Raw genomic sequence first — 111,231 nt, 5'->3', positions numbered from 1 at the left:
CCCCCCCCCCCCCCCCCCCCCCCCCCCCCCCCCCCCCCCCCCCCCCCCCCCCCCCCCCCCCCCCCCCCCCCCCCCCCCCCCCCCCCCCCCCCCCCCCCCCCCCCCCCCCCCCCCCCCCCCCCCCCACCCCCCCTTTTTGGCTCGATCGTCGGCAGCGTCAGATGTGTATAAGAGACAGCCCTTTTGGTCTATTAATGGATTTAGATTTTGGACAGCTACCCAAGTATTTATTTATGGGATGCTGCCCTATATATTTCTAGAAAAGCGAACTAAGTACCTGCTTATGGCTTCGTCTGCTGTTTTTTTCCATTTTTCTTTTATTATTCCTTTAGGTATTGTTTATTTCTCTTACACATATACTAAAAATCTTACGGTATTATTCTATGCCTTTTTATGTTCCTTCTTTTTCAGCTTTGTACAATTACAAAGCCTACAAGAGGTTTTGTTAAACCATGCACCAGAGTTTCTGCACAAAAAGCTCACTACTTATGTAAACCAAAACTATGCAGATAACTTACAGGAAGCAGAAATTGGTACAAAATGGTTTATTTTATTAAAAGCGCAGGTCATCAAATGCTTTGCGTTCTTCATCATCATTTTTTCGTTTGTTTTTCATAGGAACTTTATCAGCTCAAAACCCACGTTGTTAAATATTTTTTGTATGATATTGTACTTGCTTATTGGCTTCAATATCCTTTCCGCTATCCCTGCATTTGGTCGCTTCCTCTTGCCTAGTTACTACCTTACATTTTGCTTCGCCTTTTTACTGGTACAAAATTACAGTGATCATTTTATATGGTTAAAACGGGTAGTATATATAGCTACTCCATTACTAGCAGTATATGTGGCTTATACATTTAGAATAGGTCTTCAGACCATTAATGTATTGGTAATAACGGGCAACCCCATATTGTGTATAGGAGAGCAGGGACAATCAATGTTAGACTGGTTTAAAAAATAGAAGATGTTTGGTCAATTAAAGAAAAATATTTCCCTTAATCTACAGTCAGCCCTTGGACAAAAGGTGCACAAAAAGATTGTTGTTTTTGAATCCGACGACTGGGGGGGAATTCGAATGCCCTCTAAAGAAGTTTTTGACCATTTATGCGTAAAAGGCTTGCCTATTCAGAACGATTCTTTTAACCGGTTCGACAGTAATGCATCTTCAGCCGACGTAACGGCACTGTTTGAAGTGTTGAAGGGACATAGGGATCGCCAAGGAAACCATCCGGTATTTACCTTTAATGTAACTACGGGTAACCCAGATTTTGATCAGATCAAAAAACATCATTTCTCCAATTTCTTCTGGGAACCCTTTCACCAGACTATGGACCGTAGTTGTCCTGGTGCATTGCAGATATGGAAAGAAGGGATCGAGGCTGGCTTCATGTTTCCACAATATCATGGACGTGAGCATGTACATCAGCAAAGATGGTTACAGAGCTTACGTAAGGGAGACGCCCAAACTCATTTGGCTTTTGATAGCGGTGTATTTGGTATTGTTGCTGCAAATGATTCGCCTGAGTATTTCATGGCGGCTTATGATTACGCCGAAGGTAGGGACGAAGAAATACAATGGAAAAGTATCGATGAAGGCCTAGAGGTATTCGAAGATGTTTTTGGCTTTGTACCCAAGTCCTTTATCCCACCTTGTTATATTGCTTCGCAAAGCCTTATCGGTTACTTGCAGACCAAGGGAGTACCTGCCTTGCAGGGAAAGATTATCCACCTGCTTCCGCAAGGAATGATTGAGGGTAAAAGAACTTATAAAAGATATTTCAGGAGACCTGGGCTGGATCCAAAAAGTGGGAAAGTAAACCTGGTAAGGAATTGCTTTTTCGAACCTTCTTCCAAGCCCACATTTGATTGGGTGTCCAACTGCTTACAGCGTATGGAGGTGGCCTTTAGATGGGGGAAGCCCGTTATTATAGATACCCATCGGGTAAATTATATCGGATCGCTGGTAGAAGATAACAGAACAACAAACCTCAAATTATTAAATGAATTGCTCAGTAAGATGTTGAAAAAATGGAGTGATATAGTTTTTATGAACTCCGAACAGTTGGTAAATCTTTACACAAAAAATAATGGATAAGAAGAAGATCGCATTTGTGTTGAACGGTATAAATGGTGGCGGAATAGATCGCGTGGTAACTACGTTTGCCAATGAATTGGTAAGGCAAGGTAAATACGAAGTGTTTTTGATATTGCTGCACAAAAGGGTTCATTTTTTTAAGGTAAGGCCAGAAGTTAAAATTATAGAAAACGAGGTGCTGCGAAATGGGAGCTCAAAGTGGAAATACACCATAAATACCATGGCATTTATCCGTAAAACGATTAAAAAGATTAAGCCGGATCGGATCATTTCTAATGGAGAGTGGCTAAATTCATTTGTTTACCTCTCGGCCATTGGATTGAAATATCCAGTTTATTTTGCCGACCACTCTAATCCAGAAAGAAAAGGACAATCGCCATATCCCTTGTTAGACAAATGGATATATCCAAGAGTTAAAGGAGTGCTGGTTCTTTCTGAAGCTGCCAAGCAGAAAATACAGCGGGTTTTTGGCCAAAAGAATGCGTTTATCATAGATAATCCGGTATTTTTTCCTGTGGCCAAGCCTGTAGAAAAGGAAGATGTGATCATTTCCATGGGCCGTTTATCTCCAGAGAAAGGTCAGGATGTACTCATTAAGGCATTTGCACTTACCCAAGGCAATTGGAAATTGCATTTACTTGGCGATGGTCCTGTACGCCCTGCATTAGAAGAACTGGTAAAGGAACTTGGTATACAAGACCGGGTAGTGTTTTTAGGACTTCAGCAAGATATTGCACTGCACCTTTCTAAGGCAAAAATATATGTAATGCCTTCACACACCGAAAATTTTCCAATGGCATTAATAGAAGCGATGGCTATTGGTTTGCCTTGTGTTGCTACGAATTGTATGCCATGGAGAGGAGACGATGATTTTATCACCCCTGGTGAAAATGGCCTAAAAGTGCCAGTTAATGATCATGAGCAACTGGCAGCTGGTATTGACCAGTTGATTCAAGATGAGCCACTTAGATCTAGATTGGCAGCCAGGGCGCTTGAAATCAAAACGAAATATAACCTCGAGAATATTGTAGAGAATTTAATTACATCATTAGCACTAAATTCTAATGGATCAGAATAGGCCCCTAATTAACATTATGATTCCGGTTTATAATGGGCAGGATACTTTGCCTGTGGCTATTGGATCGCTACTTTATCAGACCTATAGTCATTGGAAATGCATTATTGTAAATGATGGTTCAACAGATGGAACAAGGGTTTATCTAGATAACCTCCACGATGATCGTTTTCAGGTCATCCACCTAGAGAAGAATAAGGGGCGCCCTTTTGCCAGGCAAGTTGCGCTTGATGCAGCGCAGGGTCAATACCTCGCTTTTTTAGATGCAGATGATTTTTATCATCCACAGAAGTTGGAAAAGCAATTGGCAATTATGGAACAACATTCGGAAGTCATACTGACCTGTTGTGCAAATGGAAGCTATAATGCAGCACTGCAATTGGAAACAGTTAGGGGCAAGGGGCCTGGCGTACCGGTAAAATTTAAAATAGGCGACAGAAGAAATGTGGTACTAAGAACGGCAATGGTAAGGTTGGGAAGTGCCAAAAAATACCAATTTAATACCAAGTTGAAATTGGCAGAAGATACTGATTTTGTAGATAGAATGCTGAATAACCACTATTACCTAACGGTACCTGATGTACTTTACTATTATTCAGAATTTGTATCGGTAACTAAGGGCAAAATACTGAAATCCAATTATTATGCCATGCTTTGCGCTTTTTCCCTGCTGAAAAATAGTCCCTCTCATTATGCAAAAAGAGTAATGGTTAATGCTGCCAAAATCTGTTTAAAACTGCTGGTATATCCTTTTGTTTCGGTCGATTTTTATTTAAAAAAGCGTGGTAAAATGCCATCTGATGTAGAGAGCAGGGAATTTGAACAGGTAAATAACGACTTAAAGAAATATCAAGCATGAAGCGACTTGTATTGGGAATTACCTCACCAGGAAGCGGCCCATTGATTAAAGGGCAGGCAGCATATTTTAAATCACTGGGATATGAGGTTTTTTTAATGGCTCCCGAAGGTGAAAAAATAACTAGTTATTGTAAAGAAGAAGGCTGTACACATGTCCCTGTACAGATTGTAAGGCCCATCCAACTGCTCAAAGACTTAAGAGCATTTCTTCAAATAGCAAGAGCACTTAGACGCATAAGGCCCGATGTGGTTAATGTAGGAACTCCAAAAATGGGCTTGTTGGGTATGTTGGGGGCAAAATTTGTAGGCGTTAAAACTAGGGTTTATACCTGCAGGGGATTTAGGTATGAGCATGAAAAGGGGTTTAAGAGAAAACTCCTGCTCAGTATGGAGCAACTTTCTGCGGCATTTGCACAAAAAGTGGTTTGTATAAGCAGGTCGGTACAGGAAAGGGGTATTTCAGATGGTGTTTTTTCTGAAAAAAAGGCCATACTCATTGGTAAGGGAAGTAGCAATGGCGTTGACCTAAAGTTTTTCGATCCTCAGGGAGTAAATGTAGATGAGGCCTTGGCGCTTAAGGAAACTTTGGCGCTTAAAGGAAAGTTTGTTTATGGTTTTGTGGGTAGGATTATGGATAGAAAGGGTATTAATGAGCTTTATAGTGCCTTTGTTAAAGTTCATGAACAGGATAAAGATGCGGTATTGCTCATTGTAGGTGGGGTTACTAACGATCAGGTTTCTGATAAAGATCTACTACAGAAATTTAAGGAACATCCGGCTATTTATTGGGTGGGTTTTCAGCAAAATGTACCCTTGTACATGAGCATGTTAGATGTTTTTGTCTTGCCGGCATGGTGGGAGGGATTTGGCAATGTGCTTATCCAGTCGGCGGCGATGGGAATTCCCGTAATCAGCACAGATGGAACAGGATGTAGAGATGCCTTTAGTGCTGGTTATAATGGTTTGTGTGTCCCGGTGAAAAATGTACCAGCGTTGGGCAGGGCCATGCAGGTATATCGTCATAACGAAACTTTGAAGATTTCACACGGAAAAAATGGGAAAGAATGGGCAAAGAACTTCCCTTCCGAAACCATATGGGATGGCCTTCATGAACTATATAAATCATTAGGAAAATAAGAGGTAAAATTAATTAGTATATGGGTATTAATAAGATAAAGCGTTCCCTAATTTCTATCGCCAGAAATATTCCAGGAAAATCGATCGGAAGAAAAATAGTGGTGATTGAATGCGATGATTGGGGAAGCATTGGTATGCCGTCAAAACAAGTGTACGATAAGTTGTTGCATGCAGGTCTTCCAGTAAATGAAAACCGATACGAAAGAAACGATACCGTAGAGAATTGTGATGATTTGATGGCATTGTTCAATGTACTTCGAAAATATACAGATAAAAATGGCAACCACGCGGTAATGACGCCATTTTGTAATATGGCAAATCCGGATTTCGAAAAAATAAAAGCAGCTAACTACCAAAAGTACCACCGTGAAACTTTTATAGATACTTATGAACGCTATTCAAGAGGTAGTCAGTTAATGGAGGCATGGCAAACGGGAATTAAGGAAGGCATATTTATACCAGAATATCATGGGAGGGAGCACATTGCCACCGCTTATTGGCTAAAGTCGCTACGGTCTAAAAGCGAAAAGCTGAGGATGGCCTTTGACCATGGTTTTGTAGGGCACTCACTCGAAGGAACGCCTGCGGCCCTAAAAGATTTCAGGCCTAATTTCTATATATCAGCTCAAAGTGAATTTCAAGACCTGAAACAATCGATAGAAGAAGGTGCAGATATTTTTAAACATGTCTTTAGGATGCCTGCAAAGGTGTTTAATGCTCCAAATGGAGTGTTTGTTCCAGCGTTAAATAAAAGCTTGATAGAAAAAGGGATCAGGTTTAATGCCGTGCCCAGAAAACGATTGGACAGAAATGCAGATGGGGAATATGTTCATAAAACTTATTCTACAGGAGAGCGGACAGAGGAGGGGCTTGTTTGCTACGTACGTAATGGTAATTTCGAACCCACCGACGAAAATTACAAGGGAATAGACCATGTAATGAACCAAATTAATGGGGCATTTATTTGTGGTAAGGCCGCCGTTATTGGCACCCATAGAGCCAATTTTGTGGGGGGAATAAATGAATTAAATAGAGAAAAGGGATTATCGGAATTGGACAAGCTGCTTAAGCAGATTCTGATTAAATGGCCAAAGGCCGAGTTCATGAGTTCAAGACACTTTGCCGCTTTGTTATGATGAAAGAGCATATTGTAAAAGGCTTTTTCGCTTTATATAACAAGCTTCAAGGTGGAAAAGTAATCGATGAATTTAAGATCATTAGGGTAAAACATAATGACGGGCAACTCATTGATCCAAATAAGATCAGTAAATATCTGCTGAACAATGGCTATAATGGCCCCTTAGAAGCCCAGCCATTAATGACCAAAAGTGATATCTCAAAGAAGTTGGAAACAGTTGATGAACGAAAGATACACACGTTCGCCTATACCGGTGGCTCTTATGGTGAGCCTTTTAAGATTCCGTATTCAAAGCAAAGATCAATTATACGGACAGCATCATTTAAATATTTTAATGAACTGGCCGGTTATAGCCTTGGTGAACCTTTTATGCTCATTGCGGCCAAGGAAAAACCAAAATGGTGGCAGTTTTTAAGAAATGAGCACCGATTTGTTCCAAAAAAATTAACACAAGATAAGTTAAAAGAAGCGGTACAACTTATTGTTAAAAAGCATATAAAAGTGATTATAGGTTTTCCTTCTGTAACGTTTGAACTGGCCAATTTTATTCAGAAGAATAAGATCAAGCATTCAATAGGTACAGTCATATTTACTTCGGAACCTATTGATGAACTGAAACGGAATTTTATTAAAAATGCACTCAACTGTACGGTAATTGACAGGTACAGTAATGAAGAAGTAGGACTTATAGCCCAACAAAGGGAGTTTGGAGGGGCGTATTATACCAATCGCTATAACGTGGTGGTAGAGCTGTTGGATAATGAGCTGAAGCCAGTGAAGGAAGGAGAGATGGGAAGAGTGGTCGTTACAGATCTGGCCGCAGATATTGTGCCTATTGTGAGATATGACACCGGAGATTTGGCGATAGCCAAAGAATACAAAGAAGGACAGCTCATTGCCCTGAGCAGTATATCTGGTAGAGTAGCCGAACAGCTTTTTTGCACAAATGGGTCTCCTATTGCTTCACTTGCCCTGGGTCCACTAATACATAAGCCTTTAACAACTGCAAATTATTATCATCAATTCCAATTTGCACAAACTGGCTTGAAGAATTATGAACTGCGCATTAAACAGGGCTGGGATTTGCCCAAACATGTGCTGGATACCATTAAGGAAAATCTGATCAAGGTGCTTGGAGATGATGCCCTAATTGCCACCTTATTCTTAGAAGATATTAAGCCCCAGCCATCTGGTAAAAGGCCAATTTATAAAAATGAAATGCTCACAAAATGTACAGATACGCTATTAAAAGTTTAATTGATAGCTTGGTGGCTATCATCTTACTGGTGTTGTTCTCGCCTATTATTTTAATTACTTATCTGTTATTACAATTTGTAAATAGGGGAGATGTTTTTTTTCTACAAAAAAGACCAGGTTACAAAGAAATGCCTTTTAACATTATCAAATTTAAGACCATGCGTGATGATAAGAATGAGCATGGCGAGCTGCTTCCTGACTCCCAGAGGACAACATTTGTAGGCGGGTGGATAAGGAAACTGTCTATAGATGAACTGCCTCAGCTCATTAATGTGATCAAGGGAGATATGAGTCTTGTAGGCCCCAGGCCTTTACTGTTTAAGTACATTCCACTGTATTCGGTTGAGCAGAGAAAAAGACATAGCGTCAAACCTGGCATTACGGGGCTTGCACAGATAAATGGTAGAAATTCTATTTCATGGACGAAAAAATTTGAACTGGATACCTATTATACAGAGCATCTATCTTTCCGTTTAGACCTCCAAATCCTATGGCTTACTATTATTAAAGTTATCAAAAGAGAAGGGGTTAACCAAAGTGCAGAACGGCCTATGATGCCATTTGATGGTAGAAATTAATCGAAAGATGAAACCATAAAAAGGATAGTATTTACAAACACAAACGAGCTTGTTAATTTTTTTGGACACAAGAAACAATTATAATTTGAATGAAGAAGATTATCATTATTGGGGCTGGCAGTGTTGGTGGTCACCTTGCTAACAACTTAGATCTTTATGGCATTGCTGGCCATTTGGTAGGATTTCTAGACGATGATATCAATAAACAAGGGAAAGATTGTTTTGGCTATCCTGTTCTTGGTCCTGTTTCATGGATTTTAGATCAGCATGATTTTGACGTGGTCATCGGTATTGCATTTCCCAAAATCAAGGAAAAGATCATCAATGCACTGACCTTGAACCCCGAATTAAACTATCCAACTTTAATAGCTAAAAACGCCTGGATTTCTAATAACAGCAAGATCGGCAAGGGGACTATCATTTACCCGGGAACCTGTATTAACTATGGTTCGGTCATTAAGGACTTTGTGGTAGTCAATATGAACTGTTCCATAGGTCATGACTGTACGATAGCTTCATTTTGCTCATTGGCGCCCGGTGTAAATTTGGGTGGACATACCAAAGTACAAAAACTAACAGAATTGGGCATTGGGGTATCTACAGTTCAAGGTACAACCATAGGCAAAAACTCAGTTATTGGTGGTCAAACCATGGTTAACAGGGATATCCCTGATGGGGTAACGGCAATAGGCGTACCCGTAAAAATTAAGTCCAATGAGTCTGTCTCTGAAAAATTTTAAGCGGGTTGCCTGTTAATGGTTAAGATCGAAATCTTGGTATATAAAAGATTCAATAAGTGCTTAAGATACATTTCATTTACATAAAGCTTCATAAGAATACAAATAAGGTGTCTTAATAAAATTGTTGCTTTATTTTTATTGAAACAAAGCGGTTTAACGTAAATATTAATGTTATAAAATTATTAACGCTGTTACTAAACATAGATATGAAATTTAGAATACTCTCTCCGGTGTTGCTATATGTCGCCCTTTCTTTTTGGGGATGTAAAAAGCAAGAAAAAATAGAACCAGAATTAGTTGAAGGTGTAAACTTCAAAGAAATGAAAGTTCCCAATGGGTTTGATTATGCTACTACTGCATTGCAAAACTTAAATGTACATGTCGAGCTTTTGGGTGGCGAACCCTATAAAGGTGCCGAGTTCGATGTGTGCCTAGACGACCCTTCAGTCTATCTAGATCAGCAAGAAGCGTCAGAAAAGCTACGTAGGATAATGTCTATCCGTCTGGACGAAAAAGGTAATTATGCTACAGAGTTAAGGATACCACAACACATTGAGAAAGTATATCTCTTGTCAAAGTCTATCGGAATTCCAGAGTACTTTGAGCTTTCAAAATCTACAACAGGGTTTAGTGTCAATTATAATCCAAATTCATCACAAAGCCCAAAAACTTCTGGAACGGCTAAATTTTCGAATAGTGGTGTTATGACGAATGAACTGTTTGGCACTGGGTTTACAACCGCCGCAGTGAGATCGTGGAATAATGTGGGCTTCCCAGATTATTTGACTAATCCGGTATATGTGAACCCGAGTTTCTTACAGCGTTTCAAGTCGGCACTTCCAAAAGGTGTTCCTGTACCTGTAGGTTCAAGCTATTTGGATTCTTCTGTTCCTAGAAATATTGTATTGGATTTAAAACCAGGACAAACGGCGAATGTTAGCATAACTTTTATGTTTGCCAACTCGGCCAATAAAAATACTTTAGGGTATTATTGGCATCCAACCAATTCAAAGCCAACTTCTGCTTCTGCAATTCCTTCAACAAACAAAGGTTATATTTTTCCTAGTACGTCAAGAACCAATATTACCGATTATAGTGGTTTAGTTGCTGGAAACACTGTTGAATTGATTGGTCCAAATGCTGATGGTTCATTTCCGCCTAATACCACTATTGGCTTTTTCTTAATCGCTAATAGCTTCACGCCAACGGCAGTTGGAACACCAGGTTTAATTAACACGACAAGAACAACTTACTATTCTGATTATAATTTGAATACAGCTGGTTCAACGGGTTATATGGCTGGTAAAAAGGAAAGAATGGTAACGTTATATGATGAGGCAACCAATAAAATAGATTGGTCTATTGAAGATGGAACAGACGGTGATTATTCCGATATCGCTTTTTTTGCAAGTTGGAATCCAAATGAGGCCATTAAAGTAGACAACTTTCCAAAGTTACCTACAGTTCCAAGAACAGATAGCGATTACATTTTCTATCCAGCTAAAAACGTTAAAGGAACCTTACTTTTTGAAGATTGCTGGCCACGTCTTGCAGATTTTGATATGAACGATATGGTCGTCAATCATAATTATGTGGGCTTGTTGGACCAATCGGCAGTGAATAAGGTAAGTGAAGTCAATTTTACATTTGATCTGGCTTCTATTTCGGCCCAGCAAAATAATAGTTTTGCCGTAATGGTTCCCAATATAGCGCCAAGTCAGGTTGCTATCGTAACTAATTTGAATTTTGATGGAGCTAATATAAACTCTAACAGAAATCTTAGTTATGCTGTTGAAAGTGGTCATACCAACGATGTTGTAATCCGTGTATTTGATGGAGCAACTACTATACTGGGTGGAAATAATGTCAATAATATTGGAGAAGGCAGTACCACTAGAGCTGTAGAAACCTTTTCATTCACCGTTAAGTTCAATCCTTCAATTTCGGTAAGTGATTTTAATAAGATATCACCATTCATGATCCCAAGGGGAAATAGAAATGTAGAAATACATTTAGCGAATAGACGTCCGAGCATAAAAGCGAACAAGGCACTTTTTGGAACAGATGATGACAATTCCTCCGTAGCTGCCGGACGTTACTATTTAAGCAATACCAAAAATAGTGCAGGAAATATTAATTGGGCAATTGATGTGCCCGAAAAAATTCCATACCCGAAAAGTGGAGCATCTATGACATTGGCCTATCCTAATTTTGTGTCTTGGGCAACTTCTGGCGCCACTAGTCACTTAGACTGGTATACTAATGGAACGGGTAACCGAGTAACAGATAAATTGGTAAATCCACCTAATTAATTAGGATTAAGATATTGAATGATTTAATTGTTGAAGTAGCGCAGCATGCAATGACTTGCTGGGTATGGGATGCGCATGAGATTGAGAATTAAAAATTTTGGTTATTTCCTATACTATATTGTTTCTTCATTTTTTTCGGGCCGCTATCAAATAGAAATAAATAGGAAGCTTAATCAAGAAGGTAAATTAATAGTTTCGATGACCACCAAGCCAGACAGGATCCATAAAGTTTGGATGGTCATCGAATCGATACTTAGGCAGAAAGTAAAGCCAGATGGTATTTTTCTATGCCTAGCGAGGGAAGAGTTTGGAGACGAAAGTAATCTGCCCCGGCGATTACTTGCACTAAAAAAGAGGGGATTACAGATCATATTTGTTGCTGAAAACCTAAGGCCACACAACAAATATTTTTATGCAATGTCTTCTTTTCCAAAAGCTGCGGTACTCACCATTGATGATGATAAAATCTATCCATATCATTTGGTGGGCACATTGAAATTATATATGGAAGTATATAAGGGGCAGATTTGTTCGGTATTGACCAGGCGAATTGAAATGAATGGAAGCTTGCCCGAAAAATATGTGCACTGGAATTTGATGAAGGACAATTTAACCCCATCTCATGCATTGCTAAATCTTGGTGTTGGTGGTGTGCTTTATCCGCCAGGAGCATTGCATAAAGATTTATTTGACAAAGAACAGTTAAAAAATAAGGCATTGCTAACAGATGATATTTGGATCAAGATTATGGCATTAAGGAACGATACAAAAGTGGCTTCACTAGCTGGGCTTTTTAAAAGGCCATTTTTATCGCTTACCGGATTGGGTAAAGACCAATTGATGTTAAAAAATATCCAAGGAGGTGAAAATGACGCAGTCTTTAAAAATTTACTGACATTATACGATATAGACTTGAACAAATTCATGATTGAATCAGCTTGATGAGAGTAATAGAACTTTTAGGGCCTTCTGGAGTTGGAAAGACATTTTTGTATCAACGACTGTTTGAAACCTATACCGAAAGAAGGTATATGAATGTAACAGAGGCTTGTATAAGAGCTGCAGAAGATCTGAAGTTGGAATTTGAATTTACAAGATATTATATCTATTACCTATTGTTCAAGAGTGGCCTGTTCAAGTTTAAGGCTTATGGACTGTCTAAACGCTTGCTCATTAGAGATAAAAACCTGTTGGATGTTGGAGAGGGATATGGTTTGTCCTTTGAACTGTTAAAAAAGTATCTATTGACGGAAAGCAATTCCAATGTGTCTTCTAAACGAATGGAAAACTTTAGACGTTGTGCACAGTTGAATTTCTTGCTCGAAAAGCATTTACAAAAAAAAGAAGTTGTGTTTTTTGATGAAGGTGTACTGCATCATCATCACGGGTTGAATACCTCGATAGCAGCCCAACATACGTCAGATATTAAAAAAGATGGGGCATTAAGTCCCTATGCAGTGGTTTCATGTGAATTGTCTTTTGAACAGCTCATGGACCGGGTGATGAAACGAAAGATAGCAGGAGTGCAAACTTTTAGCCATAAGGATTTATCGGGGATAAAACTGGAGGCTTATGTACACCAGAACATGTTGGAGTATCGAGAGAAAGTGAAGGCGCTAAACATGGCTGGAGTACCCATATTAACAATTAATACCGATGACACTGTCTCCAAAAACCTGAAGACAGTACATTCATTTATAAACAACCTTATCTGATCATGATAAAAGCTAAATTTTTAAGATATATTTTACTTTCAGTTATTTCGTTCCTTGCTTTTAAATCATTCGGACAGGATGCAAGAGTATCGCAGTATAACGCTATACCATTGCTCGTTAACCCTGCACAAACAGGAGACTTTGAGGGCCAATTGCGAGCGCTTGGATTGGGCGTTAGGGTAAACAGCAGAACTGCACATAATTATATGTATAACGCTTCGGTGGATTATAATTTGGGTGTAAGGAACGATTGGGGGCTTGGTTTAAACTACATGAGATCTGGAGCTGATGCTTTCCCAATTAGCGGGCATTATTTTGGGGCTTCGGTAGCCAGAAGATTTTATCTGGATAAAGCAGGGCTGCAACAATTACGTATCGGGGCGCAGGTAAGCTACCTGACTGGTGAAGTAGATGGAAACAAAACGGGGTATGACCGCTTATTGGATGTTAGTGCTTTCAGATACCTGAACCGTCCGTTGGCCAATCCTTCAAATGGAAACACGGCAAGTGCATCTTATTTGAATTATAGTTTGGGAGCCAAATACAAATTTGAGATTGCTCGGTTCAAAATAGAAACAGGATTTGCCGCTTATAACATTACTAATCCGAACCATAATTTTTCTTATCAGGGTACAAATACACTATTGAAACGTTATCGGGTTACGGCATTAACGAGCTTGAGTTACCAATTTAGCCATCAAGATGCCTTTAAAGTGGAACATTATTCTTGGAAAGAGGGTATTTTTTTACGTGACTATAAACCAACTCGTGATACCGTTGGAATTCATGAAACTACTTATAGCTTAACTTGGCTACACCGCGTACGAAACAATACTTTTTCCGTTGGTGTGTATAGCAGGTCATGGCAATCGGTTTATGGTGTGGTTGCCGTTAATCTATCAGACCGTATAGGGTTGAGTGCCAGTTATGAAACCCCAATACTTAAACCTTATTATGATATTGCCCATGTAGAGCTTGGTCTTAGTTTTTATCCCTTCAGGAAAAAAGCTTCCACTAAAAATAGTCCAGAACAGCTAACCAAACAAGTAACAGGCCTACTGCCTTTTGGTACAGCCTTTTGTTTGCCGTGCGAAGTAAAAGTGGTACAAGCCATACCACCACCGGTAATTAACGAGCAGGCACCACCTAAAAAAGCTATTGATAGTCTTGCTGCAGATACCGTACCGAAATGGCCTGTTCTCCCCTTAAAATCGAATATTGGAAGCGGATTGCTATATGCAGACACCATTTACTATAATCTAGATAAATATAACATCAGGCCAGATGCCCAGGTAAAACTTGACCAGATCAGCCGACTCATGAAAAGATTGGATCTCTCATTAGACGTACGTTCACATACAGACTTAAGGGCAAATGCAGCCTATAATAAGAAACTTAGTGAGCGTAGGGCAGATGCGGTTAAAAATTACTTGATGGGATCTGGTATAAACCCAGATAAAATCTCAACCTCGTGGTTTGGAAAAAATCAGCCCATTAATAACTGTATAACCTGTATTGATAGCCTACAGGAAAAAAATCGCAGAAGCGAGTTGGTTTTAAAAGGGTTTAACGACCAAAACCTACAAATCATGCTAGATGAAAAGTTCTTTGGCGATGAAGTCAAGACTAAAGCAGAACTCGAAGCTAAAATAAAACAGACTTTGGCGCTAGAAGGTGGTATTGATTCTACGCTGATCGGTGGCTCATCTGGAGTGGTGTCAGACAATAGATACTATACCGTACAGGTTGCCGCAATTAAAATAGAAAATGAAGAAACTGTGCTTGATCTCAAATGGCTGAATATGTTCAATGAAAAAGGTAAAGATGGTTATAGAAGATACTTCTATGGAGTGTTCATGAACAAGGACCAAGCAGATAAAGCATTGTTAAAACTAAAGCAGCTTGGATTAAAAGATGCTCTTATAAGAGAAGTGAGTTTGTCCTTAAATTAAAAGTAGTTGTTACTTAAAACTGATAATGATATGAGTGGATTGTTAAAAAGTAAGATCTGGTTAAGTTCACCACATATGTCTGGTAATGAACTTGGTTATATAGAAGAGGCTTTTCGGTGTAATTGGATAGCTCCCGCAGGCCCTCATATCGAAGTTTTTGAGAGAGAGCTGTGTGCTTATAACGAGGTCAACCATTCGGTTGTTTTGAGTTCTGGTACCGCCGCTATACATTTGGGCCTTATGCTGCTCGATGTGCAGCCTGACGACTATGTGCTTACACAAAGTCTCACTTTTGTAGCTTCTGCCAACCCAATTAAATACCTGGGAGCCACTCCGGTATTTATAGACTCGGAGGCTGCTACGTGGAATATGTGTCCCTATCAGCTTGAACGCGCTATTCAGGCCTGTTTGAGAGGAGAGATCAAAACAAGTTCAGGAAAGGGAGGAGCAAAGCTCCCGAAGGCAATTATACCAGTCCACTTGTTCGGAATGCCCGCAAATATGACTGAAATCATGAAAGTAGCAAACCGTTATGGCATTCCAGTACTGGAAGATTCGGCAGAAGCATTAGGAAGTAAATATTATGGCCAATCCTGCGGAGCAATAGGAGAATTGGGAGTGATTAGTTTTAACGGTAATAAAATCATTACTACGAGTTCTGGCGGAGCATTGATCAGCAATAATGAAAACATGATAAAGCGTGCAAAATTTTTATCTACGCAAGCCAAAGAAGTAGCAATGCATTATGAACATACGCAGGTAGGTTATAATTATAGGTTGAGCAACGTGTTGGCAGGAATAGGAATTGCACAATTGGAGGTGCTCGATGAACGTGTTGAGGCCAGAAGGAAAAATTTTGCTTTCTATAAAGATTACTTTAGTCAGGTTGAAGGGGTAGATGTATTAGAAGAACCCAATGAAGGATATTTTTCCAATAGGTGGCTAACTACGATAATGATTTCGCCTTTAGAAGCTAAGGGCTTAACCAAAGATGACCTGATGATAGCGCTTGCCTGTGAAAATATAGAATCAAGGCCTATTTGGAAACCCATGCACCTACAGCCACTCTATGCACATTATTCTTTTTTTGGTGAGGGAATTTCTGATGAAATATTCGATAAAGGCTTATGCTTGCCAAGCGGAAGTAACCTGTCAGAAAGTGATATGCTTAGAATTCAGGCGGTAATGGATGAGTTATTCCATCATGCAAAAATTGACAATAAGAAAACAGCTGCTTTTCACTTATGATATTGATTTTATAGCCAAAAAATGTGCATTTTTGTACCTAAAACTTAGAACACATTTAAATGATTGAAGGCAATTTAGATATGAATGAAATTAAAGTTCTGTTGGTAGAAGATGATGCGGTTATTCAACGTTTGGTTCAAAGCTTTCTTTGTAAAAACTCCTGCAATGTTTTGTTGGCCAGTAATGGTGAAGATGCCATAAAGAATTATTTTGATCGTAAAATCGACTTTGATATTATTATTGTTGACATTATGATGCCGAAGATGAACGGCCTGGAACTATTGGTCTATATAAAAAAGCAAGAGAAATATTCGAAAACCAAGGTCGTAGGTATAACGTCTGGCTTTTCAAGTTACCTCAAATCCCTGTGCGACGAGAAGTTTGATCTTTTATTGACCAAACCTTTGGACCTGGATTATTTATTGGCATTCATGAATGGAAAACTGCTCTGTTAAACTAGTTTTAACAAACACACCTTAAATGAACTGCCTTTGTTTAAGGCACTCCTAAAGCTAACCTTGGCATTTAGCATGGTCGCGCATTCCTTTACAATGGTGAGGCCAATTCCAAAACCACTAACCTCTGAAGCACTATCGGACCTGTAAAATTGGTTAAATAATTTATCCTTTTCTGCCGAGCTGACCCCAATTCCGTGGTCTTTAACCGATACTTCAACATATATATCACTAACCTCTATAATGATCTGTATCTTGAGTTTGTCGGGTTTAGAATATTTTATGGCATTTTCAATTAGATTTTTGAAAATATGATATAATAGAATTTTATTAGAGCTGATATGTATGATGGATTCTTTGCTTTTTATCTTGATCTTATCAAGATGTGATTCGGTAAAAGATTCCTTAATAAGTTGCCTGATGAAATCAATAAGATCAAGTTTTTCTAACTTAACCTCCGAATTTTGTGCTTTGGTTTTTTCAATTAACAGCACTTCGTTGATGATCCCATTTAATCGTTCCAATTGCGTATTAATTCTGGTGATGTGTTTTTCCAGTTTGACCTTCTTTAAGTGCTCGTCATCCTGAAGATAAATGGATAACAATTCAAGGCTACTTGATATGGTGGCCAGAGGGTTTTTTAATTCGTGGGAAGCCATAGAAATGAACTTAGACTTCGTCTCATTAATGGCCTTCTCTTTCTTCAGGGCCTGCTCTAGCTTCCGCTTCAAATTCTCCCGAACGGCTACATCCCTAGAGATACCTAAATAACAGTCGATGACACCATTAACAATAACAGGTTTGATCACCGATTCCAGTAATATCCTATCTGCTTTAAACTTATGTCGATAAGCCATGATTTGTGGCTCGTCAGATTTTAGCGGTTCGTGTACGGCAAAGATGTCATCAGTTTTTTTTCCGATAATTTCAAATTGCTCATATCCTAATACCCTTTTTACAGAAGGAGATATGTATATGATAGAAAAATCGCGATTATATAAAATGATGAGATCTGTGGAATTATTTGTAATGAGTTCAAATAATTTAGCCGATTCAATAATATTCGAGTTAATAGACTTTATCTTTTTTTGAGCTGAACAATTCTTTAAGGGATTTATAATAGCCTCTTCTAACAGGTACAATATTGTTGTTGTTCACTTTAATACCTTTACTGTTAAATGAAGAGATATGGTCAAGGTTTACTAAGTAAGACTTATGTACACGCAAGAACTTATTTTGTGGTAATTGGGCCTCTATATTTTTTAAGATTGCCCGAATTAAATAGCTTTTATCTGAGGTTATAATTTTTGTATATAGACCATCAGCTTCAGCCATTAAAATGTCTTTCACCTCTACGGGAATTACATAACCTTTATCTCTGATATGAAAAGTATCCTTATCGTTATTTTGGGGAGAAACAGAAGAAGGCGTCAGTTTGTCATTAAGCGCAAGGAATATATTCGTTTTTAATATTTCCCTGGTAAAAGGTTTAACAATGTAGCCCCTAGGATTAATTGATTTCACCTTCTGAAGTAATAATTCATCTGTATAGGCCGAACAAAACAGTATAGGAATGTTGTAGTTTCCAGTTATTGTTTTTCCAAGCTCAATCCCATTTTCTTCTCCTTTTATGAGGATATCAAGAATAACCAGATCAACTTGGTTTTTTGATAGATATAAGAGGCAACTTTTAGAATTATTAAAGATACCCGACACTGTATAACCTAAGAGGGTTATCAATTCCGCAATATTTCTTGCTAAATCCGGTTCGTCTTCAACTATAACAATCTTTCGCATAAACCTATCATTTTCGCATAAACACTATCGTATCTTAATTCGTGTCATTCGAAGTTAAAAGATTATTCCTTTTAATTGGTAAAAGGAATGTTTTTATGTAATGAAATGAATATAAATGATAATAAAATGTCGTTTTTGGTCATGCTTGATTAATTAATACTTACTGATATGCATTTTGGCACAATTACTTGCTGTTTAAATGATTGGTTTTTCGTGGAGGAATATATTTACAAAGTTAAGTGTTCTTAATCATAACAAAGTACGGTTTAATGCTTTATATGATTGTGTGTTTGTTAAGTGGTTTATAATAAGATTGTTGTGTGTTTTTGGAAAGCCTTTTGGGAATGGGGAGTCAACTTTAGTTATAATTGTTTTAGATGGAATTACTATATTTCTTTAGAAGATAGGTTAACAATTATGTCATTTGACCCAAAGTAAATTAGGAGGTATAAGAGGTATGTTTTTATGTTTAATGTGTTGTTTTGTAGTTTTTTATGATTTTAAACTTATTTTTCAGTTTTAAAACTGAAAAATAAGTTGATTAACTGAAAAATACGTTGTATGTTTGTTTATTATGGAAGAGCTAACCAAAACAGAAGAGCGAATTATGCAGGTGCTATGGAAACTGGAAAAAGCATTTGTAAAGGATATTATTGATGAATTAGAGGAAGATCCTAAGCCTCCTTACAATACTATTTCTTCAATAGTTAGGCTTTTGGAAAAAAAGGGCTATGTAAGTTACAGGGCCTATGGAAAAACTTACGAATATTTCCCTGCCATTAGCAAAGAAGCGTATGCCAAAACCAGTTTTTCTAAGTTGTTTTCTGGCTACTTTGATAATTCCTCAAAAAGTTTGCTTTCGTTCATGGTGAAGCAAGAGCAGCTCAGTGAGGCAGATATAGAAGAGTTAAAGGCATTGATTAACAAAAAAACTTAAGATGGAATTATTCAATTACTTACTTAAATCAAGTGCATGTTTGGTATTGTTTTTTGCCTTTTACTTGTTGGTGCTTAGTAGGTTTACTTTTTTTAAAATCAACCGATTTTACTTGTTGGGCACTCTTTTACTTAGCTTTTCTATACCAACATTGCACTTTACCATCGAAAAATCAGTTCCCCGGCAGGTGATGCCAATTAGTCAGATAGCGGTTCCATCAGACTTTATAGCAGCAACCGACGTATCTCCAAGTATACTTCCTACAGGTGGGCTCATGGAGACAGAAAAGGTTTTTAATTGGATTGCAGCATTACCTTATTTATATATGTCCGTGGTAATTGGGCTAATAATAATGGCCATTTGGCGTTTAATTGTCCTTTTCAGGTATACCAGAAGAAATACAAAAATGGTAAACGGACTTAAATTGTTACATAAAACAGAAGGTTTTACGAACTGCTCTTTCTTCAGCTATGTTTTTGTAGACGAAAAAGGCTTGACAAAAGCAGAGTTCGAAATTCTGTTAAAGCATGAAAAAGTACATGCTGAGCAATATCACTCGGCAGATAAAATTATAATGATGTTTGCCAAAGCGGTGTTATAGTTTAATCCGGTAATTTATTTGTGGGATAAAGTATTGGAACAAGTGCATGAATATGAGGCCGATGAGGTTACATCGAGTGCTTTTGGGCATCAGAATTATGCCAGCCTTTTATTGAGGTTAGTGGTAAATCAAAATGAGGATCCATTAATTCACAACTTTGTGAAAAAACCGGTAAAAGAGCGTATTAAAATGTTGTTTAATTCGAAGTCGAGGGCTATAAAGAAATTAATGTATTTGCTAACATTGCCTATTGTTGCATGCTTAATATGGAGTTTTACCATCGATGTAGTTGATACTCCTTTCTCTGCATCGGCATCAACCATTAATAATGATGCCGATCCTATCATTGGTAAACAGATTAAGGGTGTTTTAGATAGTATTAGTGGGGCTGGACTCTATACAATTATATATTTTAAGGTCGGAAACATAACCTATCCAATTAGAAATGATGTAATGGACAAGGTTAAAAAAGGAGATCACCTCACCATTACCATTGGAGGTAGGCTAGATAAACTTAGTATTACGAACTTAAAGAGCAATCATCGGGAGGTTATTTATGATAGGCCTATCTATTTAATGAAGCAGGTGCTCACTTCAACTGGAAAAGCCTTGATAAAGGAACCGGAGAAAACGGCTTTTTTATATGAGGTAAGCCAAGTTCGCTATGCTTCAAGTAAAATCAGTTCTATCGAAAGAAATAGCAATGGATATGCTACAAAAATGAAGTTGAATGACGGGGTATTTACCATTGTTTTAGACCTTATATCGTTAAACACCAAAGCAGAAGGTTTTAAACTAGGAGATGCGGTAAATGCTAAGTTCATTGGAGAGAAACTTGCCGCTAAAAATATTTATACGACAAGTAAAGTCATTGCGCTTTATTCAGATCCTAAAAAGTACGAAATCATCAATCCATTGTTATACCCTAAATTTTATACTAAAGAGGGCTTTCAAAAAATAGGATGTAAATCAAAAGATGTACCCATGATAACGGCTGCTACTGAAGGTAAGGTAAAAGTAATTTCAGCATTAGAAACCAAAAGTTATATTAGCGAAGGGATCATTTATTTAAAAAATGCAAAATTAGAGATAGATCAAACCACACTAGAAGCAGCAAAAGTTAAGATAGATGAAAAAAATAAGACTGTAACGGCAGAGGAAGCCACTATTTATTTGCCAGATGGGAAAATTAAGAAATCAAAGATGTTGATATATAGCATGAGTAAAAAAAGCTACTCCTTCTATAATTTTGATGAAACGCAAGAAGATAAGAAAGCAAATCTGGTTTCGGGTCCGGGAAAAGAGGGGGATTTAGCATTTAGCCCAGAAGCCTCTATTTCAAAAATGCACTATTACGCATCTGATTCATTAAAAAGCCGTAGATTTCTTAATAGCCTCATATTGTCTGGTAATGCTACGGTAGATATAGAAAAGTATAAACTAAATGGTAAAGTGATCCATGTTGATGAGTCAAAAAAAGTGATCACGGTCTACTTTGGGACCTTAAAAGATGAAGATAACTTAAAAATAGAAGCCGAGGTGATTGAAGTAGATTTGGCTAGCAATAGATATACGACAAAGAACTACTTCAAACAATAGTTATTCCCCAGGCTTATATTTTTTTTCCATATTTTTAAGCACGTCTTCTTTATAGAATAGCACATCTTTGAATTCGCCTTTAGCATACATGGCAGCTTGATCGTTGAAATGTTTGGATTTGGGGTTGCCACTGTTCCCTCCAGCTAATACAGACTTCGCTTTTATCCTTTTACCAAACTCCACTACGCAAACAAAGCTATTGCCGCTATAGCCATAACGTTTACGGGTATCGAATTGATTACTGCGGAAAGAAGGGAGCTGACCCCATAGGGCCGAGCCAAATGCCACAGGATAACTGGGAGCCAGATCATCATATTTTTCGTTTACTTGGCCCGTTAGACGCTGGAAACGGTTCACTTCCCCCCAGGGCATCTGCCATTTGCCAAATCGCTTTGTCAGGTCATCAACTGTTGTTTTCAATGGTGTCAACAATAACTCCGGTTTAGCACTTTTGGCAAATTCGATGGTTTTGGTAACCTGATCCTTCTCTCCCTGATCTATATATACATTTTGCATATCACGGTTAATCCGAGGAGCCCATTCCATAGCCAATGTTGCGGCAATAGAATTTTCTGAACTATAATAATTCCATTGTTTGAGTGTGCTAATGGGTTCTTGCAGTGCGGGGCGTAGCGCATCATTAGCGGGGAGTTCATCATAAGCTTTAAAAAGGGCGGGCAAAAGTATTTCAAAAGCAGGAAGGTAGGTATCATAACCCAAGGTAATCACATCATCTAAGCTATATTTTTTAGGTTGGTTCAACAACCTTAACGCAGCTATTCCTCTAAAATTCTCGCCATCTGGAGCCATGTATGGCGGATAGTCGGCTTTCTTTGGGCTATGGTTGCCGGCGACGGTAAAAGGGGTAGAATTACAGTTTTGTAGCCACCCGTTTGGCGGATTATAAAGGTGCACACTCTCGCTTACCGGATGTAGGCCTTGCCAGGCAGTTGCGGAAATACTTCCATCTACCACTCCACTCCAATTATAAGCCGGATTTCTTTTAGGTATAAAATTACCATGCCAATAGGCAATATTCCCTTTGGCGTCGGCATATACCGTATTATTGGAAGCATTTGCTTTTAAATCCATGGCCTTTTGATAATCTTCAAAGCTTTTAGATTTGGTGCGTACCCAACTTTGTACTAAACTTTGGGGATTTTGATTTTTATGTTTAAGGCTGATCCACTTGCCATCTCGAATAGCCATAATGGGACCATTGCTGGTGTAATAGGTCGTAAACTTCCTGCTTCTTATAATGCCATTTTCCAGATAATTGATATTGATGACCTTTGTACCTACGGGATATTTTTTTTGATCGTACTCGTAATATAGGCCTTTGTTGGTCTTGGTTATTTTTTCGGCATACATATCGGCAATGTCCACATTGTTGGAAGTGTGCATCCAGCCGCAAAATTCATTGAAACCTTGATAGATAAAAAACTGCCCCCAGGTCACAGCACCATAAGCATTCAACCCTTCTTCACTCTGCATTTGTATTTCTGGTCTAAAATAAAAGGTGGTATGTGGATTAATGTAAAGTATGGCATTGCCATTTTTGGTAATTTGGGGTGCGAATGCAAATCCATTTGACCCACTATATTGATCCCTTACTAGTGGCAGGGCGCTGGTTGGCGAATAATCATTGGTATAAAATTTCTTAAGTTCGGCAACTGTAAGGTTGCCCGTGCTAATGGCTCCAATGCTGCCATCTGTCCAAAGAAAGGGATACCAGGGCTGAAATTTGGTAAGTAATATAGGTTTGGTCTTAGGATTTTTATATAGAAAATAATTGATGCCATCGGCATACGCTTCAAGCAGTTTTTTTAACCAGGGCTGGGCTTGTTTGTAAGCTGAAATGGCCAGCGAACTATCGATCAGTAGTTTAATCTGTAGGTCATTATAAATGCTTTTTTCGCCATCAATTTCTGCTAAGCGACCTAACTTTTCAATATAATTGAGTTCTACCCGATTAAAATCATCTTCACACTGGGCATACATCATGCCAAAAATGGCATCGGCATCGGTCTTGCCATATACATGGGCAATGCCCCAATTATCTCGGATAATCTCTACCTGTTGCGCCTGCTTTTCCAGTTTGGAAATGTCTTTGTTGGTAAGGGCCTGTGCAAATAACTGTAAAGGTAGGAGCGCAAGAATAAGGAACTTTTTCATAAAAATTGGCTAAGCTAATGGACTAAGTTCCAAAAAAAATATGAAATAGACTAAAGCACACTGTAAACCCATCATTGAAAGATATCGCCTAGGCTACAGGGCCCAAATAAAAAGGTGCGCATAGCTTTTACCTTGCCTTAATTAAAAAGCTTCTGCCAAACTTACATAAAAACCACTTTGACGTTGCTCGTTTGGTTTTTTCTCCCCTATACCATAATCTAAACGAACGCTTAAGCCCTTGGCGGGATCAAAGAAATAGCGGCCACCAATACCATAATTAGGCTTGAGGTCCTTTAGGTTGGCATGTCCATTCGGGAAAACTTTCCCTGTTCCACCAAATACAGCTAAGCCAAGCCTTTCCATAAAACGGTACCTGATTTCCATTTGTGCAGCAAAGAGGTTCTCGTCACGGTAGCGGCCTGTATAATAACCGCGCATAACTTCGTCATTGCCCAATTGGGGTAGTAGATAAAAAGAGGTGTGTTTGCTTTGTATGCTATAATAGAGCCCTTGTACGCCTACTACAATTTTGGGCGATAAAGGCCAGAAATTACGGAGGTTCAATTTGAACTGGCTCCCTGTAAAATTTTCACCACCAAATAGATTGGGTGCATATTGGTAGGTAAATCGTCCGAAAAAACCTCTAGTAGGGTAGTTGTTCGAGTTTCTGGTATCATAACTTTGCGAAAGGCCAATGAAAATTACTGATCCGCCATTTTTGTCGAATAGGTTGTTGGAGTGACTAAAAATGCCTCCAATCTCTTGGTCGTGAAATGAATAGTTTTCAAATCCTATGGAAGCACCCGTATAAGCATACTTGGTAATTTTTTTTTCTGTATCGAACAAAAATTTCACCTGACTTTGCACCAATTTATCTTCGTCAATATGGTTGGTATTGTTGCCAATGCCATAGAAATTAAAAGGCATTTTCTTGAACCGCATTTCTCCAATAAAATGCAGCTTATTGCCCTTGGTCCAGGCATCGCCTTTTAGGGTAAGGTTATAGGTTTTCTTGGTAGAGTAAGAGGCTGCACCAAAAAAGTTAGAACTCCTGTTGGTACTATCTTTTTTATCGATATAGAAAGAATAGATCGTACCCAGCCCAAATTCGAAACCTGTTTCTTGGGCATAACCTAAAACAGGAATAGGCATAAAACTGGCCTTGCGTGTAGTATCTTTCTCGTTTGATAATAGCCTTTCAATGAATTTTTTCTGCCCAAAAGTGTTGTTGACAATACCGCAGATCAGTAAAAAAGATAAAAATTGCTTCATTTCATGCAAAGTAAAGTAAATTTATTTTAACAGTCTATTGATTCTTGCTTCCCATGCATCATATGCCCTATTATAAGAGACATCTTTTGAATTTTGGATTTGAACTTTGAAATTATAAAACAATAAACCCTATTTTTGCGCCAAAATAAAATAAATTATAAAAATGAGTACTAACAGAGGACCAATATCGAAATTTATGGAGACTAACTACCTCCATTTTAATGCGGCCGCAATGATGGATGCTGCCAAAGGTTATGAGACCCATTTAGATGAGGGCGGAAAAATGATGATAACCCTTGCTGGGGCAATGAGTACCGCCGAATTGGGAATCTCTTTAGCAGAGATGATCAGACAAGATAAGGTTTCTATCATTTCATGTACGGGTGCCAATTTGGAAGAAGATATTATGAACCTGGTTGCTCATTCCCATTATAAAAGAGTACCCAACTACCGCGATTTAAGCCCACAGGATGAATGGGACTTATTAGAAAATCACTATAACCGTGTTACAGATACTTGTATTCCGGAAGAAGAGGCTTTCCGTCGTTTGCAAAAACATATCCATGCCATTTGGAAAGATGCGGATGACAACGGTGAACGTTATTTTCCGCATGAATACATGTACAAAATGTTATTGAGCGGTGTTTTGGAACAATATTATGAAATTGATCCTAAAAATTCTTGGATGCTGGCCGCGGCAGAAAAGAATTTGCCTATTGTGGTGCCGGGATGGGAAGATAGCACCATGGGGAACATTTTTGCCTCTTACGTGATTAAAAACCAATTTAAAGCAACAACCATGAAAAGCGGTATAGAATATATGGCTTGGTTGGCCGATTGGTATGTGAAGAATTCAGATGGCAAGGGGGTAGGTTTCTTCCAAATAGGTGGAGGAATTGCTGGTGATTTTCCTATTTGCGTGGTCCCCATGCTCTATCAAGATATGGAGATGGAAAATATCCCATTTTGGAGCTATTTCTGTCAAATTTCCGATTCTACTACTTCTTATGGTTCTTACTCGGGAGCCGTTCCAAATGAGAAGATTACCTGGGGTAAACTAGATATCAATACACCCAAATTTATAGTGGAATCTGACGCAACGATAGTAGCACCACTTATCTTTGCATGGATACTAAAACAATAATTAAAAAACAAAATATAAAGGGTAAAATTTAACCCAAACAGGATCAGCGATTTCAAAAAAATCGCTGATTTATTTAGTTCTAGCTAGTAAAATGGCAATAATTTAGAATGATTATAAATTGTATTTCACTGTCATTAATATGTCATTGGTATCCTAATAAAGATTACTTTTGTCCAAATATTTCTGAGCGATAAATCATCATTTATCACTTAGGTTAAAAATTTTATTTCAAAATAAAGCATAAAATACTCATTATGAGGAATATCTCATTAGGATTTAAGAAATTTAGAAAAGCAGCATTCGCATTTGTGGCTCTATCTTTTTTAATTGTAACTGTATCGAAAGCACAAGATGTTGTAGAGGGAAGAACTTTATTTAAGTCGAAGTGTGCTTCGTGTCACGCTCTAGATCATGATGCTACTGGTCCGGCATTAACACCAAAAGTTAATGAGCTTGAGGAGTCTTTTTTAATTCCATGGATTAGAAATAACGTTGAGTTAAGGGCTTCAGGTAATAAGCAGGCAATTGAGGCGGCTAAGTTTTCTCCGTCTGAAATGACCGCGTTTCCTACTTTGACCGATGATCAAATTAAGAACATTATTGCCTATGCAAAAGCGGGAGAGCCTAAAAAAGTTGCAGAAGCAGGTGCGGCAGTTAAAGACGAAGGCGTTTCTAGCCTTTCTATTGCTGGTGTATTGGCCATCATTATCCTTTCTATCATTGTTTTGGTGGTTTTGGGTAGAGCGGTTAAAATGTTGGAACGCCTTATCCTTGAAAAACAAGGTATTGAGGTAGTTGAAGAAGATAATGTATCGTTGGTAACAGGTGTAAAAGGCTTGTTCAAGAACAAGAAGTTTGTTTTCTTTACCGTGCTTTGTTTAGTTATGGTATTAGGTTCATTCGGTTGGATGGGCATGTGGGAAACAGGTGTCCATACTGGATATCAGCCAACACAGCCTATTAAATTTTCGCATGAATTACACGCAGGTATCAATCAAATTGATTGTCAATATTGCCATAGTGGTGCATTCAAGTCTAAAAACTCGACTATACCTTCATTAAACGTTTGTATGAACTGTCATAAGAACGTACAGGCTAGAACTGATGATGGTCTGATTTCTCCAGAGATCCAAAAAATTTATAATGCTTTGGGATACGATCCTGATAAGCAGACTTACGATAAAACCAAAGAGAAACCAATTGAGTGGGTTCGTGTGCACAACTTGCCAGATTTTGCTTACTTCAATCACTCGCAACACGTTGTAGTAGGAGAAGAGGCAATTCGTAAAGAAGCAGGTTTAAAACCAACAGATCCGGTATGTTTTGCCTGCCATGGTCCAGTAAATACCATGGAAGAGGTTTACCAATATTCTCCGTTGACCATGAAATGGTGTATCAACTGTCACAAAGATGCGGATATCTCCAATAAGAAAAACGATGCTTTCTATGCCAATGTAATTGCTGCGCATGAAAAGATCAAAAAGGGAGAGAAAATTACCCCGGCATTATTGGGTGGTTTAGAATGTGGTAAGTGCCATTATTAATAAATAGAGTTTAGTTAAGAACGTTCGATAAACAGTAATATAGCTTAAATGGAAAGCAACAAAAAATACTGGAAAGGTTTGGAGGAGCTGAATAAAACTCCCGATTTTGTTGAAAACAACAAAAACGAATTTGCCGAGCCGCTTCCAATAGAAGATGTTTTAAGTGAAGCAGGATTAAGTACAGTTACCCCACGCCGTGACTTTTTAAAGGCATTAGGTTTTGGTTTAGGTGCCGTTACTTTGGCTGCATGTCAGAAAGCACCAGTTCACAAGTCAATTCCTTATTTGGTTAGGCCAGAAGAGGTGGTGCCGGGTATACCGAACTATTATGTTTCTACCTACAAAGGAAACAGTGTAAAAGTGAAAACGGTAGTAGGTCGCCCTATTAAGATAGAGGCGAACCAAAATTCGGGCACTTTTAACCGTGGTACAGATGCGCAAGCACAGGCCTCTGTTCTTGATCTTTACGATGTTTCTAAGTTAAAATCGCCTTTGTTAAAGAAAGACGAAACCACTTGGGCAGACTTGGACAAATTTGTAAAAGCAGAATTGAACAAGGTACAAGCATCGGGTAAGAAAATCCGCGTAGTGGCAAGTAGCTTGAACAGCCCATCTGCTAAAGCAGTGATCGCTGATTTTACGGCTAAATATCCTACAGCTAAATTGGTTCAGTACGATTCGATTTCTTATACAGGTATCATCAAAGCGAACGAGAACAGTTTTGGTAAAGCGGTACTGCCAAAATACAATTTCGAAAAAGCAGATCTTATTGTAAGTTTTGCTGCCGATTTCTTGGGAACTTGGATTAGCGGTGAAGAGTTTACCGCTCAATATACTTCTAACAGAGATTACAAATCTTTGGAGAAAAAGAAAATGTCTCGTCACTTCCAGTTTGAGGCAGGTATGAGCTTAACCGGTACCAATGCAGATACTCGTATAGCACTTAAGCTATCGGAAGAAGGGCCAGCCTTAATTGCTTTGTATAATGCAATTACTGGTGCTAGTTTATCTGGAGCAGGTTTGCCAGACAATACCAATGCTGATAAAGCAATTAAGTTGGTAGCTAAGGAATTGTTGCAGAACAAAGGTAAAGCCCTTGTCGTAGCTGGTTCTAATGATGTTTCTGTCCAAACTTTGGTAAATGCCATTAATGTGGCTATCGGTAGCTACGGTACTACAATCGATTTAGATAATGCTTGCAAACGTTACGAAGGTAATGATGCTGAATTTGCATTATTAGTTGATGAAATGAATAGAGGCGAAGTAGGGGCGGTGTTCTTCTTGAACTCAAATCCGGCTTACGATGCAATTAATAATAAGGCCTTCACCGAAGGATTGGCAAAAGTAGCGTTAAAAGTTTCTTTCGCTGATAGGGAAGATGAAACAGCTGACCTTTCTGATGTAGTGGCCATTACGCCTAACTATTTAGAAGCATGGGGCGATGCCAATACCTACGAAGGTTATTATAGCATTGTTCAGCCTACTATCAATCCGGTATTCAACTCTCGTCAGGCAGAACAAAGTTTATTGATTTGGTCTGATGCACCTGTTCAGGATTACTACGAATATGTACGTAACTACTGGGAGAAAAATATATTGCCTTCAGCAGGTAAAACTTGGAAAGATGTTTTACAAACTGGTGTAATTACGACTTCAGCTAGGGCCGCTGGTAGTTATGGTTTTACTTTATCATTAGATGCAGTTGCCGCAGCTATTGTAGCGAGCAGCAAAACATTGAAAAAAGATATTGAGCTTCAAGTTTACGAAAGCATTCCAATGCGTGATGGTAAACAAGCCAACAATGCATTCTTGCAAGAATTGCCTGATCCGGTATCTAAAGTAACTTGGGATAACTACGTAGCTTTAAATCCTAGGCAAGCTGAGAAACTGGGTTACAAAGAATTTGATGTGGTAAGCATCAAAGCTGAAAATGGGTACTCGGTTGATTTGCCAGTTTTATTCCAACCAGGGCAAGCAATGGGTACTGCTTCTGTAGCCTTGGGTTACGGACGTACAAAAGCTGGTAAAGCGGGTAATAATGTAGGTAAAAATGCCTTCCCTTTTGTAACTTATACTAATGGTACATTAAAGTATGCGACTACCGCTACATTAAGTGCTACGGGAGCTTGGGAAGAATTGGCCCAAACACAAACTCACTACTCTTTCGAAGGTAGAAATATTGTACGCGAAGCCACTTTCAAAGATTTCTTAAAAGACCCTGCGGCTGGTTCTGGTAACCATCACAAGCATAAAGTATATGACCTGTGGACCACCGATAAGCATGAAATGCTAGGTAACAATTGGGTAATGGCAATCGATTTGAACGCCTGTACAGGTTGTGGATCTTGTATTGTAGCTTGTAATGTGGAGAACAACATCCCGGTAGTAGGTAAAGATGAAGTACGTAGACGCAGAGAAATGCACTGGTTACGTATCGATCGTTACTATAGCTTCAACGATGAGAAGACTGGCCATAATGTAACCGAAGAAAAAGAAATTGCCCACATGGACAATTTGGATAATGTTTCTGTGGTACACCAGCCAATGCTTTGTCAACATTGCGATCATGCACCTTGTGAAACGGTATGTCCGGTATTGGCAACGGTACACTCGTCTGATGGTTTAAACCACATGGCTTATAACCGTTGCGTGGGTACACGTTACTGTGCAAATAACTGTCCATATAAAGTTCGTCGTTTCAACTGGTTCAATTACTGGAATGATTCGCGTTTCGATAACTATCTGAATAATGAGTTTACGCAACTGGTATTAAATCCAGATGTAACTACCCGTTCAAGAGGGGTAATGGAGAAATGCTCTATGTGTATCCAACGTATCCAGGCAGGTAAGTTAAGTGCGAAACTGGAGAAACGTGCTCTAAAGGATGGAGATATCAAAATGGCTTGTCAAGAAGCATGTTCTGCTAACGCCATTATCTTCGGTGATAAGAACGATCCTAATTCGGAAGTTTCCAAAGCATTACGTAGCGAGCGCACCTACTACGTTTTAGAAGAGATTAATGTTGAGCCAGGTATTGGTTACATGACAAAAATTAGAAATATAGATTCAGAAACAAAAGAAGTACACGCTTAATTAAGGTACTTACAGCAATATAAATTATGTCAGGACATAACGAATCAATTTTAAGAGAACCATTAATTACCGGTAAAGACATTACGTATGCACAGATTACGGAAGAGATCTTATCGCCGGTAGAGAATAAACCTAACAAGGCTTGGTGGATCGGATTTATCCTTGCACTTTGCGGAGCTACCTTATGGGTAGTTTCTGTAGGCTATACGTTTTGGTTTGGTATAGGCTCATGGGGTTTAAATAAAACAGTAGGTTGGGCTTGGGATATCACCGGTTTCGTGTGGTGGGTAGGTATTGGTCACGCAGGAACACTGATCTCTGCAGTATTATTACTATTCCGTCAGAACTGGCGTAACTCTATCAACCGTTCGGCAGAGGCGATGACCATTTTCGCCGTTATCTGTGCGGCTACCTATGTAGTATCGCACATGGGCCGTCCATGGTTAGCTTATTGGGTATTACCATTGCCAAACCAATTTGGTTCACTTTGGGTAAACTTTAACTCACCGCTAGTTTGGGATATGTTTGCGATCTCTACTTATTTCTCTGTATCATTATTATTTTGGTACACAGGTTTATTACCGGATATTGCTACCATCAGAGACAGAGCAACGGGTGTACGTAAAAAAATATATACCATCTTCTCATTTGGTTGGACAGGTAGTGTTAAGACTTGGCAACGTTTCGAAGCCGTGTCATTGATTTTGGCTGGTATTTCTACACCTTTGGTACTTTCGGTACACACGATTGTATCTATGGACTTTGCAACCTCGGTAATTCCCGGATGGCATACCACCATTTTCCCTCCATACTTCGTTGCTGGAGCGATCTTCTCGGGCTTTGCCATGGTACTCACCTTATTATTGGTGGTACGTAAGGTATTAGGCTTAGAGAACTACATCACGATGTTCCACATCGAATCGATGAACAAGATTATCATCTTAACAGGATCTATAGTAGGTGTGGCCTATTTAACAGAGTTCTTTATTGCTTGGTACTCAGGTTCACAATATGAACAATACGCATTTATCAATCGTGCTACTGGACCTTATTGGTGGGCTTATTGGATGATGATGACCTGTAACGTGATTTCACCGCAGTTGTTATGGTTCAAGAAAGTACGTACCAGTATTGCGGCAACATGGATCTTATCTATTGTGGTAAACATTGGGATGTGGTTTGAGCGTTTTGTAATCATCGTAACTTCGTTACATCGTGATTACTTGCCATCAAGCTGGACCATGTTTTATCCTACTTGGGTAGATGTAGGCGTATTTGTAGGATCAATTGGTGTGTTCTTTACCTTATTCCTATTATTCTTAAGAGTATTGCCATCTATTGCTATTGCAGAGGTGAAAATGATATTGAAGAGTGCAAGTGAGCAATCGAAAATGAAATTGATCAAAGAAGGTCATTTAGATAAAGAACATGTAGCAGAGTACATTGAGTCTTTAGAGAAATTTGATAGTGTTAAACAAGAAGAATACGCAAAAATATAACAATGAGTAATATCAAATATATTTTAGGCAGTTTTGGCGATCCTGACGAGATGCTACATGGCATCGAAAAGTTAAAGGAAAACAACATCTCTATTTATGATGTATATACCCCAATGCCTATACACGGTATCGAAGCTAAATTGGGTGTTAAAAGATCTAGGTTGGACATAGCAGCTTTCTTTTTCGGCATCACAGGTACTATTACCATGCTTACGGGAGTTTATTTGGCCACAGTAGTTGATTGGCCGCTAAATATTGGAGGTAAAACGCATTTTGCGTTGCCAGACTTTATTCCAATTACGTTTGAGCTAACCATCCTATTTTGTGCATTTGGTTTAGTAGGATCTTACTATGCCTCAACGCACCTGTTTCCAGGTAGGGCACCAAGAGTAATGGATTTACGGGCAACAGATGATCGTTTTATTATTGCTATAGATGCAAAAACTAACACAGAACACGAAAAAATAGATGAACTTTTGAAAGGTGCAGGTGCCTTAGAAGTAAAGCATAATGAAAGGAAGTATGTTAGCTATGAATAAGAATAGAATTGTTTTAGGTGCATTTGGCATACTTGCTGCTGTAGCTATGCTTTCGGCCTGTAGAGATAAAAAAAGTACAGGTTTGGAGTATGCAAGGAATATGTACGATCCTATCGCTTATAACCAGGATCAGCCTAATAAGAATTTTGCCAATGGAGCAACTGCTCAAACCCCTCCGGCGCATACTAATCCGGTAAATTTTATCCGATATGAGTATCCAAATACCAAGGAAGGTTATGAAGCTTCAGTGGCATTGGTTAATCCTTTGCAATTGACCGAGAAGAATTTAGTAGAAGGTAAACACTTTTACACGGTATTCTGCTCACCTTGTCATGGTGAAAAGGGAGATGGCCAAGGACATATCGTAAAGCTGGACAAAGGTATTTCTGGTGTTCCGGCCTATCATGGTGCAGATGCCATGTCATCTCGTGGCGGCTTAATGAAGGATATGCCTGCCGGAAAAATCTATCATACCATTATGTATGGTTTGAATGCAATGGGATCTCATGCTTCACAACTTAGTCCTGAAGAAAGATGGAAAGTGGTGATGTATGTTCAACAATTACAAAAAATACAATAAGAAAACAGATATAAATGGGAACTCATCATTATAATTTAAGTGAACAATTTGAGTTTACAGGAAAAGTTAAAATCCTGAGCATAGTCGGTATCTTTGTTGGTGCTGCAGCTATTGCCTTTGGTTTTTTAAGTGGCGCTCATGAGCGTACTTTTGCCAACCTGTTGCTAATGGCCTATTATTTTGCCTGTGTATGTATGTCTGGCGCTTTCTTCTTGGCTGTACAATTTGTGGCACAAGCAGGTTGGTCAGCATCAATATTGCGTATACCTCAGGCTATGGCTAAAACCTTGCCTATTGCAGTTGTTATACTAATAGCTGTAATTGGGTTAGGACTTTACACACATAACCTATACCACCACTGGCACGCCGATGGATTAACAGACCCTAACTCTCCAAATTATGATCAACTCATAGCGGGTAAGTCAGTGTTTTTAAATGTGCCTTTCTTTCTGGCTAGACAGTTTATATTTTTAGGCTCGTATTCGATCTTTGCCTACTTTGTAACCAAATGGTCTTACAATGAAGATTTAACAGGTGGTTTAGAATCATATCGTAAGAGTTTTAAATACTCTTGTATATTCCTTGTGGTATATGGCTTTACTACACCAGTATTTGCTTTTGATACCATCATGTCATTAGAGGCACACTGGTTCTCTACCATGTTTGGCTGGTATAACTTTGCCGCCATGTGGGTAAGTAGTTTGGCTACCATTGCCGTAATTCTTATCTTATTAAGAAAAGCAGGTTATATGAGTTGGATAAACAACAGCCATCTACATAACTTAGGACAGTTTATATTCGGTTTCTCTATCTTTTGGACCTATGTATGGTTTGCCCAGTTCTTATTAATCTACTATGCCAACATGTCTGAAGAAACAGTTTATTTCTATAAGCGTTTTAATAATTACGAATTTTGGTTCTACCTTAATCTGGTAATGAACTTCCTGTCGCCCTTATTATTACTGATGGATCGTGATAACAAGAGAAGTGAAAATATCTTGCTTGCGGTGTCGATTATTGTACTATGTGGCCATTGGGTAGATTACTATCAAATGATTATGCCGGGTATTTTCGAATTTGGACCAAAAAGCGGTAGCGGTTTTGGAATTTTGGAAATAGGAATTGCCTTAGGTTTTGTGGGATTATTTACCTTTACCGTATTAAGTGCGTTGAGCAAAAAACCTTTGCTTGCTAAAAATCATCCGTTTTTACAAGAAAGTTTAAATCACCATTTATAATAATTACGATTTACAAGAATAGATTAATATAGTTAAGTACATCGTACTACTTTTAAGAAGATGAGTTTAAGAAAATTTATAGTTAATAAAACAATAGCGGGTTTGGCAGTATTATTTACTGTTTTCTCAAGCATGACCGCTTTTGCCCAAGAAGCAGCAGCCACTGCTACAGCTAAACCTGTAGATATGGGCCAAGTACATAAATCGGCATTATTTTATGTCCTGATGTTTCTTCTCTTGTGTTTATTTATAGCCATTGTTGGCAAGGCACTAAAGGTTTATGAGCTTACCAGAGAAACTCAAGGTAAATCTGAAGGAATCAATTGGAATACAGTTAACGCCGTATTATTTGCTATATTTTTGATAGTAGGATTGTATGGGGTATATTGGGAATATACCGTTCATGGAAACATGATCTTACCTGAGGCGGCTTCTGAACATGGTAAGAAGATTGACGAAATGTTCAATTTGACATTGATCATTACCACTATAGTATTTATTGCTACGCACATTGTTTTGTTTTCCTTTGCTTATTTCTACAAAAGTTCAGGTAAGAGAAAAGCCTACTATTATCCTCATAACAATACTTTAGAGAAAATATGGACTTTAGTGCCTGCATTAGTGTTAACTGTGCTTGTATTAATGGGATTCTTAACCTGGAGATCTATATTCTATAAAGTAGAAGATCCTAATAATAAACCTTTGAGCATTGAGATTACTTCTTCTCAGTTTCAATGGGATGTTCGTTATCCTGGTCCCGATGGCTTAATTGGCTTGAAAAACTATAAATTAATTACTTCATTGAATGCTTTGGGTATTGATTTTAACGATAAGAACAGTTTAGATGATTTAGTGGCCGATGAGATTGTAATTCCTGTAAATAAACCTGTACGTTTTACTTTAACCAGTAAAGATGTAATCCACAGTTTCTATTTACCGCATTTTAGAGTACAATTGAACACTGTACCGGGTATGACCTCTTACTTTGAATTTACACCTACCATTACTACGGCAGATATGAAGACAAAGACCAATGATCCTAAGTTCGATTATATCCTGTTATGCTCTAAAATTTGTGGCGCTAACCATTTCAATATGCAAAAGAAGGTTAGGGTAGTTTCTGAACAAGAATACAAAGAATGGCTTGTTGGACAATCTACCTATTTAACCAACGATTTAAGAAAGGCATTTAATTTGCCTATTCCCCCTGCAGCTAAAACGGCGGATACTGCTGCTACCGCATCAACAGTAGCGGTAGGCGCAACAAATCAATTAGCTTTAAAAAAATAAATAATACTGGAAAACCTTATTATGTCAACAATATCACTACAAGATACACACCACGATGATCATGGACATGGGCATCACCATGAAACGTTCCTAACTAAATACGTATTTAGTCAAGATCATAAAATGATTGCCAAGCAGTTTTTAATAACTGGTATCATAATGGCAGTTATAGCTATGGCGCTATCTATTTTATTTAGGATTCAGTTAGCTTGGCCTGATCAAACGTTTCCTTTATTAGAAACTTTTTTAGGAAAGTGGGCTGAAGGAGGAAGGATAAAACCTGACTTTTTCTTGGCGCTGGTCACCATACACGGTACCATAATGGTATTCTTTGTGTTAACTGCCGGACTAAGCGGTACTTTCAGTAACTTATTAATTCCTTTGCAGTTGGGTGCAAGAGATATGGCTTCGCCATTCTTGAATATGCTTTCTTACTGGTTTTTCTTTGGTGCCTGTGTAGTAATGATGGGTTCATTTTTTACTCAGACTGGCCCTGCTAGTGCTGGTTGGACAGTATACCCTCCACTTTCGGCTGTCCCTAAGGCTATGCCAGGTTCCAACATCGGTATGACCTTATGGTTAATTAGTATGGTAATGTTTGTCGCTTCATCTTTAATGGGCGGTATCAATTATGTAAGTACCGTGTTGAATATGCGTACCAAAGGAATGGATCTTTGGAAAATGCCTTTAACCATTTGGGCATTCTTCTTAACCGCTATTTTGGGTATCCTTTCGTTCCCAGTATTGGTAGCGGGTGTGGTGCTATTGGTATTTGACCGTAGTTTTGGTACGAGTTTCTACTTATCAGATATGGTTTTTGGAACGCAGATTATGCCAAATGAAGGTGGATCTCCAATTTTATGGCAACACTTGTTCTGGTTCTTAGGTCACCCTGAGGTATATATCGTAATCATGCCGGCTTTAGGTATTTCATCAGAGATCATCTCTGTAAATTCTAGAAAGCCAATTTTCGGTTACCATGCCATGGTGTATTCTTTGATCGGTATTACGGTATTGTCATTTATTGTATGGGGTCACCACATGTTCGTTACAGGTATGAACCCGTTATTGGGTGGAGTGTTTATGATCACTACTTTGATCATTGCCGTACCATCGGCTGTAAAGACCTTTAACTATTTAGCTACTTTATGGAGAGGTAACATCAGGTTTACACCTGCCATGTTATTTGCTATTGGTTTGGTATCGTTCTTTATCTCTGGTGGTTTGACCGGTATCTTCTTAGGTAATGCTTCTTTAGATATTAACTTGCACGATACTTATTTCGTAGTGGCCCACTTCCATTTGGTAATGGGATCTGCAGCAATATTTGGTATGTTAGCTGGTGTTTATCACTGGTACCCTAAAATGTTCGGAAGAATGATGAACCCAAAATTGGCTTATTTGCACTTTTGGATAACGTTTATCTGTGCTTATTTGGTATTCTTCCCACTTCACTTTTTAGGTTTAGATGGTGTACCTCGTCGTTATTATGCATTTACAGAATTTGAGTTCATGCAAAAATGGTTAACGGTAAACGTATTTGTAACTTGGGCTGCTATTATCGCAGCACTTGCACAAGTTGCGTTTTTGTTTAACTTTTTCTATTCGATATTTAAAGGTAAAAAAGCACCTCAAAATCCATGGGAAGCGAACACTTTGGAATGGACTACCCCAGTAGAACATCTTCATGGTAACTGGCCTGGTGAAATTCCAACAGTATATCGTTGGCCTTATGACTATAGCAAGCCAGGAGCTGAGCATGATTTTATTCCTCAAACAGTTCCGTTCTCTCAAACTATGAGTTCAAATTTACCTCATGATTTTGAAGGAAATGAAGAAGCAGAGCGCATACAAAAAGAATGGGAAGCAAACAATAAGCCTGCACAGTAACCTTACACTGTAAGCAAGCAACTTTGTTGAAAATATGTAATAAGGTATCTGCAAAGTGTATTAACTTTATCAGATACCTTATTTTTATAAATCTATCATACACAAATGATTTCTAAATCTGAAAATAGATTTATTAGAATAAACTTTATTACCATCATAGCTACTTTAGTGGTGATTTTGGCTGGTGGGGTAGTGCGAAGTACTGGTTCTGGAATGGGCTGTCCCGATTGGCCTAAATGCTTTGACCAATATATTCCACCTACGTCTGTAAAGCAGTTACCAGCTGATTATCAACAGAAATATCTCGAAGGTAGACAAAAGAAAAATGAGAAATTTGCTAAATATCTCGAAAGCTTAGGTAAACACCAGTTGGCAGATAGTATAAGAAATGACAAATCTATTCTTGTACATGAAGACTTTAATGCTGCCAAAACCTGGACTGAATACATCAATAGGCTAGCCGGAGCGATTTTGGGAATTTTTCTCTTGCTCACTGCCATTTATGCTTTTGCCTATCGTAAAACAGCGAAGCGGATAGTTATACTCAGTTGCTTGAATATTTTTGTAGTAGGTTATCAGGCTTGGCTTGGATCTATTGTGGTTTCTACCAATTTAACACAATGGGTGGTAACCGTACACATGTTATTGGCTTTGGTAATTTTGGGGATTTCCATTTATACTTATAACTATGCTAAACAGTTATATAAAGAGCCTACAGTGATTATGTACCGTATCATGTGGCTCAAGGGATTTTTGCTGTTTACTATTATCATCTCCATAGTCCAAATTATATTGGGTACAGAAGTGAGGGAGAGTATTGACACCATTGCGAAGTCGCTGGAGTTTAATGATAGGCATAGTTGGGTGAATAAAGTAGGTAATATATTCTCTTATCATAGAGATCTGGCCATATTGGTAGGGATAAGCAATTTTATCGTCTATAAAATGGTAATTGATAGATTTAGTGGTAAAGCCTGGCCTTTAATAACGGCTAATTATCTAATGGTTGTGCTCATTGTTCAGATTGCATCCGGATTTTTGCTTTCCTATCTAGGTTTACCTCCGTATGCCCAAGCAATTCATATCTTGTTTTCGACAATTATGTTTAGCTTACAATATTATCTATACCTATTAGTCTATAGAACAAAAACTTATAAAACAACTTAATCATTAAAAATTGAAACAGTTTTTTGCAGATTTTTCCAAGCTCATTAAGTTCAGACTAACATTTTTGGTCGTTTTTTCTGCTTCTGTTACATTCTTGATAGGTTCTAAAATCCAGGTAGATCGTGCTATAATTGATGAGATCAATTGGAACAATTGGCTGATATTAATTATAGGGGGATTCTTGGTTACTGGAGCTGCAAATTGCTTCAATGAAATTATTGAAGTCGATCTGGATAAATTAATGAGCAGAACCAAAGATAGGCCAATGCCTGCTGGCAGAATGACAACTGGTCAAGGATTAGTTTCTGGTTTGGTGATGGGCATTGCAGGTACATGGTTACTGGGCAAACTCAATTTGGAAACGGGTTTGATTTCTGTATTTTCAATATTATTATATGCTTTTGCTTATACCCCATTGAAGCGGAAATCGCCAATTGCAGTATTTGTTGGTGCTATACCCGGTGCGTTGCCGCCGCTTATTGGTTACCTGGCGGCCATAGGGCATTCTCCAATAGGTTATGTGCCTAGAGATTATCAGATAGCGATTATTTTATTCTTGGTTCAATTTGTTTGGCAGTTTCCACATTTTTGGTCTATAGCATGGGTATTGGATGAAGATTATAAAAAAGCTGGTTTTAGGTTGCTGCCCACAAGAGAAAAAGATAAGACCAGCGCTATTTTTACTTTTATTAGCACTTTGGTCCTAATACCCGTAAGCCTATTGCCCACATTTTATGGCTTTGGAGGATATTATGTAGCAGGTGTTTCTATCTTGTTAGGATTGATTTTTAGTTGGTATGCCTACCAGCTTGTAGTTAAAATGGACTTGCCTAGTGCAAGAAAAGTGATGTTCTGTTCCTTCTTTTACATTCCATTGGTTCAGTTGGTTTTATTGTTTGATTTAGTTGTTTAAAGATGGTGAGTACAATACAACAGGGAGATATAATGATGAATTTCAAGCCCAAGAAATTTGTGGTTTGGTTATTTGTGGTATCCTCTACTATTATGTTTGGAGGGTGGACCAGTTACTACTTGGTTTTTTCGGCCTCTAAGGGCAAAGGCCATGGCTTGGTTTTGCCAGATGCTTTTATTTATAGTACCATCGTATTGGTGCTGAGCAGTGTATTTCTTTTTTTAGCCGCAAAGTCGCTAAAAAGAGGAGATAGAAAGCAGCAACAAGTATTCCTTTGGATCACGTTTGTACTTGGGTTGGTTTTTGGCTTTTTACAGTTTCAGGGATGGTCTGGCTTATATCATACGGGAGCGGCATTAGTGAATAATAATGCGGCCATATCTATGATTTATGTGGTTTCGGGTTTTCACTTGTTGCACATCGTTGCAGGTTTATGCTTAATTCTGAACAGTTTGATAGGCAGCTACAGAAATGTATCGCAGGAAGTAGCCACTTATCGTCAGGATATTGCCTCAATTTTTTGGCATTTTATAGATATATTATGGATATATCTGTATGTTTTTTTACTTTTGAACAGTTAAATTTTTTAACAAACTATTATACTAATATTAAATGGATTCATTATCGAAATTAGACCAAGTTAAAACAACACCATGGGCTGGTGGTCGTTCACCATGGTCAGTAGAATATGGCAAAATAATGATGTGGTTCTTCTTACTGTCAGATGCCTTCACATTTTCGTCATTGCTGGTTTATTATGGAGCACAAAGATTTAGCAAGTTTGCTTGGCCAGATCCAGATTTGGTTTTCCAATCTATACCTGGATTTGCAGATCATGGCTACCCACTTGTTTTTGTTGGTATAATGACTTTCATCTTGATCATGAGTTCTGTAACAATGGTTTTAGCTGTAGAAGCAGGACACAGAAGATCTAAAAAAGAGGTAATTTGGTGGATGGTTGCAACCATTATAGGTGGTTTGATGTTCTTGGGCTGCCAGGCTATTGAATGGACGCACTTACACCACGAAGGTTTTTGGTGGGGAACTAACCCTGCTTCAGGTTTAAAAGAGGAAGGTGCAATTAAAGCGGCCTTACAACCATTTTTTGATGGGGATATTTCTTTTGTCTCGGCACAACAGTTTGCCAATTTGTTCTTTACCATTACCGGTTTCCATGGTTTCCACGTATTTAGTGGCGTGGTCATCAATATCATCATCTTATGCATGGTTATTAATGGAACCTTCGAAAAACGTGGCCATTATTTAATGGTCGAAAAAGTAGGTCTATACTGGCACTTTGTAGATTTGGTATGGGTATTCGTATTTACATTCTTCTACTTGGTTTAATATAGCTTTTATATAAAAAATATTCTATGTCAGCACATCAAACACATACAGACGATCACGCTCACGAAGCGCACGAGTCAATGTCAAAGAGCAAAATTTGGAAAGTATTTTTCATCTTGTTGTTCATTACCGTAATAGAGTTCATTATCGCCTTATGGGCCATTCCTGGACACCACATGTCACAACATGTAGGAAATTACGTATATATTGCCTTAACCTTGTTAAAAGCCTTTTATATTGTGGCATATTTCATGCACTTAAAATATGAAAAGCTGGGCTTGCAGTTGTCGTTAACGGTATCGTTTATATTTATTATATATTTTATAGTATTAATGCTTATTGAAGGCGGTTACCTTCACTTGCATATGCCAAAAGTATAATGAAATAAATATATACGGATGAAATATAATCCTATAAAAAAGGTCTTGATCCTGGTAACCATTCTAGCGGTTCCAGGATTTTTGTATTATTTACTACAGGATAAAGGAAAGAACAGATATAGGCCTTTGCCTATTTTTGGCCAGAAACAGGTAGCCAATACTTTTCATTCAGTAAGGGGAAAACAGATACCAGATACCATTTACCATGAAGTTGCAGACTTTAAATTACTGAACCAAAATGCAGATACCATGTCTCTGTCCAAATGGTCCGGTAAGATATTGATCGTTAATCTTTTTTATACCAGGGTAACATCAGATGGGGCTAAAGTAGCACTAAAAGCCATGCAGGGCTTCAAGGACATCTACCAGAAAAATCAAATGGTCCATTTGGCTAGTCTTAGTGTCGATGTTAAACATGACCAAGTTCAGCAATTGTCAAGTTATGCTAAAGCAATAGGGGCAAATAGCAATAAGTGGGATTTATTAACTGGAGATAGCACTCAGGTTAATCAACTTGTTAAACAAGGACTATTATTGGATGCTAGCGAATCGCATGCTGCGAATGATAGGAGAATTGTCTACAGCGATAAGATTGTGCTACTAGACACCAAGCATAGGATCAGGGGATTTTATGAGGCTACCAATCAAGAAGCGCTCTCTAAATTAGATGATGAGATTAAGGTGTTAATTGCAGAAGAACTAAGAAATATTAAAGACGGCAGGTAGGCGAATAAAGAGAAAAGATTAAGGAATAAAGATGGATAATATCAGCAATAACGTAGAGAATACAATCGAGCAAAAGTATAATAAATGGATAATCATCCTTTCTGTGGCTATACCATTGGTAGTGGCTTTGCTATTTGGAGTTAATTTAAGAAAGTTAGGTTATGATGTTCAGCCCTTATCCTTTCTTCCTCCAATTTATGCTGCCATTAATGGAATTACTGCGGTTGTTTTAGTGGTAGCAGTATGGGCCATAAAAAATGGAAAGAGGAAGTTGCACGAAAATTTAATGAAGTTTGCCATTGTACTTTCTGTACTTTTTTTGGGAATGTATGTAGCGTATCACATGACTTCCGATTCGACCAAGTTTGGTGGAGAGGGAGCCATAAAATATCTCTATTATTTTATTCTGATTACACATATTTGTTTGTCTGTGATTATTATTCCATTTGTGTTGGTAACCTATGTTAAAGCTTTGGCCCAACGTTTTGATAAACATAGAAAAATAGCCAAAATTACTTTTCCATTGTGGTTATATGTAGCAGTTACGGGGGTAATTGTTTATTTGATGATATCGCCCTATTACAATCATTAGGAATATTCCTAATGATACGATAAAAAAATAGATCCTTTTGTCTATTAATTTTGTATTATTGAAGTGACATTAGCTTATTAATACGAGGTTCTATTTAATGGATGTTGTACACATAGAAACGGGGAACGATTTGGTCGCCTTAATTAAGAAAGGTCATACCTCGACGTTTACCCAATTCTACACCTCTTATTTTCAGAAGCTTTTATTGGCAAGTAATAAATACATCAAAGATACGCAAGCCTCAGAAGAGCTGGTACAGGATGTTTTTCTTAAGATCTGGGAAAAGCCAGATCACCTTTATGAGGTAAAATCTGTGAAATCCTATTTATATCGGACAGTGATAAACTCCTCAATTAACTACATCAACCGACAAAAAAATATAGAGCAGCATCATCTAAAAATAGCTTCGGCATTTACAGACGATGACCTGACCGAACTTGACGAGGAGAACGAAATGATTGTGCTGGTAAGGAAAGAGATTGAAAAACTTCCTGCACAGTGTAAAAAAGTTTTTATGTTGAGCAGATTTGATGGGTTTAAATACAAAGAAATAGCCAATCAATTAGATATTTCTGAAAAAACAGTTGAGAACCATATTGGTCATGCACTTAAAACACTAAGACAGCGGTTTTTGGTAGATGAAACAATGAATAAGAAGGGCAAAAATTTTTTAATGCTCCTTAATTTGTTCTTGGGTTGAAGTATTTTGGTACTTTTTAGTGCATTTGTACTTTTTTTTATTTTTTTTCTAAAACAACTAGGGGTTTTTTAAAGGTCGATTGTCTTAGACCTGTACCAACAACAAACACCTAATCAACTAAATGCTTAACCCATCTGGATATCTAGACGTAATTGTTCGATATTTAAACAATCCACAGGATGAAAAACTTCATGCTGCCATCACTTCTTTTAGGCAGGAGTCTGCGGCCAACGAAAAATATTTCGTTGAAATCAAAAGCATTTGGGATCTATCCTCTAAATCCGCACAACTAGATTTGGTGAATAAGAAAGAGTTGGCGCTTAAGCTTGAAAAACAATTGCAACAACTTTCTCCTAGAAGTGGAAAAGCTAAGTTTGGGTCAAGTATAACCCCATTCGTACGCTGGGCTGCAGCTGCTGTTATCTTTTTAGGGCTATCTGTCTTGTTGTATACCTATTTAGCTGATGAAAATAAGCAAAAACAACATACCTATGCTTCTGATGTTGCTCCAGGTGGCAATAAGGCCATATTGACCCTCTCTGATGGTCAAAAAATTTCATTGAATGATATGGACAATGGCGATATAGCCAAACAAGCTGGAATAGCGGTTACAAAAACTGCTGATGGACAACTTATTTACGAAATCAAATCGATAGAGGGGGCAGACATAGACCATTCCCTGTCAGAGATGACCAATACAATTTCTACCCCCCGAGGAGGGCAATGGCAGGTACGCTTGCCAGATGGATCGATAGTTTGGCTTAATGCAGCTTCATCTTTAACGTATCCCCTAACATTTAAAGTAGGTAAACAACGCAGAGTAGAATTGATTGGAGAAGCCTATTTCGAGGTGGCCAAAGATAAAGAGCACCCATTTGTGGTACATACGGCAAAACAGGAGGTGGAAGTTTTGGGGACACATTTTAACATCAATAGTTATCTGGATGAGCCGATAACCAAAACAACCTTGCTGGAAGGTAGTATCCGTGTAGCAGCGAAAGATAGCCATAATGCAAAAATACTTAAGCCAGGAGAACAATCCATGGTTTCTGCAAATGGCATAAATATTAGTGAGATTGATGTAGAAGAAGCTGTAGCCTGGAAAAATGGGTACTTCATGTTTAATAACGAAAAGCAGGAAAGCATCATGAGAAAAATCTCCAGATGGTATAACGTAGAAGTAGAATATGCAGATCCCTTAGCAAAAGAAGTAATGTACTATGGAAGCATAAGCCGTTTTGAAAAGGTGTCTCAGATCTTAAGAAAGTTCGAACAGACAGGGGAAGTACGATTTGAAATTAAAGGCAATAAAATTACTGTTTATAAAGAAGATAAAAAGGATTAACCAACCTTTAGAAAGACAATAAATAAATCAAATTCAATAAACTTAAACCAAACAAACAAGACATGAAGAAACTTCGACTCAATCTTTAGATGAATAAGGGTAGGAAAAATAGAAAGGGATTGCTTGCGACGCCCCCTTTCTGTACATCTGTTTAACCCTTCCGATAAATCGGTCATTAATTGAAAAATCAATTATTTTCTTGGATCAACTGCGCAGCACTATTCATTGCTTAAACGATTTAGTGTTGTGCGTAAAAAAAACAGACTATCAAATGTATAGAAATTATACTAGAATTTTATGTGCGCAACCTGGCTACATACCTAAATTATTATTAATTATGAAGTTAGTTACGGTTATATTGTTTACCTCGCTACTGCAGGTAAGTGCTGCTTCCTTTGGCCAAAGGCTTACATTAAATGAGAAGAACATAACCATAGAGAAAATGGTTAAGGAAATCAGAAAACAGGCAGGCTATGATGTACTTCTCTCTACAAATAAAATTAAGAGTACATCAAGGATTGATGCAAATTTCAATAATGCTACCATAACAGAAGTTATGGAAAAAATCTTAGCCGGTAAAAATTTAACTTATTCCATTGAGGATAAAACCATACTGATCAAACCAAAGGAAAAATCTATGCTGGATAAGATCATAGATTATTTCGTTGACATTAAGGTTACGGGAAAAGTAAAGGATAAAGAAGGACAGGCAGTACCTGGCGTTAGCGTAATTATTAAGGGGACTACAACAGTGGTCGTAACCAATGATAAAGGTGAATATCAGCTTTCAGTACCAGAAGGTGCTACGTTAATTTACCGTTATATTGGTTATAAATCGGTAGAAATGCCAGTAGAAGGCAGAACTCGCATTGATGTGTCATTAGAAGAAGATGCCAGCGAATTAAAAGAGGTAAATATTGTCTCTACAGGTTTCCAAAATATCAATAAAAAACTATTTACTGGTGCCGCAACAAGTATAAAAGGTAGCGATGTAAAGCAGGATGGTGTTACGGATATTAGCCGTATGCTGGAAGGTAAAGTAGCTGGTGTTTCGGTACAAAATGTATCTGGAACATTTGGTGCAGCTCCTAAGATAAGAGTACGTGGAGCTACTTCTATTTCGGGAGAAAATAAACCACTATGGGTAATTGATGGCATTGTATTGGAAGATATTGTCAATATATCTAATGATCAGCTTTCCAGCGGTGACGCATTGACCTTGATAGGTTCCTCTGTGGCAGGCCTTAATGCCGACGATATTGAAGATTTTAGCATCTTAAAAGATGCATCGGCCACAGCACTATATGGAGCAAGGGCTATGAATGGCGTAGTGGTAATTACCACCAAGAAAGGGAGAGCAGGCAATACAAAGGTAAATTACAGTGGTAATTTCTCCAGTTTCTTAAAACCCAGTTATGATAATTATAATATCATGAACTCGGCAGATCAAATGTCGGTATATGCTGAGGTTGCTCGTAAGGGCGGTTTAACAAGCAGTATTGTGAATGGAGTATCTGGAGGTGTTTACACTAAAATGTGGCAACTGATCAATACCTACAATTCGGAAACTGGACAATTTGCCGTAGAAAATACACCAGAAGGTAAATCTGCATTCTTGAAAAGATATGCTTTGGCCAATACCGATTGGTTTGATATTCTATTTAAAAACTCTTTTGTACAGGAACATTCTGTTAGTATATCTTCTGGTTCCGATAAATCAACGCATTATTTCTCTTTGGGTTATTATAATGACAATGGATGGTCAATTGGCGATAACGTTAAACGTTACACCATGAACTTAAGAGGCGATTACAATATTTCCAATAAAGTAAGTGCAGGTATTCTGGCACAAGGTGCCTTTAGGCAGCAAAGGGCGCCAGGTACACTTGGCCGTACAAGTAATACCGTAGAAGGTAAATACTCCCGTGATTTTGATATTAATCCATTTAGCTATGCCCTAAATACCAGTCGTACCACCACAGCTTACGACCAAAATGGAAATCTGGAATATTTCAAGCAAAACTATGCGCCTTTTAGCATCATCAATGAGCTGGATAACAATTATATCGATTTGGATATGTTGGACCTGAAGGTACAGGGTGAATTAAATTATAAGTTTATCAAAGACTTTAATTTTAAGTCAATAGGCGCAATTCGTTATGTAAAAACCACTAGAGAGCATAAAATTACCGAATTTTCTAACATGGCTTTGGCCTACAGGTATGCGCCCAATAGTACTATTGCCAAAATCAATAGGTTTTTATATAAGGATCCTGAAACTCCTGAAATTACCGATCCAATAATTACATTACCAGAGGGAGGTTTTTATAATAGAAGTGATGATAACCTATTGAACTTTAACGTACGTAACCAAGTAGACTATAATCATACGTTTGGTAAACACCAGGTAAGAGGTTTTATTGGTCAGGAAATAAAATTTTCTAATAGACAGAATAGTTGGAGCAATGGTTATGGTTATCAATATGACAAAGGAGGTGTGCCATTTACCGATTATAGGATTGTAAAAATGCTTCTGCAAAACAACTATGATTACTTTGGCATGAGTCAGCTCTATGATAGATATGCAGCATTTTTCCTTAATGGAAGCTATGCTTATAACCAAAAATACATCATTAATGGAACATTCAGATATGATGGTAGTAACCGTTTAGGGGCCAGCAAAACGGCACGTTGGTTGCCAACCTGGACCGTGAGCGGTGCATGGAATATAGATGAAGAAGACTTTATAAAGAACATTAGCAAGATTTCGTACATGAAGGTAAGGGCTGGTTATGGGCTAACCGCTAGTATGGGTAGTGCATCCAACTCGTCAATTGTATTGACCAATAACAAAACACTCCGTCCTAACTTATCAGAAGTAGAACCTCGTATCGTATTGAGTGGTCTGGAAAACTCAGAGCTCACTTGGGAAAAACAATATGAGGCCAATGTAGGTCTAGACGCGGGCTTGTTCAATAGCCGATTAACATTTAGTCTTGATTATTATAACAGAAAAGGATTTGACCTGATTGGTAATGTACGTACCTCTGGTATTGGTGGCCAATATACCAAACAGGCCAATTACGCCGATATGAAATCACACGGTTTTGAGGTCACCATTGGAGGTAGAATAGGTGGAGGTAACCAAAATTCATTATCCTGGTCGCCATCTTTTACTTTTGGTTACAACAAAAACAAAATTACCAATCTGCAGACCACACCACGTATTTATGATCTAATTATACCTGAAGGTGGGGCTATGCAAGGTGGAGCAGTAAGAGGTCTGTACTCTATCGATTTCCAGAAACTTAATGGACTGGGCGTACCTACATTTATTGATGAAGAAGGTGAAATTACGAGCGACGTATACGTGCAAAGTCAGGTTACAAAATACCTCAAGTACGAAGGACCAGTTGATCCTACCGTTACCGGGGGCTTAACCAATAATTTTAAATACAAAAACTTCCAATTTACTTTCTTTGTCTCTTATCAGGCGGGTAACAAAATTAGGCTTAACAATGTATACTCATCAAGTTATTCGGATTCTGACGCCATGCCGAGGGAGTTTCTAGACCGCTGGACCTTGCCTTTGGACGAGAATTATACAAATGCTCCTTCATTAGCAGATTACCTGTTGAAAAAAGACCTTAGCGGAACTTATCCTTACACGGCTTATAACTATTCAACAGCAAGGGTGGCAGATGGGTCATTTGTTCGCTTGAAGCAAGTTTCTGTTATGTACAATTTGTCTAATAAATTAAATAAGAAGTTAGGCTTAAGTAATGCTTCCATTAAACTTCAGGGAAACAACATCTGGTTGATCTATGCAGATAAAAAGCTAAAAGGACAAGATCCAGAGTTTTTTACCTCTGGAGGTGTAGCGATGCCCATACCACAGCAGTTGACATTATCATTAAAAGTTGGAATTTAATTTTTTGAAGGAAATGAAGAATATTATTTTATACATGTTTGTTTGCATTGCTGTATTAGGTACAGGTTGCAAAAAATATCTAGAGCAGGCACCAGATCAAAGAACGACATTAAACTCTCCAGAAAAGGTGTCAAGGCTTTTGGTAACGGCTTATCCAAGGGGTAATTATGTATTGCTGACTGAGGCCATGTCTGACAATATCTTGTACATAGGTCCGCCGGCTACAGAATATGTAATTACACGTGATGCATATGCATGGAAAGATGTCGAAGAGATCAGCCAAGACTCTCCTGTTTACTATTGGAACTCTTGCTATACAGCTATTGCGGCTGCCAATCAGGCTTTAGATGCGATAGCCAAAGCTGAAGATCCACAGAACTATACTGCACAAAAAGGAGAAGCATTGGTAGCTAGGGCTTATGCACATTTTATGCTGGTTACCTTTTATTCAAAACCTTACGATGTAGCTACCGCTGATACAGATATGGGAATACCATATGTTACCGAGCCAGAAAATGTGGTTTTCAAAAATTACGAACGTAAAACAGTAGCCTATGTATATGAGCAGATCGGGAAAGATCTCTTGGAAGGTATTCCTTTAATTCAGGATAATAAATATACGGTTCCATCATATCATTTTACCAAAAAAGCAGCTTATGCCTTTGCTTCAAGGTATTACCTGTTTAAAAAAGATTATCCAAAGGTAATAGAGTATGCAAACAAAGCTTTTCCCGCAAATGATTTTGCAACAAGTGCACGCCCTTGGAAGTCGTATGCTAATATCTCGGGATCTTCTAATGTGGCTATGGCCTTAACATCGGCTACCAATCCCGGAAATATTTTGATTGCCGAAACGGTTTCTAGGGCAGCTAGCCAATATGCCAGAAATCAATATGCAATGTCGCCAGCTAGATTTGATGAAATAAGGATGCCTTTGGGTATACAGTTTACCGCTTACAAATCTTATTCATATGATGGTGGAGCTTATTACTTTGTGCCGAAACACTATGCCCACTTTGTGAGGACAAGTATCAATGCAACTACTGGAACTTATTACAATATGCAGGTGTTGTTTACTACCGAAGAAGTGCTATTAAATCGTGCCGAGGCTTATATTTATGAAGGACGCTATGCCGATGCGGTTAAAGATTTCAATACCTTATTGAGCGTGCGTCTAACTACTTATACCGAAAGTGCAAATGGCTTGACCGATGCAAAAATAATGGCTTACTATGCTTCTACAACCACTGACAAACGAGTGGCCTATGTCAATGCAGTTTTGGCCATGAGACGGGCAGAGTTTATATCGGAAGGAATGAGATGGTTGGACATTCTGCGTTACAAGATGTCGGTAACGCATAGAGATAAAGATGGCGTTGCACATACTTTGTCAGCTAATGATAACAGAAGACAGTGGCAATTGCCGGAAGAAGTTACATTATCTGGCGTTCCTTTAAATCCACGTTAGAATTAACCAGTTTAAATTATGAAGAAAATAAACATCATATTGTTTGCAACGACCCTTATGTTATTGGCCAGCTGCAAAAAGACAGAAAAATTAGATAGGGAGATTGTGGGGTTGGGAGGTGATACTTGGACACAAACTGCATTAGATGTTTGGCTGTACAATAATTTTACTAAACCCTATAACCTTAGCGTTAAATACCGATGGGATGGAACGGAATATGATAATAGCAAAACGTTAGTCCCACCAAATTTAGAAAAAGTACAGCCTTTAATGGAATTGGTTAAAAGCGCATGGATAGATGCCTATACTGGAGAAGTAAGCCAGAATTTCATTAAGATATATGCACCTAAAAATTATATATTGGTAGGTAGTGTAGCTTATAATAGTAATGGAAGTTATACGCTTGGCGAAGCCGAAGGGGGAACAAGGGTTACGCTGTATAATGTCAATAACTTTACTACAGAAGATCGTGCAGTATCCAAAAGGATCTTAAAAACCATACACCATGAGTTTGGACATATTTTGCACCAAAACATCATGTATCCCGTAGAATTTTCAACCATAACTCCGTCAGGTTATACGGCAGATTGGAGCAGTACTTCGGGCTCGGATTATGCAAATAAAGGCTTTATTACCCAATATGCTCAAGCCTCACCTAATGAAGATTTTGTTGAAATGATAGCCATTATGCTGACCGAGGGCAAGCTTGCCTACGAGGCGCTATTGGCCAGTAATACCAATGCGACTTCAGTTGCAGCAATAAGGGCTAAGGAAGCTATTGTAGCAGCCTATATGAGCAGTGTTTGGGGCATAAATATCTATACATTGCAAAACCGTGTGCAGGCTGGACTGAATGCAAAATCACCAGATAAACCCACTACCTACCTAGGGGTTGGAAAAACTTATACACAGGTAGCCGTAACACCCGATGCAACTCCAGGGATGTCGGCCGACTTTATGGCCGCTTACGATGCCGCAAAAATTGCCCTTAATGGTTATGGAGGTAGGGCGATCAATAACTTTTCATTAGTTTATACTACGGCTGGACAGGCAATTTTAAGGGTTAATTATAGTTTTTCTGGCACCAACTATACGGCTAATTTCACTTATAATGTGGCTACAAATACTGCAGGCAATATTACATTGACATTGGCAAGTACAGACGCCTTTGCTGCTGCCATTGCAAGTTATGTGACGCCTTTAACTAACTATTTAACACAGAGTCAATTTACCTATAAATTTTTCTATAGTGCAGATTACAAGAGCATTTATGTAGGCTTAGCAAAAACCAACAATAGTGGCTCATATTTTTATGGAACAATGGGCAATTAAACAAAACAGGTTATGAAAAAGATTTTATTGTACATGATGCTAGCTATAATAGGATTTATAGCGGGCTGTAAAAAAGATACCGATCCAATTTTTGATGATCCGGATACCCGATTGGCAGCGGAATTGAGCGCAGATCAGGCTAAGCTGCTCAACGCACCAAATGGCTGGAAAGCCATGATTTATCCGAAAGGAGGAAAAGGATTTTTCTATTATTTTAAATTTAAGGCCGATGGTTCGGTAACCATGCTTTCCGATTTTAATACCACGACGGCCAGAGTACCAATGGATGCCACCTACCGTTTAAAAGCATTGCAACGGCCAACATTGATTTTTGATACCTATAGTTATATCCACTTGCCCTCAGATCCTAATGGGGATATCAGTGGCGGAACAAATGGAGTAGCATTGGCATCCGATTTTGAATTCGCATTTGTGCGTTCCACTGCAGACAGTCTTGTGTTTGAGGGAATATTCAATAAAAATGCATTTAAAATGGTAAAGCTGACAGCAGCAGAAGAACAGAATATTTTATCTGGAGCGATAAGCACATTTATTAGCGAATCAACACCTTATATTACCAATAAAATATTGTATATGATCTTGGATGGCAAACAAGTGCCAGTATCGTTAAGTGCAGGTACCAAGGTGTTCTCCATTTCTGGAAAAGTAAGTTCCGTATTCTATTATGGTCTGGATGTGCTGGAATTGGGTACGCCTATTAAATATGGAAGTTATACCTTTGACAAGGTATACTGGGATAAAACAGAAAAATATTTCTATGCGTTAAAAGGAACTGAACGAATTAAGATAGAGATCTCCCCAGCGCCACTTGTATTGGATACCGATCCAGCATTACATACCGTTTTAAATACAAGATGGGCATCATTGAAAATAAACATCGCCGATTTACCTGATCTTTCCACTGATTTCCTAAGTAAGTACAATGCTGCAAATGCGAATATGAATGGCTATGGAAGTCGCTATATCGAATACATTACCGTATTATTCGGTACAAATAATCAGATTACCTTGGCGGCCAGATGTCGTAATCCCGCTAGCCCTACTTCAACCTATACGGCTAACTATGTCTTCAACATGACATTGAATAGTACAACAGGAGTAGCCACCTTTGTTTTAGATCCGGCACAGGCATTGGGAGCAGGATTGGGTAATTCTAATGCAAATTCGTTTAAGACTTATTTGAAGCCTTTAACAGATTACTTTGTTGCTAACAGCTTTAAAATAGCTTATATCTCTGCAGGAGCACCTTCAGGTTCTACAGTGGGAGCCTTTTTGGGGGTGAGTAATCCAAATACTTTCTTTTATGGCGTATTGGGGCAATAAATATTCATAGAGCTTTAGGCACATATATCCATACCCAGGAACATTTCTTGGGTATGGATACCCTTAAATAAAGGCTAAATATACATTTGACTAATGGCGATTACCTACTGGGAAAATAATTCTCGGCAATGTGGTCGTTCCAGATGGTTGTGCCTATTGATATCTAATTCAATAGAAATGTTGAGCCAGATTTAAGATCAATATATCAACAAGAAACCAACCTAATCAATTCACTAAAACTTAAACGTTATGTACAAAAACTTTTACTTTAAACATTTTTTCAAGAAAGGGCTGCTAACCTTTGGCCTATTATTTGCATTCTGTATTGCCAATGCACAATCACTTGTTTGGAAAAATTCGGTAACAGGAACTTCTACTTCGGCTAATGGTAGGGCACCGCAGGCCTCTCATAGGTATACCCGTACCGTTTACCTGGTGGCCGCTGGCGAATTATCAGCTGGAGGTATTGATGCGGGAAAAGTGTTAAAGGCCATTGGCTTTAATTATAATGCAGCGAGCACAACTGCGGCAGTTGGTACTCTTAAAATTTACCTACAGAATACGGCCGATGTTTCCTATAGTAAAGGTACTTCATGGGCAACAGCCATCAGCACGATGACAAAGGTAAGCGATGCTGCAGCCACTATACCTACCGCAGCTACGGCAAATTTTGTCTTTGAGAATGGAAATACTTTTACTTATACTGGTGGAGCCATGTATGTTGCTTTTGAATGGCTTAACCTAGAAGGCACCTTAGGGTCATCCAAGACGGCTTATTGTAATAGTTCTACAACCAATACAGGTGCCGTTGATGGTTTGTATTCAGCTTTTTCTACCAGTGGTACTACGCCATCAGATAATATTTCTTCTAATAATTTTCGTCCAGCTACACGGTTTGCTTATGAATTGCTAAATAATGATGCAAAGGTGTCTAATATCTATGCCATGAGTACTGCTCCCGTAAATGAAGGAAAACAAAATATATCGGCTAGAATAACGAATGAGGGCATAAATCCCATATACAACCTTAACGTTACGCTAACCATTAGTGGTGCAAATAGCTTTATAAACACCAAAACAATCTCATTACCTGTTGAGACCCCAATAGAAAGTGGCGCTGGATATAATATTAACTTTGATGAATTTATACCTGTTAACCAAGGCCATAATACCATTACGGTAACGATTAATGGTACCGATGATGATAACTCCAACAATACGGAAAATGTAACGCAAGAGGTTATACTTGGACTATTTTCATATAATTTAGGTACAGTCATTAGCAGTAATGGAGGCTCAAGCAGTCAAAACTATAAATATGCAGTTAAATATACGGCCAATGGAACGGTGTACCCTAGGGCAGCACGGTTTCTCCTATCCACCAATGCAACCGTAGTAGGTCACCAATTAAAGGCAAATTGGTATAACGCAAATTGGGAATTAATGGGCGAATCAGAGGTTTATACGGCCATAGCGGGCGACCAGGGTAAATTAGTTACCCTTTATTTTAACGAAAAAAATGTACCTGTACCTAATATAGGTGGTAGTACCGATTTTTACGTCAGTATACAACTGGTATCAGTTCCTCCCGATGATCCCGCGAGTAACACTACTCCAAAGGCCAAACTTGCCGTTTATTTTATGGGCCGCCAAAATGAATTAGAAACGCCTGCTATGGCGGGCACATACTTTTCCGGTGTTACCATTACGCCACCAACAGGTCTGGCCGCTTCATCAAGTAAACCCACAATAGAGGCAATTACTACATTAGCCACACTCCCTGTAAACATCAGTACTTTTACGGCAAAACTGAATAATGGTAAGGTAGCGCTTCACTGGACAGTTGGTACAGAAAAAAATGTAAACCATTATGAAATTGAACGCTCCTCAAATGGTATCGATTTTGTAAAAGCAGCTCAAGTTACAGCAAATGGTGCTGCAATTTATAACACTATAGATGACAAGCCAACATTAGGAATAAACTATTATCGTTTAAAAGGGGTAGACAATGATGGGACATTGAGCCCTTTCAATGAATTAAGAGTGATTAAGATAATGTCATTAAATGCAAAAGAAGCTTTGGTTTATCCAAATCCAATTGTAGGTAGTACAATTAATATTGGTCTTTCGGGTTATACCAAAGGCGCTTATGCCTATAAGTTAACCGATGTGTCAGGTAAATTGATACAAAAAGGTAGTTTTGCCAATAGTGGATCAGAAAGTAGCGCTATTATGGTAACTAATGGACTGCCTGCAGGCACTTACTTGCTGCAGATTATAAATGGTAGGGAAATTATCCAATCTAAGCTTATTAAACAATAGACCAAACAAACACCTAAACCGTCATATCGTTAGATATGGCGGTTTTTATTATTGCTAAAACCATTCACATGCCGATCACATTTTTTACAAAAGGTCAATTTGTAGGCCGAGTTACTTTCTTGCTAGCACTATTAGGCATGGCATCATTTCATAGTTCTTTAGCTCAAGAGAATATATCCGCTAAAACTAATGCTACATTTTTAAAGAAAAATGGGAAAGACTTGGCAGGATTTATGAAAAAAGAAAAAGATAGGGCTTGGAAAATGGCCAAAAAAAAAGGTTGGCCAACATTTCAAATTACCCAGCAAGGTAGGATAGTGAATTTGGTGGGTGTCGATGATTTTGGTTTACCTATCTATGAGGCAACCGAGAATGAAACCGCAGCAGGAACAACACGTGCCAATAAATTATATACAGGAGGAGGATTGGGCCTTAATTTAAGTGGCAGTACGATACCTCATAATAAAATAGCCATATGGGATGGCGGTTCAGTTTTAGCTACACATCAGGAATTTGCAACGTCTAGGATCGTAGTAAAGGATGGTTCCGCTACCTCTTCACATGGAACGCATGTTGCCGGAACAATTGCCGCAGCAGGAATATACAGTTTGGCTAAAGGAATGGCCTATGGCTTGCCTAATTTATTATCATTTGATTTTGATGGTGATAATGCCGAAATGTCTACTTATGCCCCCGATTTATTATTATCTAACCATTCTTATGGCGTAGTTGCCGGATGGACACAAAATAGCGATCAGGGAAACCGATGGGAATTTCGGGGTAGATGGGGAGAAAATGAGGATTATAAGTTTGGCTACTATGACAGTAAAACCCAGGCCTGGGATAATATTTGTTACAATGCACCTTATTACCTACCATTAAAGTCTGCGGGGAATTACCGAAATGATAATGGGCCTGCAGTAGGATCTACCTATTATAGGTACAATGCCAGTGGTACGATGGTAAATGCCGGTACGAGGCCAACGGGAATTAGCAGTAATGATGGTTATGGGATTATCGGTAATTATGGTACCGCCAAAAATATTCTTACCGTTGGCGCCGTAAATGGGTTACGATATGGTGCTTCTACACCAAGCGATATTGTAATGTCAACGTTTAGTGCTTGGGGGCCAACAGACGATGGCCGGATAAAACCAGATCTCGTGGCCGATGGGGTCAATCTTGTCTCTACCACAAATACAGGTAATGCAAACTATGCCACTTCTTCGGGTACCTCTATGTCTGCTCCAAACGCAACAGGAACCTTGATACTTCTTCAGGAACTTTATAAACAGCGTAAAGGAACCTTTATGCGTGCTGCAACCTTAAAAGGATTGGCTTTGGCTACCACAAGTGAAGCAGGTTCTTCACCTGGTCCCGATTATAGGTTTGGTTGGGGTTTGCTAAATGCCGAAAGGGCAGCAAAAGCCATATTGGATGATGGAACTACGAGTATGATCTCAGAACGTACCTTGAACCAGGGAGAAACACAGACGATCACAATAGTGGCATCTGGAAATGGACCTTTGGTAGCCACCATTTGCTGGACGGATCCTGCCATTACACCAGTGTCAACGACCAATGCCTTGAATAATACCACACTAAGGTTGGTAAATGATCTTGATACTAGAATGAGTGATGGAACGACTACTTTTTATCCATGGGTATTGGATCCGGCAAATCCAGCCATGGCAGCCACAACGGGCGATAACTTTAGGGATAATGTGGAACAGGTCTATATTGCGGATGCCGTTCCGGGCAAAACATATACCTTTACGGTTAGCCATAAAAACTCACTGCAAAGTGGTGCACAGGCTTTCTCGTTAATTATGACAGGTATTGGAGGTGCGGTCTATTGTACATCTGCCCCAAGCTCCAATGCAGACTCTAAAATCATCAATTTTAGCTTGGCTAATATTAACCATACCCCTGCTACAACTTGTACTGCTTATGCCGATTATACAGCCCAGACCATAGAATTGGAAAAGGGTAAGCGCTATAACTTAAACCTCTCTATGGGTACATGTGGGGCTAATTATAATAAAATAGCAAAGGTATTTATAGATTGGAATGGTGATGGCGATTTTGATGATGCAGATGAAACTGTGGCCACTAGCGGTATAATAAATGGAGCGGATACATACTCAACATCGATAACCGTTCCTGCTACAGCTATTGCCGATCATTTTTCTTTGTTGAGGGTCGTATTGGTAGAAACTACTCTACCTAACGATGTAACAGCTTGCGGAACTTATCCAAAAGGCGAAACCCAAGATTACAGGGTGAAAATTTTACCAGCAAGCCTTAATGCACAAATGCTAGCTATATTAGATCCTTTGGTAGGCGCATGTGCAAATGCAGCTCAAACAGTTACGGTAAAAGTTAAAAATAGGGGTGCGCAAAGCATGGCCAACTTACCCATAACCGTTACGGTTAAGGAGGGGGAAAATGTGGTCACCACTTTAATGGGCACTTACAATGGAAGCCTGAGCCCTGCTGCTGAAGGAACGGTTATTTTGCCGGGTTCTTTTAACGCCGAGGCAGGTAAAACCTATACTATAGTAGCGAAAATCAATCTTATTGGCGATCTTGATTCTACTGATGATGAGATCAGCAACCAGGTGCAGATAGCCTCGGCACCGCTGTTGTCGAATACAAGTTCTGCCTATTATTGTACTTCATCTAGCACCTATACATTGTCGTCGGGTGGAAATGGAACGATATTCTGGTATAAAACCCCTACAGATACGGCACCAATTGCATTTGGAGCTACGACAACCACAACAGTCGCACCTACAACAAACCAATCATATTATGCTGGATTGAATGATTTTACAGCAACTATAGGTCCTGCTACGAAATACCATAGTGATATGGGGAGTGGTGCTGGCGCTTATGGCCAACATCCGTATAATGTGTATGTCACCGCATTGGCTCCTATGGTGATAGAAAGTGCCAGATTGTATGTTGGTACATCGGGAATGGTGACTTTCTATGTGAAGAATAGCGCAGGTATGGTGGTGTCTAGTAGCAGTATTAGTGTGACTAGAACAAGATCATCAGATGGAACAGACAATGATACAAATGATCAGGGACGAATATATACGTTAAACCTTATTATTCCTTCGGCCGGCGACTATACCCTGTCTGCTACTTATGAAGGCGGTGCTACTTTGTTCAGGTCAAGTGGTGGAGGTGGTAATATACCTTATCCCTATAAAACCGCAGCAGATATTTTTGCCATAACCGGACAGAGTGGAAGTACGTCTAGCCCCAAATCTTTTTATTACTTTTTCTATGGAATGAAAGTGAAGGCATTTGGCTGTGTGGGAGCAACTAGGCTACAGGTTCCGCTAAGTAAACCCGAGATTACAAGAAATGCGGAAGTGTTAAGTTCGAACTTTACCAGCGGAAACCAATGGTATTTAAATGGTAATCCAATTAATGGAGCCGAAAATGCTACACAGGTTTTAACCCAAAGTGGAACTTACACGGTTAAAGTTACCTTAACTGGCAGTTGCGTGGTTACTTCTGATCCTTATATTTTCGACATGACTTCATTACCTGTAAAACTTATAGAATTTTCTGCCAAAAAGATCAACAGTGGAGTAGCCTTAAGGTGGTCAACGGCAACAGAAATTAACAACAACAGGTTTGAAGTGGAGCGGGCAGGAGAAGATAGGCTTTTTGTTAAGCTGGGAAGTGTGGCTGCTAAGGGAGCTGGGAATTATCTTTTACTAGATAAAAACCCACTGATGGGAAATAATTATTATCGCTTAAATCAAATTGATAATGACGACTGCTCTTTTAGCTATGGGCTATATGTAATTAAATTTGATTTACAAGACCAGTTGAGCCCTCTTCATATCTATCCTAATCCTGCCAAGGGATCTTTTAAGGTAAAAATGGAAAGTGCAACCCCAGAAAGTTATTATGAAATTAGGTTGCTCAATTTATGGGGACAATCAGTGGCCATCAAAAAAGTGTTGGGTATAGAGCTGACTAATGGACACAAAATCAGCATAACAAATTTGATGGGCACTTATATCTTGGAAATTCGTGATGTCACAGCTGGAAAAGTAGTAGCTTGGGATAAATTGATTTCCTTGTAAAGAAAGCCCTTAACCAACCATTAATAAGAGGTCTCCAAACATTAGAATTTGTTATTTCCGTAAACAGGCAAAATAGTAAATTGCCTCAAGGTTTTAGCTCATGCTGCGATGGCAAATTAGATTTTTGGATACCCTCTTTGCTTTTAACCGTCATTGGTCATGCTTAATTTTCATGAGATCGTAATATTCTTCTTTACACGCTTTATTAGGTTAAAAAATGTTAATTTTGTAACGATGAAAAGAATAGTTTTGTTCGCTATATTTTTTGCGGTTTTAACCTTTAATCAGCCTAGTGCAAGCGCCCAATGTTCAATGTGTTCTGCAAATGCAGAAATGAGTGTTAAAAATGGCAATACACAAGGTAAAGGCTTAAATTCCGGTATTTTGTACTTATTGGCCATCCCTTACCTGTTGATTTCTGGGGTGGGCATTTTATGGTATGTCAACTACCGTAAAAAGAATAATGTTTCTTCCTTACATCCGGGCAAATAATAAGCGCCTACTAGCCAACAGGTCGTCAACTTCTATTAGCTAATCACCCATTAATTTGTTAAATTGGCCAACTGCAAGCTTGAAATAGCAAATTTGAACTGGTATGCTAAAAAAAACAACTTTTTCTTTTCTTAGAGAACTTTCGCAAAATAACAACAGAGAATGGTTTGCCCAGAATAAGCATCTATACGAAGAAGCTAAGGAAGATCTTTATGGCTTAATTGAGGTGCTGATTAAGGACTTTTCAGCGATAGATCCAGCGTTTTCTGCTGATACAGCCCCGAAAAAATGCTTATTGCGTATCTATAGAGATATACGCTTTAGCCCCAACAAGGCACCCTACAAGAAAAATTACGGTATTGCTTTCGATGTTAAAGGATACGGACCCACTACACCCAGCTATTACCTACATCTGGAACCGGGAAACTGTTTCTTTGGAGCAGGATTTTGGATGCCCGAAGGCCAGGTGCTAAAAAAGATAAGAGAAGAGATCGATTATAACGGAGAGGAATTTCTGGGAATAATCCAGGCTAAATCTTATCAGGATACCTTTACCCTTAGTAAAGAAGATACATTGAAAAAAGCCCCCAAAGGTTATGAAATAGACCACCCGATGATCGAGTACCTTAAATTGAAGAGCTTTATCTCTATTTATCCTTTAAAAGAAGAAGACTTTTACAAAAATAATATCGTTGATAAGTTGAAAACTGCTTTTGAGCATATTCAGCCCTTCATCTTATTTTTGAGAAAAGCCGTAGATCAATAAATTAAAATACACGAATGAGAAAAATTAACCTATTAGTCGCCTTGTTTTTGTTGATGGCCACCCTAAGTTCATGTGTGGTACTTTCAACAAAGAAATACAAATCTTTATTGGCTAAACAAGATTCATTAAATACCGGATGGAACGAATCACAATCACAGAATGAAAGCTTAGAACAACGTATCAAAAGACTAAAGGCAGATACTGCTGCGCTAAATGGCCAATTGGCTAGCCTGAATGAGAAATATACAGACTTAGAAGGAAACTATGCCAAACTGCGTAGCAATAGCTCTTCTGAAATTAATAAGCTGGCAGGCGACCTTAAAAAACGTGAACAACGTTTAAAAGAAGTAGAAGAGGTCTTACGTAAACGTGATGAGGCCACTAATCAGCTTAGGGCTAAGTTACAGGAAGCCTTGTTGGGATTCACCAAAAGCGGTTTAACGGTCGAGGTTAAAAATGGTAAGGTTTATGTATCCCTAACGGATAAGCTTTTGTTCCCTTCTGGCAGTATTGTTATAGACGAAAGGGGCAAACAAGCACTAACCCAACTGGCGGAAGTTTTAAAACAGCAGCCTGATATCAATATTGCTGTAGAAGGGCATACCGACTCGCAAAAGATCACAAATCTCGGACAGATCAAAGACAACTGGGACCTAAGTGTATTGCGTTCAACTTCGGTAGTACGCTTTTTAACAGATGAGCAGAAGGTAGAGAGTGTAAGGATGACAGCTACTGGTAAGGGACAGTTCCAACCTTTGGCGGAAAATAGCACCGCAGAAGGACGTAGTAAAAATCGTAGAATTGAAATCGTCCTTTCCCCAAAATTGGATGAGCTATATAATTTAATTAAGCAGTAAGGTTAGTCCTTCATTGCGAGGTACGAAGCAATCTTACAAGGTAATAATTTGCTTAAGATTGCTTCGTACCTCGCAATGACTGAAAAAGTCCCATTCAAGTAAAATTAGTAGAATCGCATGTTGGTGGGGCGCCCACACTAACATTCAGATCATGATTATATTCTATCTGAATGACGAATTATGAAGGGGGTACCAAAGAACAGTTCTTCCTATTGCAAATATTGTGACGGACTTACGCCAGTTACCTTTTTAAATGCCACAAAAAATGCACTTCGCGAAGAGAAACCGGCTTCGTTGGCAAGCCCCTCTAGCGTAAGGTTCTTCCATTCTTCAGAGGCTATGCACGCTTTGATATATTCAATCCGGTAACCATTAATAAAATCGGCATAGTGTTGTTTGTAATGGTGTTTTAAAATGTATGAAAGATGGTACGGTCGCATTTTTAATGCCATTGCCAGTTCGCTTACCGTATAGCCTTTTGTTTTAAAGGCTTCTTTTTTACGGATATAGAAATCTATCTTATGGGCATGCTGTGTTATAAGTGCCGTATTTAATGGTGTTTTCCGTTCCTTATTTGTTAGTTTGGAGGGCTCGGACATATCCTCTATGGCTCCACCCCCGGGCAATACGCCTACCCTCGGGATACCGTACAGGATATCGGGCCTGCAAAACAGGAAACCAATTAAACTGGTAATCCCAATGATTTGCACCAGAAGAGACCCACTTCTAGCTACCGTAAAAGGTGCGGTTTCTTGGTTTAGCCTTAGCCATATTTGTACACACATAATGGCGAGCCCGCCATATATAAAGGTATTGAGCAAAGTAAACGATAACAGCCAACTTTTTAAGCTGCCAAAGGCAGATAATTGCTCCTTTTTAAATATCCTGATGATGAGTTGCCACTGGAAAAAAAGGTAGATAATGCCCTGTATCCAGCGTAGCTGAAAGTGCCAAAATGCCGGTACAAAGCCCGAACCTAACTGATAGGACAAGTTCATGTTATTTGCTATGGCCTGTGCCACGGCCTGCTTAGTTACGGAATCGGCAAAATAAAATGGAAGTAAATCAATAACTGCCAATAAAGCTGGTATAAAGTATAGCCAGTCGTATTTCCTTAGCTTAACTTCATCAAACAGCACACACCTTGTATACAGGTAGCAACAGGGCGGTATAAGATAGTACAAGGGAGCGCCAATACGGTAAATGCCCGGAATATGGCTAATCCAGCCGGTAATAATAAGAAGGTAGGTAAACCCGTACCATCCCCATGAAAAAATAATGATGCCCAGCAGCAGGCTGGTATTGCGGTTATACTTTTTACGGTTGAAAAAGAATAGCAGGCTACAGGCAAAGAAACTTGCAAAAATGCCTATTATGACCAAGATGTCATAAAGTTGTATGCCAATTAAGTCCATATTAACGTTAATGAGATGTTGTTTTAGTAAGGTGTTTGGTATTGCGATAGCTATCGCTCAATTTGGGCCAAAGTTATCTAAAAATTAGGTTCGGTCATAGTTTATCTTCTTTCTGATATCTAAAGAAACTGGCTATTGCATTTATATGGAGTAAACCTGAGATGTGGTTGGTTGTGAAATAATTGCCCCCATAAAAGGTGGTTGGGCCAATTGTTTTCTCATAAAAATTTCCTGTGTTTGTTTGTTGGCGTGGATAAATTTGCCCATGTGTTGCATTTCTTGTTCTGATTTTTAAAATCAACACAACTTTATGCACCTTAACTTAATCATAGAGATAGCCAAAACATAATTTTGGCTATCTCTATGATTAACATATACTAAACAACCACGTAATTAATCTCTAATTCTTTATAGTTATGGCAGCACTATATAAAATCAAAACCTATCTGTATGATAACCTCTTGACCAAGGACATCTCCAACGATTACATTGCCCGCACTGTGAGCGAGCGCTCGTTGAACGTGAAATAAATTTGTGAAGAGGCCACAAACCGTGGCGGTGCGGATGTACCGACCACAGCCATGGAGCATGCCGTAGAGCTATTTCTTAAAGAGATGGCCTACCAGTTGTGCGATGGCTTTTCTATCAACACAGGTTACTTTACCGTATTGGTGCCAACAAAACAGAGAATAATAATTAGTAAACAGATAACAACAAGAATGATGATAATAAAACTACAACCATTACAACCTCTACCTTACATCATGCTGCTAGTGGTTGCGTTGTGCCTATCGGTAACAGCAGGGGCGCAAACCATTACCCCAACCGCCGGCATAGTTTACGTAAGGCAAACTGCCCTAGGTACTAAAGATGGCTCATCGTGGGGCAATGCCACTGCCGATTTGCAGGGTGCCATTAATGCTGCAGGTGCAACGCAGGTATGGGTGACCGCCGGCACCTACCAGCCTGACGCCACATCATCTTTCAAGATGAAAAGCGGTGTAGCCATATATGGCAGCTTTCCGGATACAGATAACCCCGTTATGAGCGACCGTATGCTTCCCTATCCGGGAGGGGCTGGTGCAGGCTCTATACTAAAGGGTAACGGCAACAGTGTAATCAGCAACAGCAGTGTAAACAATACCGCCCTGCTCGATGGCTTTACCATAACCGGTGGAAATGCCACTATCGGAGGTGGTATATATAATTATGCTTCATCCCCGGTTCTTAGAAACCTTATCATCACCGCAAATAAGGCTGCCGCTACTGTCGGCACACCTGCTGGTGGCGGCATGTACAATGTCAGTTCCTCGCCAAAGCTTACCAACGTTACCATTAATGGTAATACGGCTGTCGACGGCGGCGGTATGTATAATCATCAATCATCCCCAATACTTACCAACGTTACCATTAGTGGTAATACGGCTGCCGATGGCGGCGGTATGTATAATTATTACCAATCATCCCCAACGCTTATCAACGTTGTGGTTGTCAACAATACAGCTAACGGTACTGGTACCAGTGGTAATGGTGGTGGCATGGTTAATCAATATAATACACTTCCAAAGCTTATTAATGTTACCATAAGTGGCAATAAGGCTAATACTCAGGGTGGTGGCATGTATAATGATTTTGGGGCAAAGCCCGCAATACAAAACAGCATCATATGGGGCAACACCAAAGGCAGTAGTACTACTAATAATATATACAACAATACCTCCAGCAATGCTAGCATCCCAACATACAGCTACAGCCTTATACAGGGCAGCAGTGCAGGTTGGACTAATTTCGGTACCAATAATGGCAATAACCTAGACTCTAACCCCGCTTTTACCAATACCGCCACAGGCGATTACAGCCTTAAGAGCACTAGCCCCGCCATAAACAAGGGCAGCAATAGCGTTTATACCTCTAATGGCGGAAATATAGCCACCGATAAAGACCTTGCAGGTAACCCAAGGGTATATAACGGTGCCACCATAGATATGGGTGCCTACGAATATCAGGTGCCAATTGTCCCATCGGCGGCTGGCATAGTTTACGTAAAACAGAACGGAGCAGGCACTAAAGACGGCTCATCTTGGAGCAACGCCATTGCCCAACTGGCTGATGTCCTAAAGGCTGCAAAAACAAATACAGCTATTAAACAGATATGGGTAGCCCAAGGTACATACAAGCCCCTGTACAGAGCCGATAACCTTTCGGGACTAACACCCACCGACCCAAATAATGCCTTTGTACTGGTGCAGGGCGTAAAACTGTACGGCGGTTTTGCAGGAACAGAAACCAACATAGCAGCACGCAGCTGGAAAGACCAACCAACCATATTATCAGGAGATTTGGACAACAGCAACAGCCTAAACAATTCCGATGCCTACCATGTTCTGGTTGGCGTAGGTTATAATGGCGTAATCATAGACCAAAACGTAGTGATAGATGGCTTTACCGTATCGGGCGGTAATGCCATCGGAAACGATGATATAACGGTAAATGGCATTAGTCTGAGTCGCAACAGCGGCGGCGCAATAAGCTTGGTTATGGCCAGCCCCAGTCTTTCCAATATGAAATTCGAGGGCAATAACGCCTACAATGGTGGTGCCGTGTCCAATTATAGTACGGCGAGCCCTAAGTTTGAGCACGTGCGCTTTACCGGCAATACTGCTACAGGTACAGGTGGGGCAATATTTAATGCACAACAGTCTGTCCCAAGGTTTACATCAGTAGAAATCAGCAGCAATACCGCAGGTATACAGGGTGGGGCAATAGCCAACATTAACAGCGGCAACCCCTCATACCTTACCAATGTACTGCTTGCAAACAATAACGGCGGCGCACAGGGTGGTGCCATATATAACTATGCTTCATCCCCTATATTAACCAACGTAACTATTGCTGGCAATACCGTTACCACCACAGGTGGCGCGATGTACAACGATGGTGGTTCTTCTCCAAATTTACTCAACAGTATAATATGGGGCAATACCGCAAGCGGCGATGCAATAGGTAATGTGGCAAATAAGAACACTGCCAATGACAAGCCGGTATATGCCAGTAGCCTTATACAGGGCAGTGGTGGCAGCAACAATTGGGATACAGCTTTTGGTTCCGATAACTATAACAACCTTGATGCTAACCCGCGATTTGCCGATGCCGCCATAGGCGATTATACCCTAAAAGCAACCAGCCCTGCCATAAACAAGGGCAGCAATAGCGTTTATACTACTAATGGGGGAAATATAGCTGCCGATAAAGACCTTATAGGCCAACAACGGGTGTACAACAACGGCACCATTGATATGGGTGCCTACGAATATCAGGGCGAGCGAGATAGCACCCTGCCCGTAACCTTGCTAAGCTACACCGCTAAAGCCAATGGCAACCACGCCCAGCTGCAATGGCAGACCACCAGCGAAAGCAATAACAAAGGCTTTGTAATTTATAGGGCAGGCCAGAACGGCGAGTTTGTACAGATAGGAGAGGTGTCGGCTACAATGCAATATACCTTTACGGACAAAACCCCCTTAAACGGTAACAACTACTACAAGTTGGTACAGGTAGATAACGATGGGAAGAAAACAGATTTAGGCATTAGAGCAGTAACCTTTAGACTTCAGCCCTCTGCCTTTAGCTTTTATCCCAACCCAACAGCCAACATAGCCACCGTAGCTTTTGCTCCCGGTACTTATACCCAATTACAAATCACAGATGTAAACGGTAAGGTATTGCAGCGCATAGTGATAAACCCAAGCGAGGGCAGCAAAGTGGTTTCGCTAGGTGCCTACCCAACGGGAATATATATGTTTAAACTAAGCGGTAATAACATAAATGACGTTATAAAGATAGTGAAACAATAAAAGTCCAACCCAAGAGGCTGTCCGAAAAGGTCAGACAGCCTCTAATTTATACGGGAACCTGATGGAGAAAATTTTCGTACAGCTGATTCTCAGTTGGTAATTTTTACTTTTTGGACATCCTCAGTGCAAAATGCCTAACCTGTATAAACGGCTTAGGCGTTTCGTATATATGTTAGGCATCTCCAAAAACCTGCACCAAGAGACTTAATTGAGTTTCCAAACAGCGCAGCTCTTAACTCTTCTTAAGCCTTTTTTATTATTTCAACGATAGGCGGAAATTGTTAGTTATTACGACTTACTTGCAGATTTGCTTCGTAAATACACCACATAACAGTAATATTAGATTGCTTCGTCGTTCCTCCTCGCAATGATAAAATTATTTAAAATGGAGATTTAAACGAGCTAAAATCACCAAGCAATAAATCTTTATCAGATAAGATGATCTCCTTTGGGTCTATATAATTTGTCCAATCGATATTTAAAGTAGTATCGTTCCATAATACGCCAATTTCAGAAGCCTTATCATAATAATTGCTTACCTTATAGGTGAATATGGTGTGATCTTCCAAGGTTAGGAAACCATGTAGGAAACCCGGTGGAACCCAAAGTTGTTTGTGGTTGTCTCCGCTCAGCTCTATGCTAAAGTACTTACCGTAGGTGGGCGAATTTTTTCTGATATCTACGGCAACATCAAGTACCTTCCCCTGTATCACCCTTACGAGTTTTCCTTGGGCAAATGGTTGGGCTTGTGCATGTAGTCCTCTTAAGGCCCCCTTCTGAGAAAAAGATTGATTATCCTGTACAAAAGATGCATTGATGCCAGCATCCTGAAATACTTTGCTGTTAAAACTCTCATAAAAATAGCCTCTGCTATCTTCCCATATTTTAGGTTCGATCACAAAAAGATCCTGAAATGATGTGGCTATAATATTCATGATTAAGCTATAAATTCCATTAATGAGCTAAAAGATACCAATTTGTTTGGAAATTGGTTATACATTTCAGCGGTGAATATTTGTTCGTAATTGTCTTTGAAGGTTTGGTAGCTACCTATATCTTCGGCAATATATTGGGCACAATAGGTTACTCCTTCATTAGGAGAATCCAAAATTTTCAGCAGTCTGTTCGATACAAAGCAGTCGGCTGCCATAATTTGGGGAATATGATCCGCTCTCATCCATTGCAGCCAATCATTGGCAATGGAATCTTCCATAATAACGGTGACATTAAATAATAACATCCTGCAAAGATATAATTATTATGTACCTAAATGATCACCACGCAAGTTTCTATATCTTTTTCTGGCTTCGGCATTTAGCATGCTGCCAGGAAAATCGGTGATCAATTGCTGATAGAGCTTTTTGGCTTCTTCAACATTGTTCAGCTTGTTTTCGTAAAGATCGGCCAGCATGAACAGGGCATCATCTACCCAAATACTGGTGAGGTGTTCATTTATAATAGTTTTTAGTTGGCCTACGGCCTGATCATAGTCGTTGGTTTTAATCAAAATCTTGGCCTTGGCCATAAGAATGTCGTCAGCTAAGCTATTATTGGGGAAAGAGCGGTCGATGCTATCTAGCTTGGCAAGTGCAGCTTTATGGTTGTTCATAAACTGCAACATTTCTGCATCGGCATACATGATCAGGGCAAGGCTATCATTTTTGCTTTGCAGGTTGTCGGATATAAGTAGGCTTAGGTTGAGTGCATCATTGGCAATAAGCTGCGAGGTAGAAGCCTTTAGCACATCGGCCTGAGATTTGGCAAACTTAAAATTTCCCTGATAGAAAGATAGTTGTGCCGAACGGTAACGGGCCTCACTTCCAACAGGCTGATTTTCGAATTGCTTGGCTACCTGTTCGTACATCAGGACAGCCTCCCAGGGCTGCTTGTTAAGTACATAAACATCTCCCAAATCTAATTTTAATTGCGCCAGTTCGGTATTCGGTAAACGAGAAATAGTCAATGCTTGCTCTAATGTTTTTTCTGCATTGGCCAGATCATTTAGATAGTAGGCCTGCAAATAAGCTAATTTCTTTAAGGCGAAAATGGTTTGTTGGCTAATTCCATATTGTGTAATAATGTCCGAAAACTCATCGGCCAGCAACTTAACAGCTAATGGATCTACTTTGCCCTGTATGGTTAATTCATACTTGGTATTAATCAGTTGTATCTTGGCGGGAAGATAAAGTTCATTTTCAGTGCCCTTGCTCAGTAGGTATTCATAAGCTTTGGCGGCCGTAGCAAAGGCTTTATTGGCTACAAAAGTATTTGCCGTATTGAAGAGTAGCTGGCCACTGCCTTTAGTACGTTTATCTTGAGCAATAAGCTGTCTTAAGGCCATTTCATATTCTTGCTGTTGTATGAATTGCCACACTAACAATTCGGTAAAGGTTTCGTTCTGTGGATCTTTTTGGATCTTTTTCAATAAGGCAGATTGCAATTGTTGGTAATCGTTATTGCTATCGAAAACATTGGCCAGGGAACTTTGTGCCATGTTTAAAAGCTGCGGATTAGCCGTCAGCGCATTGAGATACTCATTAATGAGCTGTACTTTGTCTTTTTTAAAACGATAGATGTTCAATAGTTCAAAGGTGAACAATTGCTCATCGCCCAATGTTTTCCTGCCCTGTAAAAAAGTGTTGACCGCCATGTCATAAGCCTCGAAACGGTAGAAAATATTGGCAAGGTCCCTAAACTGAAATTCATTTTTGGGAATGTTGAATATGGTACTTTGGTAAATTTTATTGGCTTCGGCAATTTTGCCGCTTTCCTGGTAAATTCGGCCCAAGGCAACCTGATACAGTTGTTTTTGTGGATATTGCTTAATAAGTCTTTTCACTAGCGCCTCTGCCTCGGTATATTTCTTGATCTTGATCAATGAGTTGTAATAAAGATCAAAATAAGAATCGTTATTGCTCTTGTTAAACAATTTTTCTAACAAAACGGCTGCTTTCTCGTAATCTGCCTGCTGATAGTATTGATAGGCCAATATTTCGTCAACATTATCTTGAGCATATAAAGCCATGGTGTAAAAGCAGGTCAGAATGATCAAGATAAGTTTTTTCATGTGCATCTTTTTACAGTATGAACGATTTAAATTTTTATTGATTGCCTGGTAAGATAGAATAAAATGAGGTCATTTTTAACAATTTTACTTTTCGGTTTACGCTAAGGTTGGTTGTTCAACCATGATCCTTTGTAGGATGATCAATCTCAATTTTTAACAATTCTAGGTTAAAATTAAATTATTTGACTTATAATTAGGAATTGAAAATAAAATAACGGAAATAAAGGCTACTGTATTTTAAATGTTACGCGTAAGTATTTTAATAATGTGCCAATTATTACTGTGTTTAACTGTTAACTAATTTTTTGGGATAAGTAACAATATTGGTGCTTATAAGCGTTGCCAAATCGTGTTGTGTATTTTTGTGATATGATGGTTGTTGTGAAAAAATATTTATGGTTGTTGCTTGTTGGGATATTTTTTGCCTGTAATACTGGTAAAAAGGTAGCGCTGATACCTGTAAATGATTTCTTTAAAACACAGGATAGGGCCATCTACCGTTTATCACCAGATGGTAAATACCTCTCGTATTTAAAACTCCAGGATAAACAGCAAAGCCTGGTTGTAGAAGACCTGGAAACACACCAGGAAACCAAGCTTTCCAAGTTAGAAGAGAGAAATATCAGTTATTATTGCTGGGTAAGCAATGATGAGCTGATTTATTATAAGGATAAAGACGGTGGTCGCTTTCAAACAGATCTATATATTGTAAGCAGGGACGGGAAAGAGGAAAGGTTATTGAATGCCAACGAAAAAAGCAAGATAAGGGTACTGGAAGATCAGTTGATCGACGATAAATATTTATTGGTAACGAGTAATAAACGAGACTCTACGGTCTTTGATGTGTATCGCCTCAACGTAAGGAATGGCAATATGAACGTAGTGGCCAAAAACCCAGGTAATTTTACCAACTGGCTAACCGATAATAATGGTAAACTAAGAATGGCCATTTCCAGTGATGGGGTAGATGAATCATTTTGGTATAGGGAGAACGAAACCAAGCCCTTCAAAAAAATAATTACGAATAACTTCAAGACCACCCTATTTCCTGTTGCCTTTTCGGAAAGTAAGCCCAATACCATTTATGCCATTTCCAATGTAAATAGAGATAAAAGTGCATTGGTAGAAATTAACTGCCTTACGGGTAAAGAAGCAAATGTATTATTTGCCAATGATACCCTGAATGTAGTAGAGGCCCAATATTCGAAGCAACGTAGAAAGATGGATTTTGTGGTCTATGAAACCTGGAAAAAAGAAAAGCACTATCTCGATGAAGAAGCCAAGGCACTATTCGAAAAACTTGATAAACTGTTGCCAAAGACCGAATTGCGCATTATACACAGAGATCGGAAAGAAAAGCGTTTCGTGGTAAGGACATTTACCGATCGTAGTCCGGGTTCCTATTATTTATACTTCGTAGACAACAATTACCTTAAAAAGCTTAGTGATCTTAATTCCTCTATCAAGGAAGAGGAAATGTGTGAAATGAAGCCCATTAGCTACATGTCTCCAGATGGCTTTAAGATTAATGGCTACCTCACATTGCCGTTGCATATCGAACCTAAAAACCTACCTGTAGTAGTGATGCCGCACAATGGCCCAGGTCAGCGTAATGTATGGGGCTATAATGCAGATGTACAGTTCTTGGCCAATAGAGGTTATGCCGTATTGCAGGTTAACTATAGGGGTTCAACTGGATATGGCAAAGAGTTTTATGCTGCGGGCTTTAAGGAATGGGGGCTTAAGATACAGCAAGATGTAGATGCCGGAGCACAATGGCTCATCGATAAAAAAATAGCAGACCCTAAAAGAATTGCCATTTATGGAAATGGGTTTGGAGGATTTATCGCCATCAACAGTGCGATTACAAGTCCAACATTGTATCGTTGTGCGGGTTCTAGCTCTGGTGTGCTCAACCTGTTCAGCTACCTGAAGACCATTCCGCCATTTTTAACCTCCAACCTACAGATGTTCTACGAAATTGTGGGCAATCCAGATAAAGACTCTGAATACATGCGTCAAGCCTCACCCGTATTCCATGCCGATAAGGTAAAGATACCCGTGTTCATTACCCAAAATCCAAAAGACCCCCGTATCAATGGAAATGATGCCGTACAATTTGTAAAAGAACTTAAAAAACTCAATTTATCGGTAACTTATCTGGAAAAGGAAGATAACAAGTCGCCCGTAAATAGGGAAGAAGCACGACAAAAATCATATACTGCACTAGAGGTATTCTTGCAAGACAACTTGAAAAAACGCTAATAAAAGAGCTATCAGATGGACTCCATAAAAGAAAGTGGTTACCGAAAGAATTTTTCACTCATCGTAACCTTTATTGGCCTGATATCGGCACTTTTTGTGCTTTCCCTGTTCTTGGCTTTTAATTTTAGCAAAAAGAAAATCGAGGGCGATTTCATTTCGGCAAAGACCAATGTACTGGAAGAAAGCATAAAGCCCTATAACGATTTTTTTCTGAACAAACTACCGGAAATCTCTTATTATAATGGGTACCTCGATTCGGTAACGGCCTCCAAATTTGTAGATACCGTGCTGTTAAAATATCCCTTTGTTAAAAAGGTAGTATTTTATGATGCGGAAATTAGAAACGTGAGGTACGAAGATAATGGCCTGAATGTGGGCGATTTTTCCATTGGCATGAAGAACGTATACCAATTTGGTTCTTACATTCCCGACGATTCGGTTAAAATTTTTGGACTGAACTCCATACCCAATAATACTACCCTTGAAAACTTCAATGAATTGGCGCTAAAGCTCTATACCTTTGTACAAAAGCTAGATACGACCAAAATGCCCAGCCAAGAAGACTTGTTTAGCAATTTCACCAACATTAAACCAAATAGGATAGATTATTTCAATATTCCACGTTTTGAAGACCTGAAGATCTACAAAAAAATGATTAGGGAAAAACTGAATTCACAACCGGTTTACCAACAAGATATGCTCTCTTTCGAGCTCGACCCCCTAAAAATTAAAATTAAGAACAATAGGCCGTTACTTTATCAATCTGTACGTATAGAGCCGGTCACTTATGATCCTTTGGATACTTCTTCAGAATATATTACCGGTGAAATTACATTGGGTGGTCCTTTTTCAGCCTATAAATTATACTTCATTTCTTCAAAATCATTTGTCAAAAAAGAAATATTAAGCTATTTCTTTCCCATTGCGGCCCTTATTTTGGTGTTTTATGCCCTTCTCTTGTTGGTGGCTTTTCTTATTTATAGAAATTTGAACATCAACCATAAGATGTTCAGGTTGCAATATGATTTCCTAACCAACCTTACCCATGAGTTTAAAACACCAGTTAGCGTAATCAAAATAGCTGGTAATAACATTAAGAGTGCAACTAGCCTTAGTGAAAAAGAACAAAAATTATACGGGAAAATATTAGATGAGGAAGCCGATAAGTTAAATGGCTTGATGAACAAATTGTTGGCCTTTACACAAATTGAGAATAAGGCCATTAAGCTTAACCAGGATGAGGTAGATATCGTAGATTTTATTGAAAGCACCATCGATGCCTATCAACTTAAATATCCAGATTTTCAGCTTAGCTATGAAGTTACAGACTTCAAACATTTCATTACCGACCCTGTGCTTTTGGGTAGTTTGTTTGATAATTTGGTAGAGAATGCCTATAAATATTCGCCACCCAACCAAAAACAATTGCACATTACCGCTCGTTTAATTAAAGATAAGGTGGTTTTGCGCTTTAAGGATGCTGGAATTGGAATACCCGCTTCTGAAATTAATAATATCTTTAAAAAATTTTATCGGATACAGAATCAGTATAACCAGGCAGGAAGTGTAGGTTTAGGTTTGGCTTTCTGCAAGGAACTTGTTAATTTTATGAAGGGAGAAATTACCGTAAGGAGCGTAGTAGATAAAGGCACCGAATTTAAAATTGTATTACCGTATAATAGTTAAAAAGTTAAAAAGTTGTAAAGTTTTAATGTTGTGTTGACCAGCTTTCCAACTTTAAAAATCTCATAATATGTCAAAAGATATAAAAATACTGATTGTTGAAGATGATGAAAATTTACGCTTTTTGGTGGTTCACCGTTTAAAAAGCGAGGGTTATCAGGTATTGGAAAATAGTGAGGGTACTACTGCCGTGCAGACCATCCTTTCCGAAAAACCGGATATTGTACTCTTAGATTGGATGTTGCCTGGAAAAGAGGGATCGGTAGTTTGTGAGGAAGCCCGTAAACAGGGCTTTGAAGGGCTGATTATTATGATGACGGCCAAAGCACAGGACGTAGATAAGATCGATGCCTATCAGTTTGGCGTATCTGATTATGTGACCAAACCCTTCAATATGGATGTGCTTATTGCCATGCTAGAGAGTAAGGTGAAGTTTTTGCTGAATAATGATCGTTCCGAGATCCATCGTTTTGGCAACATGGAACACCACCCGAATATCCATACCTTATTTAGAGAAGGCAAAAAGATAGAGCTTACCATATTGGAAAATAGGATATTGCTCTATTTTTTAAGAAACCCTAATCAGGTAATCAGTAGAGATGACCTGATGTTGGAGGTTTGGGGCTATAATTCGGATGTGAATACCCGCACTTTGGACATGCACATTGTAAGGCTGCGTAAAAAAATAGAAGCTAATCCAGACAATCCTCAGCTATTGCAAACGGTAAGGGGGGTGGGCTATCGTTTTAATGCGGTAAACTAGAACAGTTGCGCTAACCAGGTACACGCTACCAGAATCAAATATTGGAGCAGCATGGTCCCATCTAGGAAAAAGAAATAATAGTATTCGTTTCTTTTAAAGTTTGATTTGAAGATCAGCCAACCTGTTAGCAAAATGGTGAGTGTTAATCCAATCACATCCAGGTTGATGTGCCGGGTAAATAAGATCAGCAACAATAGATATAAACCGAGTAGGGCCTGGCAGAATATCCAGGCTTTTTTTTCGCCCAGCATAACGGGAATGGTTTTGAGCTCATAAAGTTTGTCCTGGAAGAGATCCCTAATGTCAAAGGGAATGGTAATGGCACAAATGAAAAGGAACCGTTTGGCCACTAGTAACAGGGTTTCACCCAAAGAAACCATAATGCTATGGTTGTTCTCCAGTTCAACAATGGGCAATAGCACACAGCTGGTGGACCAGACAAAGGCAATCAGGAATAGCTTGATCCCTGGTATATTTCTAAGGCCGATGGCTTTGTTGTTAAAGTTTAGGAAAGGGATGTTGTAGGCAATGGACAGCAGTCCCGTAAAGCCCATGAGCAACTTTGCCTCGAAACTTAAATAGAGCAAACCTAGTGGAATGATACATAGCGCAGCAATTAAGGTGATGGATATGATGAAACGGTGACGCGAAAAGATCCATCTTACCCGCTTGAAAGGTGATTTCTCTGGTGCTGCAGGCTTGGAAAGTAACATGCTGAGGTTATATACCAATAGCGTGGAAAAGAAGATGAAGGCCAGCACATATTGGTCTGGTGCGGCTTTTAGCAGATGATAAGTGACCAAGCCCTGCGCTACGGCACAAAGAGAAATGAATAAGTTGCTGAACAGCAAAAAATCAAGAACCGATAAACCTAATTTTTTCAACATAAATGATTAGTTGCGAGTTGCGTGTTTCCCAGTTGTGGGTAAAAACTATGCGATAAGCAAGTACCTATAGCTCGCAACCCATAACTCATAACCCTTTACGCTCTACTCAAGGTAAATATCGTAATTTCGGGCAATATACCTACACGTCCAGGATAACCTAAAAAACCATAGCCTACATTAACATATAACTGTTGTTGTTTTTCATGGTACAGACCCGCCCATTCCTTATAGATGTATTGTATAGGGCTCCATTGCAGGTGCTCTAACCTTACGCCAAACTGCATACCATGCGTATGTCCACTAAACATGGCATCAATTTGCGGGTATTTTTCCAGTACCTCGCCACGCCAATGAGAAGGATCGTGTGACAGCAATAGTTTTATAGGCAAGTCATCGGTGTTTTGAGTAGCCAATTCCATTTTTCCATATTTCGGAAAACGGCCCATGCCCCAGTTTTCAACGCCTAAAATACCAATCTCTTCACCATCAACCTTTAAACGGCGGTGCTCGTTCATCAATAGATCATAGCCCATAATTTTATGTACGGCTACCATATCTTGCAGGTTTTTGACCTTGGCAGGTGAACTTTCCCTTCCAAAATGATAATCGCCGTAATCGTGGTTGCCCAAAGTAGAATATACGCCCAGTGGCGCTTTTACCTTGGCAAAAATATCCTGATAATCTTTTACCTCATTGGTTAGATTGTTGACCAGATCTCCGGTAAAGAAAACAAAGTCCGGTTTTTCGCCCAATAACATTTCTACTCCGCCTTTCACTGCGGTTTTGTTATAGAAACTGCCCGAGTGGATGTCGGAAATTTGAGCCATGGTAATACCATCAAATGCCTTGGGCAGATTGGGCAAAACCAATTTTACTCTTTTTATTTGATAGTCATAAGCTCCAGATATAATACCCCAGCTTAGCGAACTTAAAGGTACGGCCCCGGCAATTAATCCAGCTTTTACCAAAAAGGAAGATCTGCTGATGGGTTCACCGGCAATGGCTTCCTTGGTGGCAATAGAGGCCTTTTTCTTTTTTAAGAATCTGGTCAGCCTTAGGGCGAACCTTCTGAGGTCGTCAAATAATAAGAAGGGCAACATAAAAAGTTTGCCTGTACTGATCAGGAAAAAAGCCACCAGGATAACCGCTCTAATGGTTAGAAACAAGTTGAGGTAAATGGCACAGAATACCCCGATAATCAATAGCCCGTTGATGCCCCACCATACTTTTTTAAATAAACTTTTGGTCTTTGGTTTCCAGCTTTTAAAAACAGCTAAAATGGCATAATAGCAATAAAAGTCTAATAATAGGACAATGAAGCAAAGAAGGGTAAGAAATCCGATACGGCCCATGTTGAATATTTTTTTATGCAAAACTACCTAAAATCATCCTCATCTTCATCAGCTAAGTCGGCATTGAACAGACTTTCGAACATGTCGGCAAAGCCGAAGCCACCATTCAGGTAGTTTTTGCTGAGTTGAGAAAACTCCGCTAGACCGTGCAGTACAAACTCCATCAGCAATAAGGTTTGGTTTTCGCTCAATTTGGGATGGAATTTCTTTACCATGTCCTGTAAACCGGTCACTTTAGAAAGTTCTTTGCTATAATTGGCCAAAGTGAGGTCATCGGCAAGGTCAATGGTATTACCTTGGCTAAACCATTCGGTAATTTCGGTATAAGGGTTGGCCGTTTTAGTTTTTTTCGCTCTACCAGGATCTGGAAAATATCTGCTAAATAATTGTTTGATGGCCTTGCCAATTAAGGTGTGTGCTACTTTGGCGGGGCCTTCCAATTCGCCCTCATAAACCAGTTCTATTTTTCCGGTTACCGCTGGAATAATCCCGCTAAGGTCAGAAAGGCGTACAAAGGTGCTATGCTCTTTGTTGATCAGCATACGGCGTTCTGCATTGCTCACTAAATTTTCGAAGGCCGAAATGGTCAAACGAGCCGAAACCCCAGATTTTTGATCTATAAACTCGCTTTTGCGTGCTTCAAAGGCCACCTGCTCAACCAGATCCTTCACCAGTCCGTCAACTTCTATCAGACGCTGTTCTTCGGTAAGCCTAGCTTCCTGGAAGGTAATTTTTCTGGAAATATCTATTGATTTTGGATAATGGGTTAAGATCTGGCTTTCTATACGGTCTTTTAAGGGGGTGACAATGCTGCCCCTATTGGTGTAATCTTCCGGATTGGCGGTAAATACAAACTGTATATCCAATGGCAAACGCAACTTAAAGCCCCTAATCTGGATGTCTTTTTCCTGGAGCATATTAAATAGGGCCACTTGGATCCTGGCCTGTAGATCGGGCAGTTCATTGATTACAAAAATGCCTCGGTGTGCTCTGGGGATTAAGCCAAAATGGATGACCCGTTCATCGTTGTAAGTGAGCTTTAGGTTAGCTGCCTTGATAGGATCCACATCACCTATCAGGTCGGCTACGGTTACATCGGGTGTGGCCAGTTTTTCGGTATAACGCTCGCTACGGTGTAGCCATGCAATGGGCGTATCGTCACCCTTGTTGGCGATCTCATTTTTGCCGAACCATGAAATGGGATGAAGAGGATCGTCAAAGATCTCGCTGCCTTCAATATAAGGGACATACTCGTCCAATAAGTTGACCATTAAACGGGCAATACGGGTCTTGGCCTGTCCACGGAGGCCCAGCAGCAAAATGTTGTGCCTAGATAGAATGGCTGTCTGTAATTCGGGAATTACGGTTTCATCATAACCTAAAATGCCCTCGAAACCAGCTTCTTTATGTTGTAGTTGCTGAATTAAATTCTTTCTTAATTCATCTTTAACGCTTAGTGAAGTATAATTACCGGCCTTTAGTTGGCCTAATGTTGTTGCCTGCATATTTTCGGAATAAGGAATAAGGAGCAGGGAACAAAGACTAATTGCTTAATCATTCTTCTTTGCTCCTTTGTTCTTTTATCTATTTTATTGTTCTTCTATTCTTTATGTTGCGTGTTGAGAGTTCTGTGTCGTATATCATAGTTTGCTTCTTGGTTGGTACTTTGCCCACTTTTAACTCATCACTTTTTACTTTACGGTTTTTCTTCTGTTCTTTATGTAATCTTCAAATATATATTCGCCAAGTCCATTCAGTGAGCTGTAAAAAGCCCTGCCTCCATTAATTTGGGTAAACTGTCTTACAAATTGTTGCAGGTAGGGGTCTTTGGCAATCATGAAAGTGGTGATGGGTATTTTTAGCCTTTTACATTGGGCGGCCATATTCAGGGTCTTGCCCACTACTTTTCTGTCCAGGCCCATGCTATTTTTATAATAACGTCCATTTTCCTTTAAACAGGTAGGCTTGCCATCAGTAATCATAAAAATCTGTTTATTATGGGTTTTGCGGCGGCGCAATAGGTCGGTGGCCAGTTCCAAGCCGGCAAGTGTGTTGGTGTGATAGGGGCCAACCTGTAGATAAGGCAGGTCTTTTATGGTAATTGGCCAAGCGTCATTGCCAAATACCACAATGTCAAGGGTATCTTTGGGGTACTTGGTTTTAATCAGTTCGGCCAGGGCCATGGCTGTTTTTTTGGCTGGCGTAATGCGGTCCTCACCGTATAAGATCATGGAATGGGAAATGTCGATCATCAATACGGTAGAAGTTAAGGTCTTGTAGTCTTTTTCCTCTACTTCAAGATCCCGTTCGGTAAGGTGGAAATTGCCAATGCCATGGTTAATCTGTGCATTGTGTATAGAGGCCGTCATGTCAATCTGGTCCAGGCTATCACCAAAGCTATATTCACGTCTATCGGCATTTTTTTCTTCGCCTAAACCAGAAATATTGCTGTTATGGTTTCCCTTTCCCGCTCTTTTAAGCTTGCCGAAAATTTCTTCCAATGCCGATTTACGGATGGTCTGCTCTGTTTTGGCCGTGATCTTGGTCTGTCCTTCTTCTTCCTTAAGGTAACCCTTTTCCTTTAGGTCTTCTATGAAATCGCCCATGCCATAGTCATTATTGGTAAACTTGTACTGTTTGTCAAGTTCGTTCATCCAGGCTAAGGCTTCGCCAGCATCTCCGGCCGTATAGTTCAGCAGCTCGGTGAACAGTTTCAACAGTTCATCAAAACCACCTTTGGGCAGTTCATTGGGCGAAAATTTAGAAAACTGAAAACCTCTCATATCACTATTAACGAAATAACTAAGTTAATGGTTTAATATAGGAATATTTTAAGGCTGATGTCATATTAATCTGGTGAAAGCCTACAAGGTTTTTGGTCTTTCTATGTTTTCTATCGTTCCAACGATAGTGGGCTGCTGGACATTACCTCATTTGTTTTGATGATGGCTTTGTGAGGTCTTAAACGCATAAGATATTGATTAATCATATGGATATCGGGTTCCTCTCTAAAACTTCTTAATTGTTATGACCACCAGCCATTTTATTGAAGAGATTTCCGTTCTGCCATTAAAACCATAATAATACCTGCGGTATAGGCCAGAATATCCATCCAGGCAAAATAATTGCCAATCACAACATTGGCCAATCTGGAATGTTCCAGGCCGATCAGTTTTACAAACTGAAAATATTGCAGGGTTTCTATCACATAGGAAAATAGCAGTACGCCAATGGCTGTTTTTAAAACCGGCAGGTTAAAGAACGATTTGACAAAGCAATAGATCAAGATCACCACAAGTACATCGCCAATATAGGGCCTGATAATCTGATCATGTACATAAAGCGCAATGCCCACCTCGACGATAAAAAGTAGTAGGGCATAGCTAAAATACTTGATATTAAAATATATTTTCATTAAATTTTAGGATTACAGGCGTGAAAATAAATTTATTAGCTTTGTTAACAAAGCTTTTTATGGACCATGATGATTTTTAGATTACACGGGCGTGGTAAATCGGATAATTTGATCGGCATTGGGCTGTCGAAAGAATAAAATTACCTTAATAAATTGATACCGATGAAAAAACTATTGATCCTCCTTTTCATGTTCATGGCAATTCATGTTATGGCCCAAACCGCTAAAGATAAATCCGCTATTCTAAAGGTATTGGAAGATCAGCGTCAAGCTTGGAACCGAGGTGATATGGAAGCCTATATGCAGGGTTATTGGAAAAGCGATAGCTTATTGTTTGTGGGCAAGAATGGCCCAACCTATGGTTGGCAAAAAACACTGGACAATTATAAAAAAGGGTATCCTGATAAAAGTGCCATGGGCTTTTTAACCTTTGGTATCAAAAAAGTAGAGTTCCTGGGAAAAGATAAGGCCTTTGTTTTGGGCAGTTGGAATCTGAAAAGGGAAAAAGATGAACCTAAAGGATATTTTACCCTGCTGCTCAGGAAAATAGAGGGCCAGTGGAAAGTAGTGGTGGATCATAGTTCTTAGATAGAGGTAAACTGGTATTAAAAGCTATAAACTAACCCGAACCTCGAACTCAAGTTAATATAAGCATAGCATTTAAATGATTAGGCGAGTTTGAGATTAGATTTAAGGAACAGATCTTTTGTGGCAAGATTGCTTCATTTTTTGCAATGATGCTCCTATTTTCGTCTTGCGAGTGTTTACCCTGATCTATCGGAGGAGTACGACGAAGCCACCTCTTTATCAGGTATAGAAAAAATTGATGAAATGTTAAGAATCGATTTTAAATCCAATTTAATGAGGTCGCGATCGCAAATCACAACCAGCGAAACCAATTGCCTAGTTTATAGCCAACTTTCTATATTTCCTTGAGAAATAGTACAAGGAGTACCAGGTCAGCACCACCCCAATAACTGATAAGATCATGACACTGCCTGAAAAGAAAGTGACCCAATTAAGCCGTATTTTGAAAAATTCCTTGCTCAGCAATACGCCTATACTACCTACATAACCAAAAGAATCGGCAATGTAGATTAGAAAACCTACGTTGCTGGCATACTTAAAAGTAGAGATCAGCCGATCAAAGAAGATGGCATTGAACGGAATGTAGACCATATATAAACCCAATCCAACCAAGGTCATCCAGGCAATGGGACTGAGGTGGTTTGCCTTGAAAAGCAGGGTGCAAGAACCAGCCAAAATAAATCCTGCCATAATGAAATAATGAGCTGTTTTTAGGGCCACAAAGTTATTCTTGATCATTACCATACTGCCTATCAGTAACAGTACGATCAATGTAATGGGCGTTTCTGTTTTAGAAAAGATGGCGGGCTGGTTAAAAAAGCCCATCTCTTTCCACATTTCTGCACTAAAATTGTCCCTAATGTCCCTAAAAATGGTGGCAAAACAATAGATGATGACACAGGCGATAATGCCACCTAAAAAATCACGGATGAACTTCTTTCTGTCGGATGCAGTCATGGCCACACGTTGGGCCCTAAACTTAATGTCCTCTGCGTCGGGCTGTGGTATTTTTTCCATCAGAAATACAAAAAAAGCTAATGGGATACAAAAAACCAGACCAGTATAAAAAGGCATCCAAAACTCGGAAATCCCAAAGTTGGCCATGAGTAGGGCACCTACCGATTTGACAAAACCAGAGGCGAAAATGAAACTGACGGCTAAAGTAGCCCCTATAAAATCGGTGCTCCTGCGCCCTTCCACATAAGAGAATACCACGCCCCATAGCATACCCAAAGGGAAGCCATTCACAAAAAGGAAAACCATGTTATAGGGTGGAGGTACGATGGCAAAGAACAGCCAGCTTAACCATGCTATACCCGTAAGTGTAAGGATAATCCTACCCCTTCCGGTCCGTTTTAGCTCGGAAATATATTTGATGCCATAAAACTTGGCCAGTAGGTAGCCCAACATTTGGCTAATGACCAGTATGGTTTTATAGCTGTAGCCGCCTATGGTCAGGCCATCAAAAGTGGCTACGGTAAAAGTCTTCCTGTAACCAAAGATCATGGTATAGGCTAAAAATACAACTATGGCGGCATATAGACCGGTTTTAATTGACCTGTTGCTGGTTTGTGGTTTATCCATAAAGGTTATTCTTGATATGAAGATAACCTAAATAACGTGATTTCGAGATAAGAGATGGTTTAATTTTAAGGATGTTGGGGGCCAAAATAGATTTAGGTATAAAATTGTACTTTTTTGACTTCGCTTGATCCGAACTCACGTGAAATGGTTTAGTCTGCGGCAATACCAATTACTTGTTTAATACAAGGTCAAGTGAAATTTGAATCTCATCTGAGGTGATTTTATCCTTTACGGTCGAAAAAAAGTTCCATGGCTTGTCCGCCTGGTGGTTAATGTTCCATTTTATGCGGTCTATCTTAAGTTCGGCCGTAATATTAAGGCTATCCTCCTTCTTCATTATGTTGGCTGTAAATACAATGGTATTGGTCATCTCTTTTATGGTGAGCGCTCCGGTGATCTTAAAATGGGTAGAATTGCCAATACGCACCATCTGTTTAACCACCATGGTAGACAATGGATATTTCGGGACATTAAAAAAGTCGGCACTTCTTAATTCTTTGTTCACCCTTTGGTTATCGTTAGCCGAAGCCTGGTCGGTACTGTTCATGCTATTCATATTGATACTGAAAGTACCTTCTTTGGGTAAGTCATCGGGTGAGTAGGTTAAGCTACCTTCCTTAAAAAGGATATAGCCATAATGGCTTCCCATGGTTTTGGCCTTCCATAATATTTTGCTTTTTTTAAGGTCGAGCCTATAGGTTTGTTGGGCATAAACAGAAAGTTGAAGCATAACCAGTAATAGGGTAATTGTTGTTTTATTGATCATGATATAATAGGTTTTAAAGGGGCAAACCTAACGAACAGCAAGAGCGATCTAATCAGGAAAATTGTAAATAAAACTGTAAATTTTGTAAATTCAATAAGTAAACAGATAGACCATTCTAAAATGCAGCTTCATATAAAAAACAAATCTCTTTTTGGACTTATGCTCTTATGGCCTATTATCTTGCTTTGTGCAGGCTTTAGCCTAAGTCCAAATAATGATTTTGATTTGGCCAAGCAGGAACTGTTGTTCAGAAAAATAGGTCATGAAATATTATGGCATGCCGGAGATAGTACATCGAGGGTATTGCCCGTAAAAAAAATAGCCGGAAACGAATACCAGATAAGATTTGAAAATGAATTTACTTTTCAGCCCGATTCTCTGGTTAAAATTATAAGATCCGCACTGCTGAAAGACCACCAAATCAACAATTATATAGTTAATGTTTTAAACTGTTCGGGTAAAGAGGTGGTTTTTGGCTATGCCATAGCCAAGGAGGAAAAGAATGATATTGTACCTTGCTCGGGCAGGCCGCAGCCCAAGGGTTGTTACCTGGTTTCCCTAAAATTCCAAAAAGCGGGCATGAGCCTTTCACAGAAAGATTATTTAATGGGTGGAATACCTTTGCTTGCTTTTGTAGGGCTGTTGTTTTTCAGGTTTGGAAAAATGAGGGGCAAACAGGTAGGGTTACAGCCAGCACATAAGGTGTTTAAAATAGGCAATACTTTATTTGAGGTAGAAAAAAGAAGCCTGGTTTGTGCGGAGACCACTACAGTGCTTACCGCTAAAGAGAGTAAACTGCTTTTAATCTTTGCGAAATCTCCAAACACCATTATAGAAAGAGGTAGGCTGCAAAAAGAAATATGGGAAGATGAAGGCGTAATTGTAGGGAGAAGCTTAGATATGTTCATCTCCAAGCTTCGCAAGAAGTTGGAAGGAGATCTATCCGTTCAATTGATAAACATACATGGCAAAGGTTACAAACTACAGACTGCCGGGACACAAGTCTAATCCATAGAAAAGTCCTAAATCGCCTAATGGCGACTGGTGTTTATTTCCGCTAACGCCGCATCCCATAAGGCAATGCGTTGTTGTAGTGCTTCTTTTACGGCCACTAATGCTTCAGCCCAACTGGTTTCGCTATCGCCACAAAGTTCGCTGGTCATTTCTAGGGCTAAGTGGCTATGGTGGTCGCCATCTACTTCTATATGCCGGTCTAGGTAATATTTAAAAATAGTAACCCGATCGGGGTTGGCACTATTTAGATCACTGACCATGTTATGGAACATGTTGGGTATTAAATCTTCACGACCAAAGGTAAATGCTGCGGCTATGGCATGGGTTTGCTGCCCCTTGATAATGGCAAACGTGCTGTTCATAAACTGTTGGGCCGCTAGGGGAACTTCCGCCATAAGGTAAGCTTGGTCAAAAGATTTGCCCGCCTTTAGGGCCTCGATAAAATGATGGATGGGAGCGGTATTGGCCCCAACCTGCTCCATGGCATCAAGGTAAAGTTCAAAATGGCTTTTAACATCGCCCTTCTCGTCAAGGTCAGACTCCTCGCCGGCCACAATCTCGTTAATAAGCTGGCGGGTTTTGGCATTACCTACCGGAAACCACGGCAAGGTAGTGCAGGTAAGGTTAATCTGTAAGGCCTTTAACAGCGACATGAAATCCCATACGGCATAGATATGATGTTCCATAAATAGGCGAAGTTCCCTTAAGTCGCTTATTTGTGTATATACCTTATGGTTGATAATTTCTGACCTTAAATCTGCAATTTCAAGATTTATGCTTTTGATGTTGGCATTCATGGTATGATAGGTATGGGGCTTATGAAAATTAACATTGGGCATTTGGCCGTTTAAAAAAATCGCAAGCTTTTACTATTGTTCTAAAGTGAAGTTTTTATAATAATAATCTTTGTCGGCTTCGGTAATTGGCCTAATAACCTTGCAGGGGTTACCTGCTGCGAATACATTGGCTGGAATATCTTTGGTGACTACGCTGCCAGAACCGATGACTACATTGTTTCCAATGTTGACACCTGGATTGATAACTACGTTGCCGCCCAGCCAAACATGATCACCTATGCTAATGGGCTGTGCCCATTCATACTCCTGGTTGCGTAAATGTGGATGCAGGGGATGGCCTGCAGTGTAAATGGCCACATTTGGACCGATAAAGGCATGCTTGCCAATGCTGACTTTGGCACAGTCTAAAATGGTAAGGTTAAAGTTGGCGTAAAAATGGTCGCCAATCTCAATATTATAACCATAATCGCACCTAAAAGGAGGTTCGAGATAGAACATGGTTTCGGTTTTGCCAAAAAGCTTTTTAATGAGCTGTTTCCGCTGTTTGATCTGTTTTGGAGGCAGATTGTTGAACTCGAAAACAATTTCACGGGCCTTTAAACGATCTTGGGCCAGTTCATTGTCACCAGCCTGATACGCCTTGCCAGTTAACATTTTTTCTTTCTCGCTTAGTTGTTTATTCTCCATCGACTGCGAAATTAAAGAACCACATGGCTTCTGGCAATTATTTTTTGGTTTATGAGATTGTGGTGTTTTTTTAACTTCTTTGCCAAGCGTTGGTGGCGACACCAACATTTGGCGGGTTTGACGTGCTGTTGCTGATTATTGGCCTCCCCGCCAATAACCTTTGGAAAGGCGAGGCTGATCCATCAGATCTCACAGTTTTTTTAAACCTGCCAGGTTTAAGCTCTGGTAAGCAAAAATGGGATGTTTTTACTGACTTTGGTATAATAAACCCGATTGAACGGTGGCTTGGGTTGGGCAGGGCATACTTTTTTAGTAATGGTCATCCTATCCCTTAGCATGGCCAGACAAAAAGTTAAAAGTGAAAGCGGGGCTACCGTAACCGATGCCCCGCTGTAATGGCTTTTCTAAAAAATAAATTTCTATAACTTGCCTTTTGCGTAGGCATTTTCGGCCCTTTTGATGGCCAGCTTTTCGCGATAATGGGCATATTTTTCCTTAAAGATCATTTTGATGAGGCTGTCTACCGCGCCATGTCTGAACAAGCTCCATACACTGGCAATTTTACGGCTGATGGACTGGTCCCAGGCCCTTAAGCTGAGCGAGAAGGAACCGTCTACATATTTCATCCAATGCCACATGCCCGTTGGCATGAACAGGGTATCGCCATGCTCCAAATACACTTCATAGCCCTCTATGCCGTTAAGCGCCGGAAATTTTTCAAAGTCGGGATGGTCTACTTTGTAATCTTCTAGTGCATAAGTGGCATTAGGTAGGCAGTAAAGGCGTTTTTTCCACTTATAGTCGAAAAGGATAATGTGCTTGCGGCCACCAAAATGTGTATGGAAAATATGCGGAAGATCAATATCGTAATGGAGGAAGGTTACAGAGTTCGATCCGCCAAAGAACATGGCGGGCATACTTTCAATGAAACCGCCCATCAAATCCTTGGGGATTTTAATGTCATTGATCAGGCTCGGTACTTTTTTAAACAGGTTAAAAAAGAAAATCCTCAGCTCCGTAGGCTCGCGCTTAATAAGATCCAGGTATTCGCCAAACTTCATATGGGCGGTTGCCGCATTAATGGGTTTGCTCGGATCGGCTTTGGAGTTGTCATATAGCGGTACTTCGAGCTCCCCGCCAATTTCTTTCAGATATTCCGTAGTCCATTTCTCTCTGGCAGGCCAATCTTTGGTCAGCCCCTTAATAACTAAAGGTCGTTTCTTTTTAAGATAGTTCTTTTTAAAGTCTTCTGGGGTAATAGATTCTACAGTATCTACTGGTCTTAATATAAAGCTCATCTGTTATGGCGTATAAACTTTGGACTAAAATTAATATCGATTAATCGTTACAAAGTTGTAATTAAAAATGGAAATGTTAATGTTTTGTAAATAAAATGTGAATAAAATGATGTAAATCACAATCACGTAACCTTCGCTTTCTTAATGACTTTGGCAAAATATTTAGGGAAAAACCTTTTGAGGAATATGCCTTTCACCTCTTTGCCTCCAATGTAAACCTCATCCTCTTTTTGCGCTGCGGCCTTGATGATCTGCTTGGCGCATTCGCTGGCTGGCATACCGTTTTCCTGCGCTTGATCCATAGTGCCTTGGGCAGTGCCATTTGCGGTCAATGCATTAATGGTGACCTTGGTTTTGATGAAGCCAGGGCAGGCCAAAAGGATATGGATGTTGGGCTGGTCCAGTTCTATGCGCAGCGATTCGAAATACCCATGCAGGGCATGTTTGGAGGCAGAATAGGCAGAGCGCAAACGGGTGCCAAACTTGCCTACTAGGCTACTTACACAGATAATGGTACCGCTGTTCTGCCTGATCATTTGGGGCAGTACGGCCTTGCTTAAGATGACCGTGCCCCAAAAGTTTACGTTCATAAGGCGCTGCTCGGTCTGTAGGTCTGTTTCCAGGGCCAATGACCGCTGACTAATACCGCCACTATTGACCAACACGTCTATACGTCCATAAATGCGCAGGGCTTCTACAGCCTTTTCGGGCAGACTTTCGCTGTTTTCCAAGTCTAGCGACAGTACGTGCACATCTATCTTGTTCTTACAATTGTTCTTTACCCGGAAAAGCTCATCGCGGTTGCGGGAGGAGATGATCAGTTTTGCACCTGCAGTGTTGTATTCGTACACCAGTGCCTCGCCAATGCCAGAAGAGGCACCTGTAATCCAAACTACTTTATTGTTCATCAAAAACTATTTTTAGGAAATTAAGTGGTCTCATCGGTAAATAATGCTGCGGCTATACCATCGGCAAATAATTTGCCGGTTTTGGTCAAATAAATCTTATGGTCGTCCAAGTAAACCTTTTGGTCGGCTATGTAAGGGCTAATTTCTTTTTTAAGATGTTCGGCCCATTTTGGACCAAAATCATGGGTTATTTTTTGCAGGTCTATGCCCCACATGGTTCTTAGCGAGGTCATGATGTATTCATTCAACTGGTCATGAAAGCCAAGTTCCTCTACGGTTTCGGGCAGTTGCTGTTTGTCAATGTGCTCCAAATATTTTGCATTGTTGGCCATATTGATATAACGGTTAAAACCATCAAAACCGTGTGCAGAAGGACCAACACCTAAATAGGGGATACCTTTCCAGTAATTGGTGTTATGAACCGCATAGCGGCCCGGCAGGCTATAGTTGGAAATTTCATAATGCTCAAACCCCTTTTGCTGTAGGGTCTCGGTCAGCAGGAGGAATTGTTCGGCACTTTGGTCGTCGCTTACGGGTTTTTGCTTGCCCTTGTCAATAGCATGTGCCAAAGCCGTTCTGGGTTCTACCGTTAGCGAATAGGCCGAAAGGTGGGGCACCTGAAGTTCAACTGCCGTATGGATATTGCTTTTCCATTTTTCATCGGTCAGCAGCGGATAGCCATAAATAAGGTCAATGCTCAGGTTTTCAAAACCCGCATCCTGACTTCTCTTGATACTGTCGGTAGCTTCTTGTGCGTGGTGGGCCCTGTTCATCCACAGCAGGTCTTCGTTAAAGAAAGATTGTGTACCTATACTAAAACGGTTAATAGGCAATTGGCGCAGTTCGCTGATCTTTTTGGCATTCAGGTCATCGGGGTTGGCCTCTAGGGTAATTTCGGCAGTGGCGCTAATGGAAAAGGTATCGGCTATGGTGCCAATGATCTTTTGTAGGGCCGCTGGCTGTAGGATGGAGGGCGTGCCCCCACCAAAATAAATGCTGCCCACCTGTTGGTTAAGCCGATGTTTTTTCATGCGGATCTCCGTACAGATGGCTTCTACCATCTCATCCAGGTGTTTTATGGAGGTGGTAAAATGGAAATCGCAATAAGTGCATGCCTTTTTACAGAACGGAATATGGATATAGATGCCAGCCATTGTTGCAAAAGTAAGGATAAATGGGGCATCCGTTTTAGTTTATTCAAAAAATGCCGGTATTGGGTGCTACACTTTCGTCATTTCGGCGATATTTAGAGGAGAGAGCTGATCAGGGGCAGCCAAAATAGTAGGGTAGCTTGTCAGATTTCTCATCGCTGCGCTTCCTTCGAAATGACAGAGCTGCCTGTTTGGAAACTGCCACCCTTTACCGTCCCCACTCTAGCGTAAGCATTTACTTCGTGGAGCTCCCTTTGGCCGGTTAGCGAAGCGGTGCTTGTGATAAAAAAATATGGAAACAAAGATATATATTAGGCCCAAGCGGACGCTTGCGCTAGAGTGGGGTTAAATTTATAATTTATTGATTTTCAATGATTTTAGTGGTTTTTCTACATCGAAAAGACGTTTTATGTACTTCCGTACATTGCCGTCATCTCGGCGATATTTAGAGGAGAGAGCTGATATTTGACATGCAAGATGGTACGGTGGTTAGATTCCTCTCCGGTAAATCGGAGCACGCCCTAGCGGAATGCCGAAAAGAAAAACAAACCCTTTTCTCGTCCATCCTGTCATCCAGAGCGTAACCTGTACCAATTTATGGGTAGTGATCTGTCGGGGAAAGTTTCGTGGTTCTTCCATTGGGGTAAAGTCTTTATATGCAGGTGCTAAGGCGCAATGCATAGTGTGGGGCTCAAAATGGATAAGGTATAAACTGTGTATTAACGACAGATTGTTTTTTTTATTTTTTTGTGGAGAAAATAAAAAATTATCTATATTCACGGCATGCTTCGCCCCAGATAAGCGATGTAGACCAACAAACTAAACAACTATTTTTCTGCCCCAAAAAGGTAGTCCGGATCATTAAACGCTCTCCACATGGATAGGCTCCATTATGTATATCTATATGCGGTGTTCTTGCTTTTTGCAGCCGAGAACGCCAGCGCCCAGTCCAGCGCCCTTCACCAAGCGGCCGATAGTGTGGGACGTAAGACCATCACAGCATTTTCCGACCTCACTGTGCAGCAGGGCAATACCTTGGTAAAACGTATAGCTGCCGTGAATCCGATCGGTGGCGACAGTCTTAAGAACAGGCATAAGGTACGGTTGAACCAACTGTTGCTCGAAAGTGGGCTCCAGCGGAGTGGGCTTACAGGCAGTCCCTCCACCGCTTACCAGTTCCATTATGGCGCTTCGGTAGAACTATCGGTGTTCAGATTACCCATATCCTTCACTTTTTCGCGCAACGGCATTGATCGGCAAGACCTGAACCCTTTTTCGGGCGGACTCTTCCAGGCCGGACTCGACAGGAAGTCCTTCCAACATATCCTGGCCCCTGAGCTTTCCCGTTACAGGGAGGTGAAATCTGGGCTGTTCAATGGCAGGAATGCATCGGAACAGCTGCGTGCCGAACTAATGGCCCGTAGCAAGGAGGCGATAGACCAGCAGTCTAAATCCTATGACCCATTATATGACTATTTTAACCAACAGGGCAATGTAGAAGCACTGCTCAAGCTCGATGAAAAGGGTGTTAGACAAAAGCTGAATGCCGTGCTGGACGAACAGGAGAACAGGGCCAAATCCCAGCTTTCTACAACAAAAGACCAAGAACGGCAACAGATTGCCAAGGGTAGGGAGATAACGATAGATAGCCTTGCCACAAAGGTGATGGACATGAAACAGCTGTTGGGAGCATACGGCATAGACGCGGCAAAATTGGGCACCATAGAACAGCTGATCGATAATCCCGATGCGGCAAGGCTGGAAAACTACCTGGGTGGACAACTGCAGCAAAGTCCACAGCTGAAAAACCTGCAGGGCCTGTTCAACCGGCTACAGGATTTCAGGACTGGTAGTTTTGGCGAGCAGCTGCCTGGCAGTTTCATAAACAGGGAGATCTTTCTGCAGGGCGCTTCGGTCACTTTAAGGACTCGAAAAGGACCCATAAATCTTGGCTTTGCATCGAGCAGGGACATTGGCATGGCCAAAGACGAGGGCTTTACCCATTCCAACTTTAATATTCCCAAACTGGTGACCTTTTTAAGCGTGCCCATCATAGGGAACGGCTATAGCAGGGGGCGCATCAGCTGGACGGGAAGCGTGGAAAAACAATCCTATCGACTGAACGAGTCGGCGGGCATCAGTCCTAGATCGGGCTCTGCCCTTACCCTGAGCCAGGAACTGGGCTCGGAGAAAATGGGCAGGTTCACCTTGGAGCTTTCCAAGTCGGCCGCCGCCTTCAGGAACGTGGGACAGATTGGTTCAGAGCAGGTGCTGCTGGAGCGTAATACCTTTGGTAATTATTTTCGCGATGACCTGCTGGAGACCATGGCCTTTGGGGTGAAATACGACATGAACGACCAAAAGTCGAGATTGAATACCAATCTATTCTTTAACTATTCGGGCATAGGTTTTCAGAACCCCGCCCAGCAGGGCTTTGGAAACATGGGCATGCGCATGGGTGGCTCGGTGCGCAAAGGTCTTTTCAAAAATAAAGTAGTGCTCAACCTAAGGGGCGATCTCAAGAATACGCCAGTAAGCGGCACTACCGATGCCCATTGGCAGAACCATAACCTCAATGTAGAGGCGAGGTTTAAGCTGTCCAGAAAGTTCAGTTTCTCCATGAAGTACATGGACAATGGGGTACAGAAGAGCGGGGAACTGCAACAGTCGGTATACGGCTCTAAAAAATACCAGTTCGATGCCAGCAGCAGTTATAAGCTGTTCAAGAAAAATGGGTTTAGCCACCTGGTAATGGGGCTACAGCAGATGAACAATCCCGTGGCAGGGTCCAACAGTCAGTTCCTGACCACCATCTATACCCAGAACCTGTCATTGGGAAGCCTTACACTGATGGGCAATCTTTTTTACAATAAAGAACTGGGGCAACAGCACATCCTGGGCGATATGGTCAATGCAGATGCGGCCGTACAATACCGCCTGTTGGAAAAGGTAAGTGCATCTACCGGTGTGACCTATCTTAACAACACGGGGCAGGCCCAACAGCTGGGTATCAAACAGAATGCCCAGGTTACCGTATGGAAGAACATGGAGGTGAATCTCTATGCCGACCTGAGAAAGAATATGGTGGCACCGTTATATCCAGAGCTGTTTGCCAATAACAGGGCAGAAGTTTCACTAAAATACTATTTCCGATAACATGATGTACCGCAAGACCCTTATCGCTTTTTTATTGTTGCTGTGTACCATGGTAGAAGTCAGGGCACAGGCCAGCATAGATTTTATCCCGGCCATTTCCGGTGCTACGTTGGATGGGCTGATGAACGTGCGCATTACGAATACCGGCTCCAAGAAGACCGTCAGGCTCGACATCCGCGTAAGCCAGGAGGACGAGGTGGGCAGCGTACAGATCGTACAGATCACCACCGCCCCCTTCGAACTGAACATCGGTACCAATGTGGTGCCCCCTTCCATTGTCAGGAGTGCCCAGGTAAAGATCGGTACCAGTGAAACTGCACGTTTCCTGCAGCAGAACGGTTATTTCCCGGCCGGCAACTACGTGTATGAATATAGGATGATGCATTTGGCCACCCAGGAACTCCTGCTCGAGCAGACGTTCATCCATGAGCTGGAGCCTGCTGCCCCACTGAACCTGGTAGAGCCCTATGACAGGGACGAGATCTGCGAGCAGCGTCCGCTGCTGAGTTGGCAGCCCCATATCCCCCTCACCGCCGGGGCACAGTACCAGGTGGTGTTAACAGAGATCAAGGACAGGCAGAACGGTATAGAGGCATTGCAGTACAACCTGCCCATCATTAACCAGAAAGGCATCATGGCCAACCTGATCATGTACCCTGCCGTGGCCCGCGACTTGGAAAGGGGCAAGCGCTATGCCTGGCAGGTAACGGCCTATAAGGGAAATACGGTACTGAACCGCTCGGAGGTATGGAGTTTCACCATGAAATGTCCAGACACAACGGCCACCAAACAATTAGAGCTGAGCTACAGGGATATCGAAGACCTGGCCAAGGGCAACTTTTACATGGCACAGGGCAGGCTGAGCTTTATCCTGGTAAACTCTTATGCCGAGCAGCCCCTGCAATATGCTATTTCCTGTTTGACGGATCCCAAACTGAAGGTTAAAAACCTGCCCAAAAAGACCTTGGCCAGGGGAAAGAACAAGGTCGACATTGATCTGGGTGACAACAGGGCCTTTAGACAGGATTATTCCTATATGTTAACGGTGGTGATGCCGAACGGGCAACTGAAAAATCTAAGGTTTGTTTATAAAGAATAATGGGATGAGGAAAACAATAATGATCTTATGGGGTATGGCCTGTCTGTACGGTTGTAGAAGTAAGAATGCCTTTGTGTCCCTGCAAGATGGGGAAATGACCCTACAGGGCATTAGGGCATCTAAAAACGATAAGCTGTTCAAGATCAGGTTGCTGTATGGTAAACAGGAAAAGGGTATGGACCAGCAAAAATTTGCAGAGAACATGCAGTACCACATAGACAGTTGCTTTTACTTCTTAAAAGAAGGAAAGCACATTTATCCCCTCTATGTTACGCCCATAGCCAATGGAATAGACAAAAGCTTCGAGTATATGATCGGGTTTGATCCTTCGGTTGCAACAAAGGAGGCGGATACCCTGATCTATTTTGACCAAAACCGTTCTAAAAAAAGTTACGAATTAATTTTTAAATAGTATATGCGATTGTATCTGAATAAACGACTTCAACGAACCGCCCAATTTTTGTTATTGGTCATGCTGCTGAACATTCTGCACCCTGTGACTGCATTTGCGCTTACTTCTGGTCCGGCGCAGCCGGAAGCGTTGTCCTTTCAGCCAGTGGGCATGACCGACATGGTAGATCTCTTTACCGGCGACTTCAAATATAACATTCCGCTACTAGAAGTAGACGGTTATCCGCTCAATCTGAACTACCAATCGGGTTCGGGCATGGATGATGAGGCCAGCTGGGTGGGATTGGGCTGGAACCTAAACGTGGGGTCTATCAGTAGGCAGGTGAGGGGTATTCCCGACGATTTAGGTGGCGAGGTCATTGAAACGGAACACTCCACCAAAAAGAAAGTAACCGTTGGGGGAAGGGTAACTGCTACTGCAGAGTTTAAGGGAGTGAACTCCAAAATAATGGGATCTTTTAGCTTAGGTGTTTTCAATGATAATTATACGGGTATAGGCGCCGAGATTGGTGTAAATGCAGGACTATCTATTGGCCTAAATAGCACAGGAAGTATGACTGCGGGAATGGGGCTAGGGATATTGTCAAACACTTCCAGCGGAGTGGATGTATCTCCCTATGTTTCGTTATCGCTTATTGATAAGAAAAATGAAGACAAGTCGAGAAGCAGCAGCTTAAGTTCATCTTTGACCTATAACTCACGCTCAGGTATGAAAAGCCTTAGCTTGGGGCAAAGTTATAACGAAACGGGCAATAGCATAAATCCATTTCAAAGTAGTTGGAGTTATAATACGGGACCAGTGATGCCCAAGATACAGGTACCTTATGAATCTGCATACAGATCTTTTAGTTTTAGTGCAGGTCCTGCAGCAATGGGTATGTTTGCTGGCATTGGTGGAACCGGTTACATGAGTACAAGAAATATAATCAGTAAGATCAATAGAAATCCCGCATTTGGGTTTCTATATGCAGACAAGGGAAAGAATTTGGCAAATGCGGTTCATGATTTTACTAGAGAGAAAGACAATCCCATTATTCCAGAACTGCCAAATTTGGCTATACCCATCCACACACCAGATCTATTTAGTTACAATTCGCAAAAAGGCTCTGGCCAATTCCGTTTATTTAGGGCTACTGGAATGTTAGGTGATAACCAAGCTATAGATAAATCTGATAATATCAGTTTGGGCTTCGATGTAGGGTTAGGATGGATCGTTCATGGAGGACTTTCTCTTTATAAACAAGATGCCAAAACAATTACTAGGAAATGGACAAAAGATAATGCCTATATGGCTAAGGGAGATTTTCAATCTTATGATAAATCCAACCCGGCTAAAGAGCATGTTTTTTTTAGAAAAACAGATGAAAAAGTAATGCAGGATGACGCCCTTGCGGGTAAATTGGGAGAAAACGAAGTGCTGGCTGTAAACATTAGTGGAAAGAATGCCAGTAGTTCTTTTGGTAAAAAAGCCGGGAACCAACCTGTAAACCAAACGATTGAAAAAACTGGTCGGCAGCTCAAACAGACTAATATTAGCTATCTTACAGCTAAAGAAGTCGAACTTCAAGGTCTAGATAAAGAAATTAAAACCTATCCCTTTCTAGAAAATATAGCAACACCTTCGCAATGGGGTACCTCTAATGGGGTGGTAACAAGAAATACGAATCAAAAACGTGATCACCACATCTCTGAAATTACGGTTACTGAAACGGATAACAGCAGACAGGTTTATGGTATTCCGGTTTATAATTTAAGGCAAGATGAATATTCATTTGCCATTGGGAAAGCAGGTCAGTATAATCTGGTAAATCCTAATGGAGGTCCACCAAATGGACCAACTAATCTTGCCCTGGTACCTTTGAAAAATGGGCAAATTGATTATGAAAAGGGAATTGATGAATATTATCATGTAGACCACCAGTCGCCTTATGCCAGTAGTTATCTGTTGACAGCACTTTTATCTCCTGATTATGTAGATAAAACAAATGATGGAATCAGTGATGACGATTTAGGCTCGGCCATCAAGTTCAATTATTCCAAATTGGCCAATAATTATAATTGGCGCACACCCTATGTGAACCAAAGCAATACTGATAAAATAGCCGTAACGGTAAATAAGGGACTGTTGGCAGATCCAGATGATGATAAAGGCAGCTTTATTTATGGTGAAAAGGAAATCTATTATCCACAATCCATAGAATCTAAGACACATATCGCCATTTTTATTACGGCCAATCGAGAGGATGCACTTGGGGTAGTGGATTGGAAAGGGCAAAGAAATACCAATATTGCCCAAAAGAAATTGATGGAGATCAGACTTTATGCCAAAGGAGATCTAACCACACCGGTAAAGGTGGTCAAATTTCATTATGAATATTTGCTCTGTGGACAAACGCCCAATTCAGCAGGCAATGGTAAAAAGTTAACATTAACCAAAGTATGGTTCGAATATGGTAAAACAACCAAGGGGCAAAACCACCCTTATGTATTTACCTACTATACAGGTGTAGATTATCAAGTAATGGCTACAGACCGATGGGGTACTTATAAGCCAAAGGACAATAATACCATTGCGGCTTTAAATAATGAGGAATTCCCCTATAGCGTACAGGACAGAACTAAGGCTAATACTTATGTTACCGCTTTTCAGCTAAAGGAAATAGAATTGCCCAGTGGTGGGAAGATAAAGGTAGGCTATGAGGCCGATGATTATGCTTATGTGCAAAATAAGAAAGCGAGTACCATGCAGCCTATTTTGGGTTTTATAGGAGGAAATAGAGGACCTGGAGATCTTAGGGATAAAAGAGGCCTAGAAATAGCGGTTGACGATATGCCGCCAGGTGGTGCTGATCATACCGAATGGTTTAAAGATCATTATCTGGACGGTTCAAATTATATTTATACTAAATCCCTGATAAAATTTTCTACCGATAATGGCTTAAGTGGTGGTCAGGATAATGACTATGTTTCGGCCTATGGAAAGGTGCTAAGTGTGATTTTTACTAATGTCAACCAGGTGAAAAAAGCCACGGTGATGTTTGAAACTATTACAGATAAGAGCACGGAAAACCCCATTTTATTTGCGGCATGGCAAAAGATGAAGAACGAATATCCGCGTTATGCCTATCCTGGCTTTAAGAATAAGGTTTCGGTGAACAATGCAGGAGATGCCATTGAGGCCGCAGTGTCGGCAATTTTAAATGCGGCAGGAAATCTGAGCGAGTTGAAGCAGAATTTCTATGAGAAAGCTTACAATAGGGGCTATGCCAGTACCGTATTCCCAGAAAAGTGCTTTGTTCGGCTAGTGGAGCAGAAAGGAAGTAAGATAGGGGGAGGGCTAAGGGTAAAATACATCACAATTGAGGACGAGTGGCAGCAGATGAGCGGTGACACCGATGCTCCGGCAGCTAGTTATGGGCAATGGTATGATTATACCATTATTGAAAATGGTAAAAGGATAAGTAGTGGTGTGGCCACTTATGAACCGGCAATAGGAAGTGATGAAAATAGTTTGCGACAGCCCGTATTCTATAGCCATAAAATTAAGGGGGGACTTAGTGATATGTTTGAACTGGAGCTGCCCTTTGGAGAGTCACTTTATCCTTCGGCATCAGTAGGTTATAGGAAAGTGAGTATACGCGATTTGGACCCACACACTAATCTCCAACAGCTAGATATAGAAGATCAAGCACCTAGAACAGGTACTACTGAACAGGAATTCTATACCGCTAAAGACTTTCCGGTAAGGGTCGAGGCGCTGACTATGCAAAGACATATAAATAAACCCTCTCAGGAATATTCAATGTTTTTTTCTAACAGTGTAGAGGAACTGGTCTTGTCACAGGGCTATAGTATTGAGCTGAATGACATGCATGGAAAACAGAAAGCAATAAGAAGTTTCAATGCGGGAGGTACTGAAATAAATGCCACTGAATATGAATATCAGGTGGAGAACCCTAATGCCCAAGAACTGCGCTTAAAAAACGAAGTAAATATAATCCATGGAATACAACAGGGACCATTTGACGTTCAAAGGGGCAGTGTATTGCCCAATAGGGTGATGGGAAGAGATGTAGAACTGTTCACCGATTTTAGGGAACAAGAATATACCAATTCTGGAACCAGTCTTAACCCCGGCCTTGATGCCTTTGCAGCATGGATAGTACCTGTTATTTTTGCCTATTCCTTATATGCCCAAAACAATGAATATCGTTTGTTTAGGTCTGCGGTGGCCACTAAGGTCATTCACAATTCGGGCATATTAAAAAAGGTGATCAAAACCGAAGATGGATCCTCAACTTCTACAGAAAACATCGCTTACGATGGTTTGACCGGAGAAGCTATTGTTACCCGTACGCAGAATGAATTTAATCAATATCTCTATGCTATCAATCTGCCCGCTTATTGGAAATACCCTCTTATGGGAGGGGCATACCAAAACTTGGGAATGATATTAAGTGATGTTACTGTTGACGCAAGTGGTGAAATCAATAGTGCCTATTGGCCCTTGCTGGATCAGGGAGATATGTTGATAGACTTAGCCAGTAACAAACGCTACTGGACCGTAAGTATTCGAAATGAAATTGGCACCCCAACTTTGCCATTGATAATGCCTTATTACACTAAGATGTTGATAGACGAAGAGGGTAAGAAAGTAACGGTTTTAGAGGAAGGTACCAACCTAAAAGTATGGCGATCTGCCCATAATAACAAATTGGGGGCAATGACAAGCAGTATAATTTGCTTGGAAAACCCAATTAAAGATGACCAGCTGATGCTTGCAAAAAATATAAATTTGGCAAACTATAAAGTGTTGAATGCTAATTATGCTTCTTATGATCAGGTTTGGCCGATAGATGGAAAGGGAGAGGAAGAGGTAGGTTATGTGAATGAACTTTATGATCTTTCCTATTTCAAATTTATTCAAAATGAAGCAAATATGGGAACATATTCAACTTTAATACAAGTACCTCCATCAACTGGTCTTGAATTTATTGAGGTAAATCATCCTTATTTTAGTTCATTAAACACTACCTCAACTATTTATAGTAGTTCTTTTCCTCAAACTCTACATGGTTTCTCGGTAAAATTGAATGTTACACGGGCGGGTACATTTTTTATGCATACATATATAGGTAATGGGTTGAGCCAATCATGGTTACGTGTTAATGGTGTAGGAATAAATAGTGGCTTTGGAACTACTTCCGTAATAGCTATAAGTTTAAATGAAGGTGATAACCTGATTGATTTTCAGTATAATTCTTCAAGCACAACTGCGGCAAAAATTGGATTTACTATTATGGATAACACATATAGTGAGATTATTAATACGGCTAAAACGAGTTACAACATCATTTTTAGTACTTCTATTCTCACTTCGCCGACCACCTTAAGTGATCCAAATATTAATTTCTACCGTGTGGTTAATAATCAACCAATTTGGTATCGTATGTATGAAAATGTTTACAATCCCTTCATTCACGGCATGCTCGGTAACTGGCGACCTTCAGCGCAATATGTATATCAGAGTAAGCGTACCCAAACCCATCTATCCCCTACGCAAAAATCGGCCAATGTGGCGCAAAATGGTTATTTTGAACATTTTTACTCGCCATGGACAACCAACAGCCCTTATTGGGTAAAGAGTAATCAGATTACGCTGTATGACAAATATGGGCAGGAGCTGGAGAATAAGGATGCCTTGGGCAGGTATAGTGCCGCTAAATTTGATTTTAGGGGAGAACTACCAGCAGTGGTGGCAAGCAATGCCCAAAATAGAGATTTGTACCATGAAACTTTTGAGGATTTTAGTTATAGTGGATCAGCTTCAAAACAGCGCTTTACCTCCGAAACTAATGAAGTGTTAGGTAATATTATCCCCAATATGCAAAGCCATACAGGACTCCGTGCCGGAAAGATAGAAGGCGGTAAAACCTACAAACTCACAACTTCTTACCATGAGCAGGAATACGGACCTTTTATGAACTACTTTATCCATGACAGCAAGAAACAATTCCAATTGGTCAAGAATATTAATGGACTTTATCCCAATGGTTTCGAACCAGGTAAAAAAGAGTATGTTTTTAGTGCATGGATAAAAGATGCTGCAACGCATACCAAAGTGAATACCTTACAACTTAGCTATAAAGGTAAAAACGCTAATACCATGACTACAATTAATCCAAAAACCAAGGCCATTGTAGAAGGATGGAAGCTGGTAGAAGGCGTTATTGATTTCAGTACGCTTGTCGATACCGGAATTGAAATTAGCTTGAGCAATAATGTCGACTTACCAATTGATGACATTCGCATTTATCCAAAAGAGGCGCTTGTTAAAACTTACGCCTATAATCAACGTACTTTTAAGCTCATGGCAGAACTGGACGAGAATAACTTTGCTACTTTCTATGAGTATGATGATGAAGGCCAATTGGTGAGGGTGAAAAAGGAAACGGAACGGGGTATTGTTACCTTAAAAGAAACCAGGGCAATTTATCGCAAAAGAAGTTCAACGCCATAATTTTTCTAGGTATAAAGTATATGAAGATTAAAATATTTAAAAAAGCTTTGCTGAGATTGTCTGTCCTGATATTATTGTTGGGAAGTGCCAGCTATTTTTCTTGGGCTTTTATAAAAGAAAGAAAAGCCTTTGCAAAAAAGGAGGCATTGGCTGTAAAAGAAAAACTGCCCAAAATAAACTATGATAAAAGACTTCTATTACGTTTTGAAGAACTGAGCAGACAGTTAGATCCCAATAGGGAGGAATATAGTCTGATAGGAAAGCTGGTGTATAAAGATGGAACAGACAGTTTGGCAAAGGCCAAACAGGCCCTATATGAAATAAGGAAAAAGGGGAGTTCCTACTATTATAAACTTGGTACCACAGAAATCTTAAATGCCAATGGACAAAATGTAACTGTAGACCATCTTAACAAGTATATTATGATTTCTGCCCAAAAAGAGCAGCCTCAGGCGCAGCTTTTTCCGCAGGTTAAGGAGCTGCTCAAAAATTTGCAAAGGGAGCGGTATGAACTTTCCAATACTGAAAAAGATGGTATAGCCTACATCAGTTTATTAAATAACTACCACATTAGCTGTAAGGAATATGGCATAAGCTATAGAAAAGAAGATTTGAGCCCCCTAAGGTTGTTCATCAGGCTTACCAATTTTGATGATCCAGAATCGGTAGCCAAGGAAAAGGTAATTACCCTGAGCATTGAGCAGTTTGAAAGCCGGGCCAATTGGAACGAACATGTAGGCCAGCTGGCATTTGCCCAGCAGGTGAATGGGCAATGGGAAGCCTCTGCCCCATACAAAGACTATAAACTTATTGTACTGTAGCACAAAGACAAAATATAAAGAGATTTTAGACCAAACAATATGAGTAAACGCCTCTATTCTTTCCTGTTTTTCCTGATAATAGGTGTTTTGCAGTTCAGCAAAGCCCATGCCGCAATAGAACCCTTCCAAAACTTTATTAAAGGTAACTTGAAAGTGGGAGATTCGCTGTGGGTAAAAGATGAGAAATTTAAGAATGCCAACTTTAATTGGACAAATCTTACCCATTTGTCGGTAAAAAACTATGTAAGCCTTAAAATTATAGACGAGGTACCTATAGCACAAGATTTCGAGGTAGAATTTAGGTTAAAGGTAGTCTATTTTAGCTCGCCTGCACAGCTAATGCCCAATGTGGTCGATACGGTAAGGCTTAAGGTAAATTATAAGAAGGGTACAGGAGCGGTTTACCAATTGAGCAATGCTTACCAATTTGCGGGCGCCCATGAGATAAAGGTCTATATACAACAGATCAATAGTCCACAATATGGAAGCCAGCTTCCAGTAGAAATGCAGCTTACCAGTGGTATTGTGGTAGATCGGATATACCCTTTCGAGAGCTATACGCCGATAGATTTTTCGGGTAGTTTCATCAGTGTACCCATTTCTAATAATGGTCAGGCCCAGCTTAATATTACCATTCCGGTAATCGTTGGAGCAGATGAATATGACCTGGAATGGACCCCAATAGACGATCCAAGCGAATATGCCGCCGAAATTAAGAATAACTTAACCGAGCAGGTTCTTGCCGATGTCTTTAAGAACAATGCCACTAGGGTAACCTTGAAAGACCAACAGAATTATGCCATTTCCTTGGTATATAATTGCCAGTGGATAGCCGTGAGGGTAAGGGGGGTGCATTATAATACCGAAGGCATAAGAATAGAAGGCGTGTGGTCTTATCATGATACACAGGCCAATGATTTGGCCATTTGGGACAATGTCAATTGGCATGAAAGTAAACTCAATTGGCAGTACGCTGCTACCTATGCCGAAGAGGGAAAGAAAAAAGAGGTGGTCAGCTATTTTGATGGCACCTTGAGAAATAGACAAACGGTTACCTTATTGAATGATAATTCGGCCAATGGTGTTGCAGTGGTCCAAGAAAATATTTATGACGAATATGGTAGGGTAGTTGCCAATATTTTACCTGCTCCCATAAAAGAAGCCAATGTTGCAACAGCTTACCTCAAATACTTTAAAGGGCTTAATAAAAATGATCAAAAGGGTTACAGTTTCGTTGACCTCAACTTAAATGGATGTACCCCCTTTACTAATGCCATGAACATAGGCTATGGTGCCGCTAGGTATTATAGTGCTAATAATGATTTTCTTGCCCAGGCAGATTTCAATAAATATCTGCCCAATGCCAATGGCTTTCCACTTTCGGTAAATTTGTACATGCCAGACAATACCGGGCGTATAGCTAAGCAGGGAGGTGTGGGGGCCGCTTTTCAACCTGACAATGCCTCTACAGACCATACAGCCAAATATTATTATGGCAAGCCCGAACAATGGGAGCTCGATGCCATTTTTGGTAACGATGCCGGTTTTGCCAATCGTTACCAAAAGAATATGGTAATAGATCCCAACAACCAGGCCAGTATTACTTACCTTAATGCTGCAGGAAAAACCGTGGCCACGGCTTTAACGGGAAATGCACCCTCAAACCTTAATGCACTTCATACTGCGGCCAATGTGAAGTCGCAAACGGTTAACCTGCTCAAACCAGAACAGTTTAGGTTTGATGCTTCTGCCTTAAAATTGGTGGCTACCACCACCTATATTTCTTCGGTGGTTAACACAGGACCTACAGTGCTTAAATATAACGTCAGCCAATTGATCAGTAGCTATCCCAATGTTTTTGATCTTTGCAGTAATTGCTATTACCGTTTAAAGGTAAGTGTTAAAGACGACTGCGGTATTGAAAAATATCAGGATAATAGCCAAATTATTATTGGCGCTGCTCTTGCAGATTGCCAACTTGCCGATATGGCTACAGGTGCCATACAAGTTACTTTAGATAAAATAGGTGCCTATTTTATAACCATAGAACTGGTCTTCGATTCCAATGTAATTGAAGATTATGCTACTAAGTTTATAACAGAGGGAAAAGCCAATGCTTTTATAAGCAAAAAGTCGGAGTATGTATTGGCCGAACTGAACAGGTTGGAAGTAGACTTCTCGTCTTGTGTTACGGGTTGCGATGCACTTGTTAAGTTGGGCGAAAAACAGGAGTTTACGCAAATGTTTGAAGATAAGCTAACAGAACTTGGCGAAGATAAGGCTGATTATGCGGCTTACATCAGCAGTTTATATGACCTTTTGCGACCTAAGGCACAAGCCGCAACAGATGCCTGTAAGCTGCCCTCTTTAACCGCTTGTGATGAAAAAAGAAAATTACTGTTGGAAGATGTCTCACCACAGGGGCAATATGCCCTCTTTGATGATAATGGAGTACCTTTGGAGCCCAGTTCCAATATGCTGCTGTTGCATTTTAGAAACGGCGTGTTTAATGTAATTACAGATAAGCAAAACCCCATATACCAAGCTTCCATTATCACCCTTGAAGATGGCACGAGAATCTCACCATACGATTCGGGATTTGGTTTAAGTGATTTGGTGAAATATTGGCAGCCAGCCTGGGCCGAAAAATTTATAATATATCATCCAGAGTATTGCAAACTTCAATTCTGTGGAGAGAATATTGTATCCGAAAATTGGGATTCACAACTTAAGAAGATAAGTAAAGCACCCACCAACAATACCAACCTGCCTGATAATGCTTTAACGGGTCATGTACTTTTTAACGAGACATTGACCGCAGCAGATTGGCTCATTGCTTCCGATCCGTTTTTTGCCAGTAATGGACTTGGTTATCAATATGCGGCACAGATGGCCTTAGACCTCAATGAATATAGCTTTAAAGTGCTTAAAAAAAATCCTGCGGTAGCCATATATGGCAGTAATCCTGCCGAAATGGTTTACCCGGCTTTAAAAAATCTATTGCAGGTCAATCTAATCCAACTGTATTGTGCACCTGAAAATAATACCACCAATGGCAGTTCGAATATAGATATCTGGAACAACTGTAGTCCCATACAGAGCTGTAGAAAATTTGATCGGGAATGGCAGCTATACCGTGATGGTTACCTGGAATTGAAGCAAAAGTATGTAGACCTGTTGCGCAGGACCACTACCTGTCAAAATGCCTGTGCAATCGGTACGCCTCAAGTGGTTCCTGTTGCACCAGATATATGTACAGAGGTGTTTACCCTAAATAGTACGGGAGAAAAAGCCGCAACGGGATCTTTTACACAATTTACAGAAATCGAGCCCCTATCGGGCTATAGACTTTTTTATAATCTTGTTCCCGGTAACCAAGACCTGTTTCCTACAACTGGACACTGTATCAATAGTAGCGGAATTGATTATGCCTTTTATCCATGTATTACCATTAAATATCCGGGCAAGCCCGAGGGCGAACAATTCAAAAATGTATGGAAGATCAATTGTGTGAAAGAAGAGGTAGAATGCGCTACCTCTGGCGATCTTTTTGCAACCTCTCGTTCCTCAACCGATCCCAATGTATTTTATATAAACTTGGGTACGCCCCAAAATCCGATTTACGACAGGTATACCATATATGAAGGTTATACTCAGCATTCTCCGCCAAGCGCTTATTGCAGCGGTTATCCGAATAATATTCCTGTCTTCTACCGTTGCTTTACGGTTTACGTAGATAATCTGGTTCTAGAATATAATAATGTTTATTTGGCTCATTGTCCATTGCCATCTGGAACTATCCTGGGAAGATCCAGTACCGAAAGCGGTAGCTTACCTTCAGTAGGCACATCGTCTTCAGAAGATAACTTTAAGACAATATTGGGTGCTTACCTGGCTCCAACTGAGCAAGTAAACATAGAAGCCAGATCAGAACAGTTGTGGCCTGCAGGCGCCAATACGGGACAGCTATATGCAGATCGGCTTCATAAAGCCATTTATAGGGTATTGCCTGCCGATTCTATCACTAGCATTCCATCGGTACAGCAGTTTTTCAGCCCTTATGTGCTTAAGAAGCTGATGGTCATCAGCCCATCGCCCAAACATTTCATAACATTGAAAAATGTTTGGGTAGCCGAACTTTTACCAGATAGTGCCGCTGTAAAGTATAAAGAACAGCAGATCATACAGAAAGCAATAGCCAAGGTAGCTGAACAGAAAAATAATAGCCCAATAGCTCAAAAAAATGCTTCCCCCGCACAGCTAATGGCCATCGAAGGCGTCTGTGTGTCGGTGGTAGACGAACTCGTGTATTACCAATACACCGTTTGTCAGGGCGTAAATACGCCTGGAACCGCAGTCAAAAGAACAACAGCGGTACTGCTCGATCACAACGGCCAACCTACTATCCTTAACCATAATGTTACGGTAAAACTAAAATATGAGGGAATTCCAGGCTATAATCCCGGAGGTAATAACCAGATGTTAGATGTGGATATTCTGATCCCAGCCGGATATAGCGATAATTATTACGAATATGTGGAAAGCCAGTGGGTAGATTATGGTTTTAGCTATTGCTTTGAAGATAAATTTCTACTTAATTGTGTTAGCGAGGTAATAGGAGCCAACTTCTGCGAAGGGCAGCTGGATTGTAATGGAGTGTCCCCAATTTCATGTCCATCTTATTTTTCCAATAAAATATCACATTTTCCGGTTTCATCACAAGTAAACGTGGCCACGGTAAATACAGATATATATAAGGAAAAAAATAAACAGGAGATCAAAAGGATAATTGATGCTGCTGCTAAGGGGCATGCCGATAGCTGGCTTACGGCCTTAAGACCGGCAATAGAACGTTATGCCCAACAGCCTGGCCCGGTTATTATAGATGAGAACCTTTTACGTGGCATGTTGATAGATTTGACTGCTTTGGCTATTGAAGTGAACGACGCCCAGGGTAACCCGCTGTTCATTAACGGACTAAGTACGCTACCTGCGCCCTTGAAGATTACCGTTGGCACCAATCAATATTCCAGCTATGGAGAAATCCTGAAATATATTTTTAACATTTCCCAATATACCGATGATATTAATCCATGGTTGTTGGAGGGGCCTGTTCCTTACCCTACCGTGGTAAATGGCAAGTTTGTGAACAAGATGCAGACCACTCAGTCCATTATTGGCAATACCAACGAAGAAATCTGCGAGAGGTTAACTGCCCTTAAGCCATATACACCAATTTCTACGCACAATTTCTATGGCTATCTTAAAACAACTTTCGGTAGTGTAATGACACTTACCGAAGATGAATTGCAGGTATTGCTAGATGGATGTAGTTGTAGATATTTATTGGCCCAAGACATTAAGCTGCCCATATTTTTAGAACCGGGAACTAAAGGATATATCTCTAAAAGCGAATATAATGCCGCCCGTAGCGAGCTAGACCTTATTTTTAATGGACAGTTAATTGATTCTTGGTATAATTATGAGAGCATTGTAGCTAATTTCCTTAACCATAAATTTGGTTTCGGGCTAAGTTATGACCAGTATAAAGAATTTGCGATCAACAATAGCGATCCGAATGCGCGTTTGAGTAACCAGCCTCCCTATGCCGAGTATGTGGTACGTAACTATGATTGTGCAAAAAATATTATCGCTAGTGCTTTTTATATAGCAGATCCATTATACCAGGTTTATTTGAACGAAGAGAAAAGGAAATTTAAGGAAGCTTACATGAATACCTGTAGTGCTGCACAGGCCAATGTTACGCTTACCGCCGAACAGAACATTTATCACTATACCCTCTATTATTATGATCAGGCTGGTAACTTGATACGAACTGTACCGCCAGAAGGGGTGTCGATATTAGACCAGGCCGAACAGATACAGGCACAGCGCTATAGGGAATTGGCAGGAACAAGCTGCAATTACGTAGGACCAGAAACCTCAAGTACGGCCAACGATTTGCTGCAGCAGCTTTCTACCACTTTGGCCGCCCCGGGCAACCATGCCCTTGAATTTTGGCTATACCAGAATGGAGGCAGTAGCAGGCAGTTGCTGGCCACCACACCAGATCATAAATACCTGATGCAGATTTGTGCCACGGGAGATAAACTGAATGTGGATATCTATTCATTGAACCAACAAGATGCAGGAAGCATCAGTTTCATCTATAGCAACCATATAGTGGCCAATGTAGGCAGTTTGGGCGCTCTGCCTTGGCTGCATGTAGTCGTACAGGGCAATAGCTTGGCCAGTGGTAATTTGGAACTTTGGGTAAATGGTGTACGGCAGACAGCACAGGTAAACGGAAGTGCTGCGGGCTGTGGTTGGCAGGTAGGTGGAAACCCATTGCAAATGCCCCAAAACCTTAGTGCATTAAAACATTTACGCCATTATGACCGATTAATGGGCAGTGCCGAAATTTTGGCCAATGCCCAAAGCGGCTGCTTTATGCCAAGTGCTGCCTATAATGCTTGGCATCGTTTTAATGTGCCTGATCCAGGCGATCCCACCACCATTGGTGGCAACAGCACAGCAGAAACACAGTATAAGGAAGGTGTTTATCCAAACCATGGCCTGATGACCAATTATGCCTATAACAGTACCAATCAGGTGGTAGAGCAACAAACACCAGATGCAGGTGCCAGCCGCTTTTGGTATGATTACCTTAGCCGAATGGTGGTATCCCAAAATGCCAAGCAATTGGGCGAAAGCAATTTTAGCTATACCCAATACGATGTGCTGGGACGTGTTATTGAAGTAGGGCAAAAACATACCAGCCATAGCTTGGGTAGTGCAGGCTATCTTGATCAACAGCAGCTTACCGATTTTATCAATGCCCCAGGAGACAGGGAACAGCTTACCCAGACCATTTATGACAATATACCTTTAAATGCCACCAATTATCCGGGCCTAGATATTAACTTGGCACAGCATAATCTGCGCAAAAGGGTGGTTGCCAGTATTTATAGAAGTAGCTCATCAAGTACCTCTATCAATGCAAGCTACTATAGCTATGACCTGGCAGGTAATGTGAAAACGCTCTACCAAAAAATAGATGGTATGGAACCCAAACGCCTCGATTACGAATATGATCTGGTAAGTGGAAAGGTTAATCTATTGGCCTATCAGGATGGTCAGCCAGATGCTTTTTACTATAAATATAATTACGATGCAGAAAACAGATTGACCGAAGCTTGGTCGGCGCTTTCTGCCAATATAGACAGCAAGGGCTTTGGCAGTAGTTTGGGAAGCAATAAACGCTTGGATGCCACTTATCGTTACTATTTACATGGTCCGCTGGCCCGTATGGAACTTGGCCATGAGGCACGAAAGGTGCAGGGCGTAGACTATGCCTATACCCTACAAGGTTGGTTAAAAGGGGTAAATGGTACCGTGTTGGGAACTAACGATATAGGTGCGGACGGTGCCCAGGTAGCTAAAGATGCCTTAGCCTTTAGTTTAGGTTATTACCAGGGCGATTATGAACCTATTGGTGGTGCTGCAGCCAATGCCTTTGCGCATAATTTTCAGCCCATAGGTACTGCACCGGTAGATATGGGCGGTGCGGGCAGGCCCCTGTTTAATGGTAATATTAGCCATGGCACTTATGCCATTGCCAGTATTGATGGGGAAAACACCGTAGGTTACACCTATGGTTACGATCAGTTGAACCGCTTAACCGCCTTCAGACAACACAGTCTGGGGACCAACAGCAACTGGAATTTTAGTTCGGCCAGCCAAAACTTTAGGGAAGACTTTACCTACGATGGCATGGGCAACATCCTTACCCTACAGCGTAATAACCAAGCCGGTGTTTTAATGGACGATTTTAAGTACCGCTACTATTACCGGGACAACGGTAACCAAAAAGGTATTTTCAATCCAATTGGCAGCAAGCCAACGGATGTGAAAACCTATACCAACCAACTGGCCAATATAGACGGTACCACTACCCAAAATTACCGATATGATGAGATAGGTAACCTTATTAAGGACGAGGAAGCCAATATACAAAGCATCGATTGGACCGTATATGGTAAGATTGCACAGATTGTTAAAACCAATGCCGCCCAAAATATCAGCTACACCTATGACGCCACAGGAAATAGGGTGAGCAAAACCTATAATGGCAGCACTACTTATTACGTACGCGATGCACAGGGCAATACTTTGGCAGTGTATACCAAGCAGGGAAGCAATGCCCTACAATGGGACGAACAGCACTTATACGGCAGCAGCCGTTTGGGCTTTTGGCGGCCCCAACAGGACGAAAGCCATAAAGGTTGGATAGAAGGCCGTAAATCTTATGAGCTGAGCAACCATTTGGGCAACGTAATGGCGGTCATTAATGATAACTGGACGAGTACCAATAGTGTTTACCAGCCTAATGTATTGAATGCTCAAGATTATTATGCCTTTGGTAGCCAAATGCCGGGAAGAAGTTTTAACTTAGGAGGCAGTTACCGTTATGGATTTAACGGGAAGGAGAACGACAATGAGGGAAAGGGGGACGGCAACCAGCAGGACTATGGGATGAGGCTCTATGACCCGAGGTTGGGGAGGTTCCTTAGTACGGATCCATTGACAGAATCATATCCGTACTATACTCCATATCTTTTTGGTGGGAATAATCCAGTGAAGTTTATAGATTTGGATGGACTTGAAGAACATAATCCTGTACCAGAGTCTTATATGAATCCGAAGTTAAAGCTGAATATGACAAATGCTCCTGCTGGATCAAGAACCAATGCTGCTGGATTTGCTAGAAATGCTCCCTGGTTTTGGAGACAAATGTTGAAAGACCATCCAGATATGTTTAATCCAGAAAATGTTCGAAAAATAAAAAGCGGTAGGTCCCCAATAATTAATGAGCAATGGATTAAATATAACCCCACTCAAAAATCATTTATTGGCGAAACATTGATACATCATCATATTGATCAGGGTGAGTTTGCTACTCCATTACCAAAATCAGTTCATGAAAAGTGGTTTAAGGAGCTACATTTCAATACTGGTGGTAAGTTAGGGAGAGGGGCGGGAACGTTAAATTCTGTTTTAGGAGGTTATTTCTTATTGAAAGAGTTTATTAGTGATGATCCACATTCTTGGAATATGTTGCTTAGTGCTGGGCAAAAAGAAAATGTCTTGTATTATGATCAAAACTCAACAGCATATTACATGATAACAAAAGGTACCATTTGGAAAGACGGAAATGGAAATGTTACTTCTAAGACGGTCACGTTTGACTATTATGAAGACTATACTTACGACAAAAGAACAAAGAAATATGTTGGGGTTAATAAAGTAGGAACTACTACCGAAACGTATAGGCCCGAAAAAAGAGACTCTAGTTACGCCCCCTCTGAAAGGTTATAAAATTATGGTTATGGACGCAGAAAGATTTGTAAAAGAGCTTAAAGTTATTTCACCTGATAGAGGGATGTTCTCAAATATGGATTTGGGAAACGATTATATTGATAGTGTTATTGCAGGCTTTAATCCAGAAAAAATCCACAGTGATTCTACGTTTTCAGATCCACTTTTAAAGCTGGTTACGCAATATAATGCAAATGTAATTCATGTGGGTATGATCGAGTTTTCTGACGAAGTAAGAGAGACAGATCGCTATTATATTATTGGTGAGTTTGAAGTAGATTGGCTTACGATAGATAAGCTTTCCGGATGTGTAAAAATTGTTGAAAAACATAACTATCATGAAATGTGGGAATGTGCAATTGATAGCTCAAGGTTTTTGGAAGCCATGATTGAAGCGTGCAAATTTTTACTCAAAAGTAGTACTGATGATAACTTGTATGAAAATAAGCAAGCACATGATGCAGTTGCAGAGGTCTGCAGTTCACTTGCTGGAGGTGAAAGGTTTTTAGATTTTTATAAGATGTTCTTCGGATGCTGGTAAGAATACCAAGATAATCCAGCAAAGATAAAATGGAACTAGAAATACAAGCTCGGAGCAAAAGGCTCCGAGCTTTTTTGTTAACGGAAATATCAATCCCCCTCTCTAGCGCAAGCACAATGTCGTTAAGTTAAGAGTTTCACAGGTTAATTCTTCGATTTTTAAACTGCTTTGGCTTTGTTCTCTGCCTGTATCTATCGGTTTTTCTGTCGAAATTCCTGTTAGGTCTAATGGGTACAACGTTTTTAACAAAGAGCTGTTC

79 protein-coding genes are annotated in these 111,231 nt (G+C 40.0%); 58 read left to right on the top strand and 21 right to left on the bottom strand.

Features of this window, described 5'->3' with window-relative positions; translation table 11 throughout:
- The 15 genes from JHD79_RS06000 to JHD79_RS05930 all read left to right on the top strand — a co-directional run.
- On the top strand, positions 1 to 961 hold a 961-nt coding region (locus JHD79_RS06000), incomplete at its 5' end, for an EpsG family protein (protein WP_199118306.1).
- Between the two features lie 3 nt (positions 962 to 964).
- On the top strand, positions 965 to 2,095 hold the full coding sequence (locus tag JHD79_RS05995) for a hypothetical protein (RefSeq protein ID WP_199118305.1): 1,131 nt from the start codon (positions 965 to 967) through the stop codon (positions 2,093 to 2,095).
- Positions 2,088 to 3,173 (top strand): glycosyltransferase family 4 protein, encoded by a 1,086-nt coding sequence (locus JHD79_RS05990; protein ID WP_199118304.1) that lies wholly within the window; start codon positions 2,088 to 2,090, stop codon positions 3,171 to 3,173. Before JHD79_RS05995 ends, JHD79_RS05990 begins: the two co-directional genes overlap by 8 nt.
- Complete coding sequence (locus JHD79_RS05985) at positions 3,160 to 4,029, top strand: glycosyltransferase family 2 protein (protein WP_199118303.1); 870 nt, start codon at positions 3,160 to 3,162, stop codon at positions 4,027 to 4,029. Before JHD79_RS05990 ends, JHD79_RS05985 begins: the two co-directional genes overlap by 14 nt.
- The gene (locus JHD79_RS05980) at positions 4,026 to 5,165 is read left to right on the top strand and encodes a glycosyltransferase family 4 protein (protein ID WP_199118302.1); all 1,140 of its coding nucleotides are present in this window, start codon (positions 4,026 to 4,028) and stop codon (positions 5,163 to 5,165) included. Before JHD79_RS05985 ends, JHD79_RS05980 begins: the two co-directional genes overlap by 4 nt.
- A 20-nt stretch (positions 5,166 to 5,185) precedes the next feature.
- A complete protein-coding gene (locus tag JHD79_RS05975; RefSeq protein ID WP_199118301.1) occupies positions 5,186 to 6,301 on the top strand; it encodes a hypothetical protein in 1,116 nt (371 codons plus the stop codon).
- Entirely contained in the window at positions 6,298 to 7,560 is a 1,263-nt protein-coding gene (locus tag JHD79_RS05970) for a hypothetical protein (protein WP_199118300.1), read from the top strand. The genes JHD79_RS05975 and JHD79_RS05970 overlap by 4 nt, the downstream gene beginning before the upstream one ends.
- Entirely contained in the window at positions 7,533 to 8,138 is a 606-nt protein-coding gene (locus tag JHD79_RS05965; protein ID WP_199118299.1) for a sugar transferase, read from the top strand. Before JHD79_RS05970 ends, JHD79_RS05965 begins: the two co-directional genes overlap by 28 nt.
- An 89-nt stretch (positions 8,139 to 8,227) precedes the next feature.
- Positions 8,228 to 8,878, top strand: a complete 651-nt coding sequence (locus tag JHD79_RS05960) for a NeuD/PglB/VioB family sugar acetyltransferase (RefSeq protein ID WP_199118298.1) — start codon at positions 8,228 to 8,230, stop codon at positions 8,876 to 8,878.
- Positions 8,879 to 9,084: 206 nt separating this feature from the next.
- Complete coding sequence (locus JHD79_RS05955; RefSeq protein ID WP_199118297.1) at positions 9,085 to 11,190, top strand: LruC domain-containing protein; 2,106 nt, start codon at positions 9,085 to 9,087, stop codon at positions 11,188 to 11,190.
- A 75-nt stretch (positions 11,191 to 11,265) separates the two neighbouring features.
- Complete coding sequence (locus tag JHD79_RS05950; protein WP_233164588.1) at positions 11,266 to 12,132, top strand: hypothetical protein; 867 nt, start codon at positions 11,266 to 11,268, stop codon at positions 12,130 to 12,132.
- Entirely contained in the window at positions 12,132 to 12,905 is a 774-nt protein-coding gene (locus JHD79_RS05945; protein WP_199118295.1) for a hypothetical protein, read from the top strand. Before JHD79_RS05950 ends, JHD79_RS05945 begins: the two co-directional genes overlap by 1 nt.
- A gap of 2 nt (positions 12,906 to 12,907) precedes the next feature.
- Complete coding sequence (locus JHD79_RS05940) at positions 12,908 to 14,857, top strand: OmpA family protein (protein WP_199118294.1); 1,950 nt, start codon at positions 12,908 to 12,910, stop codon at positions 14,855 to 14,857.
- A 30-nt stretch (positions 14,858 to 14,887) separates the two neighbouring features.
- Entirely contained in the window at positions 14,888 to 16,105 is a 1,218-nt protein-coding gene (locus JHD79_RS05935) for a DegT/DnrJ/EryC1/StrS family aminotransferase (RefSeq protein ID WP_199118293.1), read from the top strand.
- Between the two features lie 80 nt (positions 16,106 to 16,185).
- Positions 16,186 to 16,560 carry a response regulator gene (locus JHD79_RS05930; protein WP_233164587.1) on the top strand — a complete coding sequence of 125 codons (375 nt, stop codon included), beginning with the start codon at positions 16,186 to 16,188 and terminating at the stop codon, positions 16,558 to 16,560.
- On the opposite strand, the gene JHD79_RS05925 is transcribed toward JHD79_RS05930, so the two are convergent.
- Together JHD79_RS05925 and JHD79_RS05920 are read right to left on the bottom strand one after the other, a co-directional pair.
- Positions 16,557 to 17,702: a PAS domain-containing sensor histidine kinase gene (locus JHD79_RS05925; RefSeq protein WP_199118291.1), complete on the bottom strand. Its 1,146-nt coding sequence runs from the start codon at positions 17,700 to 17,702 to the stop codon at positions 16,557 to 16,559. The two genes, JHD79_RS05930 and JHD79_RS05925, sit on opposite strands and share 4 nt — an antisense overlap.
- The gene (locus tag JHD79_RS05920; RefSeq protein ID WP_199118290.1) at positions 17,629 to 18,357 is read right to left on the bottom strand and encodes a LytTR family DNA-binding domain-containing protein; all 729 of its coding nucleotides are present in this window, start codon (positions 18,355 to 18,357) and stop codon (positions 17,629 to 17,631) included. Before JHD79_RS05920 ends, JHD79_RS05925 begins: the two co-directional genes overlap by 74 nt.
- A 574-nt stretch (positions 18,358 to 18,931) precedes the next feature.
- Here JHD79_RS05920 and JHD79_RS05915 point away from each other — a divergent pair.
- The 3 genes from JHD79_RS05915 to JHD79_RS05905 are packed head-to-tail and all read left to right on the top strand — an operon-like array spanning position 18,932 to position 21,494.
- Complete coding sequence (locus JHD79_RS05915; RefSeq protein ID WP_199118289.1) at positions 18,932 to 19,294, top strand: BlaI/MecI/CopY family transcriptional regulator; 363 nt, start codon at positions 18,932 to 18,934, stop codon at positions 19,292 to 19,294.
- A gap of 1 nt (position 19,295) precedes the next feature.
- Positions 19,296 to 19,895 (top strand): hypothetical protein, encoded by a 600-nt coding sequence (locus tag JHD79_RS05910; RefSeq protein WP_199118288.1) that lies wholly within the window; start codon positions 19,296 to 19,298, stop codon positions 19,893 to 19,895.
- 18 nt (positions 19,896 to 19,913) lie between these two features.
- A complete protein-coding gene (locus JHD79_RS05905) occupies positions 19,914 to 21,494 on the top strand; it encodes a hypothetical protein (protein WP_199118287.1) in 1,581 nt (526 codons plus the stop codon).
- On the opposite strand, the gene JHD79_RS05900 is transcribed toward JHD79_RS05905, so the two are convergent.
- The gene (locus JHD79_RS05900; RefSeq protein WP_199118286.1) at positions 21,495 to 23,669 is read right to left on the bottom strand and encodes a penicillin acylase family protein; all 2,175 of its coding nucleotides are present in this window, start codon (positions 23,667 to 23,669) and stop codon (positions 21,495 to 21,497) included. It lies immediately after the preceding gene.
- A gap of 141 nt (positions 23,670 to 23,810) precedes the next feature.
- Positions 23,811 to 24,941 carry a BamA/TamA family outer membrane protein gene (locus JHD79_RS05895; protein ID WP_199118285.1) on the bottom strand — a complete coding sequence of 377 codons (1,131 nt, stop codon included), beginning with the start codon at positions 24,939 to 24,941 and terminating at the stop codon, positions 23,811 to 23,813.
- Between the two features lie 163 nt (positions 24,942 to 25,104).
- Between JHD79_RS05895 and JHD79_RS05890 the strand changes: the two genes are divergently transcribed.
- The 27 genes from JHD79_RS05890 to JHD79_RS05760 all read left to right on the top strand — a co-directional run bounded on the left by JHD79_RS05890 (position 25,105) and on the right by JHD79_RS05760 (position 61,552).
- Positions 25,105 to 26,085 carry a deoxyhypusine synthase family protein gene (locus tag JHD79_RS05890; protein WP_199118284.1) on the top strand — a complete coding sequence of 327 codons (981 nt, stop codon included), beginning with the start codon at positions 25,105 to 25,107 and terminating at the stop codon, positions 26,083 to 26,085.
- Between the two features lie 254 nt (positions 26,086 to 26,339).
- Positions 26,340 to 27,629: a c-type cytochrome gene (locus JHD79_RS05885; RefSeq protein ID WP_199118283.1), complete on the top strand. Its 1,290-nt coding sequence runs from the start codon at positions 26,340 to 26,342 to the stop codon at positions 27,627 to 27,629.
- 48 nt (positions 27,630 to 27,677) lie between these two features.
- Positions 27,678 to 30,722, top strand: coding sequence for a TAT-variant-translocated molybdopterin oxidoreductase (locus JHD79_RS05880; RefSeq protein ID WP_199118282.1), 3,045 nt, complete (start codon positions 27,678 to 27,680; stop codon positions 30,720 to 30,722).
- 26 nt (positions 30,723 to 30,748) lie between these two features.
- Positions 30,749 to 32,221, top strand: a complete 1,473-nt coding sequence (gene nrfD, locus JHD79_RS05875; protein WP_199118281.1) for an NrfD/PsrC family molybdoenzyme membrane anchor subunit — start codon at positions 30,749 to 30,751, stop codon at positions 32,219 to 32,221.
- A gap of 2 nt (positions 32,222 to 32,223) precedes the next feature.
- On the top strand, positions 32,224 to 32,760 hold the full coding sequence (locus JHD79_RS05870) for a DUF3341 domain-containing protein (RefSeq protein WP_199118280.1): 537 nt from the start codon (positions 32,224 to 32,226) through the stop codon (positions 32,758 to 32,760).
- The gene (locus tag JHD79_RS05865; RefSeq protein WP_233164589.1) at positions 32,744 to 33,340 is read left to right on the top strand and encodes a cytochrome c; all 597 of its coding nucleotides are present in this window, start codon (positions 32,744 to 32,746) and stop codon (positions 33,338 to 33,340) included. Before JHD79_RS05870 ends, JHD79_RS05865 begins: the two co-directional genes overlap by 17 nt.
- Before the next feature lie 14 nt (positions 33,341 to 33,354).
- Positions 33,355 to 34,578 (top strand): quinol:cytochrome C oxidoreductase, encoded by a 1,224-nt coding sequence (locus JHD79_RS05860; RefSeq protein WP_199118278.1) that lies wholly within the window; start codon positions 33,355 to 33,357, stop codon positions 34,576 to 34,578.
- A gap of 60 nt (positions 34,579 to 34,638) precedes the next feature.
- Positions 34,639 to 35,868 carry a cytochrome c oxidase subunit II gene (locus JHD79_RS05855; RefSeq protein ID WP_199118277.1) on the top strand — a complete coding sequence of 410 codons (1,230 nt, stop codon included), beginning with the start codon at positions 34,639 to 34,641 and terminating at the stop codon, positions 35,866 to 35,868.
- Positions 35,869 to 35,889: 21 nt separating this feature from the next.
- Positions 35,890 to 37,758: a cbb3-type cytochrome c oxidase subunit I gene (locus tag JHD79_RS05850; RefSeq protein ID WP_199118276.1), complete on the top strand. Its 1,869-nt coding sequence runs from the start codon at positions 35,890 to 35,892 to the stop codon at positions 37,756 to 37,758.
- A 105-nt stretch (positions 37,759 to 37,863) separates the two neighbouring features.
- Positions 37,864 to 38,925, top strand: coding sequence for a heme A synthase (locus tag JHD79_RS05845; protein WP_199118275.1), 1,062 nt, complete (start codon positions 37,864 to 37,866; stop codon positions 38,923 to 38,925).
- A gap of 10 nt (positions 38,926 to 38,935) precedes the next feature.
- Positions 38,936 to 39,838, top strand: a complete 903-nt coding sequence (cyoE, locus tag JHD79_RS05840; RefSeq protein WP_199118274.1) for a heme o synthase — start codon at positions 38,936 to 38,938, stop codon at positions 39,836 to 39,838.
- A gap of 2 nt (positions 39,839 to 39,840) precedes the next feature.
- Complete coding sequence (locus JHD79_RS05835; RefSeq protein WP_199118273.1) at positions 39,841 to 40,419, top strand: cytochrome c oxidase subunit 3; 579 nt, start codon at positions 39,841 to 39,843, stop codon at positions 40,417 to 40,419.
- 31 nt (positions 40,420 to 40,450) lie between these two features.
- Complete coding sequence (locus JHD79_RS05830) at positions 40,451 to 41,185, top strand: cytochrome c oxidase subunit 3 (RefSeq protein WP_199118272.1); 735 nt, start codon at positions 40,451 to 40,453, stop codon at positions 41,183 to 41,185.
- 26 nt (positions 41,186 to 41,211) lie between these two features.
- Positions 41,212 to 41,565 (top strand): cytochrome C oxidase subunit IV family protein, encoded by a 354-nt coding sequence (locus JHD79_RS05825; RefSeq protein ID WP_199118271.1) that lies wholly within the window; start codon positions 41,212 to 41,214, stop codon positions 41,563 to 41,565.
- 18 nt (positions 41,566 to 41,583) lie between these two features.
- A complete protein-coding gene (locus JHD79_RS05820; RefSeq protein WP_199118270.1) occupies positions 41,584 to 42,291 on the top strand; it encodes an SCO family protein in 708 nt (235 codons plus the stop codon).
- Positions 42,292 to 42,322: 31 nt separating this feature from the next.
- Complete coding sequence (locus JHD79_RS05815) at positions 42,323 to 42,883, top strand: DUF420 domain-containing protein (RefSeq protein ID WP_199118269.1); 561 nt, start codon at positions 42,323 to 42,325, stop codon at positions 42,881 to 42,883.
- Positions 42,884 to 42,980: 97 nt separating this feature from the next.
- Positions 42,981 to 43,583, top strand: a complete 603-nt coding sequence (locus JHD79_RS05810; RefSeq protein WP_199118268.1) for an RNA polymerase sigma-70 factor — start codon at positions 42,981 to 42,983, stop codon at positions 43,581 to 43,583.
- Positions 43,584 to 43,704: 121 nt separating this feature from the next.
- The gene (locus JHD79_RS05805; protein ID WP_199118267.1) at positions 43,705 to 44,928 is read left to right on the top strand and encodes a FecR family protein; all 1,224 of its coding nucleotides are present in this window, start codon (positions 43,705 to 43,707) and stop codon (positions 44,926 to 44,928) included.
- Between the two features lie 337 nt (positions 44,929 to 45,265).
- On the top strand, positions 45,266 to 48,859 hold the full coding sequence (locus JHD79_RS05800; protein WP_233164586.1) for a SusC/RagA family TonB-linked outer membrane protein: 3,594 nt from the start codon (positions 45,266 to 45,268) through the stop codon (positions 48,857 to 48,859).
- A gap of 13 nt (positions 48,860 to 48,872) precedes the next feature.
- The gene (locus JHD79_RS05795) at positions 48,873 to 50,327 is read left to right on the top strand and encodes a RagB/SusD family nutrient uptake outer membrane protein (RefSeq protein ID WP_199118265.1); all 1,455 of its coding nucleotides are present in this window, start codon (positions 48,873 to 48,875) and stop codon (positions 50,325 to 50,327) included.
- A gap of 18 nt (positions 50,328 to 50,345) precedes the next feature.
- Positions 50,346 to 51,659: a putative zinc-binding metallopeptidase gene (locus JHD79_RS05790; RefSeq protein WP_199118264.1), complete on the top strand. Its 1,314-nt coding sequence runs from the start codon at positions 50,346 to 50,348 to the stop codon at positions 51,657 to 51,659.
- Positions 51,660 to 51,671: 12 nt separating this feature from the next.
- A complete protein-coding gene (locus JHD79_RS05785; RefSeq protein WP_199118263.1) occupies positions 51,672 to 53,003 on the top strand; it encodes a DUF4302 domain-containing protein in 1,332 nt (443 codons plus the stop codon).
- A 249-nt stretch (positions 53,004 to 53,252) separates the two neighbouring features.
- Positions 53,253 to 55,325, top strand: a complete 2,073-nt coding sequence (locus tag JHD79_RS05780; RefSeq protein ID WP_199118262.1) for a T9SS type A sorting domain-containing protein — start codon at positions 53,253 to 53,255, stop codon at positions 55,323 to 55,325.
- 68 nt (positions 55,326 to 55,393) lie between these two features.
- Positions 55,394 to 59,437 (top strand): S8 family serine peptidase, encoded by a 4,044-nt coding sequence (locus JHD79_RS05775; protein ID WP_199118261.1) that lies wholly within the window; start codon positions 55,394 to 55,396, stop codon positions 59,435 to 59,437.
- A gap of 234 nt (positions 59,438 to 59,671) precedes the next feature.
- Positions 59,672 to 59,929 carry a hypothetical protein gene (locus tag JHD79_RS05770; protein WP_199118260.1) on the top strand — a complete coding sequence of 86 codons (258 nt, stop codon included), beginning with the start codon at positions 59,672 to 59,674 and terminating at the stop codon, positions 59,927 to 59,929.
- A 103-nt stretch (positions 59,930 to 60,032) separates the two neighbouring features.
- Positions 60,033 to 60,695, top strand: coding sequence for a DUF2461 domain-containing protein (locus tag JHD79_RS05765; protein WP_199118259.1), 663 nt, complete (start codon positions 60,033 to 60,035; stop codon positions 60,693 to 60,695).
- A 14-nt stretch (positions 60,696 to 60,709) separates the two neighbouring features.
- Positions 60,710 to 61,552: an OmpA family protein gene (locus tag JHD79_RS05760; RefSeq protein ID WP_199118258.1), complete on the top strand. Its 843-nt coding sequence runs from the start codon at positions 60,710 to 60,712 to the stop codon at positions 61,550 to 61,552.
- Positions 61,553 to 61,761: 209 nt separating this feature from the next.
- Here JHD79_RS05760 and JHD79_RS05755 read toward each other — a convergent pair whose 3' ends face one another.
- A complete protein-coding gene (locus JHD79_RS05755) occupies positions 61,762 to 62,967 on the bottom strand; it encodes an AraC family transcriptional regulator (RefSeq protein ID WP_199118257.1) in 1,206 nt (401 codons plus the stop codon).
- A 581-nt stretch (positions 62,968 to 63,548) separates the two neighbouring features.
- Between JHD79_RS05755 and JHD79_RS05750 the strand changes: the two genes are divergently transcribed.
- Positions 63,549 to 66,821, top strand: coding sequence for a choice-of-anchor Q domain-containing protein (locus JHD79_RS05750; RefSeq protein ID WP_233164585.1), 3,273 nt, complete (start codon positions 63,549 to 63,551; stop codon positions 66,819 to 66,821).
- 380 nt (positions 66,822 to 67,201) lie between these two features.
- On the opposite strand, the gene rfbC is transcribed toward JHD79_RS05750, so the two are convergent.
- Genes rfbC through JHD79_RS05735 form a run of 3 tightly spaced genes read right to left on the bottom strand, consistent with a single transcriptional unit; the run spans position 67,202 to position 69,888 of the window.
- Complete coding sequence (gene rfbC / locus JHD79_RS05745; protein WP_199118255.1) at positions 67,202 to 67,756, bottom strand: dTDP-4-dehydrorhamnose 3,5-epimerase; 555 nt, start codon at positions 67,754 to 67,756, stop codon at positions 67,202 to 67,204.
- 2 nt (positions 67,757 to 67,758) lie between these two features.
- On the bottom strand, positions 67,759 to 68,061 hold the full coding sequence (locus tag JHD79_RS05740) for a DUF4286 family protein (protein ID WP_199118254.1): 303 nt from the start codon (positions 68,059 to 68,061) through the stop codon (positions 67,759 to 67,761).
- Positions 68,062 to 68,079: 18 nt separating this feature from the next.
- Positions 68,080 to 69,888 (bottom strand): tetratricopeptide repeat protein, encoded by a 1,809-nt coding sequence (locus tag JHD79_RS05735; protein WP_199118253.1) that lies wholly within the window; start codon positions 69,886 to 69,888, stop codon positions 68,080 to 68,082.
- A gap of 372 nt (positions 69,889 to 70,260) precedes the next feature.
- On the opposite strand from JHD79_RS05735, the gene JHD79_RS05730 reads away from it, so the two are divergent.
- From JHD79_RS05730 to JHD79_RS05720, 3 genes are all read left to right on the top strand, one after another.
- Positions 70,261 to 72,153, top strand: a complete 1,893-nt coding sequence (locus JHD79_RS05730; protein ID WP_199118308.1) for a prolyl oligopeptidase family serine peptidase — start codon at positions 70,261 to 70,263, stop codon at positions 72,151 to 72,153.
- A gap of 15 nt (positions 72,154 to 72,168) precedes the next feature.
- The gene (locus JHD79_RS05725; protein WP_199118252.1) at positions 72,169 to 73,839 is read left to right on the top strand and encodes a sensor histidine kinase KdpD; all 1,671 of its coding nucleotides are present in this window, start codon (positions 72,169 to 72,171) and stop codon (positions 73,837 to 73,839) included.
- A 67-nt stretch (positions 73,840 to 73,906) separates the two neighbouring features.
- Positions 73,907 to 74,599: a response regulator transcription factor gene (locus JHD79_RS05720; protein ID WP_199118251.1), complete on the top strand. Its 693-nt coding sequence runs from the start codon at positions 73,907 to 73,909 to the stop codon at positions 74,597 to 74,599.
- Here JHD79_RS05720 and JHD79_RS05715 read toward each other — a convergent pair.
- The 5 genes from JHD79_RS05715 to JHD79_RS05695 form a co-directional block, all read right to left on the bottom strand.
- Positions 74,596 to 75,486, bottom strand: a complete 891-nt coding sequence (locus tag JHD79_RS05715; RefSeq protein ID WP_199118250.1) for a hypothetical protein — start codon at positions 75,484 to 75,486, stop codon at positions 74,596 to 74,598. The two genes, JHD79_RS05720 and JHD79_RS05715, sit on opposite strands and share 4 nt — an antisense overlap.
- 95 nt (positions 75,487 to 75,581) lie before the next feature.
- Positions 75,582 to 76,838, bottom strand: a complete 1,257-nt coding sequence (locus tag JHD79_RS05710; protein ID WP_199118249.1) for a metallophosphoesterase — start codon at positions 76,836 to 76,838, stop codon at positions 75,582 to 75,584.
- Between the two features lie 23 nt (positions 76,839 to 76,861).
- Complete coding sequence (locus JHD79_RS05705) at positions 76,862 to 78,343, bottom strand: sigma 54-interacting transcriptional regulator (RefSeq protein WP_199118248.1); 1,482 nt, start codon at positions 78,341 to 78,343, stop codon at positions 76,862 to 76,864.
- A 186-nt stretch (positions 78,344 to 78,529) separates the two neighbouring features.
- Positions 78,530 to 79,621, bottom strand: a complete 1,092-nt coding sequence (locus JHD79_RS05700) for a VWA domain-containing protein (protein ID WP_199118247.1) — start codon at positions 79,619 to 79,621, stop codon at positions 78,530 to 78,532.
- Positions 79,622 to 79,881: 260 nt separating this feature from the next.
- Positions 79,882 to 80,253 carry a DUF2809 domain-containing protein gene (locus tag JHD79_RS05695; protein WP_199118246.1) on the bottom strand — a complete coding sequence of 124 codons (372 nt, stop codon included), beginning with the start codon at positions 80,251 to 80,253 and terminating at the stop codon, positions 79,882 to 79,884.
- Between the two features lie 162 nt (positions 80,254 to 80,415).
- Here JHD79_RS05695 and JHD79_RS05690 point away from each other — a divergent pair, with 162 nt between their 5' ends.
- Positions 80,416 to 80,841 (top strand): DUF4440 domain-containing protein, encoded by a 426-nt coding sequence (locus JHD79_RS05690; RefSeq protein WP_199118245.1) that lies wholly within the window; start codon positions 80,416 to 80,418, stop codon positions 80,839 to 80,841.
- A gap of 315 nt (positions 80,842 to 81,156) precedes the next feature.
- Here JHD79_RS05690 and JHD79_RS05685 read toward each other — a convergent pair whose 3' ends face one another.
- Positions 81,157 to 82,425: a DUF5690 family protein gene (locus tag JHD79_RS05685; RefSeq protein ID WP_199118244.1), complete on the bottom strand. Its 1,269-nt coding sequence runs from the start codon at positions 82,423 to 82,425 to the stop codon at positions 81,157 to 81,159.
- Between the two features lie 169 nt (positions 82,426 to 82,594).
- Positions 82,595 to 83,191: a YceI family protein gene (locus tag JHD79_RS05680; protein ID WP_199118243.1), complete on the bottom strand. Its 597-nt coding sequence runs from the start codon at positions 83,189 to 83,191 to the stop codon at positions 82,595 to 82,597.
- Positions 83,192 to 83,311: 120 nt separating this feature from the next.
- Here JHD79_RS05680 and JHD79_RS05675 point away from each other — a divergent pair, with 120 nt between their 5' ends.
- Entirely contained in the window at positions 83,312 to 84,199 is an 888-nt protein-coding gene (locus JHD79_RS05675) for a helix-turn-helix domain-containing protein (protein WP_199118242.1), read from the top strand.
- A 23-nt stretch (positions 84,200 to 84,222) separates the two neighbouring features.
- On the opposite strand, the gene JHD79_RS05670 is transcribed toward JHD79_RS05675, so the two are convergent.
- The 6 genes from JHD79_RS05670 to JHD79_RS05645 all read right to left on the bottom strand — a co-directional run bounded on the left by JHD79_RS05670 (position 84,223) and on the right by JHD79_RS05645 (position 89,727).
- Positions 84,223 to 85,044, bottom strand: coding sequence for a DUF3050 domain-containing protein (locus JHD79_RS05670; RefSeq protein WP_233164584.1), 822 nt, complete (start codon positions 85,042 to 85,044; stop codon positions 84,223 to 84,225).
- Between the two features lie 30 nt (positions 85,045 to 85,074).
- Entirely contained in the window at positions 85,075 to 85,689 is a 615-nt protein-coding gene (locus JHD79_RS05665; RefSeq protein ID WP_199118241.1) for a sugar O-acetyltransferase, read from the bottom strand.
- Between the two features lie 419 nt (positions 85,690 to 86,108).
- Positions 86,109 to 86,987: a cupin-like domain-containing protein gene (locus JHD79_RS05660; RefSeq protein WP_199118240.1), complete on the bottom strand. Its 879-nt coding sequence runs from the start codon at positions 86,985 to 86,987 to the stop codon at positions 86,109 to 86,111.
- A 122-nt stretch (positions 86,988 to 87,109) separates the two neighbouring features.
- Positions 87,110 to 87,895, bottom strand: a complete 786-nt coding sequence (locus JHD79_RS05655; protein ID WP_199118239.1) for an SDR family oxidoreductase — start codon at positions 87,893 to 87,895, stop codon at positions 87,110 to 87,112.
- Positions 87,896 to 87,915: 20 nt separating this feature from the next.
- On the bottom strand, positions 87,916 to 89,049 hold the full coding sequence (gene hemW, locus JHD79_RS05650; protein WP_199118238.1) for a radical SAM family heme chaperone HemW: 1,134 nt from the start codon (positions 89,047 to 89,049) through the stop codon (positions 87,916 to 87,918).
- 486 nt (positions 89,050 to 89,535) lie between these two features.
- On the bottom strand, positions 89,536 to 89,727 hold the full coding sequence (locus JHD79_RS05645; RefSeq protein WP_199118237.1) for a hypothetical protein: 192 nt from the start codon (positions 89,725 to 89,727) through the stop codon (positions 89,536 to 89,538).
- A 195-nt stretch (positions 89,728 to 89,922) separates the two neighbouring features.
- Between JHD79_RS05645 and JHD79_RS05640 the strand changes: the two genes are divergently transcribed.
- From JHD79_RS05640 to JHD79_RS05610, 7 genes are all read left to right on the top strand, one after another.
- Positions 89,923 to 92,202: a hypothetical protein gene (locus tag JHD79_RS05640; RefSeq protein ID WP_199118236.1), complete on the top strand. Its 2,280-nt coding sequence runs from the start codon at positions 89,923 to 89,925 to the stop codon at positions 92,200 to 92,202.
- 376 nt (positions 92,203 to 92,578) lie between these two features.
- Positions 92,579 to 93,301 carry a DUF928 domain-containing protein gene (locus JHD79_RS05635; protein ID WP_199118235.1) on the top strand — a complete coding sequence of 241 codons (723 nt, stop codon included), beginning with the start codon at positions 92,579 to 92,581 and terminating at the stop codon, positions 93,299 to 93,301.
- 4 nt (positions 93,302 to 93,305) lie between these two features.
- Positions 93,306 to 93,713 (top strand): hypothetical protein, encoded by a 408-nt coding sequence (locus JHD79_RS05630; RefSeq protein ID WP_199118234.1) that lies wholly within the window; start codon positions 93,306 to 93,308, stop codon positions 93,711 to 93,713.
- A gap of 3 nt (positions 93,714 to 93,716) precedes the next feature.
- Entirely contained in the window at positions 93,717 to 100,232 is a 6,516-nt protein-coding gene (locus JHD79_RS05625) for a hypothetical protein (protein WP_199118233.1), read from the top strand.
- Positions 100,233 to 100,252: 20 nt separating this feature from the next.
- Positions 100,253 to 101,053: a hypothetical protein gene (locus JHD79_RS05620; protein ID WP_199118232.1), complete on the top strand. Its 801-nt coding sequence runs from the start codon at positions 100,253 to 100,255 to the stop codon at positions 101,051 to 101,053.
- 39 nt (positions 101,054 to 101,092) lie between these two features.
- Entirely contained in the window at positions 101,093 to 110,431 is a 9,339-nt protein-coding gene (locus JHD79_RS05615; protein ID WP_199118231.1) for an RHS repeat-associated core domain-containing protein, read from the top strand.
- A 10-nt stretch (positions 110,432 to 110,441) separates the two neighbouring features.
- Positions 110,442 to 110,972 (top strand): hypothetical protein, encoded by a 531-nt coding sequence (locus JHD79_RS05610; RefSeq protein WP_199118230.1) that lies wholly within the window; start codon positions 110,442 to 110,444, stop codon positions 110,970 to 110,972.
- Positions 110,973 to 111,231: the final 259 nt, after the last annotated feature.

The sequence above is a fragment of the Pedobacter sp. ASV28 genome, assembly GCF_016428855.1.
GTDB lineage: Bacteria > Bacteroidota > Bacteroidia > Sphingobacteriales > Sphingobacteriaceae > Pedobacter.
The sequence above is the reverse complement of the archived record's forward strand: the minus strand, read 5'-3'. Positions and strand labels throughout refer to the sequence as shown.

What these genes read in the sequence shown, in the direction of transcription:
- JHD79_RS05995 (WP_199118305.1), top strand. Translation starts at nt 965, where the DNA reads ATGTTTGGTCAATTAAAGAAAAATATTTCCCTTAATCTACAGTCAGCC.
- JHD79_RS05990 (WP_199118304.1), top strand. Translation starts at nt 2,088, where the DNA reads ATGGATAAGAAGAAGATCGCATTTGTGTTGAACGGTATAAATGGTGGC.
- JHD79_RS05985 (WP_199118303.1), top strand. Translation starts at nt 3,160, where the DNA reads ATGGATCAGAATAGGCCCCTAATTAACATTATGATTCCGGTTTATAAT.
- JHD79_RS05980 (WP_199118302.1), top strand. Translation starts at nt 4,026, where the DNA reads ATGAAGCGACTTGTATTGGGAATTACCTCACCAGGAAGCGGCCCATTG.
- JHD79_RS05975 (WP_199118301.1), top strand. Translation starts at nt 5,186, where the DNA reads ATGGGTATTAATAAGATAAAGCGTTCCCTAATTTCTATCGCCAGAAAT.
- JHD79_RS05970 (WP_199118300.1), top strand. Translation starts at nt 6,298, where the DNA reads ATGATGAAAGAGCATATTGTAAAAGGCTTTTTCGCTTTATATAACAAG.
- JHD79_RS05965 (WP_199118299.1), top strand. Translation starts at nt 7,533, where the DNA reads ATGTACAGATACGCTATTAAAAGTTTAATTGATAGCTTGGTGGCTATC.
- JHD79_RS05960 (WP_199118298.1), top strand. Translation starts at nt 8,228, where the DNA reads ATGAAGAAGATTATCATTATTGGGGCTGGCAGTGTTGGTGGTCACCTT.
- JHD79_RS05955 (WP_199118297.1), top strand. Translation starts at nt 9,085, where the DNA reads ATGAAATTTAGAATACTCTCTCCGGTGTTGCTATATGTCGCCCTTTCT.
- JHD79_RS05950 (WP_233164588.1), top strand. Translation starts at nt 11,266, where the DNA reads ATGAGATTGAGAATTAAAAATTTTGGTTATTTCCTATACTATATTGTT.
- JHD79_RS05945 (WP_199118295.1), top strand. Translation starts at nt 12,132, where the DNA reads ATGAGAGTAATAGAACTTTTAGGGCCTTCTGGAGTTGGAAAGACATTT.
- JHD79_RS05940 (WP_199118294.1), top strand. Translation starts at nt 12,908, where the DNA reads ATGATAAAAGCTAAATTTTTAAGATATATTTTACTTTCAGTTATTTCG.
- JHD79_RS05935 (WP_199118293.1), top strand. Translation starts at nt 14,888, where the DNA reads ATGAGTGGATTGTTAAAAAGTAAGATCTGGTTAAGTTCACCACATATG.
- JHD79_RS05930 (WP_233164587.1), top strand. Translation starts at nt 16,186, where the DNA reads ATGAATGAAATTAAAGTTCTGTTGGTAGAAGATGATGCGGTTATTCAA.
- JHD79_RS05920 (WP_199118290.1), bottom strand. Translation starts at nt 18,357, where the DNA reads ATGCGAAAGATTGTTATAGTTGAAGACGAACCGGATTTAGCAAGAAAT.
- JHD79_RS05915 (WP_199118289.1), top strand. Translation starts at nt 18,932, where the DNA reads ATGGAAGAGCTAACCAAAACAGAAGAGCGAATTATGCAGGTGCTATGG.
- JHD79_RS05910 (WP_199118288.1), top strand. Translation starts at nt 19,296, where the DNA reads ATGGAATTATTCAATTACTTACTTAAATCAAGTGCATGTTTGGTATTG.
- JHD79_RS05900 (WP_199118286.1), bottom strand. Translation starts at nt 23,669, where the DNA reads ATGAAAAAGTTCCTTATTCTTGCGCTCCTACCTTTACAGTTATTTGCA.
- JHD79_RS05895 (WP_199118285.1), bottom strand. Translation starts at nt 24,941, where the DNA reads ATGAAGCAATTTTTATCTTTTTTACTGATCTGCGGTATTGTCAACAAC.
- JHD79_RS05890 (WP_199118284.1), top strand. Translation starts at nt 25,105, where the DNA reads ATGAGTACTAACAGAGGACCAATATCGAAATTTATGGAGACTAACTAC.
- JHD79_RS05885 (WP_199118283.1), top strand. Translation starts at nt 26,340, where the DNA reads ATGAGGAATATCTCATTAGGATTTAAGAAATTTAGAAAAGCAGCATTC.
- JHD79_RS05880 (WP_199118282.1), top strand. Translation starts at nt 27,678, where the DNA reads ATGGAAAGCAACAAAAAATACTGGAAAGGTTTGGAGGAGCTGAATAAA.
- nrfD (WP_199118281.1), top strand. Translation starts at nt 30,749, where the DNA reads ATGTCAGGACATAACGAATCAATTTTAAGAGAACCATTAATTACCGGT.
- JHD79_RS05870 (WP_199118280.1), top strand. Translation starts at nt 32,224, where the DNA reads ATGAGTAATATCAAATATATTTTAGGCAGTTTTGGCGATCCTGACGAG.
- JHD79_RS05865 (WP_233164589.1), top strand. Translation starts at nt 32,744, where the DNA reads ATGTTAGCTATGAATAAGAATAGAATTGTTTTAGGTGCATTTGGCATA.
- JHD79_RS05860 (WP_199118278.1), top strand. Translation starts at nt 33,355, where the DNA reads ATGGGAACTCATCATTATAATTTAAGTGAACAATTTGAGTTTACAGGA.
- JHD79_RS05855 (WP_199118277.1), top strand. Translation starts at nt 34,639, where the DNA reads ATGAGTTTAAGAAAATTTATAGTTAATAAAACAATAGCGGGTTTGGCA.
- JHD79_RS05850 (WP_199118276.1), top strand. Translation starts at nt 35,890, where the DNA reads ATGTCAACAATATCACTACAAGATACACACCACGATGATCATGGACAT.
- JHD79_RS05845 (WP_199118275.1), top strand. Translation starts at nt 37,864, where the DNA reads ATGATTTCTAAATCTGAAAATAGATTTATTAGAATAAACTTTATTACC.
- JHD79_RS05835 (WP_199118273.1), top strand. Translation starts at nt 39,841, where the DNA reads ATGGTGAGTACAATACAACAGGGAGATATAATGATGAATTTCAAGCCC.
- JHD79_RS05830 (WP_199118272.1), top strand. Translation starts at nt 40,451, where the DNA reads ATGGATTCATTATCGAAATTAGACCAAGTTAAAACAACACCATGGGCT.
- JHD79_RS05825 (WP_199118271.1), top strand. Translation starts at nt 41,212, where the DNA reads ATGTCAGCACATCAAACACATACAGACGATCACGCTCACGAAGCGCAC.
- JHD79_RS05820 (WP_199118270.1), top strand. Translation starts at nt 41,584, where the DNA reads ATGAAATATAATCCTATAAAAAAGGTCTTGATCCTGGTAACCATTCTA.
- JHD79_RS05815 (WP_199118269.1), top strand. Translation starts at nt 42,323, where the DNA reads ATGGATAATATCAGCAATAACGTAGAGAATACAATCGAGCAAAAGTAT.
- JHD79_RS05810 (WP_199118268.1), top strand. Translation starts at nt 42,981, where the DNA reads ATGGATGTTGTACACATAGAAACGGGGAACGATTTGGTCGCCTTAATT.
- JHD79_RS05805 (WP_199118267.1), top strand. Translation starts at nt 43,705, where the DNA reads ATGCTTAACCCATCTGGATATCTAGACGTAATTGTTCGATATTTAAAC.
- JHD79_RS05800 (WP_233164586.1), top strand. Translation starts at nt 45,266, where the DNA reads ATGAAGTTAGTTACGGTTATATTGTTTACCTCGCTACTGCAGGTAAGT.
- JHD79_RS05795 (WP_199118265.1), top strand. Translation starts at nt 48,873, where the DNA reads ATGAAGAATATTATTTTATACATGTTTGTTTGCATTGCTGTATTAGGT.
- JHD79_RS05790 (WP_199118264.1), top strand. Translation starts at nt 50,346, where the DNA reads ATGAAGAAAATAAACATCATATTGTTTGCAACGACCCTTATGTTATTG.
- JHD79_RS05785 (WP_199118263.1), top strand. Translation starts at nt 51,672, where the DNA reads ATGAAAAAGATTTTATTGTACATGATGCTAGCTATAATAGGATTTATA.
- JHD79_RS05780 (WP_199118262.1), top strand. Translation starts at nt 53,253, where the DNA reads ATGTACAAAAACTTTTACTTTAAACATTTTTTCAAGAAAGGGCTGCTA.
- JHD79_RS05775 (WP_199118261.1), top strand. Translation starts at nt 55,394, where the DNA reads ATGCCGATCACATTTTTTACAAAAGGTCAATTTGTAGGCCGAGTTACT.
- JHD79_RS05770 (WP_199118260.1), top strand. Translation starts at nt 59,672, where the DNA reads ATGAAAAGAATAGTTTTGTTCGCTATATTTTTTGCGGTTTTAACCTTT.
- JHD79_RS05765 (WP_199118259.1), top strand. Translation starts at nt 60,033, where the DNA reads ATGCTAAAAAAAACAACTTTTTCTTTTCTTAGAGAACTTTCGCAAAAT.
- JHD79_RS05760 (WP_199118258.1), top strand. Translation starts at nt 60,710, where the DNA reads ATGAGAAAAATTAACCTATTAGTCGCCTTGTTTTTGTTGATGGCCACC.
- JHD79_RS05755 (WP_199118257.1), bottom strand. Translation starts at nt 62,967, where the DNA reads ATGGACTTAATTGGCATACAACTTTATGACATCTTGGTCATAATAGGC.
- JHD79_RS05750 (WP_233164585.1), top strand. Translation starts at nt 63,549, where the DNA reads ATGGAGCATGCCGTAGAGCTATTTCTTAAAGAGATGGCCTACCAGTTG.
- rfbC (WP_199118255.1), bottom strand. Translation starts at nt 67,756, where the DNA reads ATGAATATTATAGCCACATCATTTCAGGATCTTTTTGTGATCGAACCT.
- JHD79_RS05740 (WP_199118254.1), bottom strand. Translation starts at nt 68,061, where the DNA reads ATGTTATTATTTAATGTCACCGTTATTATGGAAGATTCCATTGCCAAT.
- JHD79_RS05735 (WP_199118253.1), bottom strand. Translation starts at nt 69,888, where the DNA reads ATGAAAAAACTTATCTTGATCATTCTGACCTGCTTTTACACCATGGCT.
- JHD79_RS05730 (WP_199118308.1), top strand. Translation starts at nt 70,261, where the DNA reads ATGGTTGTTGTGAAAAAATATTTATGGTTGTTGCTTGTTGGGATATTT.
- JHD79_RS05725 (WP_199118252.1), top strand. Translation starts at nt 72,169, where the DNA reads ATGGACTCCATAAAAGAAAGTGGTTACCGAAAGAATTTTTCACTCATC.
- JHD79_RS05720 (WP_199118251.1), top strand. Translation starts at nt 73,907, where the DNA reads ATGTCAAAAGATATAAAAATACTGATTGTTGAAGATGATGAAAATTTA.
- JHD79_RS05715 (WP_199118250.1), bottom strand. Translation starts at nt 75,486, where the DNA reads ATGTTGAAAAAATTAGGTTTATCGGTTCTTGATTTTTTGCTGTTCAGC.
- JHD79_RS05710 (WP_199118249.1), bottom strand. Translation starts at nt 76,838, where the DNA reads ATGGGCCGTATCGGATTTCTTACCCTTCTTTGCTTCATTGTCCTATTA.
- JHD79_RS05705 (WP_199118248.1), bottom strand. Translation starts at nt 78,343, where the DNA reads ATGCAGGCAACAACATTAGGCCAACTAAAGGCCGGTAATTATACTTCA.
- JHD79_RS05700 (WP_199118247.1), bottom strand. Translation starts at nt 79,621, where the DNA reads ATGAGAGGTTTTCAGTTTTCTAAATTTTCGCCCAATGAACTGCCCAAA.
- JHD79_RS05695 (WP_199118246.1), bottom strand. Translation starts at nt 80,253, where the DNA reads ATGAAAATATATTTTAATATCAAGTATTTTAGCTATGCCCTACTACTT.
- JHD79_RS05690 (WP_199118245.1), top strand. Translation starts at nt 80,416, where the DNA reads ATGAAAAAACTATTGATCCTCCTTTTCATGTTCATGGCAATTCATGTT.
- JHD79_RS05685 (WP_199118244.1), bottom strand. Translation starts at nt 82,425, where the DNA reads ATGGATAAACCACAAACCAGCAACAGGTCAATTAAAACCGGTCTATAT.
- JHD79_RS05680 (WP_199118243.1), bottom strand. Translation starts at nt 83,191, where the DNA reads ATGATCAATAAAACAACAATTACCCTATTACTGGTTATGCTTCAACTT.
- JHD79_RS05675 (WP_199118242.1), top strand. Translation starts at nt 83,312, where the DNA reads ATGCAGCTTCATATAAAAAACAAATCTCTTTTTGGACTTATGCTCTTA.
- JHD79_RS05670 (WP_233164584.1), bottom strand. Translation starts at nt 85,044, where the DNA reads ATGCCCAATGTTAATTTTCATAAGCCCCATACCTATCATACCATGAAT.
- JHD79_RS05665 (WP_199118241.1), bottom strand. Translation starts at nt 85,689, where the DNA reads ATGGAGAATAAACAACTAAGCGAGAAAGAAAAAATGTTAACTGGCAAG.
- JHD79_RS05660 (WP_199118240.1), bottom strand. Translation starts at nt 86,987, where the DNA reads ATGAGCTTTATATTAAGACCAGTAGATACTGTAGAATCTATTACCCCA.
- JHD79_RS05655 (WP_199118239.1), bottom strand. Translation starts at nt 87,895, where the DNA reads ATGAACAATAAAGTAGTTTGGATTACAGGTGCCTCTTCTGGCATTGGC.
- hemW (WP_199118238.1), bottom strand. Translation starts at nt 89,049, where the DNA reads ATGGCTGGCATCTATATCCATATTCCGTTCTGTAAAAAGGCATGCACT.
- JHD79_RS05645 (WP_199118237.1), bottom strand. Translation starts at nt 89,727, where the DNA reads ATGCATTGCGCCTTAGCACCTGCATATAAAGACTTTACCCCAATGGAA.
- JHD79_RS05640 (WP_199118236.1), top strand. Translation starts at nt 89,923, where the DNA reads ATGGATAGGCTCCATTATGTATATCTATATGCGGTGTTCTTGCTTTTT.
- JHD79_RS05635 (WP_199118235.1), top strand. Translation starts at nt 92,579, where the DNA reads ATGATGCATTTGGCCACCCAGGAACTCCTGCTCGAGCAGACGTTCATC.
- JHD79_RS05630 (WP_199118234.1), top strand. Translation starts at nt 93,306, where the DNA reads ATGAGGAAAACAATAATGATCTTATGGGGTATGGCCTGTCTGTACGGT.
- JHD79_RS05625 (WP_199118233.1), top strand. Translation starts at nt 93,717, where the DNA reads ATGCGATTGTATCTGAATAAACGACTTCAACGAACCGCCCAATTTTTG.
- JHD79_RS05620 (WP_199118232.1), top strand. Translation starts at nt 100,253, where the DNA reads ATGAAGATTAAAATATTTAAAAAAGCTTTGCTGAGATTGTCTGTCCTG.
- JHD79_RS05615 (WP_199118231.1), top strand. Translation starts at nt 101,093, where the DNA reads ATGAGTAAACGCCTCTATTCTTTCCTGTTTTTCCTGATAATAGGTGTT.
- JHD79_RS05610 (WP_199118230.1), top strand. Translation starts at nt 110,442, where the DNA reads ATGGACGCAGAAAGATTTGTAAAAGAGCTTAAAGTTATTTCACCTGAT.